Origin of the sequence: Granulicatella seriolae (assembly GCF_024543085.1) — a bacterium.
Classification (GTDB): domain Bacteria; phylum Bacillota; class Bacilli; order Lactobacillales; family Aerococcaceae; genus Granulicatella; species Granulicatella seriolae.
This window is the reverse complement of sequence record NZ_JANHNZ010000004.1, coordinates 57,672-173,014: the sequence shown is the minus strand read 5'-3', so window position 1 is coordinate 173,014 and position 115,343 is coordinate 57,672. Positions and strand designations below refer to the sequence as shown.

The window sequence follows — 115,343 nt, the reverse complement described above, 5'->3', positions numbered from 1 at the left end:
ATACACCTGCATGGGAGCTACCTGAATCAAACCAAACATCCATGATATCAACTTCTTTAGTAAATTCACCATTTGGACTAGCCGGATGCGTATAGCCTTCAGGAAGCAAGTCTTTCGCATCTTTTTCAAACCAGATATTAGATCCATGCTCTTCAAACAACGCAGCCACATGCTCAATAGTTTCCGTTTCAAGAATAGGCTCACCATTTTCAGCATAGAAAATTGGTAACGGCACACCCCAAACACGTTGACGAGAAATAACCCAGTCACCACGGTCACGAACCATGTTATAGATACGTACTTTACCAGAAGGATGATACCAAACAACGTCATTTTCAATCACATCTAAAATTTCTTGACGGAATTTCTCTATTGACGCAAACCATTGAGGCGTTGCACGGTAGATAACCGGTTTTTTAGTCCGCCAATCATGTGGGTAGCTATGAACAAAATAATCCAATTTCAATAACGACCCATTTTCAGTCATTAAATCGGAAATTTGCTTGTTTGCTTTTAGGTAGAAAGTCCCTTCAAATCCAGGAGCTTCTTCTGTAAAATGGCCTTGATTATCTACCGGTGAAAGAACTGGTAAGTCATATTTTTTGGCAACAAAATAGTCATCTTCCCCGTGTCCAGGAGCGGTATGAACTAGGCCAGTACCAGCGTCCATAGTAACGTGGTCCCCCAAAATGACAAGAGACTCTCTGTCATAAAATGGGTGTTGAGCAGTCATATACTCTAGGTCTGTTCCCTTTAACTCTTGTAGAACTTTCACATTTTCCCATTCAAATAGTTCTGATAAGGATGAAAGCAATTCTTTTGCGACAACAAATTTCCCTTTGCTAGTCTCAACTTGAACGTAATCAAAGACAGGATTGACAGCAATCCCTAAGTTAGCTGGTAAAGTCCAAGGTGTTGTTGTCCAAATCACAAAAGAGGTATCATCTCCTAAAAGATCCTTTCCATCTTTCACTTTAAAGGCCACATAAATAGAAGGACTTTCAACATCCTTATATTCAATCTCTGCTTCTGCAAGAGAGGATTCACTTGATGGTGACCAGTAAATTGGTTTCAGAGCTTTATAGATGTAGCCCTTAGCTGCCATTTTACCAAATAAACGAATTTGTTCAGCTTCAAATTTTGGATCTAAGGTTACATAAGGATCATCCCAAGTACCAGTAACACCCAAGCGTTTAAACCCTACCCGTTGGCTGTCAATTTGACGCCAAGCATATTCTTCACAGAGCTTTCTAAATTCAGCTACAGACATTTTCTTGCGATCCACACCCTCAGAATTAGCCAAAGCTTGTTCAATTGGAAGGCCATGCGTATCCCATCCAGGAATGTAAGGAGACCAAAAACCAGACATAGATTTACTTCTAACAATAAAATCTTTAGAAATCTTGTTTAAGGCATGCCCCATATGAAGGTCCCCATTTGCGTATGGAGGCCCATCATGCAGAATAAATGATGGTTTCCCTTCATTGATAGCTTGTCGTTTATTATAAATATCAGCCTGAGCCCATTCTTCTTGATAATCTAATTCCTTAACAGGTAAGTTTCCACGCATAGGAAATTCAGTTTTTCCTAATTGCAGCGTATCTTTCATTTTCATAAAATTCCTCCTTATCTAATACTGACAAAACGAATGCACAAAAAAACTCCTCCGCAAGGGACGAGTTTATCGTGGTACCACCCAAATTTATGAAGTCAAATAGACCTCAACTTTTGTAAATTGTTAACGCCATTTAAGCGACTTTTCTTATTGAATATCTTGTTGGGAAAAGTTCTCAGAGATGATATTGTTTTATTCAGGGATTGTTAACCTCGCACCAATTGTTAACTCGCTACAAATATGAATAATGCAATGTGTTCTCTTCAAAGAGCTACTAAAATAATACGATATTTTATTGATGAATGCAAGCTACAATCAAGCAAGATTATAGACTTGGATTGCTTTCACCTTCGATAACGTCACTTTGTTCAACAACGTCAACGGTTTCCTCAGCTTTCACTGCACGATTTCTACTAATAGTATCAATACTTGGAATAGAAATTTCAACTTCAGAAGGACTATTTAATAAGGTATCCCACTCTTCGTTTTTAATCATCTCCAATTGTGATTCAACCATAATTTGTAGTCGTTGTCTAAACACACGGGTTTCTTTCTTCAGAGAATCTGTTTCACGATTGATTTGATTTGCTTTTTCAGCAGCAGTTTTCAAGATAGAATCTGCTGTTTTTTCTGCTTCAAATAAAATAATCTCAGCATCTTTTTGTGCATTTTCTTTCAAACGGTCAGCAGCTTCTTGAGCCACAATAATAGATTTATTCAAGGTTTCTTGAATTTTATTAAAATATTCCACTTTTTCTTCGTTGAATTTCGCACGTTTCTCAAGGTCTTTATTGTCACGAATCAACTGTTCCATCGAACGAATGATTTCGTCCAAATAATCATTTACCAACTCAGGGTCGTAACCTTTGAATTTTGTTGGGAACTCTTTGTTATGAATATCAATCGGTGTAATTGTCATAGTTTTTCAGCCTCTCTTGATTCTAATTTTTTTGGAGTAATCCAATTTCCATTCGTATTTTATCTTTTTTAGTTCGGCCTTCAATACGCCTAACTTGTATTCGACCAAATCCTCTAATAGAAATTATGTCCAGCAAATCTAATTCAAAATCTGGTCTTTCTTCAACAGTCCAATTCACTTTTATTTTTTTTGCTTCAATTAATTCTTTGGATCGCTGTCTAGAAATGTTAAAAACCGTTGAGATCAAAGTATCTAACCTTAGTGAACTAACAACAGTTTGTGTTAATTCCCATTGGTCTTTTGGTTTCAAAATTTCCGTGTAAGGAATCTCTTCTAAACGGACACTAACTTTTCCCACTTTGGTAAATTGCTGTACCAAGTACTCTTTCATACTATTGACACAAAAGAACTGCCAGTTGTCACCATCAGAAATAATATCTCCAAACAAATCTCGTTCAATCCCCAGTCCCAATAAGGACCCTAATATTCTCCCATGTCCTAATTCGGAAAATTTCTTTGGGTATTGAATTTCATAACAGGATAATTGAAAATCATCTTGAGTAGGTGAATAGTAATTAGGATAGATCATCGCTCGTTTTCGTTCGGCAGCAAGATAACCACCCTCAAAAGAATAAGAGATATCATCATATTGGCCAACGATTGACTCCACAATAAATTGTTGTCTAGGATCCAGAAAATTCGTTAAAATTGGTGAATATTGACTCTCGCAATCACTTACCCAACCCTCGACAGTCGCGATAAATGCCTGCTCTTCTCTCCTAAAATGCTGTGTATGATCGGCAACCATTTCCTAACACCTCCCTAATTCAATCTGTCTAAATCATATTATCTAAAGAAAACCATGGTAAATAGCTGTACAACTCCAATTCTTACTAATTGTAAAAATAGTAAACCTGCCATTACTGAAAAGCTTAAGCCACCAAAAGAAGGAATTAAGCGATCAAAATAATAAAGGTAAGGTTGTACAAGTCGTCTAATAAATTGTCCAAACGAGGACGTTCTTGCCGTTGGTAACCAACTCATTAAAGCATAGGCTACTAGGATGATTGAATACAAGTCAATGGCATACAATATTATTTGTAAAATAGACAATAACATGCATCATCACGCCCCTTTCATCTTTTTAATAAAGACCATCTTGGTCCAGTTCATCTTCAAATACACCTTCGACACGAACATTGGCTGGTGAACAGATAAAGATTCCATCACGAACCTTTTGTACATCTCCGCCAATAGCATATGCAATCCCTGCCATAAAGTCAATAATTCGTCTAGCGTCAGCAGCTTCTAATCGTCTAAAATTTAAAAGCACTGTCTCACCAGAAAGTAAGGAATCTGAGATGCGTTCTACTTCAGAATATACCTTGGGTTCCACCACAAAAATTTTAGAGGGTTGTCTATTGACCGTTTTTGTCAAAGGAACGACATTGTTAGCCCTATGCCCTTGTCTAGTCTGACTAGTCTGTCTGTTTTCATTTTCCTGACTAGAACTAGTTTGACTAGAATCATAGTCTTGGAAATCATCCATTTGACTGAAATCCTCTTCATCCTCGTGTAAAAAATTAGTAAACTTTTGAAAAATGCCCATATGACATCCTCCTAATTCTTATTATTGGTAAACCAGGCAGTTCCAATCCTGAGATAGTTGGTCCCTTGACTGATAGCTATTGGATAATCATTACTCATACCCATACTCAAAGATAAAGGACTCTCCAAGTCATCTAGCTCCAGTTCAAGCTTTTCTTTCAATTCCCTTAACTCTTGAAAATATCCTTCAATTTGACTAGAACTTGCATTTAATGGTGCCATCGTCATCAAGCCTTCAAGCTTTATCATTGGATAGTCTAGCAGTTGCAAACAAGTGTTTATAACTTGATCCTTTTCAAATCCATGCTTAGATTCTTCCTTAGAGATATTAACTTCAATAAAACAAGGTATTCTTTTTGACGCACGTTTATTGATTTCTTCAGCGATAGACATGCGGTCCAAGGCATGAAAATAATCGATTTGATCAATAATCTTTTTAACTTTTCGGCTTTGTAAAGGACCTATCAAATGCCAGACAATATCATCTTGAGGGAATTCCGCTTGTCTTTCAAGCAGCTTTTCTACTCTATTCTCTGCGAAATGACGAAATCCAAGACTATACATTTCTTGGATTTCGTCAACTGTTCTATTTTTTGTGACGACAATTTCTTGAACGTCTTCTCTTAATCGATTAGCTGCTTGACAAGCGTCTTGAATAGAGCTTTTTATTCTTTCAACATTCCATTCAATTTCTGTCATAGTTAAGGCCTAACGATTTCTTTTTCTAAAGAAAGGAGGAGTATCTAAGGTATCATCAGCCACATCACGTTTGTTTTCAACTTGAGGTTCAATAAACTCATTTGATGAAAATGGTGAATCAGCATCCACAGATGATGTGGTGTCACGAACTGACGTTTCACGACGAATATCCCAGTCTCCAAAAAGATCTTTTTCATTCTTTTCTTCTACAGGTGCAGTTCTAGGCACTTGTTTTTCTTGGAATGTTTGAGGGTTATTGCTGATTTCTTTACGTTGATTGTTATTGAATGGTGAACGATTAGTACGGCTTACCGTTTTTTTTTCAACCTTACGTTCATCATCAATCCCTGTTGCAATAACTGTAACAATAACTTCGTCTCCTAAGTTTTCATTAATAGATGTACCAAAAATGATGTTAACTTCAGAAGTTGAGGCTGCAGCTACAATATCAGAAGCATCTTGCGCTTCGAACAAGGTTAAGTCTGAGCCACCAGCGATATTCAATAAGATTTGCTCTGCGCCATCGATAGAAACTTCTAACAATGGAGATGAGATAGCTTTTTTAGTTGCTTCCGCAGTACGGTTTTCACCACTAGCAACCCCGATACCCATCAATGCAGATCCTTGGTCTTTCATAACCGTTTTAACATCAGCAAAGTCAAGGTTAACATAACCTGGAGCTGTAATTAAATCTGAAATACCTTGCACACCTTGACGCAAGACATTATCTGCTTCACGGAAAGCTTCTAACATAGGTGTCTTTTTATCAACAATTTCTAATAAACGGTTGTTAGAAATGATCACAAGTGTATCAACATTCGCTTTCATTTGTGCAACACCTTCAGCAGCGAAACGGCCACGTTTTGGACCTTCAAAGCTGAATGGTCTTGTCACAACACCAACTGTTAATGCACCTTGGTCTTTGGCAATACGAGCAACAACTGGTGCAGCACCTGTACCAGTACCTCCACCCATACCAGCAGTTACGAAGATTAGGTCAGCCCCTTTAAGAGCTGCAGCAATTTGTTCTTCGCTTTCTTCAGCAGCTTTTAAGCCGATTTCAGGAAGAGAACCTGCACCTAGTCCTTTGGTTAACTTTGGTCCTAATTGAATCTTTATTTCTGCGTTAGAATTTTTAAGAGCTTGTGTATCTGTATTGGCTACGATAAACTCAACACCTTGAACTCCTTCTTCGATCATTCGGTTTACTGCGTTATTCCCAGCGCCACCAACACCAATTACTTTGATTACTGCGCCATCTAAGTTCGTATCTAATTCAAAATCCATTCTATTTCCTCCTATTTCCTTAACTACTTCTACGCTATGGTTTGTCAGGTTAATCGATAAACATTTTTAAGAAGTGTTTCACTCTTTCTCCAAAAGTATTATTTTCTGTTGCGTCATCAGTTGTTTCATTCGATACTATTGATTCATCTGTTGGGCTATTATTTGTTGTTCCAAATCTTTGTGATGAACGTTCACGTGTAGGAGCACTTGCTTCTGGAGTTGCAACAACTTTCTTAGCTTGTGGTTTGCCTTGTTGAGCAATCCGATGTACTTCATCTAAAGAAGAAGCATATTGGATAAGGCCCATACTTGTAGCAAATATTGGGTTTCTCATTCCCATTTGGCTTGGGATGTATGTTTTTACACTTACTCCAAAAATTGATTGAGCTAGCTCTACAACACCAGCCATAGAAGAGGCTCCACCTGTTATGATGATACCACCAGGTAATTTAAGGGCATCTACTTGATCCAGCGCACGTTTAACCGTTTCAAAGGTTTGAACTAGTCTAGCTTCGATAATCTCTGCTAAGTACTTTTCATCAACTTTAACAGGGTCTTTCTTCCCTATTGTTTCCACAGGGAAAAATTCATCATCAGATGTCTCAGATGCAATGGCGTAGCCATATTCACGTTTGATGCGTTCAGCATTTTCAAAACTTGTATTCAAGATGATTGAAATATCTTTTGAAACAAAATCTCCACCTTCTTGGTTAACAAAAGAAAACTTCAATTGGTTGTCATGCATAACAGAGGCACTGGTTTGTCCACCACCCATATCAATCAGGATGGTTCCAAATTCTCTTTCGCCTTGACTCATAGCGACTTGGCTAATGGCCAAAGGTTGGATAACCATCTCTTCAATATTCAAACCTGCTTTGTCAATGCATCGTTTGATATTATGAATAATGGTTTTAGGACCAGTAATCATGCTCGCATATAATTCTAAGCGTACACCAATCATACCACGTGGATCTTTTATGCCATCAAATCCATCAACGATGAACTCTTCAGGAATAACTGAGATAATCTCACGTTCTGGTGCCACTGAACGAACTTTTGCAGCAGAGATGACATTGTAAACATCTATATCAGTAATTTCGCGATTTTCGCTAGATACAGCAATCATCCCATGACAAGGCTCAATAGAAATTTGATTGCTTGGTATTCCGACAACAACATCTGAAATAGAGATGTTTGATTTTTGTTCAGCTTGCTTTACTGCTTTTTTGATGGATTCTACAGTTTCGTCAATATCAACAATGACGCCACGGCTTAATCCTTCTGATTTTTCATTCCCTACTCCAATAATGTTTAATTGACCTCTAACATACTCAGCAACTACTACTTTTATTGAAGTGGTTCCAATATCTAAACTGACATATATACCTTGATTTTTCACGTTTATTGAAACCTCCCTTGTCATATTAACAAAACAAATATGAATTTGTTTATACCTCTTTATTTTAACACAGTTTATTAGTCTAAAGGTAAAAAACCACATTAAAATTTTATATTTTAGTCTTTTTGTAACATTCTTATCATGATTAAAAAATATTTGGAATCAAAAGAACTTTCTTCTGTCTTACTTATTGGTTTGGTGTGAAGTAAACGCCGATTTCCATATCAATAATTCCTTTTTGATTGCCAATTTCTTTTTGAATCTGTGGGTAATAATTCAATTTACTTCCTAGGTTGGTTAGGTCAGCTTTGACAACTCTTCCATCCTTCATATCCATTCGAATAGCGTTAGCATTTGTGCCGCTTTTTGAATATGTAATTTCTGAAACCATGGCCAATACGTTTGGTTCAACCATGGCTAATTGTTTGGCTAGAGTTTCTACTTTACTTTGATCTGTAAAATCCTTTAGTAATGGATAATCCTGACTAGTTTGAAGGGATGATACTTCTATCGAAGTGGCATCAGCCAAAATTTCAAAGGACTTGCCTTGACTAGCATAACGAGCCACTGCTGGATTTTCAACAACCTCTACCACTAATGTGTTAATGCCTTGGACCATTATTTTTAAAGAAGAAACTTTTGGTAATGTGGATTTAACTTGCTGATTAATCTTTGACTGACTAGCCAACACTTGCCAGATAGTTTCTTGTGGCACGATGCCCAATTGATTGGTCAATTCACTTTCACTAGTTTGTCTGATGCCAGTCACCACTACACTATGAACTTTAGCTAGAGGCGAAATCAGATAAATTGTCCAAAATAAAATGACAGAAAATATAAGAATTAGTAGTGTCCAGACAGGGTGTCTTCTCTTTTTGACAACTGTACCTTGCTTATTTTTTTGAGGATTTTTTTTAGTAGAGCTATTCTGATTATTGATAGAGCTAGCATTTGATTGTTCCTGAGCCAACTCCCAAGGTGTTTTTTCACGTGGAGGCTGTCCGGTTTCTTGGCTATCATGACTTTTATTTTTATTTCCTTTCACCTTCTTGCCTCCTAACTAATTTCCTTCATGTACGTACTTATCTGAAAGTTATTTAGACAAGTAAGTCTTGAATTAATTTCCATAAACGGACACTGGCATCATTGATACCAAGTTGTTTGGCCGCTTGTGCCATTTTATTACGTAAATCTGTCTTGGCCATCAGCTCATCCACTGCATCGATAAAATTAGTACCTGTTAAATCTGCTTGAAGAATCATCAGAGCTGCTCCTTGATTAACCAGGGTTTGAGCGTTTGATTCCTGATGATTATTGGTAACATATGGGCTTGGTATTAAGATACTAGCTAAGCCCAATGATGTTAGCTCGGTTAAAGTAGTTGCCCCACTGCGACAAACCACAAGACTTGCTGATTGAAAAAGACTTGGCATATCTTTCATATAGGGAAAAATATGAACATTCTTTAACTTGGTTTGTTTACTGGCAATTGCTTGCTCAATGGTGGGATAGTGTTCTTCACCTGTGACCATGAGAACTTGATAGTCCTTGTCATCAAACAAAGGATAGGCTTCTACAAATGCTTTGTTAATGCTAGGTGCTCCTCGACTTCCACCAAATATAACCACTAATGGAATTTGAGGATTTAAGCCTAATTCATTGATTAGATCATGATTTGGCTCGGTTTCTAGTACCTCTTGTCCTCTAGGGTTTCCTGTTAAAACAATTTTTTCTTTAACATTTTGAAAATCATTTTGAACGTCCTCAAAGCAAATAGCAATTTTAGATACATAGCGTGCCAAAAATTTATTGGTCACACCAGCTACACTATTTTGTTCATGAATAATCGTTGGAATATGCAATTTTGCACCAGCATATAGAACAGGCGCACAAACATAGCCACCAGTTCCGATAATAATATCAGGCTTAAATTCTTTAATCATTTTCTTAGCATCTGAAATACTTTTTACCATGTAATAGGCAGTTCGTAAGTTTTCTAAAGAAAGTGAACGTTTCAAACCTTGCATTTTGATGGTTTGAAAAGGGTATCCTGCAGAGGGAACAATCTTGCTTTCTAATCCTTTTTGCGTGCCAACATAGAGAAATTCGACACTAGGGTCTTGGGCTTTAATATAGTTCATCAGTGCCAAAGCTGGATAGATATGCCCCCCAGTTCCACCACCTGATAATAATATCTTCATAATCAATCACCTTTCAACTTCCAAATGAAAGTAACTTTCTTTTATTGTTCTAGATTAGCAATCTGTTCAACTAGCTGAATAAATTCATCTCCACGAATTTCAAAATTTTCGTATTGATCCCACGATGCACAGGCTGGCGAAAAGAGAACAATATCACCCTCTTGGCTATTTTGGTAGGCCAGATTAACGGCCTGGTTGAGCTTATCCACTTGAATAATGGTAGGGATATGAGCTGTTTCTGCTGCCTCTCTAAGTTTATCCTTGGTTTGTCCATAAACAACCATCGTTTCTACTGAACTTAAATCAGGAATTAAATCTTCAAATCCATTTCCCCTATCAAGACCACCTGCGATAAGGACTATATCCTTATTACCAAAACTTCTCAAAGCTGTTTGTGTTGCCGTAATATTTGTGGCTTTGGAATCATTGTAAAAACGACGACTGTTTATTTCTGCAACAAATTGCGTTCGATGTTTTACACCTTTAAAAGCCTCAACCGCTGTTTGAATAGCTTGATTACTTACACCTAATAGTTTTGTGATGGCAATGGCTGCTAAAATATTCTCTACATTCTGCTCACCCGGAACTTGAATAGAGGTACGTGAAATAACTTTCTCACCATTGAAATAGAGATTTTCTTCATCACTGTAGGCACCCAACGTTAAGGCTTTTGTCCTAGAAAATGGAATAAGCTTAGCTGCAGAAATAGTCTTCACTAGCTGAGAAAGTTCAGCATCATCTGCATTATAAACCAAAAAATCACTTTCTTTTTGGTTCTCAGTAATACGTAATTTAGCTTCTATATAAGCCTCTCTAGTTCCATGATAGTCAATGTGAGCTGTAGAAAGATTCAGTATAGCAGCAATTTTTGGTTTAAACTCTTCAATTCCCATGAGTTGGAAACTGGATAACTCTGTTACATAAAAATCAGATGGTGTTGATGTTTCAGCCAATTGAGATAAAGGCAAGCCAATGTTGCCTGCTGCAAAAACTTTTTGATTTTTAAACTCCTCTGCTAAGATCATTGACGTAATCGTTGTCGTAGTGGTTTTACCGTTAGAACCAGTTATCCCTATCAAATTGCCTTCAAGGATACGGTAGGCTACTTCAATTTCCGTATAAACAGGTAAACCTAACTCTATAGCCTTTTCTATCATTGGGTTGCTATAGGGGATACCAGGGTTTTTTACTAAGCAAGCAAATGATTCTTCAAAAAGTTCCAAAGGATGACTACCAGTAATCACTCTAATACCTGCTTCAACTAACTCTTGAGCTTGAGGATTTTCTTCAAGTGGTTTCTGGTCATTGACTGTCACAAAAGCACCTAAGTCATTCAAAAGTTTGGCCACGCTGACACCACTTTTGGCTAAGCCTAGCACTAAAATACGTTGATTTTCAAAACCTGTATATAGTTTCATGAAATTCCTCCTCAAGGTTCAACCCTTCATCTATGAAATAAAAAATAGTGTCATTAACGAACCCATTAATCCTACTAAAGAAAATATGATTACAACTTTCCATTCGCTCCAACCACTCATTTCAAAATGATGGTGAATAGGGCTCATTTTAAAGATACGTTTGCCTCTTAGTTGGAATGAAGCCACCTGCAACATAACGCTAGCTGTTTCGCAGACAAAGACGATTCCAATACCTAATAAACTCCACTCATGGTGCAACATTAGTGAAATGATGGCTAGGCCAGCTCCTAAGGCTAACGAACCTACATCTCCCATGAAAATTTTAGCAGGTTTACGGTTGAAGAATAAGAACCCTAGTAAGCCTCCAACAACGCTTAAACATAAGATTAAGACTTCTGTTTGGCTGGATTGATAGGCTAAATAAGCATAGGTTCCGTAGGCAATAATATTAGTAGAAGCTGCTAGTCCATCAATCCCATCCGTTAAATTCACCGCGTTAGAAAATCCTGTAATCCAAATGATCGTAAACAAAGCGAAGATAAGAACATTTGACACATCACCGATAAATGGCAAATGAATCAAAGGTTCTTGACCACTCCATAAAAATAGCGTCACGAAAAGTGCTGAACCAATCAGCTGTGAAATAAATTTTTGCTTTCTATTTAAACCTTCATTCTGCTTATGGAAAACTTTGATAAAATCATCCGCAAAACCAATTAAACCAAAAAAGGTAAAAATAAAGATACCATTAAATAACTTAATGTTGAAGGTATTATATACCAATCCAAAAATGACAACTCCGATTAAAATTGTAGCTAAGAATACTACACCACCCATGGTCGGCGTTCCAGATTTCTGTTCATGCCAGGTTGGACCATCTTTTAAAGTTGTTTGCCCTAATTGTTTCACCCTCATAAAGCCGATGTAGAATGGCATTAGAATTAGAGTTAAGGCACAAACTATAGCTACAATAAATAAAGCTTGGGCTAGATTCATGATAGGTTCCCTCCATTTTCTGAGGCTTGTCTTTCTTGTAAAGCTTGAGCCACATATCCAGCTTCATCAAAGGCTACAGAGTACCCATTCAAATACTGGACACTTTCATGCCCTTTTCCAGCAAACACAATCAAATCCCCAGCTTCAGCTAATGCTACCGTACGATAAATGGCTTCCTTACGATCCTCTACATACTCGTGATTCGTTAAGTTAGTGGAACCAACCATTTCTACCATAATCTTTCTGGGATCTTCATCCCTTGGGTTTTCCGTCGTTAAGACAACCCAATCTGAATTTTCTAAGGCTAGCCGCCCTAATTCTGGTCGGATAGAATTATCACGATTTCCTCCATCATGTCCAATCATTGTGATCAATCGTTTATGTGGAATCTGCTTCAAAGCGATATAGAGCTTTTCTAATCCATCTGGCGTGTGTGCGTAATCCACAATAGCATTGATACCCAATGGATTAGCTATCACTTGCATTCTACCAGAAATCCCCTTGAAATCTCTTAAAGAATCAATAGCAGCTGACAAATCAATCCCATTCACATAAGCCGCTCCTAAAGCCGCTAAGGTATTAGACACATTAAATTCTCCTACCAATGGTATGGTTACCGGATAGACTTCATTTTGAAAGTGTAGAGTAAATTCTGTTCCATCTACGGCATAATTCAAATCACTGGTATAAAAATCTGCATCTTGATTAGCTAAACTATACGACACTACTTGAGCTGCAGTTCGATAAGCTAAGGTTTTGGAAAATGGGTCATCTAGATTGATAACAGCAAACCGTTGTCTGCCACCTTTACTACTATTACCGAGTTGTGAAAATAGAAGACTTTTGACAGTTCCATATTCTTCCATAGTCTTATGTGTCTCTAAATGCTCATGCGTTAAATTGGTGAAAACAGCCGTATTAAAATCAACGCCCCATGTACGCCCTTGGAAGAGGGCATGCGAAGATACTTCGCTTGCACACATGGAAACTCCAGCCTCAACCATTTGAGCCAATGTAGCTTGCATAAGCAAACTATCAGGTGTGGTATTGACTGTATCAAAAATCTGATCGTCAATCTTACGATAGATAGTTCCGATTAAGCCTGTTTTTTGACCTTGACCACGATAGATACACTCAATCAAGTGAGTCACTGTCGTTTTCCCATTGGTTCCAGTAACCCCAAACATATTCAAGTCTTGGCTAGGGAAACCATAAAAGGCATTAGCTAACATAGCCATCGCTCGCTTCACATCTTTAACATAGACAACTGGCTTATCACCAACTTGATCATCAATTGGTTTTGATGCCACAAAAAGACTTGCGCCAGCTTCATAAGCCTTTGCTGCATAATTATGCCCATCCACAGTCTCTCCGACAACGCAAAAGAAAAGTGTGTCGTCTTGAATATCCCTAGAGTTTTGTGATAAGTAATTAATCTCAAGTTCAGAGATATCCCCATTAATCTGTTTCATTTTAAGGTAGGATAGTAATTCACTAGCTTTCATTAAGAATTCCTCACTTTATTTGTAATTGGTCATTGATTGGTGCTCAACCGATTGTACTCTAACACCCGTTTCATAAATGGATTGAAAACTTCTTCTAAAATTGATGCTCCAGCCAGACCATCTGGGTTGTTTTGCGGTTGCTTAATCGTAACATAAAAAATGTATTTAGGGTCAGTAGCAGGTGCGTATCCAACTACAGAGTAGATATAGTTATTTCCTGAAGAGTAATAAGATCCAGTATCTGGATTAATCAATTCAGCTGTACCTGTTTTGGCTGCAATTTGCTCACCTTCAATAACAAAGTTTGTCGCTGTTCCCCCTGTAAATCCTGTAGCTTTGTAGAGATAATCTAAGGTTTTTTTAGCTGTTTCAGCAGAGATTGGTCTAGCCAGTGGTACCGGATCAATCTTTTTAACATCACCAGTCACTGGATTTTCAACACTGTCTACCAAGCGTAATTTCATCATTTGACCGTTGTTAGCAATAGCGGTAAAGGCCTGCATCATTTGGTAGACCGTAACGGTAATTCCTTGTCCAAAACCTGTAGACAATTGTTGCAGGTATGACTCATACGGGTTGGAGCCAGCAACTTCATTCAAAAAACCAGAATTGGTTGACATAGCAAATTGAAAATCATGTAAGTACTGCTTCCATTTTTCTACACCAATCTTTTCAATAATATGAACAAAAGCGACATTACTGGAATGGGCCAATCCTTCTAAGTAAGAAATTCTGCCCCATCCAACCTTATTATAATCGCTGACTAGGTCATCGTAAATCTTTATACTTCCTGACTGGTACATTTCGTTGGGATCAAAGACTCCCTCATTGATAGCAGCAGCTAACGCTAGAACTTTCATGGTTGAACCTGGTTCATAGGCTTCATCAGTTAAGAGGTTATTCCACATGGTATTGATGCCCTCTTTACTTGTCGCATTAAAGGTTGGGCGTTGAGTAGCAGCTAAAATATTTCCTGTTTTTGGATCTACCAACATAGCTGTCATTGAGTTTGGCTGGAATTTATCATTCACTTCGCTCATCAAACTTTCTAGATAGCTTTCCAACCGTTTGTCCAAGGTCAAATGGATATTCCCACCATCTACTGGCTGTTTCGTAACGACTTCGCTATTAGCGACTGGAATATCTTTCCCATCTGTTTGATAACGAATCTCCCCTGCCGTTCCAGTTAATTCGGTATTATATAGCCCTTCTACTCCCATCTTACCAACTAATTGTGGCAAAGATGTGCCTTCTGCATTGGATGTTTCCAAATCAGTATAACCCACTAAGTGAGATGCGAAGATCCCATTTGAGTAAAAGCGACTTGGTGATTCTGAGAATTTAATTCCTGGTAATTTTAAGGCATCAATCTTCATCTTTATCTCAACTGTTAAATTCATTCCTGAATTACCAAATTCTACTTGGTCAACACCTTTTTGTTTTAAAATATCTTCAATCTCAGTGACGGATAGGTCTAAAAATGGAGCAAGTTTTGCTGCAGTTGTTGGAATGTCTTGGACGAAGTCTGGTTTTTCTTCATTTTGGCTCCATTTGTTGGTTAAAACAGCATACAAAGAATAGGAAGTCGCATCAATAGCAATTGGGCTTCCACCAGCATCATATATGGTTCCTCTTTTGGCAGGCAAAATCTTGCTAACATTCGTAACATCTGTGATTTGTTGCTTTAAATCAACATTCCCATATTTTCCAGTCAACATAATACTTGAAAATTTAAATGAAAAAATGAGAAATAAAAGGACTGCAACACCCATCAAGCTAATACTCGCAATTCTTCTATTTCTCATTGATTCTTTTGTACTATTCTTCATTCAGTAACATTCCTTACGTTCGCTTCATCCATCTTCAAGCCTTGCTCTTGGGCAATTTTCATGACCCGATCATATTGTGATAATTCTTGTGTTGATTGAATTAATATGGAATTATCTCGTTCAAGCAATGTCGTGTCGCTCTTCAAGTTTTGAAGTGTAATATTTTTGTTAGCTACCATCATTTGTGTCACGATGGTTACTGTAGCTAAGACACTAATAAGTATAATGGACAAGGCGAAAAATCTCCAATATTTAAAGCGAACTTTTTCTTGAGGGATGACGATCTCTTTAGTTTTCGTTTCTCTTTCGACTTGAGGAATACTTACAGAGTCAAGACTTCTATAATAAGGATCTACTTGTGCCATAATTTATTCCTCCTTTCAGCCTACTCTTTGTTCTTTTTAATGCGTTCAATCACTCTTAATTTTGCACTTTGAGCTCTGGAATTTTCTTGTAATTCAAGCTCACTTGGTAAAATCGGTTTCCTAGTAATCACTTGATATTCTGCTCTTTCTTCCTGTTCTGGTAAAATAGGAAGATTTTTTGGTGTACTTTCTATAGTCGCTGCTTGTTTAAACATCACCTTGACTATGCGGTCTTCCAAAGAATGGAAGGAAATAACACTGATACGACCATTTACAGCTAGCAATTCTAAGGCTTGTGCCAAAGAATCTTCAATAGCCGCTAACTCATCATTGACCGCTATACGAATGGCTTGGAATATCCGTTTAGCTGGATGGCCACCTTTTCTCCTAGCTGGTGCTGGGATTGTATCTTTAATGATATCAACCAGTTGGTCCGTAGTTTTTATCGCTTGTGTTTGACGAATTCGCTCAATATTACGAGCAATTTGTTTAGAAAATTTCTCTTCTCCATAACGGAAAAAAATTCTAACCAATTCTTGGTAGTCCCATTCATTAACAATGATTTCTGCTGTTAGTGGCGAACTTTGGTCCATACGCATATCTAAGGCAGCTGATTGGTGGTAGGAAAACCCACGTTCAATTTGGTCCAACTGAGGTGATGAAACCCCTAAATCATAGAGAATGCCATCTACTTCATCAATACCATGTTCATGTAACTGCTCTTTAATTTGGCGGAAGTTAGCATGGATAAAGGTAACCTTACCAGCTTGGGCTTCCTCTTTCAAAAATTCTTTGGCATGTTCTAAGGCTTGAATATCTTGATCAAAACAATAGAGATGTCCCTTTTCAGACAATTTCGACAAGAGGTATTTACTATGTCCTGCTCCACCCAAGGTACAATCCACATAGATACCATCCGCTTGAATATTTAATTGGTCAACAGTTTCATGTAAAAGTACGGTAGTATGTTCAAACATGGCTCTCTCCTTTAGGAATTCTTAAAAAGCGAGCTTTCTAAAATCCAAAATCAATCATATTTTCTGCTAATTCTTCGAAGTTCTCTTCAGCACTTTCAGCAAATTCTAACCAACGTGCTTCACTCCAAATTTCAATGCGATCTGAAATGCCGACAACACGGCAATTTTTTTCTAATTTGGCAAAATCTCTTAAAGTTTGTGGGATATTAACTCGACCTTGCTTATCAATCTCTACTTCTGTTGCTGCTGAGTAGAAGAATCGTGTAAAGGAACGTGATTCTTTTTTTGATAAGGGCAGTTGTTTTAATTTTTCTTGAATTTGTGCCCATTGTTCAGCCGGATAACCGAATAAACAACCGTCAAATCCACGGGTAATTATGAATGATAGACCTAGATCGTCACGGAATTTTGCAGGAACAATCATACGTCCTTTTGCATCAACGGTGTGTTGATATTCTCCAATTAACATCTAGTCTCCTCCTATCCTTTCATAATGTACCCCTAGTCTACCACATTCCACCACTTTCCACCACCAGTTTATCAAAAAAACCAAAAAAAATTACATCTTTGTCATCCAGTCTTCATATATGATGAAATTATTTTTTCTAACCTGTGTGTTACTTTCTAGAGCAGAAAAGTATTACCTTCTTTAAGCTATTCATCTTTCCAATTTATCTACCAGCAATAAATATGGTGGTGGCCCCCCTTTCGATTTCTGATACAGTTCTCTGAAACTCTTATCTTATTCTTAAATTAAAAAAGTGTTTAACATCAACCTTTATGACAAGTTGATGTTAAACACTTTTTGAATGATTACATTTGTACGATTGTTTGAATGTATTAAAAACTCTAAACTAGTTTAATTTTTACAGAAAACGCATGATTTGCAAAACAATAATCATAAGTAGGACTAGAAAAAAACTAACTGAAGCTATTCGATGAAGAAAAACAAATGGACTCATTCTACTATCCTTTTTTTGAATCCAAAAGAGACTTATCAAAGCTATGACCGATACAACCAGTGTGAAATAAGGGATAACAGAATAGCCTACCACAATTAATCCAGTAACGTAGAGCCAGACTAATAACATAGGCAACATAAGCTCACGAAAAGTGATATAACCGAATTCATTGTAATAGAGCCTATTTCCTATAAATCGTTGCAAGAGAACACCTTGTAAGACTATCACCAAAATAAATGCTATTTCATAAATTAACCCAATCGTCATACAACCCCACCTAACTTATTGATTAAATGCCACCCTTATTAACTCTTCTTCATCAAAAGCTTCCTTAACGCCATTAATCAATTGGTAATTTTCGTGACCCTTACCAGCAAATATAACAATATCACCATCTTGTGCCAGTGACGCTGCTAATTGAATGGCCATTTCACGCTTTTCTTCAGTATAAACCTTACACGTTGAATGTGCAAATGACTGCTGGATATCTTCAATGATTTTTGAAGGTTTTTCAAAATCTGGGTTATCAGACGTAATTATTGCCAAATCTGCATACTTTGCCACCACATCACCCAATTCTTTACGGCGCAAATGAGACCTTCCACCCACTGAACCAAAAACAACTATAAGCCGCTTGTAATCATAGTGTTGAATCGTAAGAATCACATTTTCCAAACTAAAGCCATTATGTGCATAGTCAAGAATCACTAACACATCATTCTTAGATGGGATAATTTGCATACGTCCCTCAACCGAAATGAATGATAAAATTTCAACAACTTGACTCAAATCCTGCTTCAAATAATCTGCCACAGCCAACACAACCAAAGCATTATAGACACTAAAACGGCCAGGACTAACAATTGATACCTCAATTGCTACGGAACCCCTTTTCTCAAAAAGAAAATTTGAACCCAAATAATTCGCACCCTTAACATAGTCAAGGTGACTGGCTAAGAAATCAGCCCCACTATTAAAACCATAAGTTTGATAATGCTTAGAAAGCCCCATAAAATTGGCTGCAAAAGCATCATCTGCATTTATTAAAGAGTGGTCTGTCATTGTAAACAAATGCTGTTTCCAATGTAAGTATTCTTCAAATGAAGCATGTTCTAAGTCCCCCACATGGTCGTTAGCCATATTCGTAAACACCGCTAAATCAAAGTGAATATGGTTTACTCTACCCATCATTAAGCCTTGAGAAGAAACTTCCATAAAGCAAACTTTTACCTTATGTTCTACCATTTGAGCCATAATTTTTTGAATCTGATAACTTTCTGGTGTGGTATTATCAGTAGAAATAACTTGATCAAAAAAACGACTGCCATTTGTACCAATAACTCCAACAGCTATCCCTATTTTTTGCAATACTTGATAGAGGAGTTGACTAGTTGTTGTCTTTCCTTTAGTTCCTGTTATCCCAATCACCTTCATGTTTCGAGAAGGGTTTCCAAAAAAAGTGGCTGATAGACTGCTTAAAGCCTGACGACTATCCTTAACCACAAGCACTAAGGCATCTTCTGCCAAATGAACTGCTTTTTCAACAATAAAAATACGACAACCTAATTTATAGGCATCCTCAATAAAGTCTAGCCCATCCACTGTACGCCCTGGCAAAGCAAAATATACGGTATTCACTTTTGCTTCTTTAGCTACATAAATCAAATCATCAATATTTGAGTCTAAAAGAGTCTCAGGGCCTATGATCTGCATAATAGCTTCATCTTTGATTAAATCTTTAAAAATCATTCAAAAACCCCATTTTCTCTAGTATTTCCAATTATTATACCCTTCTTTAAAACAAAATAAAACCTACCCTTTATAAAAAAGAGTAGGTTTATTTTAAGTAACAATTAAGCTTCTTGTGATACAACTTCTTTTCCATCGTAGTATCCACATTCAGGACAAACGTGATGGCTCTTTCTTAAAGCACCACAGTTTGGGCATGCGCTAAGTCCAGGTACTTGTAATTTAAAGTGTGTACGACGTTTTGCTTTTCTTGCTTTTGATGTTTTACGTTTTGGTACTGCCATTTTTCTACACCTCCTATTATCTAAAAACTGCTTTGCGTGAAAGTAAGCTTACTCTTCAGTCTCATCTTGATCAAAAAATGATTGCAGACTTGCTAATCGAGGATCAACGGTCTGTTCTTTCTGGAGCTGCTTTTGCAAGCGATATTGTTCTTCAGAAACAAGGTTCCAGTCTTGACCACTCGGCATAGAATCTTGATCCATCTCTTCTTTTGATAGTACACGCAATGGTATCGAAAGCAAAATGGTGTCTTCAACTGCCGGTTGCAAATCAATCCAATCATCTTCTAGTGGAATAACTATTTCCTCAGTAGCCGATTCAGGTAGTTCATTTCCTAAGTAAGCTTCTGGGACATATCTTTCCCTAACCTCAAGCTCCATGGGAACTTGTACAGGCTGTAATGATCGTGATGAAGGAAGTGTGATGTCTAATGTACATTTGAAATGAGCAACCACTGAATGATTTTCATAAAGTAAAAATCCTTCAATTCTTACTGGAGATACCGCCAAAACTGACAAATCTCTAGCTTTCAATGAATTTTCAACGTTCAAGAATTCATCAAAATATTGTGGTTCCTCTTTTAAATCTTCAAGCTGTTTCAATGATTTTTTCACATTTTCACCCCTAAAGCAACAAAATAAATTATACTAGTTTCCACTTTCTTTGTCAATGCTTTCTACTTTACAAGTAGTAAAAATGGCTATTTATCTTTCACTTTGTTGTCGAATTGGTATTCTTTTTATATTTTGTTCTTGAATTTTTTGAGGATTAGCTAGCTGAAAAACTCTATCGTAACGATATTGATTGGCTAGAACCTCTTTTTGTGCCGCATAATTGGTTACAAAAGTTGCGTCCGATTCATGGTGCAACCTTTTCAGATACTTTTGTCCATTGGGGGTAAACCCTAAAACTTGAATGACATTTTTTTCAAGACTATTGTAATAATCTTTGACCTGTTCTTGGGTAACTGACAAAAGACAGTAGAGACTTACTCTTTGAATCCTTGTCCTAGTCCATCGTTTAGTTTTCACTTGATTAATGAAGTCCTCAAATGTGCTTGACCGTTGTGCAGCCTCTTGGAACCGAGGTATCAGTCCAAACTCCATCTGATAGATGCATTCTAATTTCTCTGCAGACTTAATCGTCAAAATATACTGTAAGATAGGCCAAAAATCTGCCCAAGAGACAGGATAGTGTTCTTCGTAATAAGGCTGCCCATCTTGTAGGTCATTTGGCAACTGATCAGAAATGGCTTGCCAATTGATTTGACCTGAATCGGCTAATAAAAGTTTCCTTAAACTAGTCCCGCTAGCATAACTCTTGTCCTCTAGCTCTACTTGATTATGGCCGGCTCCTTTTCTAGCAATAGGAATAATTTCCATCTCTTTCTTAGAGCTTAGGATAGCTTTTGTATAGGCAAGGCCTAATAATTGATTAGGTTGATTAATGACTTTTTGAAGGGCCTGACTACTTGAAAAATGCTCTTCTACAACCTGCCTATACTGCATAGGATAAGCATGCGATTTATAAGTTTGACTTTCTTTCAAATGGTGATGTATACCAGCATCGAGTTCCTTAGATTCTACCGCCGCTTGATAAAAATCATCCGCCACCGCTCCCTCACTACCAAAGGCCAAAGCACAACAATTAGCTGATTGAAGAATATCTACTCCAGCTCTAGCAAAATAGTCAGCTGACTGCACACATCCTAGAGTAGGTATTTCTAATACAAGATCTGCTCCATGATTTAGTGCTACTTGTGCTCGCGTCCATTTGTCAAAGATAGCTGGCTCGCCTCGTTGGACAAAATTTCCACTCATGGCAACCACAATCACTTGTGCTTTGGACTTTATACGAGCTTGTCTAAGGTGGTAAGCATGCCCTTGGTGGAAGGGATTATATTCGGCAATAACTCCACAAGCTTTCAAATCCATCCTTATTCACCTACCTCTTACTTTTGACAGATAAAAAACCATCTAGTCGTATGATCGTCTAACTGACTTTTGCCGAAATCCGCCATGACTTTAACAGCTGTAAAGCCAGCTTCCAAAAGTGCTGACTTATATTCCTCAATCGTGAAAGAACGTTCGACATGCACCTCTTCAAACCGTTCATATAAAGGTGACTCTGATTCATCTTCTTGATCGGCTAAGAACATAGTAATAACATGTTCCACACTATTTGGATAATCATATTCATAGCTTTGCCAGATAAACGCAAGGTCCTCATCGGTATATGAATATTGGTAACCTGGGAAAACCTGTGTCATCTGATAGATAGAATGCACATCAAAAAGGAATAATCCACCTTCTTCAAGAATAGATACCACCGAAGCAAAGACGGATTTAACATCTTGAAAATCAGTCAAGTAGCACAAAGAATCTGAATAAAGAGTCACCAGGTCTACTGGGTCAAAATCTCTTAAATCACGCATATCTGCTTGTACCCATGCAATCTCTTGACCGTGTCTATTAGCTTTTTCCTGTGCAATGGCTAACATATTTTCGGACAGGTCAACCCCCACAAGTGTAAACCCTTGTTCAGACAAATCAATGGCTACTTTGCCAGAACCACAGGCCAACTCCATAATATTCTCTACTGGTCTTTTAGCATACTGCTCAATGGATGTACGAGTGAAATCTATCCAAGATTGGTAGACTTCCTGATCCATGACCTGGTCATAGACGTGGGCAAAAGTTTGGTAATTAATCATTTTGCCTCACTAGCCACGTTAACAATTGGGGCATCCGACCATAATTTTTCTAGATTATAGAAACCACGTTCTGAATAGTAAAAAATATGAACAATTACATCCGTTAGGTCGACTAAAATCCAGCGACCTGAATCTTTTCCTTCAATACTTTTTACAGTATAACCATTCTCTTCTACAACTTTTTCAATTTCATCAACAATTGCTTCCATCTGTTTCTCATTTCTAGCGTGTGCAATAACAAAATAATCTGCCATAGGTGTTAGATTTCTAACGTCTAAAGCGACTATTTCCTGAGCTAACTTATCATCAGCTGCAGCTATAACGATTTGTAATAATTCCTGACTTGATTTTGTCATCTGTTTCCTCACTTTTTCAATTATTTATTTTTTTGGTTACCCAATGATTGTATATATCTACCATCAAAGGAAAGATAACAACTTCCTCTTCTATTAGAAAAGATAAAGTTTGTTTCAATTTATCAACTACAGCGAGATCAATATCTTCCTTAGCTAATTGCCTAGTCTGTTGAACACCGTCAAAACTACGACCGTCTTCTATAAAATCAGCAATAAAAAGTACTTTAGCCAATGGGGTCATTTCAAAACCACCAATGGTATGTTGTCTTATAGCATCAAGAATTTCTTCATCATGAATTCCTAATTCCTGACGAATCAACTCTGCGCCAACTGGTCCATGTAGGATAGCTGAGCTTTCTTCTTGATAAACTGGGTCTAGATGATAGCTGATGACAGCCTCTTGGAGCTCTTTTAGAGGTCTTTCTTTAGCATAATCATGGATCAAGCCCACCAAAGCTGCTTTTTCAGGCTCTACACCTTCTTGTTTTGCTAGCTCAAGAGCTTTTTGTTCAACACGTAGGCAATGTTCAAAACGACTTTTTTTCATTTGTGAAGCAATAATTTCTAGTAATTGCTGTCTAGAATAATCTGTGTAAGGGCTATAGTCACTTTTGATAGTCATCTTTGTATAAGCCTTCTTTCTTTATATAATTCAACACTTCATCCGTCACCATGTAGCGTATGCTTTGATCAAAAAAAACTTTTGAACGGATTTCTGTGGAACTTAATTCCAGAATAGGGCAATCTACCCAAAGAATTGGATAAGGACTTTCTTTTGCATAACCTCGTCTTTCAACACCGACAAAAGTAACTTCTTGGATAAGTTGATCAATCTCTTTCCAAAGGGGTAGATTTTCTACCATGTCCCCACCAATAATAAAATAATACTCCCGATTAGGGTAGCGTTGATGCAACAATGAAATGGTCTCATAGGTATAGCTCTTCTCTTGTCGCTCCATTTCAATTGTTTCAATAGCAAAGGATGGATTATCTAAAATGGCCAACTTCGTCATACTTATTCGATGCTTTGCGTCAATTGTTTTCTTTTCTTCAGCATGTGGTGGGATATGGCTAGGCATAAAATAAATCTTTTCTAAGCCCAACTGCGTTGCAACCTGTTCCGCTATAATCAAATGTCCTAGATGTGGTGGGTTAAATGTTCCACCTAATATGCCAACTCTTTCAACTTGGTGACTAGCCTCTTCCACGGGCTCTTCTTCTATAAGAGGACCTTGAAAAGATAGAGTTTCATTGACCTCAAAAATACTTTGGACTTTACTAGCACTCAAACTAGCATTTTTTTGCCCAGACTTCATAGTCTCACCTACTTTTAAAAAATGCCTGTTCAAATCGTGTTGATATATGACGATTCTTTTCTTTTGTAGCTTTCTTATAAAGAACAATAGTATGTCCTATAATTTGAACCAAATTTGCTCCTGTGGCTAGTACTAATTCTTGTGCAACTTGATCTGCTTCTTCATCCGTATTTTGCAATAGAGAAATTTTAATTAATTCACGTTTTTCAACTGCTGCTTGAATTTGTTCTATCGTTTCTTGACTCAAACCTCCTTTACCAATTTGAAATATTGGTTTGAGAGAATGAGCTTCTTTTTTTAAAAACTGTTTTTGCTTGCCTGTAAATTCCATTATATACCTCTTTTCATTTTTTTAGACAATACTCTTTCTTACAATCACATCTACTTCTTTAGGAGTCCATACAGTGACTATCCCAGGATTTTGAATGGTTACCCAACCCAAACCAGCTATTACGATATCTGATTTTTCCTTGATAGAGAATTCGCTAGCCACTAGTTGTGGGTATTCTTCAGCTGCTTGACTGCCACTTGGCGGGGTTAATAAGTCCCCTTTATGCTTAGGATAAAAATCATCCGCCCCAGCTAATTTTGTCCTGTGTAGTTCGATCTGATGTGGCGTATAAAAGGTAAATGAATTTCGTTGTCCTTGTTTATAATCTACTCGTGCCAATGCACCTATAAAAATAGTCTGTTCAGCGTTTAATTGAAAAGTCTTAGGTTGCAATTCTTTCTGTGGCAAAACTTTTTTAACATCTTTTTCCGATAAATAATGGGTAATCTGATGTCTATGAATAATCCCCGGCGTATCAATCAAATAAGTGCCATCCCCAAAAGGAATGTAAATTTGATCCAAAGTTGTTCCCGGAAATTGGGACGTGGTGATCAATTCTCTATCGTCACCAAGACTTTGTATGATACGGTTGATTAAGGTTGATTTTCCAACATTGGTAACACCTACTACATATACATTCTTGCCTTTACGTAATGTTTCAATTGTTTCGAGTAGTAAATCAATTTGGTAGCGTTTATTGCCACTAACTAAAAGAGTGTCGACTGGTTTCAAGCCATAGTCCTTAGCTAATTTTTCAATCCAATTTTTTATTTTATTCTTATTGATGGATTTTGGAAATAAATCAACCTTGTTTCCTACTAATAAGATTGGATTGTCGCCAACAAATCTTTTTAAGCCAGAAATAACACTTCCATAGGCATCAAAAACATCCAGCACATAAACAACTAATGCATCTGTTTCTCCAATGCTTGATAAGAGGTTTAAAAAATCGCCATCTGTTAGTGGAGCCGCTTGGAGCTCATTGTAATTACGTAATCTAAAGCAACGTTGACAGTACACTTGACCATTCTCTAACCCTTTTTGGTATGCATTTTCTGGTGTGTAACCTAATCCTTGTGGGTCGCTTGTTTGTATTTGAACACCGCAACCGATACAAGGCTCCATTGTTTCTTTATTCGTCATCTAGCGTTAGCTCCTTTAATTGATTTTTCTTTTTCAATCGTTTTAAAATGATTCTTTCAAAGAAACGATTGATTTTCGTGTTCCAACCATCTGATGGTTTAATAGGGTTGACTAAAATAGTCCGAATACCAAATGTAGTTGCACCAAAAATATCGGTCATAATCTGGTCACCTATCATGACAACAGCTTCTTTTTCGACATGATGCAATTTTAGTGCATCTTTAAAGCCTTTATGTAGCGGTTTTAAGGCTGGATACACAAAAGGAGTATCAATTACTTGAGCCACTTTTCCGATTCGCTTTGTATTGTTGTTAGACACTAAAACAACTGAGATTCCAGCTGCCTTTAAGTCCTTAATCCACTCTATCAATTGCTCTGTAGCATGTGGCTCATCCCAAGCAATTAAAGTATTATCTAGATCGGTAAAAACAATTTTAATCCCCTGTTTAAGGAGGAATTCTGGTCTAATCTGTTGGTACTCTTTAGTAATCCACGTTGGTTTAAAATAAGCTAACATATATCATTTATATCCTTTTTTAATGAGATTTTTTATCTTACCATGAGTCCTTCATGGTCGACTTGTAATTTGTAAATTTGACAGTTGGTAGAAAGCATTTGATCATCCTGACAAGCTTTATAGAATGCTTGAGCTTGATGAACTTGGAGGATGGTCATTATAGTAGGCCCCGCACCACTTAAAAATGTTCCTTCTATCCCCATGCTATGAGCTAATTGTCTTACTCGCTGAAACTCAGCTACTAAAGGGCTGCGATAACTTTCATGAAAGAGATCCATCTCTAACAAGTTACCAGCTAGTGTGTAATCCTTATTAGCAAAAGCTGCTACTAGTAGATTAGCTATACTACTAGCTTCTACTGCGTCTTTAAATGCCATTTGACTTGGCAATACAGAACGGCTTTCTTTGGTAGAGAGCTGATAATTGGGAACCACAGCAATAAATGAAAGGGAATCAAGATCTATTTTTTGATAGAAGGTTTCTTGCTTTTTTGGAGCATAATAAGCAACTACCAAGCCACCCAAAATAGCTGGGGCTACATTATCCGGATGCCCTTCAAATTGACTTGCAAAGTTTACCTTTTGTCTATCGCTTAAATTCATCTGACCCAATTGATTGGCCAATTCAATACCGGCTACGATGGCCGTTGAACTAGAACCCAAGCCTCTTGTCATTGGGATTGTCGAGTGGCATACCAAGTGGTGCGGCTCAATATTTGGATTTATGCTTAAGGCAGTTTCCACAATCAAATTGGTATGGTTACTTGGAATATCTTTTCCAAATGGATGTTCTACTAGCCATGTATCGCTTGTTTCTCTCACTTCTACCGTTAAATAAAGAGAAAGTGCTACCCCCATAGAGTCAAATCCAGGACCTAGATTGGCACTTGTTGCTGGAACTTGTATGCTGAACACTCATATTCCTCCTATTCTACCATGCTTATCATTTATTTTCTTACAATTAGGCTAAGTTAGACTTCTTTATCCATTATTTGATACATTGTTTTTAGTTCAATGTCTACTTCCTTTTCAAGTTGAGCCTTTAAGTCTTTTATCTGAGCTTTATTTACAGGTTGAGTTACTATAACTACTTGAGATATATCATTTTCCACTAATTGTTGGTCTGCCTTTTCTATAGCAATTTCTTGTTCTGCCATGATTTGCTCTAAGGCTGAAAGTCTATCTGGTCTATTTTCTAGATGTAAAGACAGATAGTAGTTAGCATAAATTATTGCGTCCTCTGCAAGAATTGATGGTTGGTGATAGGAATTGAATCCTTTGCCACAACTATTATTGGCTATGTTCTTAGAGACAGCAATGATGTCGCTAACGATACTGTTTGCTGTTGGCAAAGAACCAGCCCCAGGACCGTAAAACATAGTCTCTCCAAGAGCAGCGCTGTTTATCAACACAGCATTATTTTCATTTGATACGCTTGCAAGAAGATGCGTTTCTGGTACCAAAACTGGCCCAACTTCTAGAAAAGCTTTTTCATCTATCAAACGGGCTTGTCCCAGCAGTTTAATCTTGTACCCCAAGTCTTTCGCTCGAACTATATCATTTACGTCAATACCTCTAATTCCTTGGACAGATACTTCTTCTAAAGAGATGTTCATACCAAAAGCTAATCGAGCTAAAATAATCATTTTCCTTGCTGCATCCCATCCGTCAACATCACTGGTTGGGTCTGATTCCGCAAACCCCTTCTCTTGAGCTTGAATTAGAGCTTCTTGGTAGGAAAGATTATCTTCTGTCATTTTAGTCAGGATATAATTGGTAGTCCCATTGACAATCCCTTTAACCGATTGAATCATATCTGAAGAAAAACTATTCACAATCGTGCGCAAAATAGGAATTCCCCCAGCGACACTAGCCTCGTAATATAAATCAACTGTGTGTTCCTTGGCAATCTCCTCTAGCTGACCACCATGGACAGCCATTAGATCTTTATTAGCTGTTACAACATGTTTGCCTGCAGTTAAAGCTCTGGAAATATAGTCTTTGGCAGCATCAATTGTTCCCATAACTTCAACAACAATCGTAACTTCTGGATCTGACAGGATTGTAGAAATATCATTAGTAATCTCTATGGTGTTAAATGCTGGCTCTTCCTTGTACTTGTCAGGCGTTTTTACTAAAGCTGATTTTATCACGATTTCTTGACCGGTCATCTGTTTTATTTTATCTTGGTGTTGATTGATAATGCTTACGACCCCAGAGCCAACAGTACCTAAGCCTAGCAGGGCAATTTTAAGCTGCGACATATTGTTCCTCCTTATTTATGTATGTAGAAATGTCTTGATGCTAGTTAGAGTTTGGGAATTAGACAAATTCCCTAAAATCCTGTCAGGCATAACCGTCTACGCTCACGCTCTTTTTGAAACGCGTTCGTGACGGCAGGGTCTCGGGATTTAGATAAATCCCCTGCAGCCTCTGCGAGGCTTTGTGAATTTCCTAAAATCCTGTCGTCCCTAAGCGCCATCACTCACGCTCTTTTTGAAACGCGTTCGCTTAGACATGCCTTCGGGATTTAGATGACTTTTCTACAGCCTTTGCAAGGCTTTCGTAAATTCCCTAAAATCCTGTCAGGCATAACCGTCTACGCTCACGCTCTTTTATAAAAAACCATAGTCATCTTCTTTTTTACCGAGATGGCTATGGTTTTCGTTTTATATACCTGTTAGTTTTGAAGAATTTCGTATATTTCGATTGCAACCAAATCGATGTCATCAAATTGGAAAGTTTGATTTGCATCTAAATCTTCTAATTCGAAACTATCTGATTCTTGATCAAATGTTACGATACATTTTTCGACTCCCTCTTTTTCAAAGCGTCGAATTTCAATATCAGTCTCCTGATCTGCCATTGTTTGTAGTCGATTTACTATCGCTACTAATTGTGAAGGCCTCATGTGGTTTACCCCTTTCAAACATTCTTTAGTCATTTTACCACAAAACCCCTAGTCTATTATAGATAAAACACCTTAAAGTAGAGATTTATTTTCTTTATTTCTGCTCTTCTGTCCAATACAACTTAATAAGAGCTTGCGTACCTTCATCGCCAAAACCATCATCACATAAAGTTTCATACAATTTCTTAGCTTGAAGTGTTGCCGGTAGAAAAATATCCATTTTTTCTGCTTCTGCCAAGGCAATGGACAAGTCTTTTAAGAAGTGTTTTGCGAAAAAGCCGGGGCTATAATCTTCTCGAAGAATTCGTGGAGCATAATTAGCTAGTGACCAGTTGGCTGCACTTCCTCCACCAACCGTTTCTATCACCTTTTCCAAATCAAGGTTGGCTGCCTTAGCATACACCAATAGTTCTGTCATACCTGTCATGGTACCAGCAATCATAATTTGGTTGGCCATCTTGGTATGTTGTCCTGCTCCCGCCGCTCCCTGTAAAATAACTTTTTTAGAAAAACTCTCTAAAATTGGCAATGAATTCTTAAAGACTTCCTCATCCCCACCAACCATCGTTGTTAGAGTAGCATTTTTAGCGCCAAGATCCCCTCCTGAAACTGGAGCATCCAAACTATTACAAGATAATTCTTTGGCTTTTTGATAAATTAAAGCTGCTAGGGAAGGAGTACTGGTTGTTAAGTCAATCAAAGTACTGCCCGCTTGGACTTTAGAAAAGATGCCCTCTTCTCCAAAGTAAACTTCTTCTACATCTTTAGGATAACCCACAATCGTTAAAATTGTTTGACAGTTTTCAGCCATTTGAGCTGGACTATCACACCAATGTGCACCCAAGTCTATTAAAGGTTGAGCCTTACTTTTCGTACGATTATAAACAAATAGTTCGTAGCCCTTAGCCATCAAGTGCTTAACCATAGAGCTTCCCATAACGCCTGTTCCGATAAATCCAATCTTAGTATTCATCTTCTTCACCGCCTTGGTTTGTTAATCGGAATAACTTCATCCGACGTAATAGATTTTTGTCATGTTCCAGTTCCCAATCATAACCAGCAATTGCAGCTTCATAAACACCTACCACTCGCCTAGCAAACGTATCCGCTGAAATTTCATCTAAAAGATTTTTTCGAACAGCTTGAATAGTTTCAACATCCTCTTGCGTTACATCATCCAAATACTCCACAATTACTTGAGCAATTTGGCTTTCTTTATCAAATAAGGTTCCTAAAGATTTATCTGTCATCAGACCCATTAAATAGTCATTTCTTTTAGCTATAACAGGAACACGGTTTGCCATTGCTTCTAGATAGGTCAAACCTTGACTTTCAGAGTCTGATGCGTTGACATAAAGATCAGCCATCTGATAATAAGGACTTACCATTTCATTAATTATTTCACCTACAAATTGTACTGCATGATCAATTTGGAGATCTTTCACTTCTTGTTCCAGATTCGAACGTTCTGGTCCGTCTCCTACCACACACAATCGAGCATTCGGTTTCTTAGCTAATAGTTCTGGCATCATGGCAATCACAGCAGCAATATTTTTTTCTTTAGACAGTCGGCTTAAAGATAGAAGGACAATTTCGTCCTTTGTATAGCCTAATTGACTTCTAAGCGTTTTTACTTGTTCTTGATCATATTCTGGGACAGGAACACCTGTTGGAATAACCCATATCTCTCGCAAAACTCCATAACTCTCAAGTTTTTCCTTAGTCATTTGACTTGGAGCAATGACGCCACGCGATTGATTACAGAAATTTCTTGAGATAAAAGCTACATGAATAGGTCTGAGAATTTTTCCTTTAGCAATGTAATGAAGATATTTTTCATACATCGTATGGTAGGTATGAACGGTTGGAATTTCCAACATCATCCCCAAAAATTTCCCGGCAAGCCCCAAAGAAAACTCTGTTTGTGTATGAATAATATCCAAATTATATTCTTTTACTATTTTGTAGGCTTTACCAACTCCTTTGAAAGCAATTCTTCTTTCTTTAAATGAAAACAAGGGAATGCTTCCTAAACGAACCACATTTGTTTCAGGCAAAAGAGCTTTAGGGTCTGTGGTCGTGAAAATAATAACTGTGTGTCCTTGAGCTTCTAATTCCTCTTTTAATACTCGAATAGATGTGGCTACGCCACTTACTTGTGGAAAGTAAGTATCCGAAAAAATACCAATACGCATAATGTCACTCCTTTGTTTCTATGTATCCATAAAAACCATTCGTTAGCAATGAGAAATAATTTCACCTCATTCGGTAAAGCTATTCCCTCTTGAATATCTATATTATAAAGAAGTCCTTGACGATTGTCACTGAATATCTGATACAAATGGATGGATAGACCATAAGAATCATTAAGAAAGACAAAAATCCCCCACAAATTGTGAGGGATAAAATGATTGTATTATAGATTTTCAGTAACTTGTGTAACTAGAGCCATAACTTCTTCAACAGTTGTGCATTCGTTGATAGCCTTATCCGCTAGTTTTTCCATCTCTTTAGAATCTAATTTGCTAATCAAGCTTCTTGTTTTTAGAACACTAGATGCAGACATTGAGAATTCATCTAAGCCTAATCCTAATAGTAATGGCACTGCCATTTGATCGCCTGCCATCTCTCCACACATACCTGCCCACTTGCCTTCTTTATGAGCTGAATCAATAACGTGTTTGATTAAGGTCAAGATTGAAGGGTTGTAAGGTTGATATAGGTAAGAAACACGTTCGTTCATACGGTCTGCAGCCATTGTGTATTGAATTAAATCGTTTGTTCCAATACTAAAGAAGTCAACTTCTTTAGCAAATTGATGTGCTAATACTGCAGCGGCTGGAATTTCAATCATGATACCAACTTCGATATCATCCGAAACTGGAATTTCTTCTGCAATTAGTTTTGCTTTTTCTTCTTCTAAGAGAGCTTTTGCACCACGGAAATCATTCAAAGTCGCAATCATAGGGAACATAATACGTAACTTACCGTATACAGATGCTCTTAAAAGAGCTCGTAATTGGGTACGGAACATTTCTGGTTCACTTAATGAAATACGAATTGCACGATAACCTAGGAATGGGTTCATCTCGTGAGGAAGTGGTAGATAAGGGAGTTCTTTGTCTCCTCCGATATCCATTGTACGTACGACAACAGCTTTACCATCCATACCTTCCAAGACAGCTTTGTAAGCTTCAAACTGGTCTTCTTCTGTTGGGAATTCATGAGAATCCATGTAGAGAAACTCCGTACGGTACAAACCAATTCCTTCAGCACCATTATTAATGACACTTTCAAGATCTTTTGGTGTACCAATATTGGCAGCCAATTCAACTTGCTTACCATCTTTAGAGAATGTTTCAGCATCTTTCAGTTTGTTCCATTCTGCTTGTTGAGCGGCAAATGCTTGAGCTTTTGCTTCATATTCACCTATTACTTCTTGGCTAGGGTTAATGAATACATCTCCAGAAAGTCCATCAATAATGATAATATCTCCATCTTTAGCCAAACTGGTTACATCTTTTGTTCCAACAATAGCTGGGATTTCAAGAGAACGAGCCATAATGGCTGAATGCGAAGTACGACCACCAATATCCGTTACAAATGCTTTAACATATTTACGGTTTAATTGTGCAGTATCACTAGGAGTTAAGTCTTTAGCTACAATGATTACTTCTTGATCAATCGTTGCTGGGCTAGGAACTTTAACACCCAATAGATTTGCTAAAACACGTTCTGCAACGTCACGGATATCTGCTGCACGTTCTTGCATGTAAGGATTATCTTCCATGGAAGCGAAAAGGTTAATAAACATGTCAGTCACATCTTTCAAAGCAGATTCTGCATTGACTTTTTGTGATTCAATCGTTTCTTTAACTTGTCCGATTAATTCTGGATCATTGGCAACCATCAAATGAGCGTCGAAAACTTTCGCTTCTTCTTCTCCTAAGTTGGTTAAGGCTGTTTGACGGATTAATTCAATCTCTTTTGCTGACGCTGCAATGGCATCATCTAATCGAGACACTTCTAAGGAAGTATCATTCACTGCACGTTTTTCAAAACGCAAGTCAGGTTCTGTTAATGTATAGACTTTTGCAATCGCAATACCATCACTAGCAGCAATTCCTTTTAACGTTGGTTTCATCATTATTCAGCTAAACCTTCTTTTTTCATTGTTTCTTCGATACCAGCTAATGCTTCAACTTCATCATCACCTTCAGCAGTGATAACAACGTCAGCACCTTGGCCAACACCTAGAGACATAACGCCCATAATAGATTTCAAGTTAACAGATTTACCTTTATATTCCAATTGAATATCTGAGCTATATTTGCTAGCTGTTTGCACTAATAATGTTGCTGGACGTGCGTGAATCCCTGTTTCTGCGATTACGTGATATTCTCTTTTTTCCATTGTAAAATCTCCTTTAGCATAAAAGTATTTTTAAGGGTGGTAGACTCTTTTTTGTGTCTTTTTTAGCTATACTAGCCTAATTGAAACCGCTAAAAAAACCTAAACCCTTTCATTAATTAAGGTTACCATTTTTTTTAGCTTTTAACAACTATCTTACACAAAATAATGGATAGAATTGTTAGCAAATCAAATTAATTGTCAGACTCTTTGGGCAAAGATAAAAAATTAATTGAACTTTTCTATCAAACTTCGAATTGGTTTTCCAAAAAAATTGTGTTTGAATTGTTTTTTTGATAGACTCTTATTGGAAGTCAGCTCAAAAAAGCGTATAATAATTTCTATAGGATTCAGTTGAACAAGTTATCTCCATCGAAAGGAAGTAGACACCATGAAACTGATCGATATTACAAATAGTCACTCGACACTAGTCAATGAACAACTAGCCAATACAGATGCAAATTACATAAAGGTTTATTCCTTAGGGCAGACAACAGTTATATACACTAGCGCCCCTACCCATAAGGATATTATTATCCTCAACCACAATCGTCGTATTAAACAAACTGAGATTGACTTTGTAGTCCACCGCCTCTTCCATACAACATGTGAAGGGTTAGAAATCATTCATGCAGACAATTTTGTAGAGATTTCTGTTCCAATTGAAGAGGTTAGGCCCACCTTTGGCTAGTATATGCTTTTAATCGTTAGTACAACATCAAAACACCCTTTAGACTCTTTTGGTAACCAGAGTCTAAAGGGTGTTTTTTGTCAGTTAGTGTAATTTCATATAAACATTACAAAAAAATGCATACTTTATCAAATTTATTCTTCTACATCACCTTGCTCTTCTTTATAGTCCCTAATCATTGATAAAAAGTTATCTCCATAAGATTCAAGTTTTTTCAATCCCACTCCAGAAATTTCTAAAAATTCCTCATCAGAAATCGGTAGATAACGACACATATCTCGTAGGCTAGCATCAGAGAAGATGACAAATGGAGGTACGCCATGTTGCGAAGCCAAGTTTAATCGTAGACCTCTTAACCTTTCAAAAAGAACTTGGTCATAAGGTAAATCGTTATCCCGTTTCTTTCTCTTTATTGGGTCTGGCTGTTTTAACGTTAGAGCAATCGTTCGTTTTATTTGAATTGGAGAGCGCTGCTTGATGGCCCGTTTGCCTTTGGGTGTAATCTTTATAACAGGATACTCACTTCCCGTAACTTGTAAATATCGATCTGCAACCAAAGCCCCTATATAATTTCTCAAGGTTTTTTCACTATGTTCTGAAAGTATACCGTAAGTCGATAGTTGGTCCAGTTTTAGCTGAATCACTTCCTTATTTTTGCTTCCCCGTAATACTTCAATAATTCGGGTAACCCCAAAGCGTTCATTCATGCGGATAATACAAGAAATAATCTTTTGAGCATCAATGGTCACATCTACCAGAGAAATATTTTCTGTACAATTGGAACAATGCTCACAACGTAAGGGTACCTCTTCTTGTCCAAAATAATCTAACATAAAATGTCTAAGGCAGGTGATGGTCCGACAATAATCAATCATCTCATTGAGTTTTTCTTTTCCGACTGGGTCATTTCCTTTTTCTAGAAAGAAAAGATTGGTCATAATATCTCGACCATTGTAAAAGAGAGTACATTTTGCAGTCTCTCCATCTCGACCAGCCCGTCCTGCTTCTTGATAATAGCTCTCAATATCTTTAGGCATACTATAATGGATTACCTGTCTCACATTCGGCTTATCAATCCCCATGCCAAATGCGTTAGTTGCTACAATAATATTTAAGCGATCAAAAAGAAAATCTTCTTGAGTACGGGCTCGCTCTTCAATTGGTAAACCTGCATGATACGCACCTACCGAGTACCCTTTTTGACTCAATTTTTCAAAGAGCTTATCCACATCTTTTCTGGTACTACAATAAATAATGCTAGCTTCATTCTGGTCAACCAGTTCCAGAAGTCTTAGCCATTTATCTTTTGGCTCTTCTACCGCGAAATATAGGTTAGGACGGTCAAATCCTGTAACGATTTCATGGACATTTATCAGGCCAAGTTGCAGGCTGATATCCTTACGTACTCGTGGCGTAGCAGTTGCCGTAAAAGCTGCGACAACTGGTCTATTGGGTAAGTAGTCCAAAAATGTAGAAATGGATTGGTAAGCAGGTCGAAAATCATTTCCCCACTGTGAGATACAATGGGCTTCATCGACTGCTACCAAACTAACTGGCAGTTGTTGTAGGGTTTGAATGAAATAATCATTGAGTAACCTTTCTGGTGCTACATAAAGCAGCTTAACATCCCCTTGGTGCAACCGCCAAATGGCTGCACGGTAATCTTCAGCGGATAGACTACTATTGATTAATAAAGCTGGAATCCCCATCTCTAACAATGCAGACACTTGATCTTGCATCAGCGAAATGAGCGGTGAAACAACTATAGTTATTCCTGATAGCATCAGTGCTGGGATCTGGTAACACAAAGACTTTCCCGCTGAGGTAGGCATGATAGCTGAAACATCTCGACCTTGTACAATCTGGTCAATAATCTCTTCTTGGGCAGGTCTAAATTGGTCATAGCCAAAGTATTGTTTGAGAAGTTGTTGTTTTTGAGACATAATTCCTCCTTCCTCAAGACTCAACAAAAAACAAACTGCCCCAAGATTTCGTGATAGTCTTGGGACTCGTTCGTTTTTCTATTTCATGTGTAACTATTTATTTAGTAGTCTGTCTTAGTTCAAGTTTATAAGGCAAGGTAATCGACATTTCGTTGATATCTTCTTTATTCATAATCTTTGTTAAAAGACGCATAGATACGGCACCAATATCATATAGTGGTGGTGCAATTGTTGATAGAACTGGACGTGACATCTTAGTTAGTTTTGAGTTATTGCTAGCAATCAACTCAAAGTCGTCCGGAACTTTAACACTTTTATCAGATAGGCCATTCAAGAGCCCAATTGCCACTTCATCATCCGTTACAATTGCAGCTGTTAAATTAGCTGCTAATACACGTTCAACCACAGTTTCACCAGCTTGATAGTTCAAAGGAATTTCAAAAATATTCTTTTCGTTATAAGGAATACCTGCTAATTCTAGAGCCTCCTTATAGCCCTCTAAACGTAAGTCACTAGCAAAGGTGTTTTTTAGTGAACCTGTAATAAAGGCAATATTTTTATGCCCATTAGCAATTAAAACTTCAACCGCTTCTTTAGAAGCTGTCTTGTAATCAATATTGACAGAGCCTACTTCTTGATCAGAGTCAATGGTACCTGCCAAAACAATCGGCGTTTTAGAACGAACAATTTCATTTCTCAGTTCTTCAGTGACATTATTCCCCATATAAATGATGCCATCAACTTGCTTAGAAAGAAGGGTATTCAAAACTTGAATTTCTTTATGGTTATTTTGATCTGAGTTAGCTAAAATGATATTGTATTTATACATAGTTGCAATATCATCTATTCCTCTTGCTAAACTAGAAAAATAAAGATTCGTCACGTCAGGGATAATAACCCCAACAGTTGTTGTTTTCTTACTGGCAAGACCTCTAGCCACAGCATTAGGACGGTAATCAAGTTGATCAATAACATCTAATACTTTCTTACGAGTTGCTGGTTTAACATTAGGATTACCATTCACAACTCTTGAAACAGTAGCCATTGAAACATTTGCTTCACGAGCAACATCATAGATTGTAATAGTTTGTTTTTCCATAGTTATTCTCCTATCTCCAATATAGACTTTGTTCATATTTTATTTATATTCATTGATACTACAAATTTAGCATTTTTCACAAATAATTGCAAGCGTTTTACATTGGTTTTTCCATAATAATATCGCTAATTTTCAAATTTTTACATGCGTTTATGGTAGAGTATTAGTATACACAATTAGGAAGAGAAAGGAAATGTTTATGTTTATGTCTAAATTGAAAAAAACTCAAGAATTTTTGCAAGAGCAATACTTAGATGTGGCTTTGATTATGGACCCAGCAGCAATTCGTTTAATAAGCGGCTACTCTACTGAGCCACACGAAAGAATTGCAGCCCTATTCGTTTTCCCATCATCAGACCCAATCTTATTTGTCCCATCCCTAGAAGAAAAAATGGCTAGGGAAGTCGTTGAAACAGAAAATAGCCACTACACCGTCATTTCATATGCTGATCAAGAAGATCCTTGGCAAGTATTGAGTGATTATCTAAAAGCTATCAACAACTCTCTAAAAAGATGGGCGCTCGAAAAAAATTATATCACCATCGAACGATTAGAAGCCTTACAAGCTCACTTTTTACAAGCAGACTTCTCCCATAACCTCTCCCCTTTCATCAACCATTTGCGTTTGCAAAAAGGTGTAAAAGAGATTGAATTACTGAAGATTGCAGGTGACTACGCTGATTTGGCTATTTCTATTGGTGTAAATGCCTTAAAAGAAGGAGTTAGCGAGCTAGAAGTCGTTGCCCTCATCGAATATGAAATGAAGAAAAGAGGAATTCTTTCGATGAGTTTTGATACCATGGTACTCTTTGGAGATCACGCAGCAGACCCACACGGAATTCCCGGACAACGAACGTTAGGTCAGAATGAATTCGTGCTGTTTGACTTAGGTGTTTTCTATCAAGGATATGCTAGCGATATTACGAGAACCGTATTTTTTGGTCAAAAGATGTCGCCAGAACAAATCCAAATCCATGAAGTTGTCCAAAAGGCTCATGACTTGGCTCTGGCAGCTGTGAAACCTGGAGTTAAAGCACAAGAGTTGGATCGTATTGCCCGTAATTATATTAGTGAGCAAGGTTATGGAGAATTCTTTATCCACCGACTTGGTCATGGTATTGGTCAGTCCTGCCATGAATTCCCATCAATCGTTGAAGGGAACCAAATGGAATTGATTCCTGGTATGTGTTTTTCTATTGAGCCTGGTATTTATATCCCAGGAAAAATCGGTGTACGAATCGAAGATTGTGTTGTGGTTACTGAAAACGGCTGTGAGCTTTTCACCCATGCGCCAAGCTATATTGACTGACAAACGAAAAAGAAGGATGGAGAGCTCGAAACTCCCCATTCTTCTTTTTCCTTGTCTTACTTAAGTTCGTCTTCTACTTTATTAGCTGTATCTTTCACAGCATCACTAACATCTTCAGCAAGTTTCTTACCTTTTTCTTCTACTTTATCAGATAGTTCTTTGCCTTTGTCTCCAGCTTTTTTCGCTAAGTCTTTTCCTTTATCTTCAACGTCATCTGCTACATCTTTAGCTTTCTCTGCTGCATCTTTTGCATGGTCTTTAGTCTCTTTTAAGTCAACAGCTTCTTTTTCTTTAGCCCCTTCTTCTAAGTCTGCTAAAGCTGCCGTAACATCTTCTTTAGCATTGCGGAAATCAGATTTTATATTATCTGCACTAGCAAAAAGTGTTTCTTTTAATTGAACAGCTGAATCTTTTAAGTTCACGTAAATATCTTCAGTGGTTGATTTGGCTACATCACCTAATTCTGCACCTTTTTCTAGGGCAATATCTGTATAATCTGAAACTTGTTCCTTGAATTTATCAACTTCTTTAGCAATATCTTCTCTTAATTCTTTTCCTGGTTTAGGTGCTAGCAATAAAGCTGCAATGGCTGCAGAAGTAGCACCAATAATTGTTCCTAAAATAAATCCACCTGTACGTTTTCCCATGCTTTTCAGCTCCTTAATCGATTATTTTTGATTTTTAATTTCTGTATAAACAATTGTTTCTGTTGGAATACTTACTGGAGTTTCTACCGGTATTTCTACTGGAGTCTCCACTGTTTCTTCTATAGGGATTTCAATCGGTGTCTCAACTAAGTTGTCGACTACCTCAATGATTGGCTCCTGATTCAGCGGCTCACTTTCCTTGGGTTTTGAAGAAAAAAGCGATTTGCCCACCTTCATAAGAGTTGAAGATTTCTTTCTTTTATCCGTTCCTGTAACTTTGGCTACCAGATTATGCGTTGACTCGTTGACATCCGATACAGTTAGACCAAGGTCCCCAATAGCAGTAAACAAGGGGTCAGTCTTACTCAACTTGCCATTGACATCATCCACTAAATCGTTTGCTTTATTCAACAAACCTTCTACCTCAATCGATAAGCGGTCCACATCTTTTGTGATAATCTCAATTGAAGCATTTGCCTGAACGACCGTATGTTTCAGTTGCTCAAAGATGTTAGAAATCTTCTTTAAGTTTAAGGCGAGGTAGATAATAAAAATAGTAAGAGCTACAGCAACAATAATTGCAGCTATTTCAAATCCATTCACGAATATTTTCACTCCCATCCTATTTGACTTAGATAACGTTTCATATCATTATCATACCACTATCTCTATACGAATACCATGAAATCGAAACCATTTTTCACAAATTTTTTCACTTTTGCCCTACTTTTTAAATAGTAAAATTCTATTAAAGGTTATCAATTTTTCTTAGATTTTGGTAAACTAAATCTAAGCCACTATAGAACCTTTATTGAAGCTTATTTATGGCTTAGTTACCTTTAGATTGGAGCAGTAGTTATTATGAACTTATTACTATTAGAAACCAACCCGGTTGAAAAAAACTTGAATTTTATTGAAAGATATTGGAACTCGCTGGATTTATCTGCTATTGCAAACGAGCTTATAAGTAAAGCTATTTCACTTTTCTTGTTATTAATCGTGTTCTACATTGTTAAAAAAATCATCCTATTTACCTTTAACAAAGCATTTTTATCATCCTTTTCTTGGGCAAACCAGAGTGAAGCCAGGAAGAAGACCTTGTCTCGCTTACTAGAAAGTGTTATTAACTATTGTCTTTACTTTCTATTGTTCTATTGGATTCTGGCTATTTTAGGGATTCCAATCTCTAGTCTTCTTGCTGGTGCTGGGATTACCGGGATTGCTATTGGGTTGGGTGCACAAGGATTTCTTTCCGATCTAGTTAATGGTTTTTTCATCCTATTTGAACGACAATTCGATGTGGGCGACTCAGTTTCAGTAGCCTCAGTGAATGGTACCGTATCAAGTATTGGCATCCGCACCACTGAGATTAGGGGCTTTGATGGCACAGTTTATTACATTCCCAACCGAAAAATTGAGGTCGTCAGCAACCTTTCTCGTGGTAATATGAGAGCTTTAATTGATATTCCTCTCTTTTCGGATACCGATCTGACTCGTGTCTCCGCCATTATTGAAGAAGTGAATGAAGCTGCAGTAGTTAACTATCCGGACATCGTCAGTGGACCAAATATACTGGGTCCTCAAACCAATCAGAACGGTCAATTTGTTTTCCGCATTACTATTTTCACAAAGAATGGACAACAATACCGTATCTACAATCAGTTTTATCAACTCTATCAAGAAGCTTTGGTACAAGCAGGTATTTCTTTACCAACGACTAACCTGTCTGCTGTCCCAGTTCCAAAGCCTTAGAGACATTAATAAAATTCTAGAACTAAAATAACTCTCGAAACCACCCTTTTTGGTGTGGCTTCAAGGGGGCTGGGCAAAAAGTCGTCCATAATGACTAATCTTTATTTTTTAAAGCACAAAAGAGTTTTGCGAAAAAAGCTATCAGAAATAACGGTGTAAAGCATAGCTGGCGTACAGTGGATGTTTCGGCTTTAGCCGATTACAACCACGTAGACAGCTAAGCCAGTGAGACCTAGGCTCACGGCGGTGCCACCGTTCTCATTTCTGATAGCTTTTTTCGCAAAACTCTTTTGTTTGAATAGCAGCCTTGACTTTTTGCCCAGCCCCAATACTATTGAGAAATTAACTAATTTAGTCACTTTTATCACGTAACTTAGAAGAAATTGATATTTTTTTACCTTATCAATAATTAATCCTGCAGCAATTCTTGTGGTATTTTAGCCGTGATATCGTAATCTTTTTCCAGTTGATGTACCAAATAATTGATTCTCTTTAGAACTTCCTTTCGAGTGATAATTCCTAAAAAATCATTTTCAGGAGTGACAATACACAAGAAAGTAGCGTCAATTAAATCGTTTAAAATATCTTCTAAGTCTGTTTGAGGGCCGACTGTTGGTATTTTTGTAGCCATCACTTCAGAAACCTTATATTTTCTCAACTGATTAAAGTTAATGGCATTAATGTCCATTATCTTATTGATAATCATAGGGATAGAAATCAGTCCGACTAACTTAGAATGTTTATTAACTACTGGAATTACAGAATATTTTACATTCGACAAAACCAAGAGAGCGTGTTCTAGCGTATGGTCATCTTGGATAATAGCCACTTTTTCTGCTGGAATAAATAACTTATCTTCTTCTTCGAGTAATAGCTCTGACACGATTTTATGAATCATATTTATACCTCATTCATTTAGTTGGTTTATAACTAGTGTTTAACTCCTCTAACTTTTCATGTTTTTTTGTATAAAAGTCTACTGTCACCAAATCAGGCGCTATATCCAGCAATACATAAGTAGGCGTATCCCGATAAGTGCCTCGAGGAACTGAAATACTACCCGGATTTATACATAAAACTCCATCTTGAATCTGGGCGTCCAAGCGATGCGTATGACCATATAAAGCAATTGACGCTCCATGACGCTTGGCATCCTCCACCAAGTCATCCAACCTATAATTAACCGAGTGTCTATGGCCATGCACCATAAAAATAGTCACCCCGTTGACTTGGGTAACAACTTCATCAGGAAAGCCATTATCATAGTCAACGTTTCCAATGACATTTTCTACCCCCTGCCAAATAGGATCAGCCGACGATAATTCAGAATCACCACAATGAAATATCTTATAGCCTCGACCATTATAGTAATCAAACACATCTACCAAAGGCTGCTTATTATAATGATTATCACTTATCACAATACACTTCATAAAAAACCTCCATTGACTATTTGATTTCTCAAACTATTTATTAATCCCATTAGATTCAGACCACTCATCCCAATAATAATCCAAAAGAGTGATGGCCCTACCCCGATGACTAACCATATTCTTTTCAGCAGGAGTCAACTGCGCGAAGGTCTTTTGAAAGTCCTCCACAAAGAATAAAGGATCATAACCAAACCCATTCTCCCCCTGTGGAAATGGTGCTATGTACCCCTCAACTATGCCAATAACCACTAAAGACTCCACTTCAGGATAGGCTAAGGCTAGACAGCAGTGAAAGCTTGCCTTACGGTCTTTGGCGTCCAATCCGCCTAACTCTGCCAAAAGCTTGGCATTGTTGGCGGCATCGTTGGTAGGTTGTCCAGCATAACGAGCTGAAAAGACTCCCGGTTGACCATTTAAAAAATCTACACTAAGTCCCGAATCATCTGCCAATACCATCGTCTGAAGTCGATCAGCAATGGTTTCTGCTTTTAATCTAGCATTCTCTGCAAAAGTTTTCCCTGTTTCTTCCACATCTTTGATTTCTGGGTAGTCCAATAAGGTTTTTACTTCAAAGCCCTTTGGTTCAAAAATCTCCTTAAATTCTTTTGCCTTACCTTTATTTTTTGTGGCGATTACTAATACCTTATCTGACACTGAATTCTCTCCTTTTTGTCTTCGTTCTTGCGAGTTAACAGCTTGTAGCTGAACTTTTTTGACGTCAATTCCTGAGTCCCCCAACCATTCTTGGGCAATAGTTTTAAACAATTGACTTGACCCCGTAGTATAATACTCTCTAGTCGGATTCGGATTGCTTGCAAACGTTTCAGAGAGTTCAAAATAATCTAATAGTGTCGAAACAGCCGTTAGAGTTTCAGCGCCTGAATCAATTAATTTCACCTCTTGACCTAGAACGTTTTGAATAGTATCTCTTAGTAATGGGTAATGCGTACAGCCAAGAACAACAGTATCTATCTTTTTATGTTTAAGTGGAAGCAAGGTTTCTGCAACAACTTTTTTTGCTAAGGAAGAATTGATTTGATTGCTCTCAACAAGTGGAACAAATTTGGGACATGCTAGATTTTCCACATGTACTTTTTGATTCTTTTCCTGTAATTTTTTTTGATAGACACCACTGTTGATGGTTCCCTTTGTCCCTAAAACGGCAATATGATTGTTTTGCGTTTGCTTGATGGCAGCTAAGCTACCCGGATTAATCACGCCCACTACGGGTATGGATAACTTTTCCTTCAGCTGGTCCAACACTAGTGCCGTAGCGGTATTACAAGCAACAACAATCATTTTGACATCTTTACTCAATAAAAAATGAACCATTTCCCAGGTATAATCAATGACTTCCTGAGCAGGTCTTGGTCCATAGGGGCATCTTGCTGAATCACCTAGGTAGATTATCGATTCATAAGGCAGTTGCCTGAGCGCTTCTCGCACAACGGTCAGCCCACCGACTCCAGAGTCGATAAAGCCTATTGCTTGCTTCATATATTATTCCTCGCTTTAAGTACATTATTTGAGTTCTTAATTAGATATGCTATCATTATAACATGGAATAGAAATAAATCAGATTGATTAAGCAAAATTTATAAAAGACACTTAACGCCACTCACTTCTAAGGAGGTTACTATGAATTATCAAGTTTTATTCGTTATCGTAGAACGGGGACTTGCCCAAGAAGTTATCCAAGCTGCCCAAGAAGCCGGTGCAGACGGAGCCACGGTCCTGACAGGTCGAGGCGCTAGTATCCATGAAAAGAAAACACTCTTTTCACTAAACATCGAACCTGAAAAGGAAATCTGTCTCTTTGTAGCACCCACAGACCAAATGTCGCTGATCGTCGACACCATCCAAACCAAGATTGAAATTCAGAAACCCGGTAATGGAATTCTTTTTGCATTAGACATCGAGTCTCCAGAAGGTATTCATGAATTACTCGCTTAAAGCATAAAATAAAGACCACCAGCTCTAACCTTTATGGTAGAGCTGGTGGTCTCTTTTTAATCTACATCTGGTTTAGTCATCACCCTAATTAATTTGACCAAAGAAAAGACTAAAATAATGAGATTGACCCAATTTAAAAAATTATTTTTCTTATTCATGACTCTACCTCCTATTTTTGCTTTCTAGTTTCGGATTTCAAAATACCAAGGGAACGTTTAAAGACATTTAACATATTGGCATCAGAATATACCAAGACATTTGAGCGATAGAATACAAGTGATAGCCAAGTGATAAAGACAGTCCCTAAAACTAGAACCGCTACACTGACTAGGATTTGATTGTTGCTTACCGTATCGGCCGCAATTCTAAACGGCATGATAAATGGTGTCCATAAAGGTACATAGGACAAGGAAACAACAAGAGGGCTGTTAGGATTATTCAAGGCATACATACCAATATAGAAGCCAATAATTCCTAAAAAGGCAATTGGAGATGCTGCTTTAGAAACATCCTCTGCCTTGGTAATTAGGGAACCAAAGAAAGCCGAAATACTTACATAAAGGATAACCCCAAAGATGAAGAACAAAATTCCATAGAATAGAACAGGACCAACAATGGTGCCTAACTCTATTTGAGGAATGAATTGATTTTTTAAGGATTGAACAAAAGGAATGTTCCAAGCGATTAATCCCAAAACAAAATAGATGAGAAGTTGAGTCAATAAGACTAACGTAATCCCAATCATTTTTCCAAAGAAGTGTGTGGTTGCTGAAACACTGGAAAGAATGATTTCCATAATACGAGTCCCTTTTTCAGAGGCAATCTCTTGAGCGATAATCCCTGCATAGTTCATAATGAACATAAAAATTAAGATGGAAACAACATAAGCCATCCCTATTTTAATAAACCGTTCAACCTTTTGTTTTTCTACTTCTTGTTGATTGGCTGCCGTAATAATCTTGCCATCACTATCGAAGCTAACTTCTTGTGAATTTACGGTTACTTGTGAATTTTGAACTTGAGCAATCTCATTGTCATTTAAGTTCAAAGCCTGTGAAATAATAGATAGCTGTAAGGAAGATAAAGCTTGGGTAACTTCCTGTAAGTTGACCTTCTTATTGGTTGTTTCACTATAAAAAGTAGCTGAAATAACCCCATTAGTCTCATTTACTTGCAGATATCCTTCAACCTTTTTATCTGCCAATTCTTTTTGAGCATGCTCTAAGGTATCGACCTCGATGAGCTCTGGAGATGTCACATTTTTCAATGTGTCTTTCACCTGAACGCTGTCTGTTACGACAGCAATTGGAACATCTTTTTCACCCATAGATTCCTGTCCAATAAAGTAACCAATTACTCCAAAAACACCTATAAAAAATAGTGGGCCTAAGACCATAAAAATAAAGGCACCCGATTTGACATTTTTACGATAGACTTCTGTAATAATGACTCCTAATTTATTCATGAATCACACCTGCTTTCATCTTGAATATCTCTTCCAGAGTTGGTGGTTGTTGGTTAAAGACTGGTGTATAATGGCCCGCTAAATACTCATCAAAGATTTTCTGACCAACAGATGCGTCAGACAGCTTCACAAGATAGTCGCCATCTTTACGTTCTTTCACAGACTCTACACCATCAATTGTCAGTAATGTTTCAATAGGTAGCACAGGGCTAATAACTAATTTGGTACGGCCAAAGGATTGACGAATCTCATTTACCTTACCTGATAGAACTGGTGTCCCATCTCGTAGCATAATGAGAGAATCACAGATTTCTTCAACGTTGTCCATATTATGACTAGAAAAAATAACACAGGTACCTTTTGCTTTAAGGTCAATAATTGCATTTTTCAACAATTCCGCATTTACTGGGTCTAAACCACTAAATGGTTCATCTAAAATAACAAGTTTAGGTTCATGAATCAAGGTTGTAATCAACTGAACCTTTTGTTGGTTCCCTTTTGATAGAGACTTAATCTTATCAGTCTTTTTTCCTTTGACTTTAAATCGTTCTAGCCATTGGTCAATAACTGGGGCAATCTCTTCTTTAGTTTTGCCTCTTAATTTTGCAAAATAAAGAATTTGTTGCTCAATGGTAATCTTTGGATATAGTCCACGTTCCTCAGGCAAATAACCAATAGAATTATAATCTTTAGGACTAAGAGCCTGGCCATTCCAAAGCACACTGCCCTTTTCAGGAGTCAAAAAATCTAAAATTAAGCGAAAAGTAGTCGTTTTACCAGAACCATTTTGACCAATCATCCCTAAAATTTGTCCTTCCTCAATCGTAAACGAGACATCATCTACGGCTCTAAGACTCCCAAAGGACTTCTGCAAATTCATTACTTGTAACATTCATTTCCAACTCCTTTACGTTATCTAATGAACAAGATAATTTCCAGACCAAATAAATCTGAAATAAACTTGCTTCATGAAAATATTTTACCATAAATGAATAAGAAAGAACTAACATTTCACTATGAAAAGTGTGAGGTATCCCACAAAAATAGAAACCTACTACCTTAAGTTTGTGACTAAAGGCGGTAGGTTTCTAAGTATAGGTTGGCATTAGTATTTTTCTAATATCTCTTCTAGTTGTTCTTTACTATGGTAACCAATCAATTTGTCTACTACTTGACCATCTTTTTTAATCAATAGTGTTGGAATACTCATAATACCAAATTGTTGAGCAGTTGCTGGATTTTCATCAACATCCACTTTTGTGAATGTCACCTTATCTCCCATTTCTTCATCAAGCTGGTCAATAACTGGTGATTGCATGCGACAAGGACCACACCAAGTAGCCCAAAAATCTACTAAAACTAATCCTTCTTTTGTTTCTGCTTCAAAGTTTTTATCTGTTAATGCTAATACCATGTTTAACACCCTTTCTCTTTATCTAGAATGTAGTATAACAGATAAAAGTAAATTCCAAAAAAAATTTGCTTTGGTGGTAGGTTAAATATTTATTTTAGACTAATCAGGCATCTATCTTGAGATATAGACTGTTTTTTAAAGTCTTCTTTTATGATATCCATCTACAGTAGTAGAAATTATTTAAGTGTTTTTTATCTACCACCAAACAAACCTCAAGTTCCTCAACATATATATCTAAAATAATAATCTACATTAGTAGAAATTACTTAGGTGTTCTAAACAGACAGGCGCTTATGCTTATTTCATTTATCTACATTAGTAGAAATTATTTAGGTGTTCTAAACCTATGAATGGAAGGCTCATCCCCGACCTATCTACATTAGTAGAAATTATTTAGGTGTTCTAAACCTATGAATGGAAGGCTCATCCCCGACCTATCTACATTAGTAGAAATTATTTAGGTGTTCTAAACATAGCTTCTAGCACTTTGTTCGCTGTTTATCTACATTAGTAGAAATTATCTAGGTGTTCTAAACAATACAAATAAACCAGTCAGCATCTCTATCTACATTAGTAGAAATTATCTAGGTGTTCTAAACGAAGTAGACGAACTACAAAGCAAGCTAATCTACATTAGTAGAAATTATCTAGGTGTTCTAAACTCGCTAGGGCATCTAAGAGCCTATTTCTATCTACATTAGTAGAAATTATCTAGGTGTTCTAAACTTTGTGGCAGGTAGCTTATAACTTATTAGGCATCTACATTAGTAGAAATTATTTAGGTGTTCTAAACGTTCTTCAAAACGCTCTGCTAAGCCAGAATCTACATTAGTAGAAATTATTTAGGTGTTCTAAACAACACATGAATCAAAAGATGCTGTTGCATCTACATTAGTAGAAATTATTTAGGTGTTCTAAACGAGCTAAAAAAAGAGGCAAAAGAGGTTATCTACATTAGTAGAAATTATTTAGGTGTTCTAAACTTAACCATTGAAGAAGTTTACGTTTAATCTACATTAGTAGAAATTATTTAGGTGTTCTAAACCGGATTGGAAACCATGCAAGACGAGCATCTACATTAGTAGAAATTATTTAGGTGTTCTAAACCAGAATATTTATCGTCTCCGAACTTACATCTACATTAGTAGAAATTATTTAGGTGTTCTAAACATTGACGTGAGTAATTTTACCATAACCGATCTACATTAGTAGAAATTATTTAGGTGTTCTAAACCATATTTTTAATTCCATCAACAGAAATATCTACATTAGTAGAAATTATTTAGGTGTTCTAAACTAAGCAAACAACCATTTTAGAATTTGAATCTACATTAGTAGAAATTATTTAGGTGTTCTAAACTATTGTCGTTGCCTTGCGTGGTTATGGATCTACATTAGTAGAAATTATTTAGGTGTTCTAAACGATTTAACTTAGCACGGTAGTTACGCCTATCTACATTAGTAGAAATTATTTAGGTGTTCTAAACGCAAGTGAAGCACGAGGTTGTCCATATGAATCTACATTAGTAGAAATTATTTAGGTGTTCTAAACACGATAAATCTTTACGATGGTCTCTAATATCTACATTAGTAGAAATTATTTAGGTGTTCTAAACATCGAACAACGGCTTACTTGCAAGGTGCATCTACATTAGTAGAAATTATTTAGGTGTTCTAAACGGTAGTAATAAACAGATGAACATTAATACATCTACATTAGTAGAAATTATTTAGGTGTTCTAAACGTGGGTTGAGTGTTCCGTTGACCGTCATGATCTACATTAGTAGAAATTATTTAGGTGTTCTAAACATACCTAAGAAATAAGGGTTAACCATACATCTACATTAGTAGAAATTATTTAGGTGTTCTAAACGAAGGGTGCTTTTAAATGAGTAAAATTATCTACATTAGTAGAAATTATTTAGGTGTTCTAAACGAGGTGATTGTGTATGATGTTATTCGATTATCTACATTAGTAGAAATTATTTAGGTGTTCTAAACAGTCCATTGTATCTTCCACATTTGCTTTATCTACATTAGTAGAAATTATTTAGGTGTTCTAAACTTTGTCACGAAAAGCTACAGCATCAATATCTACATTAGTAGAAATTATTTAGGTGTTCTAAACATTTAAGATACCCATTCTCGGTACTTCCAATCTACATTAGTAGAAATTATTTAGGTGTTCTAAACTTTTGCAATGTTTTGCTAAACCAGACTAATCTACATTAGTAGAAATTATTTAGGTGTTCTAAACGGAAACAGAATCAAAGCAATTAGGTATATCTACATTAGTAGAAATTATTTAGGTGTTCTAAACAATACAAGTAGATGAATAAATATTCTTATCTACATTAGTAGAAATTATTTAGGTGTTCTAAACAATCGAAGCACCCTTATACGAAGAATTATCTACATTAGTAGAAATTATTTAGGTGTTCTAAACGAGAAGAGGCATTGGCCAAGCAATTAGCAATCTACATTAGTAGAAATTATTTAGGTGTTCTAAACCCGATGCTGATAATGGCCATTGGTTCAAATCTACATTAGTAGAAATTATTTAGGTGTTCTAAACAAAAAGCACTACACCAAAAACAGGCGTATCTACATTAGTAGAAATTATTTAGGTGTTCTAAACCTTTCTGTTAGCAGTGCATCTACACCATATCTACATTAGTAGAAATTATTTAGGTGTTCTAAACCGTCGAGGTCTGAACTCCTTTATTATCAAGCTTTTTCCAGCCTGATTTTGCAAACCTATTTTTTTATTATTAGCCTTCTTTTTAGAACACCGATTTATCAAGCTTTTATCACACCTATATAATTTCCAAATTTTATAAAGACTAGGGTTTGCATTAGATCATAATCAAATCTTCATTGTCATGTACTGCGTACCCATACCTTATTATATCATTTTCATTTTTAATGTGAAATATTATCACACTATCTTCTTCTGAGAATTGCTTCTTAAATCTTTTGTCGATTTGAATTAAAATGTTATCAATAATATTGGGGGCATTTTCGATTTTATAAACGGAATACTGCAATCTATAGCCATATTTGGTAATAAATTTATTGAATCTCGTTCTGACTTTGTTCTCACTAATATCATAACTTAAAATAATCATGAGAGTTACACCTCTATCTTAGGGAAATCTACCTTATCGTATCCTTTCATAAATGCTCTATAGTAGGATTGAACATAATGAAAGATTTTATCTTTATTGTCCAGAATAGCTTCAAGATACAGTTTTGTATACTTTCTATTTTGCTTCCAATCAAGAGTATATTGATTATTTCTCAAAGTAAAATCATCCTCTGTAATCTGATTTAGATTCATCGCCTTTCTGGTCTTCCAGTCAATGATCGTTCTTAATGGCTCAACAATATCACATACCAATGATTTTCGCATATAAAACTCTTGATGAAGTACACCCTTGTAAGTATCAAATCCAAAAACATTTAGAATGGCATCAATATAGTTAAATAACAAGGTATAGCCTATATCTAAGCTGGCATTAATATAATCAAACTTAACTCTAGGGATTCTACGCTTCCATTGTTTATCTTCAAAAATTGCTGCAAAGTATAGCTTTGCAATTGCCCCTTCAAACCCCATAATTTGTTGAATTGACAGTTGTTCTTCAAGGTTATATTTATGCTTAATTTTTTCAATTTGCTTAATGTTATCAAGCATTAAGGGAGACTTTTCTCTCACTTTTTTCAGTGTTCTTAGTTGGTTTTCTATTTTATTGGCTATTATTTCTTTGGCTGCATAATTACTATTGTAAGAGTACTGTTTTTCTCTCAGCAAAAAGTTGCCTTCCATCCTTGCGCCAATGATGTCATATAACTTCATAGTTGGTGAAAAAAAGCAGATACTAAATTTAAATTTTTTGGAATTTGCTATCACTTTGGTCGTTAAAGTTGTATGTCCGATGACAAATATGGCAAATAACCGATACATTGTTGTCTTCAACACCACTTTTGCATCTTTGTCTTTTACCACAATATTGTCATTAGAAATACTCATTTTCTCCCCTAATCCAATATTTACGCAGACGATTTGTTTTTTACTGAAAGCCTCTCTGCTAAGCATCAACAGCACTCCTATCACAAGCGGGTTCATAAATACAGTTTTGACATTTTAAAGAATTATGTTGTTGAAAATCATCAATACTAAAATTTCTCATTAGTTTTATTTGTTGCTCAAATTTTTCAAGCATTTCAGAATCTTCGTTCGGTAGTTTTACTTTGATTTTCTTATTAGTATCATAACTATATAAGGAAAGTTTTTCTACCTCGTAGCCCATTTCTTTCATGGCAAAATATTGTCCATACAATTGAAAAATATAGCCATCATAGACTACTTTGATATGTTTTTTGCGTTCTATTAGCTCTTTTGTGCGACTATCATAGACATCGATTTTACCAATCAAATGATACTTCTCAGTAACTACTTCTAAAGAAGTAATTACTGAGGAGCGTGTACTAAACGTTGACTGATCAATACTTTGATGTGCCATGGTTCCCTCTATTTGAGCTTTTTCTTGATAGAGTGTCTTTTCCATAGCCCCGTACGTATTGTGGAAATAGATTGATAAAGGGCAAAATACGAAATCATTTAGTTGAGTTAGCAATATATAGTTTTCCACTATTGTTGCATCTCCTTAAACCAGTCTGTATTTGATAAAACATAGTCAAACCTTTCATCATGACTGGCTAGACGATTCTTATTGACAATAGCTAAGCCTTTCCTTGCAATACAATAAGCTCCATTAGCATCTGAATCTTTTGGTAAAGTTGGATCACCATTCATCGAGTTGAAAAATACTCCCTCACTATTTTTCACAGGAGAAATAATACAATCTTCAATTTTTGAAGGAGTCATTTCATTCTTTAAGTTGTTCCGTAACTTAACGGTTAACCTAAATAAATCTAGCACTTTTTTTGAACACTGTTCATTTTGACAGATTTTCTCTATTAGATTTTCATCCTCGCTATATGACACACCGAATTCATTGAGTATCTTCTTCATTTCCGTATTTAGATGAATAACAGCCTCCTTCTTTGTTTTAGGGTTATACAAACTACGGTGCCCAACTGTACAAACTTGCCAATCATCTCTATGCATACTTTGATATGTTTCGAATTTACTATAACTAAAATCAAAAACAAAGTAGTCTTCTCTTAATGCTTCATCTTTCTTGTAAAAAATCGTGTTAAATTTTTCAAAAAATTCTTTTCTCAACTTAGCATCTTTCAGTTTTTTAAAATTAAATACATTTACAAAACCTGTAGTCGGATCTATTTTTGATGTGTATCCGGCGGTAACATAAAACAAAATACCATTATTATTTTGACCTTCTTTAAAGTCTCCAGTAAGTTGATATCCTCTTGCAATGCCGCCATATTCGCTAGCTGGTCGATCCTTGAAAGACATGTATTGTAGCTTATCCGTCAACATTTTCTCAAATTTTTGATAGACCTGTCTTTCAACTTTCATTCTTCCACGCTTGAAGCCCATATTTAGGTTTTCCATTACAATTATGGCTCCGTACTTCTCAATCAGTAATGCCAATTGATGGACAATAGCAGAGAGATATCCTTCTTTTAGGTTTTTGATATTTCCAATTTCTTGCCAAGATTTTCGACTAAAGTCTCTTTCTTTTTCTCTAGTAACCAATTTCTGCTGGTAATTCACTTGATTAACAGTATTCAAATCCGCCTGTTCAACAATATTGCCTTGCATGTCTAGAACAGTATAGTATAAAAGATTTTTCTCTCCTCTATCTATCCCAATTATATGTTGAATGTTACCGTTCTTAACCCAGTCTGATACCATGGTATTCGCTCTAACTTCTACAACATCAGGATTAATGGTTATAGGTACGTGCAAGAAAAATTTATCCACAGTATACCGTTTATCTTTAATAATATCGTAGTCAAGCATTCTTTTTTCCAATTTTGGAAGATAGTATTGAGCCTCTTGACTTAGGTGAAGTGACTCATCATTAACAAAGGAATTCAATTCTGGAATTAATCGTTCAGGTATGGTTATTTTTTGACCATCCTCTAGAAATGTTCGGTTAACAATCCAATCACCTTTTTTATGCGTTACGTGGTGTTTAATACTACTTTTACGGTAAAATATTTCGGCACCACCATTTAGTTTAAACACTTTATCCGTATCATTCTCTTCACTAAATACTCCCTTGAAGAATAGTGTATGCAGGTTTTCTTTTCCTTTATGATGATCAGAAAAATCTTTGTTATAGATTTGAAAAAGAAGCAGCTCTTGGTTTTCAACTGATTTATAAACCTGACTTTTAGACACATCATAGAAGCTTAATTTATAACAGGCACTTGCAACATCTCTATAGAATTCCGATAAATCAGCATATTGTCCACTTTCTTTTAACAGTGAAAAATCAAATTCTTTAGTTCCTTCGTAAGCATTCAAAAATTCTTTACAAAAATCAATCCATGTAATGAGGGCATCTTGATGCTCTTGCTTTTTATTTGGATTTTCTTTTAAAAATTTTACTTGGAATTTTTTTACAGCTTCTGTATCCTCTGGGCCGTTCGGATAATATAAATCAAAGATTTCTCTAGTAATTGTAAAGGATTTCAAAAACTTTTTATTACTAGTGATGTTGTAATCTGTCATTTTTTCTGCAAAATGGGCTTTTACCTCTTTTAATGCAATAGAAGATTTTGGAATCATCTTCTCCGGTCCAGGCAAAAATATTAGATCCATTTTTTCGAAGACTTCTTCATTTTTATTTGAGACTTCTTTAAATTTTAATTTAGCATTTAACAGTATACCGAGATAGTATTTTCCATTTTCTCTGAAAATTAGACCTCTATTGTCTGATTCCTTTGATTTAGCCCAGCCTCCCAATAAACCATTGATATTAAATGTCAATGGGATTTTTTCTTTTGAATAGTCTTTCTTAGTCAGGTAATTTCTCACACGGTTATAGTTTGCTAAACCTTGATCCAATAAGTCTTTTATTGAATCCAGTTCTTCATAAAAGTTAGCATCCAATTCAATGATATTCTCTGAAATAAAACCTTTTACAAGATTTGATAACTTGATAATAGTGTCAAAGAGCTGTTTTATACTATTTTTTTGTTGTGCTGACTTGTCAAACTCTCTATTAAGTTCACCCGTTACTTGTTTGATAGATGATTCAAGTTCTTCTGTTAAATCTTGAGCTGTCTGAGACAAATATTCACTAATGGATGTTTTGCTTTCAGATAATATTTCACTTAGTTTTGATACACTATACGAAGGAGAGGTTTTTGTAAACTCTCCTTCAGTATTTACACCAAGATAAGCTAAAATTTCTTTTTCATCTTTCTTAGATAATTTCTTTTTTTCCGTTAATAGTTCTTTTGTTCTGTCTTGTTTCAGGAGTTCGCTTATTGCATTATACTCACCAAACAAGTTTATCGATATTTGAGAAACTAATTTTCTTGACAAAAAGATACTTTCTCCATTAAATGTATCTATATCATGGAATAGACTGTTCACACTATCACTTAGTTTTGCTTTCCCTACAAGTTGAATATAATCTATTACTTCATTAATCAATTCTTCATTGTTTTCTATTGGTTTCCATCTGAAAGATCGAGTAGCCATCTCAGACAAAATTTGTTTGTCTAATTTGTACATCCTCTCACATTTAGTACCAGTTTTTTGTACATACTCATTGATCAACTCGTTTATCCCTTTAATTTTAACAGCCTTTGATTCAGACCATCCCCCTACAACACTATTGTATTGATTAATATCTTTTTGTAAAAGAAAGTTATTAAAACAATTTATTTCAAAGAAATTTTTCTTGATCATATCAATATCTCTATTTCCATAAATTTGTTCCGATAATTGTATCAAACCTTCAGAGATTAACTCCTCTAGCTTCCCATAGTTTTTGATATTTGCTAGAAACTTATTAAAATTCACATGAACGATTCTGTACGTCACTGATGTAGTAATAGCTTCTTTTGAGAAGATGTTTTTACGATTACTGAAAAAGCCAGTAAAGCGTACTGTCCGATTAGCAAATTCTTGTAGACAGAGCTTATCTTCTTTAGTAATTACGTCGTCATATTTTCCGAGGAATACATCCTTTAGTAGCTTACTGCCAAAAAGATTTTTGAATCCATCTTGCTTGCTGAACAAGTCAGCAATTTGTTTCCTGTAATCTGTTTGAGCTTTTTCAATGATTGCTTGATCTTTACTTTCATAGGCATCAGCCAAATCCTTCCAATCAATGTGAGATTCAGCTAATGAATCCTCAATTATCTTCCGGTAGATTCCATCTAAGATTAGCTTAGCTTGTTCAAACTGTAAATCTACCTCTTCTTCTTTAAGGAGATTTTTGGACAGATACTCCCTGGTCTGATTTTGAGGTATCAAGGTAAACCGTAAAGTTTTGGAGAGTGATTTTGTTCCGATTGATTCTTTTAAATTATAAACCACATATAACACCCTTTCCATAATTTATTTATTAAAAACATCATATCACCTTTCTCTATCTTTTGCAAGCCTTTCCAACACTAATGTTTATAATTCTTATTATATAATATCTTCATCAAGTTAGTTACTCATTTCCGAATTTTGCACTCTTAATAATTTTCTGTCAGTGAACATGCAGAATACAGAATGTCATTTTTATTTAGATACAAGAATGAAATAAAAAAAATTGAGGGGAGCTGGGCAAAAAGTCCAGGTTGTTATACAAACAAAAGAGTTTTGCGAAAATCTTATCAGAAATGAGAACGATGGCACCGCCGTGAGCCTTGGTCTCACTGGCTTAGCTGTCTACGTGGCTGTAATCGGCGAAAACGCCGAAACATCCACTGTACGCCAGCTATGCTTTACACCGTTATTTCTGATAAGATTTTCGCAAAACTCTTTTGTGATTTAAAAAATATTAGTCATTTTAGACTTTTCGCCCAACTCCCCTCAATTCTTTTCTATTCTCCCAATTACATATCCGTCAATTCCATTCGCCGAAATAGTGGTTTCATCCATTTCATAATAATCGTTACTACGGGGCCAAACAAAAGCATGGAGATAATCGTCCCCTCACGAACGGTTAAGGGAGTGTGCAGTAAAAAAGTCATTCCTAAAGATGCAGAAACACAAAAGACATCAAAAAATTGTCGAACTATACCAAATGTGTACTTGCTTTTTAACACGATACTCATAGAAAGCCCTTCTAATGGAAATGTGATTAAATCAATCAGCATAATAGCACTAATGGCAAAGCAAACAATAATCAACCCAAATAACATCATAGCTAGATTCATAAAATAATTGTCAATCTCAATCCCGCTAAATAGTCGATAAAGGATATAATTGACGACTATACCAATTAAAATGCTCAGAGGAATTTGGAGTAGATTTTTGATTTTAAATGATTTTTTCAGAATTAAAATCTGAAGTATGATACAGGTGATATTCATCATCATACCAACCGTTCCTACTTCGATACCTGTTAGTGATCCAATCGACATGGCCAGAGCATCCCAAGCACCAACCCCAATATCAGCTTCAATCATTAAGGATGCCCCTACCCCCGTTAGCAAAACACAGATAACTAAGGCAATGAAGCGTTTGGTTAAAAAAGATTTTTCAGCTGTCTTAACAGATTCTTGCATAGCTTCCCTCCTCAAATGTTTCTTAAAACTATTTTCATATCTATTATGCTCAATTATTGCTAAAGAAACAAGCTTCCTTCCTCAATCTAACAATTAAGTTTTTCAGTATCATGGAGGAAAGAGTTTACTTAGAGCTACTAAGAAAATGAAAAATAGTTTGATTTATGGTAAACTAATCTTATCAAATCCACTCACATTTAGGAGGTTATACCATGAATACGTTTAAAAAAGTAGGAATACTCTTCTCTGCCTTATTTATTTTAGCGGCCTGTAATAATAAGACTGGCACGGAAGGGTCGCAAACATCCTCAACTGCAGAAAGCCAAGAAACCACTTTATCTGCTGAACAAATCTTAAAAAATACGCAAGATGCAATGGCAAAAGTCAAAAACTATCAGATAGACATGAAAATATCGAGTTCTATTTTCGTTGTCGATAAACTTATTGATTTAGAGTCTAACTCTGTTAGTCAAGTCTTTTTGAACCCTTTATTAGTAAAGACCACTATTGCGCCTTCAAGTGAAAGTGGAAGTGTACAAGAAATGGTCCAATATGCGGACAGCCAGTTCTTCTATATCCCCAATTTAGAGACAGGTGGCTGGTACAAGTCGCCTATGGATAAAATCATTTCTAGTAATTCATACGATACGTTTTATGCGATGCTATCGAAACTCACTGACTTATCTTCCAAAATGATCACTAAAACTGAAGGGGCTAACTATTCCGTTAGCTTACATCTTGAAGGTGCAGATACTGAAGAATTCTCCAAATTAATTGATGGGGAATTTGCTAAATATGCTCCAAAATATACCTCTATTGACTTAGCATTTTTAATAGACAAAACGACTTTTTTACCAACGAGCACACGTAGCGAAATGGCCATTGACACATCAACTAATAGTTCAGAATCATCAACTGAATCTAGTAATGATGGCACTAAAGTTGTGACCGAACAGATCTACAGCAAGTTTAATCAAGTAGAACCATTCACTATTCCTGAAGAAACAAAAAATGCAGAACCACTTGAACAACAATAACCTACAAATTTTTAACTGGACTTAAAATGTTGAATATATTAAATGAAAAATTTTCTTTAACGATACGCTAATTATAAACAGTTTGGCCAGGAGTCCGAGTTATTACAAAAGAGTTTCTAAAAAAATGTACCAGAAATTACGGTGTAAAGCATAGCTATCTGAGTATCTGTAATCAACTAAAGTCAATTACAGATACTTAAACAGCAGCACCGTTTTGATTTCTGGTACATTTTTTAGAAACTCTTTTGTAATTTGGAAATAGATTGTTATTCTTTGCAGACTTTTTGCTACCATTTTTCTATTGATTAAAGAAGTTTCGTTAAGACATTTATTGAATCATTCAAACGATACCGAACTTCCGTCTCGATGAGGAAATTCAATTCCCAACAAAGTAGCAATTGTCGGAGCAATATCGACCATTTTAATTGGGCCAATGTTGCCTCTGCGTATAATTGCTGGCCCACTTAGAACAAAACCGCATTGATAATTTTCCTTATCTGGATGGTAGCCGTGGTCGCCACTTAGCAGCTGTTGAGATTCAAGGTCTTCCATCAACTGCCCCGTTTCAGATACTGCATCTGAAAAAGCTACACCAGATATACCTTCAATCATATAAGAAATATTAGGACTAATTGAATAGGAATCTAACTGTTCTCTATTAAAAATCGCCTCAATCTCCTCTGAAAAGTCTACCCTTAAAGCTGACAACAATTCTTCAATTTCTTTCTGATTTGGTGAATTATTTTGATCAACATGTAAATAGGCAGCTCCTCCACTCGATTGAAAATAGAGCGGCGATTGCTTTTTCCCACTGATATAATCATCTTTAATCCAGCCTTTTTCATAGAGATATTGATTGAGAAATATTCTTTTCTTTATAGTAAATTGACCGTGATCGCCTAAAACCATAAAGCTTGTTTGGTCACCCAATCCCAACTCTTGAACTGTAGTCACAATCCGACCAATTCGCTGATCCATCTCTTGATAAACATGTTCTAAAGACTCATGCTCAATCCCCACATCATGCTTAAGGTCGTCCAATTCAATCAAATGGGACAAAAGTAAATTTGGCTTCTTACGTCTAATCGTATCTACTGCCATATTTGTTGTAAAGTCATCTAATTGTGGCTGCTTAGCTCCAGAAAGGTGACGACCATATTTAATAGCCATATTTAAACAGAATAAGGGACTGCCATTTTTCAAAATTTTGGTGACTTGGTTTTCGCCTGGAAGAGCAATAATCTCTGGAAAATTGTAATTCGTCTTAGCACCACCTGATACTGGCCACATGAGGCTAGCCGTTTTTAAACCAGCCTCCTTTGCCATATCGTAAATGGTGCTTGCTTGGATAGCGGAGCGGTACCAGTGCCAAGCTTGTTGTTTGTAATCTACAAATGGTTGAAACGGATAGTTGTGAATAATCCCATGTTTGTCAGGGTATAGACCCGTTACCATGGTTGTATGAACCACATAAGTCATACTGGGGTACACACTAGATAATTGGGTAGAGTATATTCCATTTTCAATTAGTTTAGCGAGATTGGGATAGTGTTTGGCTTTTTCAAAGTCTAATTGACTAAACGAATCATAGGAAATGACAATTACATGCGCTTGTTTGTTAACCATAGTCCCATCTACACTCCTTCCAAAGCTAAGCTTTAACTGTAACAACTTCACACAAGCTTAGTCTTCAACTGGGCGACTAAACCCTTTGATTTCTTTTTGAACTTTTTCGATATAGTCTGCAATAGCCATTGTTTTCATTGCTTTTGAGCCATAACGGCGAACGGTAACTGTTCCTTCTTCCACTTCTTTGTCACCAATGACTAATTGGAATGGAATTTTTTGTGTTTGAGATGCACGAATCTTGTAGCCCATTTTTTCGTTACGGTCATCAATTTCAACTCTCATGCCCAATGCAGCAAGACGTTCTTTTAACTCACGCGCCTTATCATAGTGGTGTTCGATACTTACAGGAATGATAGTCGCTTGAACCGGTGCCAACCATGTTGGAAATGCTCCCTTGTACTCTTCAATCAAGTAAGCTACAAAACGTTCTGCTGTCGAAACAACCCCTCTATGGATAACCACTGGACGATGGCTATTTTCACCATCTTCTCCAACATAGGTTAAGTCAAATCGTTCTGGCAATAAGAAATCTAATTGAATGGTTGACATAGTCTCTTCCATGCCAAGGGCTGTCTTGAATTGAACGTCTAACTTAGGACCATAAAAAGCAGCTTCTCCGATAGCTTCAAAGTAGTCTAAGCCCATATCATCCATGGCTTCTTTTAACATGGCTTCCGCTTTGTTCCACATAGCATCATCGTCGAAATATTTTTCTTTGTCTTCAGGGTCACGGTAACTCAACCGGAAACGGTAGTCAGTGATATTAAAATCAGCGTAAACTGCTTGAACCAATTCAAGAACTCGTTTAAATTCATCCTTGATTTGGTCAGGACGAACAAAGATATGTGCATCATTTAAAGTCATTTCACGGACACGTTGCAAACCGGATAGAGCTCCTGATTTTTCATAGCGGTGCATCATACCTAGTTCTGCAATCCGAATTGGCAACTCACGGTAACTATGGATGTCATTTTTATAGACCATCATGTGGTGTGGGCAGTTCATTGGGCGAAGCACCAACATTTCCCCATCCCCCATATCCATCGGTGGAAACATGTCTTCTTGGTAATGAGCCCAGTGTCCAGATGTCTTATATAGATTAACATCGGCCATGATTGGTGTATAAACATGTTCATAGCCAAGGCTGACTTCCTTGTCCACGATATAGCGGTCGATAATACGACGAATGGTAGCTCCTTTTGGCAACCAGAAAGGCAAGCCAGAGCCCACTTCTTGAGAGATCATAAATAGGTCAAGTTCTTTCCCTAACTTGCGGTGGTCACGTTCTTTTGCTTCCTCACGCATCTTAAGGAATTCTTTTAACTCCGCCTTGTCAAAGAAAGCTGTTCCGTATACCCGTTGCATCATTTTGTTGTCAGAATTCCCACGCCAATATGCTCCTGCTAAAGATAACAGTTTGAAAATTTGAATCCGACCAGTTGAAGGTACATGAACGCCACGACATAAATCTGTAAAATCTCCTTGTTGGTAGACGGTAATCACTTCATCTTCAGGTAAGGCAGAAATCAATTCGACTTTGTAAGGGTCTTGTGCAAAAAAGTCTAGTGCTTCTTGACGAGAGATTTCCTTTCGCACAATAGGAATATTTTCCTTCACAATCTTCATCATTTCTGCTTCAACTAAAGGTAGTTGTTCTTCCGTTAATTGGTTTTCCATATCAGTATCGTAGTAAAAACCACTTTCAATCGCTGGTCCCACACCAAAATGGATCCCTGGGAAAAGTCTGGTTAGAGCGTGAGCCAGCAAATGAGCTGACGAATGACGTAGAATTCCCAACGCCTCTTGATGGTCAGGCGTAACTATTTCCAAAGAACCATCCTCTTCAAGTGGTTTAGTAAAATCTACCAATTCTTGGTTAAACTTTCCGGCTAAGGCTTTCTTGGCTAAGCCCTTACTAATACTTTCTGCTACCTCTTTGACAGTTGTTCCTTTTGAATACTCTTTGACAGCACCATCAGGAAATGTAATATGAATCATTGACATCATTATTCCTCCTCGAAATATATAATCATCAATCAGAAAAAAACAAAAATCCCATACCTTATCGAAATTTCAATAAGATATGGGACGTTAATTTGAACGTGGTTCCACCCAAGTTTACAAGGTTACCCTTGCCTTAAACGCGTAACGTGCAGGGACGATCATCCTTACTCCTAACTTCCTATAAGGTATAGTTGTTAGTTTTCAGATAATATTCAAAAGTGGTTAGGACTAAGCTTGCCAGAGCGTTTCACCATACCGCCCCTCTCTACCAAACAAGTTATCAGCCTCTTGTCTTTTTCATCATGATGGATTATTAAGTTAACCTTATTTAACCACTCACGCCAATGAAATGCAAGAAAAATGTGAAAATCCTTTTGAAGGAGAAAATGGATATTAAAAAATGGTTTTGAGTTATAAAAAATTAATGAGGTGCAAAAATAGCACTTATAATCTGGTCTAGTTAATAAGCTCTTATGGTAGTTTACTGAAGAATTCTACCTCTGAATCTTCTTCAATTATATCCTGCGTATGAATTAAAAAGGAGTATCTATCACTTATTGGAATTCCTTTCACTTCGTAAAACGTATTATTTATTTTAGCGTATCCGTGTAACATGTTATCCGGTATGGGTTCTGAAGTAACTAAAACCCTGCCTTTCGGGGGGTTAAAAACTTGTTCAATTTTCATATTTCAATTTTTCCTCCTGATTTTTAGGTTTTCCTTTGTTTTTTGGTTCTAGTGATAAGAAATTATGGAGACTGCAAAAACCTAAAACTAAAAAATCTCTTCAGCAATTTCCTTAACACCCTAATTTCTCCGGTTCTCGCCATCCAAATAGACTTCCGTGCTTAAAAACTTAATCCGCTCAATAATGCGTTTTGCCTTCAACCCCTCATCCTCTCCACGTTGAGATATCCGAAGATGTTCTTCTAATTCAGCAATGGTAAAATTCGACGAGAAGAAAGTAGGTAGTTCTTGTTGCATACGGTATTGTAGAATGACACCTAAAATCTCATCTCGGAACCATGACGAACTGGACTCTGCCCCAATATCATCCAGAATAAGAATTGGAGCTTTCTTAATGGCATCTAATTTATCTGAAAGGCCCCCCTCTCCAATCGCATTTTTCATCTCAGAACTTAGGGATGGTACATGAACCAAGGTAGTTATAAGCCCATTTTGTGCCAATTCATTAGCAATAGCACCTAGCAAATAGGTCTTGCCCACGCCAAATGGACCCACGATGTAAATCCCTTTGTGGAATTTTTTTGGTTCTGACACGTGTGCTTCAATAAAGTTAAGAGCCAATCCAACAACTTCCTCGCGCTTGGCAGTAACCGCTAATTCAGAAAAACGTGCTTGTTGAATATTTTTTGGCATATTCATGGCTTGAACACGACTGCGTAATTCACGTTCTTTTTTCTGCTGCAAGTAAGCTTCAGTTGGTTTATAGATAACATCAACAAAGCCAACATTAATCACCAAGACAGGCTCCATACCAGGACTTTTAACTTCTTGACCATTTTTCCGAGCATCTCTTTCAAGAATAAATTCATTGAATTTTGCATAACTTTTTTCAATCATTTCTTTCGTTAGTTGATGGGAATGCAAGTCAATAAAGGTTTGAATATCTTTATCATTCATCGTTTTTTCGATAATCTCTTGATATCTTTTCTGATGTTCCGGGTCTTTTAAGAATTGCTGAAATTGGTTCTTGACAGTATTTAGCTTATCCATTCTTTCTCCTCCTCTCTTTAATCATTTCCACTGGTTTCTCGGCCAGTTTTTAAACGCTGAATTCGTTCTTGCATTCGTTTATATTCTGCGTCATCTAAAGGTTTTTCCACCGTTTTATTTTCAGATTTAGCCCACTCTGGCACGACTTCTACTCGAACCGGTTTTCTCTGGTTACTATAAGTTCCCTTTTGATAGCCAGCTGTCTGCTTCATTCTTTGCTCTTTTTCCTTATGTTGCACAGACTCCCTCATTTTTAAAGAAGCGATAGCATCTTGAGCTGTTACAATTTTCTTTTGGGCCCAATCGTTTGCGATGGTATCTGCTAAATTCTTTGTGATATTAGCGTTATTTTGCATAACCAAAAGATAGTAGACAAGTATATTGACTACTGGTGCGGGTAATTTACTAATTTCCAAAAGGTCTCTTATGGTTCGTTGTTCGTGGTTAGCTACGAAACCACCTTTTTGTTCCTTGATATCACTCGTGAATTGATAGGGATTGAACTTTTCAGCTGCTTCAATAAGTCGTTCTTCCACACTGGTTTGGGCTTTGGTTGAGTCTAGATGAATTCCATCTTTAGTCGGCTTGTTTGCCACTGTTGCTCTTAGTGTTTCTGCTTCGTTGAAATTTTTCGCTTGGATTTCTTCTTGATGCTTTTCTCTTTCTTTGCCTAGTTTAACTTGTTTTTTCTGCATTTCTTGCATAGACTCCACAACAGAATTTTTGAGCACTGTTAAATTTATTTCCCTTTGTACTGTATCCGTAGCATGAACAATATATGGAACCAAATCTTGTTCACTGAGCCCATAATAGCTATGAAGGGTTCTTATTGTCACTTTTACTTGCTCCGTTAAGGCATCTTGTGGCACAAATCGGCTAGATAGTAGACTCTTTAAGTAGTCCCAATCAAAATTAGCATTGTCTCCTATAGGAATGGTAGTTTCCTTCCCTGACACCATCACTTGATTAGAAGAATCCATCTTTTGGCTATAAGATGACACGTTAAAAGGAGCTTGATAGACTTCTTCAAATGGTTTGGTGATGTCAACCGGCGCTTCTTTTTCATCCACGGGTTTAAGGTAGGCAAACCTTCTTTGTAATTGCATAAAACGTGTTCGATTCACTCGGTCCATGAGTAAAGTTGCCATAAGTGGATCTTTGAAAAAAAGATTCGGGGATAGTGGCGCAAGTAATTCTAAGCGATAGGAGGCATAATCCTCTACCTTAGTAGAGGCAAATGTCTTCAAGAGCCCGATGCCTTCCAACCTTGTACGAGCCTGATAAAATTCTTTAATACCAACATCCAAAGTAGCCAACAAATCCATTAGAGCAAAGCTATCACTATGAAAGGTTTGTGGACTAATTTCATAAAATAAACTTAAATAAAGGTTAGTTGCTGTTCCCCCAATAAAAGGTTGATAGAGTTGAACCAAACTTTGTAAGTGCAAATTAGAAATCCACGAAGGCTGCCAGACCTGAATTTGATCTCTTGGTTTTAAGGTGCTCCAATTAAATTCCATCTAGCCAACCTCCCTATTTTTTTGATATATCAATTTGTGAAGACATTCTTTCTAATTCCTTGATAAACATTGTACGGTCAGTAAATTGACGATAAACGCTAGCAAAACGAATATAAGCCACATCATCAATTTTAGCCAGTTGGTCCATCACTAATTCACCAATTAAAGAGCTAGAAATTTCATTGTCTCCTGTTTGTCGTAATTCATTTTCTACATGGTTAACGACTTCTTCTAGTTGGCTAAGGGCAATAGGACGTTTTTCGGCTGAACGAACTAAGCCATTAAGAAGTTTTTCACGGCTGAACTCTTCTCGATTTCCATTTCGTTTAACAACTAATAATGGTGCTCTTTCTAATCTTTCAAATGTCGTAAAACGAAACTGACATGATTCGCACTCCCGACGACGACGAATTGCTCTACCTTCATCTGCAGGGCGACTGTCTACTACTCTGGAGCCGTTGTATTGGCACTTAGGACATTGCATAAGCTTGCTCCTTTTCTAAATTTATTGTCATAAAGGCTTTCTTATCGATTTTATAGTTCATTATATCATTGTCTATAGTTCTTTTCTATCAGCCATTTATGAACTTGTTCTTGTGTATGGGAGATGGATTGACTGTTATCAATAACAACCGTTGCCATGGGCAGTTTATCCTCAATTGACATCTGTGAAGCAATACGGTCTTTGACTTCTACATCCGTCAAATGATCTCTTTCTTTTAAACGTTGCGCTTGTAAGCTTTGTGGGATATAGACCAGCAGAATTTCATGACACATCTCTTGGTAACCCGCTTCAAACAAGAGTGGAATATCCAAGAAAACTTGTTTTAAACCACTCTGTTCAGCTTGGCCTATCTGACGTATCATTTCTTGTCGGATTAAAGGGTGTAAGATATCGTTAACCGTATATCTAGCTAGAGAATCTGAAAAGAGCATTCTTCCAAGGTACTTTCTGTTTAATTCTTTTTCCTTGGTCAGAATTTGACTGCCGAATGCCTCCACCAGTTTTTCAAGTCCTTCTTGTCCTGGTTCAACAACTTGTCTAGCTATCAAATCAGCATCAATTACGGTCATCCCCTCTTGCCGTAAATAGTTGGCAACAGTTGATTTACCACTTGCTATACCACCTGTTAGACCAATAATCTCCATATCCGTCTCCCTCTTTCTTCATCTATCTTAGAACTTGACAAACTGGGCAAAAATGAGTTCCTCTCTGGGCTACCTTTATCTTTTGAATAGGCGTACCACAAACAACACAGGCTTGGTCCGTTTGACCATAGACCAATAACGCTTGCTGAAATGTCCCCTCTTCGCCAAGGGTATTCTTATAGGTGCGAATGGTCGATCCACCCGCTTCAACTGCTTGTCCAAGTACAGCAATAATTTGATCATGCAAGACTTGGATCTCATCTTCTGATAAGTTATCTGTCATTCTTAAAGGGTGAATTTTTGACCGAAACAAGACCTCGTCCACATAAATATTTCCCAATCCAGCCACTAAACTTTGGTCTAGTAAGGTAGGTTTAATGGCACGATGACGCTTTTTTAGTTGTAAGGAAAATTCCTCCACTTGAAAACACTGTGGCAACGGTTCTGGTCCCAAATTTAAGGCTTTGATAGCATCCTTGGCCATAGCCACAGGAACTAAGGTCATTCTTCCAAACTTTCTCACATCCAAATACCTTAAATCTCTCCCATCATGCAGATGGAAGACAACATGGGTATGCTTCTCAATTACTTGGTCAGATGGACACACCTTATATTTACCTTCCATTCGTAAATGCGAAATCATTGCCCAATGATCCATCAAGAATATGAGATACTTGCCTCTTCTTTCAATGGCATGAATTGTTTCTCCATATAAATTGTCACAAAATTTTTGACTAGAAAATGGTGGTGTAATAATTTTATCCCAAAAAACTTCTACACCGGTGATGGTTGACGGTACGATTAACTGAGTCAAGCCTCGTCGCACCGTTTCCACTTCTGGTAATTCTGGCATCGTAACACCTCTTTATAAAATTAACTAATTATTTTGCTTCAAACCAACTTGGTCCGGCATTTCCATCCACTTTTAAAGGAATTGATAAAGTGACTGCATCTTCCATAATAGTTGTAATTAATTCTTCCATTTCAGCTAATTCGTCATTTGGTACTTCAAAGATCAATTCATCGTGAACCTGTAGTAGCATATTAGACTTCAGTTTTCGTTCTCTCAGTGCTTCATCAACATGTAGCATGGCAATCTTAAGGATATCCGCTGCCGATCCTTGAATTGGTGAATTCATAGCCGTACGTTCTGCAAACGAGCGAATATTAAAGTTGCTTGAATGCAAGTCAGGTAAATACCGTCGACGATGGAAGAGCGTTTCAACAAATCCATCCTTTTTCCCCTGAGCAACAATGTCCGTCATATATTGCTTAACACCTGGGAATTCTTGGAAATAGCGGTCAATAAATTCTTTAGCTGCAAACCGACTAATATTTAAATTCTGAGATAGACCATAATCACTAATCCCATAAACAATCCCAAAGTTAACCGCTTTGGCCTGACGTCTCATTTCACTTGTCACTAAACTAGCATCTTTAATATCAAAAACACGCATAGCTGTTGTCGTATGAATATCCTGTCCTTTATTAAACGCTTCAATTAGGTGAGCATCCTGAGAAATATGTGCGAGTACCCGTAATTCAATTTGTGAATAGTCAACGGCTAAAATAGACCAATCATCAGCTTGCGGTAAGAAAGCATAGCGAATCTTACGACCTTCTTCAGTTCGGATAGGAATATTTTGTAAGTTAGGGTCAATGGAACTAAGTCGACCAGTTTGGGTTAGCGTTTGAACATAACGAGTATGAATCTTTCCGTCTTCTAAAATATAGGCTAATAAGCCTTCAATATAGGTTGATTTTAGCTTAGCCAACTGACGGTATTCTAGAATAGATTTCACGATTGGTGCTTGATCTGCTAGCTTTTCTAGAACATCTACAGCCGTTGAGTAACCGGTTTTGGTCTTTTTGATAACTGGCAATTTCATCTCGTCAAACAAGATGACCCCTAATTGTTTTGGCGAATTAATATTGAAGGTTTGTCCAGCTTCTTGATAAATCCTTGCTTCAATTTCCGCCAAACGTTCATTGAGGTCCAGACCCATTTCCTTCAAACGGTCGGCATCAACTCGAATTCCTTGAATTTCCATTCTTGCCAAGACATCTGCCAAAGGTAATTCCATGGTTTGATAAAGATCTTTTTGATCAAATTTTTCTAAATCATCTAGCAAGATTTGGCCTAATAGAGAAAGAGCTTCGACTTTAGAGGCTAGATGTTGGTAGAACTCTTCTATAACTTCAGGAATCTGAATCTTAGCACCTTTTCCGTAGATAATCTCATCCATTTGAACAGAGCCAACATGTTTTTTGTTGGCAATATCTGATAGGTCTTTAATAGAATCATTAGTATCATGTAGATAAGCCAGCAAGGAAATATCATAGGCAATCCCTTTTGGATAAATCTGGTAGGCATTCAGTAATACAGTAGCCGTTTTGCTGTCGAAAACTGATTTCTGAATCGTCGGATTTTCCACCCATTCCTTAAATGCTGCTGATGTTAATAAGCTATCTACCTGACTAATGTATACCTTGTCACGGTTGCCCCATGCCACTCCCACAATTTTAGCTACATGATAATTTTCCGTTAGGATTTCTAAATGAAATGTATCGGCAGTCTCAAAATGCTTTGGTTCTACTTTTTCAACGACTTCAAACTGCACCAAATTTTCTTTAGAAGTAGTCGGACCATGTCCATCCTTAACCAACTCGGTTTGGAATTGGTTAAAATTCATTTCTTTATAGAAGGCCATCAATGCCTCAGGATTTTTACCCTTGTAGACGGTATCATTAATAGAAATATCTATTGGCGAATCCCTATCAATTCTTGCTAAAGTTTTGCTAAGAAAAGCTTTTTCTTTGTCATTTTCAAGATTTTCTTTCAGTTTGCTCTTTTTCATGTCATCGATATGATCATAAATTCCCTCAACAGAACCAAATTCATGCAACAGTTTAAGAGCTGTTTTTTCACCCACCTTGGTTACACCAGGATAGTTATCAGAACTATCTCCCATTAAACCTTTCATATCAATAATTTGATCAGGTGTGATGCCAAATTTTTCTTCAATGACTTGTGGTGTAAAGCTAACCAGATCACTAACGCCTTTTGAAGTGATTTCTACACGAACATGGTCATTGGCCAACTGGATTAAGTCTCGGTCTCCCGACAAGACAACCACATCAAATTCATCGGAATCTACCTGATGAGCCATAGTTCCAATAATGTCATCCGCTTCGTAGTTAACTAGTTGGTAGTGACTGGCTCCAAAGGCATCCAACATAACATTGAAATAGGGCATCTGTTCACGAAATTCTGATGGTGCATTTTGCCTTCCGCCCTTGTACTCACTATACATTTCCGTTCTAAAAGTCGTCTTTCCCGCATCCCAAGCAACTAAAACGTGGGTCGGTTTCTCAATATCTAAGATGGTATTAAACATACGATGAAAGGAAAACAAGGCATTGGTATGTAACCCATTTTGATTGGTAAATGAATCTAAATTTAAGATGGAATAAAATGCCCTAAACGCTAGACTACTTCCGTCTACTAATAATAATTTTTTCTTTTCCGCCACAATGGCACCCCTATTCTAACGTAATCGTCTTTTCTATCCTAGTGTATCAAATTATCCAAAGAATAGAAAATATGATGCAAAATTTTTCGGTAAAGACTAGTCGAAAACCCTCTGACAAATAATAATTATAGCTAAATCACAAAAGAGTTTTGTGAAAAAACTTATCAGAAATGAGAACGGTAGCTATATTTTAAGACAAAGGTGAGCCTTGGTCTCACTGGCATAGCTGACTACGTGGCTGTAATCGGCGAAAGCGCCAAACATCCACGGTACGCCAGCTATGCTTTACACCGTTATTTCTGATAAATTTTTCGCAAAACTCTTTTGTGGTTTAGAAAGAGATATTATTCTTTCCAATCCCTTTAATAACACTACTAAAATTGACTTAAGACAAAACCTTGGATAAAAAATCCTTGGTTCTATCCATTTGTGGATTAGAAAGTACTGCTTCCGGACTGCCTTCTTCCACAATAACGCCATCATCCATAAATAATAAACGACTCCCCACTTCACGAGCAAAGCCCATTTCGTGAGTTACAACGACCATGGTCATTCCATTCAAAGCCAGGTCCTTCATAACAGCCAATACTTCACCAACCATTTCTGGATCAAGGGCAGAGGTCGGTTCATCGAAAAGAAGGACATCTGGTTCCATAGCCAAAGAGCGCGCAATAGCAATCCGCTGCTTTTGCCCACCAGACAAGGAATTAGGATAAACATCCGCCTTGTCAACTAAGCCCATCTTTTCTAAAAGTTCCAGACCGAATTGCTGGGCTTCTTCTTTCGACTTGCCTTTTAAGTTAATTGGTCCAATAGTCAGATTTTCCATAACCGTTAAATGCGGAAACAGATTAAAGTGTTGAAAGACCATTCCCATAGACTGTCTAACCTTATCTAGATTCACCTTTTGAGCTGTAATCAATTGCTTTTTAAAAAATATTTGTCCAGAAGTTGGAGTTTCTAATAAATTTAAACAACGAAGGAAAGTTGATTTTCCGGAACCTGAAGGGCCGATAACAACCAATACTTCCCCTTCAGCCACCGTCTGGTTAATGCCCTTCAAAACTTCCTTTTTACCAAATGATTTTTTCAAGTTTTTAACATCAATCACTTTCTTTCAACTTCCTTTCCACTATGTTCATAAAGAAGGAGACCGTCGTTGTCATCATATAATAGATGGCAGCTGCAATCAACAAGGGTGGGAAAACCGAGAATGTTGCTCCTCTTACCGTATCAGAACTAAACATGAGATCTTTGATACCAATAAAGGAAACAATGGACGTTTCCTTTATTAATGTCGCAAACTCATTCCCGATTGCTGGCAGGATATTCTTGAAAGCTTGCGGAAAAATAATTTTTCTCATTGCCATTGCTTTTGGCATACCAATAGACCTTGCTGCTTCAAATTGCCCTTTATCCACTGATTGGATACCACTACGGATGATTTCAGCGACATAAGCGACCGTGTTTACCCCAATTGCCATGACCCCAGACATAAAATCCGACAAATTGAAAAATGTTGAAAGGCCAAAGTAAACAATATAAAGCTGAACCAAAAGAGGCGTCCCTCGAATAATATCGATATATACCTTTGCCAAAAAGCTGAGAATCTTATTACTAGAGATTCTCATCAGCGCTAATAAAGTTCCAAAAACCAAACCTATAATCACTGAACAAAGAGATAGCAATAAAGTGTTTTTAGCCCCTTCCAAAAATAAAGGCCAATATTGCGACAGTATATCCATCTTTCTTACTCCTCACTTGTTTCTTATTGTTCTGACATTAATTCTGTATTTTTAACCATAAATTTGTCTAATTGACCACTTGAAGCCAATTCATCAAGTACGGCTTGGATTTCAGCTAGGAAAGCTTCATTATTTTTTTGCACTGCAACAGCTGAACCAGATTTTTCTGCTGGTGTTGCAAAAGGTGCAACCATCAATGTATCATCAGCTTTAATAAACTCTTCAGCCACAACTTTATCCATCACAACGGCATCAACTTTATTTTGTTGCAAGGCTAAGATTAAGGTATTGTTTTTCGGTTGAGAAATCACTTCCGCTTTAGGCAGATTTTTTATGGCAATTTCTTCTTGAACTGTTCCTTTTTGAGCCCCAACTTTAGCCCCGTCTAAACTTTCGAAAGTAGTGTATTTTGAAGCATCACTCTTACGAATTACTGCAATAATGTCCGTTTCATAATACACTTTAGAAAAATCTACTTCCTTCGCACGTTCTTCAGTAGGATTCATTCCAGCAATAGCCATATCAATCTTACCTGTTTTGACAGCTGCTACAAGAGAGCCAAATTCCATTTCCTTAACTTCCAACTTAACTCCTAATTTTTCAGCGATAGCATTTGAAATATCGATGTCATAGCCAACAACTGTATCCTTGCCATCTTTGACTAAGTGCCATTCAAATGGAGGGTAATCTGCAGATGTCCCAATAACAAGTGTGCCTTTTTCTTTAATCTGGTTCAAGACTGGTGACGTTGATTGTTCAGCTGAAGAAGTTTCCTTTGATGTATTGGCACCACATGCTACCAATAGAATTGCTGCCATGGTAATTACTGTATTCATAATGCCTTTTTTTGTCATTTTCATTGTTATTCCTCCAATTATGTTTTATTTTCTTTAGTCGTTCTAAGTCTATAAATGAGTTTCCAGAATGGTGTCAGTCACATAAGTTAGCTAAGCTTCTGTGAAGCGCGTTCGGGTTCCCTCGATAATAAAAAACTCCCGTCTCTTATAATCAACCGATTATAAGAGACGGGAGTTTGCCCGTGGTACCACTCTATTTCGACGGAGAGACCTGATCCATAGACCACTCTCTCGATCCTCTCATTTGTTAACACATTGACTGCGAAGATGGCTACTATTACTTCCCCACCTTGTCTCAAAAGTGCGTTTCAATCAAGTACTGAAGGATGAGCTTCCACTCTGTCTCATCTCGCTGTCAACAGCTACCTAATCTACTCTCTTTATCATAGACTTGTATATGAACTTATTAAGGAGTATAACCGCAAAAAAAACTCATGTCAAGATTTTTATTAATCTTTCATGAGTTTTTTCAATAGATTTTCAATTCTTTCACTCTTTGTCCTTAGTTTTGGGTAGGCATGGTTTCGCTTAAAAGTCTTTCGTAGGCGAATTCAAATTTTTGAACATCGCCTGCACCCATAAAGATTATCACTGCATCCTTGAATTTCAAAAGTGGTGATAAGTTATCCAGTTGCAAGACAATTGCTTCTTTGTCCACCAAATCAGCTAAATCTTGGATGGAAACTTCCCCTTTTTGTTCACGAACAGATGCAAAGATATCACATAAGAACACTTCATCAGCCAATGACAAGACTTGAGCGAAATCACTCATCAAGGCAATCGTCCGAGTAAAGGTATGTGGTTGAAAAACAGCCACAATTTGCTTGTCTGGATATTTTTGTCTAGCCGCATCTAACGTTGCACGAATTTCAGAAGGATGGTGGGCATAGTCATCGATAATAGTAATATCTCCAACTTTCTTTTCAGAGAAACGACGTTTAACTCCAGAAAAAGTTGCCAAATGTTGGCTAAGTTGTTCTGGGTCAAGTTCATTTAAGGCATAGAAAGCAATAATCGCCAAGGCGTTCAGAATATTGTGCGTACCAAAGGTTGGAATATCAAAACGCCCAAAGAATTGACCATCAACATAGGCATCAAAATGGCTTCCTTTCGTATCTCGAGTAATATTTTTTGCTATAACATCGTTGTCTTCATTGATACCGTAATAGGTAACTGGAACATCAGCCTCTAAAGCTCTCAAACGCTCATCATCACCACAAGCAATGATTCCCTTTTTCACCTGACGGCCAAATGATTCAAAAGCATTTTGAACATCATCAATATCCGTATAATAATCAGGATGATCAAAATCAATGTTGGTCATGATGGCATAATCAGGTTTATAGGCCATAAAATGACGTTTGTACTCACATGCTTCCAAAACAAAATATTCTGAAGCTTCTACACCAAAACCAGTCCCGTCACCAATCAAATAACTTGTTGGCTCCATTGCACTGAGAACATGTGCCAGTAAACCAGTCGTACTAGTTTTACCATGAGAACCTGTAATCGCCACACTCTTATAGCCATCTAAGAGTTTACCTAAAAACTTGTGATACCGAATAATTGGGATGCCTAGTTCTCTAGCTGCAACTAATTCTTCATGACTATCCGGAAATGCGTTTCCTGCAATAATCGTCAATCCCTCGTGAATATTTTCAGCAGAAAAAGGCATAATTGGAATGTGTGCTTCTTCTAAACCTTTTTGTGTAAAGAAGTAAGTGGCTAAGTCAGACCCTTGAACCTTATATCCTTCTCCGTGTAAAACTAAGGCTAGAGCACTCATGCCAGATCCTTTTATTCCAGTAAAATGATAGGTTGTTTCCTTATTCATGGTTATCCTCCATCGAGTTCTTATTGAGCTCTTTTTGTTTTTTTTCTAAAAAAGGTACCGAGTGTGTCGGTTTACTAATTTCGCTTTGGTATGGCAACAAATCCGATTCGCCTTTTTCTTGTTCCATTATCCAAGACAAAGAACGGTTCATTGCCCGTCTTTGTTTACCTGGCAAAGGATTCAATTGCGTTAATAACTCTTCACTTTGTTTGGTTGGAATCTCTTGTAAAAGGGATTCTTGAATACTAGCCTGTTCTTGACTCGGTCTTTCAATATATTTTTCGTTAGTTACACGACCTGATTTAGTTCGCTTTCGATGGCGCTTTGAGCTTGTTACTCTGGCGATCTGAGGAATTTCGTCTAAGGCTAATAAAGAATCCTCTTGAGACTCAAAAAGTAGGAGATCCGAGTCCTCTTTTCTTAAACTTGTCACAAGTCTTTCGTAGGAGATAGCATTGGTATCCTTAGCTGACAAATCCAATCCCTTTAAAGCAGATGGAACTGTCGTCGGCGTAAATGGACGACTTCTAGAATAGTATAAATAATCATTCCAATCATTACGCCGATTTTTTTGAGCTTGCGTTTCACTACTTAATTGTCTAAAACTTGGAAAAACATTGGTCTGCTCTTCTTGTCCGTGTAGGTTATCTTTTATTTGGTGATCTCCTTGGTGCAAGAAAGGTATATCTTCATGTTCTGAAAAAGATAAAGATTGACCAACTTTAGGAATAGGCTCCGAAACACCTGTAGGGCCTTCAGTCTTCTGATCCCCCTTCTTTTCATCTTTCCTATAGAGGTAGTTGGGAAAACTTGGAATCGAAGATTTTTCAGTTTTTGTTTCTTTTTGAGTTTGATTGGCAAAACTTCTCCACTTATTTTGATTGTCTGTCATAGCTTTCCCCTTCCCTCCTGTCAGAATTTTTTATTGAAAAGTAGCATAGATTTCTTTTGTAAATGGTGCCCCAACAGGTGCTGCTTCTCCTAAAACAAGAATACCTTTTTTCTGATTGTTAGTATCAATTCCTAATTCACGAGCTGAGCACAACATACCGAAACTATCAAGACCACGTAATTGACCTAGCCAGATAATGGCTCCATTTGGCATAACCGTTCCCGGACTTGCCACAACAACTTTTTGTCCCGCTTTAACATTTGATGCTCCGCAAACAATCTGAAGAACCTGATCTTCTGAGATTCTAGTTTGTGTAATACTAAGATGATCTGAATCTGGGTGCGGCTGGCAAGCTTCTACATAACCAACTACCAAGGCAGCTTTTGGAGTCAAATCTAGATGACTTGTATCAAATTCAGCTTGCTTCACTAGATTCAGCACTTTATTTTGTTCTTGAGGACTAAGTTCAAAGCTTCCTAGCCTATCCCCCAAGTCAAGATATTTAGAAATATTTGCCAGATTATATCCAATAACTTGACCAGTATCCGTTTGCGAAACTTGAGTAATATCTCCAACAGTCTTAATACTTACATTATAACGGTCAGTCGTTCCTGATGATAATAATAGGGTATCACCAATACCTTTTTTGTTATAAAAACTAATCCACATGTATGAATAAACTCCTTATGATTGTTATTTTTATAAAATATCTCGTTTATAGCTTCCACCTAAAATGGTTTCAACAGTTGTTTGGTCTAAGGCTTTAATGGTTTGAACCAGCATTTCTTTAGCAGCTGCATAATCCTTAATGGAGAACATGGTTTGATGGGTGTGAATGTAACGTGCACAAACCCCAATCACTGCACTTGGAATACCGTTGTTGCCTAAATGAGCCGCACCAGCATCCGTTCCACCTTGAGAAACAAAATATTGATAAGGAATCTTATGGGTACTAGCCGTATCCAAGATAAATTCTTTCATTCTAGGCAGGGTAATCATAGATGGGTCTTGAATGCGCAGTAAAAATCCTTGGTCCAAGTGACCGAATGTATCTTTTTCTTTGCCAATATCATTGGCAGCTGAACAGTCCACCGCAAAGAATAGGTCTGGTTGGAATTGATGGACAGCTGGTCTAGTACCTCTTAAACCAACTTCTTCCTGTACATTCGCCCCAGCAATTAAAGTGTTGGGCAAGTCTGTTCCTTTTAGCTCTTCTAAAGCTTCCAACATGACTGTACAGCCATAACGATTATCCCAAGCTTTAGAAATAATGCGCTCCTTATTGGCCGTCCAAATAGTTTCCACCTGAGGCACAATTGGATCTCCGGGTCTCACACCATAGTCTAATGCCTCTTGACGAGAAGTAAAACCAGCATCAAATAGAATATCAGTGACCTTAATGGTTGGCTTATTAGCCCCATCTCCTCTTAAAAGATGAGGTGGTACTGAAGAAGAAATACATGGGTAATCCCCCTGATTTGTTTGCAAAGTAAATCGTTGGGCAGACACCACATAAGGGTTCCAACCACCTAATGGTTGAATCGTTAAAAGACCATTTTCCTTGATTTGAGCAACCATAAAGCCCACTTCATCCATATGGGCTGCCACCATAATTCTTGGCGCTTGACTATCTTTATTTTCTCTAATTCCAAAGATTCCTCCAAGGCCATCCATCTGAATTTGGTCAACTAAGGGTGTCATCTTTTCGCGGAGATAGTCACGGACATTGCGTTCAAAACCGCTTGTAGCTTGTAGTTCGGTTAATTCTTTAATGAGTTTATAAGTATTTTCTTCCATCCAATGCGAGGTTGCCCTCTTCCCCCTTTAATAGCCGCCATAAATGAGTAAAAGCTGGACAGTATCCAGCTCCTATTGTCAGGCTAATTCATATAAGTCTAGTAATGCCCCTGATTTTGCATCAGCGATAAATTCGTATTGTACTAATCTATCGTCTTCTTTACGGGTCACTCCGCCAAAATAGACCAACTGCTCTTGTTCATAGCGGTCGATAATCACTGGCTCAAGTTCAATCCATGAGCCTTCAATTGGACCAGAAACTAAAAACAACTTTTTAACATTGCTTAAGATGGTATCGCCATTGACGGTTTTTTTATCATAAAAATAAGCTGATGCCAATCCTCCTAGGACAACACCAATGCCAAAGGTGACCCCAGCGACTACTTGATTGAGGTTCATTCGTCTAAAATTCATTTTGTCTCCTCCATTCCTTGGCTCCCTGTTTTATAGGTCTAGTATAGCAATTCCAAGCACAAAAGCCTAGTTTGCAAACTTCACTTCCACTCGGTAGATAGGGTGTCCTTTAGCAGAAAATTTTTCTTCGTATTCTGTCCGAACATTATCGCTTTCATCCTCAGCATGCAAATCTAAGCAAACTTCTTGCAGAATCATGCCAAACTGAGAAAAACTGACCAAGGAATACTCGAACAAGCCCCTATTATCGGTCTTGAAGCACAGACTACCTTTTGGCTTAATGACTACTTGATAGGCTGTTAAAAACTCTTCATGAGTTAATCGACGTTTGGCATGCTTTTTCTTTGGCCAAGGATCTGAAAAGTTTAAATATATCTGGTCAACCTCATTCTCTTCGAAATAATCTGTTACCTGCCCACCGTTAATGTGTAACAACTGCAAATTAGGAATGTTAGCTTCAATCGCTTTATCCAGCGCCACAACAATCACACTAGCTTGTAGCTCAATACCGATATAATTAATATCCGGATGTTTTTTAGCCATTTCGCTAACAAATCGGCCCTTTCCAGAACCGATTTCGATATGAATAGGATTATTATTGCCGAATCGTTGGTGCCATTTTCCTTTCCAATCACTTGGATTGTTGACCACTAAGTGTGGGTTTTCTGCTATCTTATCTAATGCCCAAGGCTTGTTTCTTAGTCTCACTGCTGTTCTCCTTGTATAAGTGATAATTCTTTATCACTCTTCTTTTTGAATACGATTCTCAAAAATCGATTTTACTAATAATATTTTTTCATTCATTTCGTAATATCTGCCATCGAAATGGTTTTTCTTAATTAGAAACAGGCAATTCATTAGGCTGTACCATTCAATTCGTTGATAAATATTAGTGGAAATGTGCACACCATATAAATCCAGCCAGTCTCCCCATTGATGAACGGGTACATACTGAACTAAAATCATGGTTAGGTCTGAGATTGGGTCTGCTAGTTTCACCATTTCCCAGTCAACCAGATATAAACGTCCTTGGTCTGACCACATAAAGTTACGGCGATTTAAGTCGCCATGACAGACGGTTTTTCCACTCTCGTTAATCAAATACATAGTATCTCTTAGGTAATCTAAAACTTGATTGAGAAAACTATGTGTTTGCAAGCCCGATTGGAGATTGGTCAGATAGTCTTGAATGAAGTTTTCTGGATTGTAGTCTTCTCCTTGAACTCGTTGCAACATGTGCAAGAGTGTTGGAGACTGATGAATTTGTTTCAGTAGCGTTGCCACTTCAACATTGGACATCTCTTCATCCGTTAAGGAGCGACCATTTAGCCATTCTTGAGCTGTGATGACGTCCCCATTGCCAGCACGTTTGGTCCAGATTAACCGTGGCGTAATGCCTTCTCCTGAAAGCGCGGCTAAAAAAGGTGAAGAGTTTCTTTTTAAAAAAACTTTCTCCTTTTCGCGTGTTCCCATATATGCTTGGCCAGTATCGCCACCTATTGGATGCAATTGCCATCCTGAATCCATTTTATAGTCCATCTACTTCATCCCTATGACCTTTTTTTGCTTGCTGGTTACTCATTATTGGTTATTTATTGATAAAAAATTGACTTCTTGAATGAAACTGTACCCTTTATTTTAAGTTGAATAATAAGCCTCGTCAAGCCTTCTTGATGATTTGACTAATGATTGTAATATTGCCCCTGCTTACGAAAGCGGTATTTCAAATAGAGTTGAATGAACAAGATTAGAACAACTGCACAAATAACAGCTCCTACAAGAACTAGTACGCTTTGATGTAGAAACAAATTCCATAGACTTAAGAACACGATTTGAATCAAAGAAAGCTTTATTAGTATGGTTTGCAAGGCCTGTAAAAGCTCGTCTTGGCTCAAGCCATATTGTCTGACCATAATGCTTTCTTGGTAATGATTGCCTAGACTTGCCAATTGGAAGTAGGTCATCAAAAGTAAGGCAATCTGAACTGCTAGTCCTAAACCATTTAATGGGAGAACAAAAGACAGCAGACCAGCTAGCACTAGCATCTGAACATAATAAGTGACATAGTGGGCATTTCTGACAAAGGCGCGTGCAAATAAATAGTTGTATGTCTTAGCTTGCTTACCAGATAGAAATCTAACCAGTCCGTCTAAGCTTTTGCGACGTTTAGCAGCCGCCTTATTGAGAGCTGGTACATCAACAAACAAGGAAAACAGTTGAAAGACTCTTTGTTGTCTTTGCTCTTCTTGGGAAATGAGGTAATCCCAGCGATAAGCTCTCATGCTAGTCAAATATGTTTTTTGCAACCAAAAATTTAGAATGAGAATGAGAGGTAGGATAAGTAAAGCCCAAACTGAATCAACAGAAAACAAGGACAAGGCAATACATATAAAACTCGCCAAATAGAGTCCAAGCTCCAAACCCCTTTTGTTTTTCACATCATAAACAAACATGGCTTCTTGCAAGGTAAAATCTAGTCCCTTCAAAGCAAAAAGATTTAGTCCCATAGGAAGCATATTCCAAATACTAATTTGCTTAGTCTCTACTAATAAGGGAAAGATAGCCCCTAAAAATACCAGCTGACAAGCCAAAGGAAATACCCAACTGTAATATTTAGCAGACCTAAAATATGGTTTCCACTCTTCTTCCAAAACACCCCAAAATTGACTATCGGCTTCCTTTAAGAAAGTTGCAATCTTGCCAACAAAGGGTAATAGAGCCCCTATAGCACTAATGATGACCATTAAAACTGAAGTAAGCTGGTTCACAGTTTTTATCCATTCGGCATAATAATAGGCAAGAGCACCTAACAAAAATAAGGCTACCAAAATAAAATGGTCATTCATAACATAGCGCAGATAGGATTGAATCTTTTTGTGATAAGCCCGACTTCGTTTGGACCATAAGTCTAATTTATTCACTAGCCTCATCCTCACTTGTTAGCTGAAAGTATATTTCTTCTAGAGTTAAAGAGTCACCATTGGCGTACTCCAAACGCAGTTCGTCTAAGCTACCCTCTGCCTTAACTTTTCCCTCATGCAAGACCACAAAACTATCACAAAAACGTTCAGCAGTATCTAAAACATGGGTAGACATCAAAATAGCAGCACCAGTCGCTTTCTTTTCCTCCAAGCAGTTCAACAAGGTTCTAATTCCCAAAGGATCCAAGCCTAAAAATGGTTCATCCACCACATACAAAGGCAAATCTAACATCAAGGCACAAACAATCAAAACTTTTTGTTTCATCCCTTTGGAAAAATAGGCTGGAAACCAATCCAATTGATTGCTCAAACGAAACTTGTCAACTAATTCTAGCCCCCGGTCCATAGTTTCTTTATTGTTTTGCCCATAAGCAATAGCTGTCACTTCTAAATGCTCACGCAAGGTCAATTCCTCATATAGGGTTGGCGACTCTGGTATGACGCCAACAGACTGACGGTAGGCTTTTGGATTATCACTAATTTGTTTGCCATCTAAAGTCACCTTACCTGACATTGGTGTTAGTAGCCCTGTAATGACTTTAATGGTTGTGCTTTTACCAGCACCATTTAATCCGATGAGTCCACAAATCTCACCGGGATTTACTCGAAAAGAAATATCATGTAAGACAGGAATTTTAGTGTATCCTGCCCTTAAATTGCTTACTTCAATGGTCATAAGTTACCTCCACATCATTTTCGCTTAAGAGCACACTTGTCCTCATAGCGAACTAAGCTATATTATAGCAAAAAACTAGCAAGAATGCTTTAGCCTTTCCACTTTCTGTACCATTTATGGTAAAGTTATCTTAGCTAAATTATTTTACAGAAATGAGGTCACAGACTATGACAGAAAACAAAGCAGATTGTATCTTTTGTAAAATTATCAATAAAGAAATTCCTTCCCACAAGGTCTATGAGGACGACAAGGTATACGCATTCCTAGATATTTCTCAAGTGACACCAGGGCATACCTTACTGGTTCCTAAAAAACATGTAGCAAACATCTTTGAGTATGACCAAGAATTAGCTGCTGATGTGTTTAGCCTACTACCCAAATTATCTAGAGCCATTTTGGAAAGCAATCCCGCGATTGAAGGCATTAACATTCTCAATAATAATGGTTCTCTAGCTTATCAATCCGTCTTCCACTCCCACATCCATCTAATTCCGCGTTATACCAAAGAAGATGGCTTTGGGTTGAAATGGGAAACGCACTACGACGACTATAGCCCAGATGAGTTAGGTCAGTTGGCAAAAACTATTGCTGAGAAAGTTGAGGAAGATTAATGGCTAAATTTTTTAGAGGACTATTGACCGGAAGCCTGATTGGCGGACTAGGAACGCTCTTGTTTACACCACGTTCAGGCAAAGAAAATCGTCAAATGATTGAGGATTATGTAACTGGTATCACCGAATCTGCTGAAGACCTGTCCAAAAACGTTGGGAGGCTCCAAGGCACTCTTGAAGTCATTGCAACACAAGGCTTGGATTTGGTGACACAAGTATCACAAGAAATTTCAGAAAGTCTGGCCCACTTCCAACAAGAAAATCAGCCCCGCATCGACCGGGTTGAAAGAGCCAGCAAAAAGTTAGAAGAAGATATTCTTACTGAGAAGGAAAAGATTGAAAAGACTTTGGAAGGTCTGCCTATATTCGATGACAAACCAGGTGTTACTATTAGTCAAGAAACATTTGAAAAGAATCGCATTGACGGGGCTGGGCAAAAAGTCCATAATGACTAATAGTTAATTTTTATGCACAAAAGAGTTTCCTGAACTTTTTACCCCGCCCCTGTATGAATAAAGAGTTACACCCCACCCCACTTTAACAGTAAAGCATATAGCTAACTGTTAAAGTGGGGTGTGCTGTAACTCTCTTGTTTTCTTATCTCATCACCTATCCATAAGTAATAAATTAAAGTTTATCCCTCTTACGACCACCGTATCGGCTCACGTCCAAGTCTAATCAATTCCTGATTTATTTTTGTGAAAGGTTTTGATCCAAAGAATCCACGATAGGCTGCTAGTGGACTAGGGTGTGGCGACTGCAATATGACATGCTTATGCTGGTTGATTAACTTAGCCTTCTTAATGGATGGATTGCCCCATAATAAAAAGATGACTGGTTCCTCTCGTTTGTTCAAAGCACTAATAACATGGTCTGTAAAGTCTTCCCAGCCTAGTTTTTGATGGGAGTTTGCCTTCCCCTTTTCTACGGTTAACACGGTGTTAAGTAAGAAGACACCTTGCTTAGACCAGTCTTGTAGATTGCCATTTTGCCGCAAAGGTTGTCCCATATCATCTGCTAATTCTTTAAAAATATTTTTTAGAGATGGTGGCAAAGCAGTCCCTTGCCCAACCGAAAAAGCCAAACCGTGTGCCTGTCCTGGACCGTGGTACGGGTCTTGACCTAGGATACAGACTTTAACATCTTGATAGCTGGTATCTATAAAGGCTTGAAAAACTTGATCCTTAGGTGGGTAGATTGTTTTTTCGTGATAAGCCTTGTCTAAGAATGGACTTAATTTTTGGTCAAGTTGATGGATAACTTGTTTATCCATCTGTTGTGTCCAATTATTTGGTAAATCTTCAAACATATTTAGCAGCTCCTTTAAATAGATATAGATTCCGTTAGATAATTTTCAAAGAAAAAAGTAATTTCAAATCATTTTCAAGCTAGAATGTAAAATTTTTCATTCAATTGTGGTACAATCAAACAGTATTCAATAAAACTGGAGGGAATTTATTAAATGATTGAATTTATTGCATCCGATATGGATGGTACATTGTTAATCGACCACGCCAATCTACATAAGGACAACATTGAAGCAATTAAGCATATCCAAAATTTGGGAGTTCCATTTGTCATCTGCACAGGTAGAGACTTAGCTCAGGCTAGATTCTGTTTGGAGCCTGCTGATATTTCTTGCCCATTAATTACCTTAAATGGTGCTGAAACCTATGACGAAAATGGAAAGCTGATTGAAACAATCGGCATTGAAGACGATGATGCTAGAGAGTTAATGAATCTTGCAGAAGACCTAGGTTTATACACAGAAATTATGACATCAAAAGGCGTCTTTACGTTGAATTTAAGTAGACGTGTAGCTCAACTGGTTGATATGCAACGAAAACTACAACCAGATATGGCCGAAAAAGAAATTCATGAGCATATCCAACACTTCACGGATACACTACTTGCTAAAGAAATAGCATCTTATGAAGAACTCTATAGAGATCCTCATACCATTGTACTGAAACTTTGCATTTTCAGCAATGACGGTCAAGTTGCTTTTGAGGGGTTGAAAAAACACGCATCAAAACATCTTCCTAATGTAGTCATTACTTCTTCTTTCTATAATAACATTGAAGTAAATCATGTGAATGCCCAAAAAGGGATTGCTCTAAAAAAATACGCAAACAAGTTCGGTTACGACTTAGACAAAACCATGGCTATCGGAGACAATGGCAATGATATATCTATGTTATCTATCGTAGAATATAGCTACGCAATGGAGAATGCTGAAGATTATGTCAAAGATGTCGCGAATTACATTACTGGCAAAAATTCTGAAGGCGGCGTTGCTCAAGCTATTTACAAGCATTTTCCAACTAAATAAATACAAATAGGCACAGAAGCCCTCCTCTCTTCGTTATTACTATAAAGAAGAAAGGAGGTTCTTTCATGGAAACAACAGGATTAGAAATGTTGGTAGAGCTGTTAAGTAATACTGGTTTTCCCATCGTCATCTCTCTATATCTCCTACATCGGATGGAAAAGAAATTAGACGACATGATTCATATTCTACAACAAGTACAAGTTTCTCTTTCGAAAAATGAAGCTCGAACAAATCATTAAAACTAAAGGTCACGTTAGATAATGTAACATCTAACGTGACCTTTTTTTTGCCTTTTTATTAGAATTCGGATAGACTTGTATAATAATTCAATTATGACTTGCAGTTTATTGGTATGACAAAGAACAATTATTGCACACCAAACTAACTAAAACTCAAGTTTATGAATATCTAGGAGGTAACTATGAAAAAATACTGGAACATTTATTCCAAAATACTTTTGACCATATCTGCAATCATCTCATTTGTAGTTTTAGGCTCACAAAAACCAGTGCAAGCTGAAGAGAAAACTTATGTTATTGGAACGGATACCACATTCGCTCCTTTCGAATTCCAGGATACAAATGGTGATTTTGTAGGAATCGATATGGATTTGCTCAAAGAGATTGCTGAATTGGAAGGTTTTAAAGTAGAAATAAAAGCACTTGGCTTTAACGCTGCTCTTCAAGCCTTAGAAAGCAACCAAATCGACGGTATGATTGCTGGAATGAGCATCACTGACGAAAGAAAAGCCAAATTTGATTTTTCTGAGTCATATTTCGACAGTGGTGTCGGCATGGCTGTAGCTGCTGAAAGCACCATTTCAACTTATGAGGACTTGAAAGGCAAAACAGTTGCAGCAAAAATTGGAACACAAGGGGCAACCTTTGCCGAATCGATTAAAGACAAGTACGGTTTCACCATCACTACTTTCGAAGATTCTGCCAATATGTACGAAGATGTCATTAGTGGCAACAGTGTGGCAGCCTTTGAAGACTACCCTGTTATGGGCTATGCTATTAAGAGTGCCAGCTTACCACTACGTCTAACCGATTACTTGGAGGAAGCCAATCAATATGGTTTCGCCGTATCTAAAGGCAAGAATGCTGAATTGTTAGCAGATTTCAATGCCGGATTAGCTAAACTAAAAGCAAATGGTCGCTATGATGAAATCATCAACAAATACATCTCAACCGCTGAAGAATCCAGTGAAGACACTTCTTTCTTAGGCCTTATCAAGACAAATATGCCTGCTCTGGCTAAGGGACTTTGGACCACTTTATGGATTACACTGATTTCTATTTCAATTGCTCTGATTATTGGTATTGCTTTAGGACTGATGAAAACTAGTCATATTACTGCACTAGAATGGATTGCTACTATCTATATTGATATCATGCGAGGAATTCCACTAATTGTCCTAGCATTCTTCATCTATTTTGGTATTCCACAACTATTGGGCATCCGATTTGATGCCATCACTGCTGGTATCTTGACCTTAAGTTTAAACGCAGCAGCCTATGTCGGCGAAATTGTTCGTGGAGGGATTAATGCTGTTGATGGTGGTCAATCCGAAGCTGCTTTGAGCTTAGGTTTACCGTATAAGATTTCTATGGTAAAGGTTATCCTACCACAAGCTTTTAGGATTATGATTCCTTCATTTATCAACCAATTTGTCATTACTTTAAAAGACACCTCTATTCTTTCCATTATTGGATTGGTTGAGCTAACACAAACTGGGAAGATTATCATTGCTAGAAACCTACAGTCAAGCAGCGTTTGGCTAATAGTAGGGATTATGTATCTAGTGATTATCACCATCCTAACCAAACTATCATCCCGCCTAGAAAGGAACATCTAATATGTCAACTATTGAAGTAAGCTCATTAAAAAAGAACTTCGGCAAGCTAGAAGTCTTAAAATCTATTGACTTAACCATCAAAGAAGGTGAAGTTGTCTGTATTATTGGCCCATCCGGATCTGGAAAATCAACCCTACTCCGCTGCTTAAACCGTTTGGAAGACATAAACGGTGGTACTTTGGAAATTAATGGTGTGGATATTACAAAGAAAGACGTTAACCTTAACAAAGTTCGGGAAGAAATCGGCATGGTTTTCCAACACTTTAACCTATTCCCTCATCTAACCGTTGTCGAAAATATTACTCTAGCCCCTATTCAACTAAAAAAAGCTACAGCAAAAGAAGCTGAAGCTTTGGCTTTAAAACTATTGGACTCAGTTGGCCTTGCCGACAAAGCAGACGCCTATCCAAAATCACTATCTGGTGGACAAAAGCAACGTGTTGCTATCGCAAGAGCATTGGCTATGAAACCAGCCATCATGCTGTTCGATGAACCAACGTCTGCCCTAGACCCTGAAATGGTCGGTGATGTTTTAGAAGTTATGCAACAACTAGCAAAAGACGGCATGACCATGGTTGTCGTGACCCACGAGATGGGCTTTGCCAAAGAAGTAGCTGATCGCGTCATCTTTATGGACGGTGGCTACATCGTTGAAGAAGGCACACCAGAACAAGTTTTCAACCACCCACAAAATGAACGAACTCAAAGTTTCTTAAACAAAGTGCTGCATTAAATCTAGTTTAGTCCCGAATTTGCCTCGCCAACTCATCTGTTGAAACTGGATAAAAAATCTTTCTAAATATTAAAGCAAGCCAGTTTCCATAAGATGTGCTATCAAAAAAATCACTAGTGTTGCATAAATACTATCAGACTAGTATCCTATTGATGATAGAAGGTGATGAAATGAAAAAAAGACTTAAGAAAAAGAAGTTTAAAAAATATTTAGCAAAACATTTAATTGGAATGGCCGATGGAGAAGCAGATATTTTTGTTAACCGAATTGAAATTGAAAAGAAAAAAAGCCTACCAAAAAGTAGGCTTTTTCTTATGGATGTACTTTGATAGTAATGGTTTGTCTACCGTAATTATGAGCAGTTGTTAGGTTTTCATAATGAAGGTCAATTTTATTCCCCTTAATAGCTCCACCTGTATCTCCTGCAATTGCTACTCCATAACCTGGTACTTCAACAATAGAACCTAAAGGAATAACACTTGGGTCAACAGCAACTACCATAGGATTCACTCTCAAATCAATCCCCATTGCTGTGTAAAATCCTAGGTTGGCTTCGTTATAGGAATATGCCGTTGCTGTTACTGTTAGGGTTTTTACACCACTCATTTCTTGACTTGAATCAGCTGATTCCGTTGGTGGTTTAAGTTGTGAACTTTCTTGGCTACTAGCTTGGCCTGAACTGGTGCTAGAAGAATTGGATGACGTAGAAGAATCAACTGGCTTAGAGCTTACTTGACTACTCTCCTTTTGGCTGCTACTTGATGTAGCTGGTTCTGCTGCTACAACTTGGCTACCTGTTGAAGAACTATCAGTTTGTGAGCTAGCCACTGAGCTTGCTTGACTAACTTGTACTGCAGCTGCAACTTGCTTTTCAGCTTCTTCTTTTTGGCGGGCTTGCAGCTGGTCAAAAGCCATACGATTATCTGCTAAGGTAGCTTGTAAATCAGCAATACCTGAACTCATTAAGTTTTGACGTTCATCAACTGAAGCTTTCTTAGTGACCAATGCTACTTGATTGGCTGCTAAGATTTTTTCCATCTCTTCTAATTTATCAATCTCTGAAACAGCCTTGTTGACATGACTGTTCTCACTTTCAAAAAGCTGTTGTACAACCCAAAAGCGATTCATAAAATCAGAAATAGATTCTGCTTCTAATAATTGTAATAAACTAGTTTTAGTATAGTTTGTGACCTGTATAGAAACTAATCGGTTCCTCATGATTGCTTTGCGCTCTTCTACAATGGCTTTTTGCTTTTGAATGTCTTCTTGTAGACGAGCTTGCTCTTTATTAATACCATCAATCTCTTGCTCTAAAACGGCAATAGTCAATTGATTCTGATTAATATCCGATAAGGCAGTTGAGATTTTAGCTTCTAGTTGATTGAGCGTCTCTTGGCTAACGGTTTGATCTTGTGCATAAACAGAACTCACATTTCCTAATCCAAGAAAGGCTACAACTGCTGTACAGGTAACAATTCTAGTAAGTTTTCTCATCTCTATGCTTTTTCACCACTTTCCTTTTCTATAGGCTATTTCAGTATACACAAGTAGTTTATTGATTACATATCACCAATATTACATTTTTGTAACGAGGAACCAACATTTTCACAAACATTCTACATTCACAAAAGAGTTCCTCAGAAATCTATCCAAAATGGGAACGGTGGCTTTCTTATAAACAAGGTGAGCCTAGGTCTCACGGCGGTGCCACCGTTCTCATTTCTGATAACCTTTTTCGCAAAACTCTTTTGTGATTTAAAAAATAGATATTAGTCATTATAGACTTTTTGCCCAGCCCCAACATCCACTGTGCGTCAGCTATGCTATACACCGTTATTTCGAATAGATTTCTGGGGAACTCTTTTATTTGGTTACCATTTGGACTTTTTGCTTAGTCTACTAATAATAAAAAATTGTCCGAGCTTAAAATGTTTCTTTTCACTGTAGTTCAAAATACTAGAAAAAATAAACGTTAAGCTATCTCAATGCTTAGGAACACTGTATAATGAAGTTAGAAATTTTAAGCACATCCCTTGTCACATCAAACTACTGGAGGAAACTACTATGAAAAAAATCTACTTTGCTAGTCCCCTGTTTTCAGAAATGGAAGTCCAATTCAATGCAAGGCTAGTGGATCGAATTCGCTCCACTTATAATAATGTCGATATATATCTACCTCAAGAACAAGGAGACATCAACGATAAAGAAGCCTATGCAGATTCAAAAATGATTGCCCGTTATGATACGGATGCTCTCTTAGCATCTGACTTAGTGATTGCAGTCTTGGATGGTGTTTCCATCGATGTCGGTGTCGCATCTGAAATTGGTATCGCTTATCAAGCTGGAATCCCAATTTTGGGACTCTTTACCGATAGCCGACAAGCTGGCGCAAGCAACCAAAAAAAATTGGACGCCTTGCAAGATGTAGCTGAATCCCAGTTTCCATATGTCAATCTCTATACGGTAGGTTTGATTAAACTACAAGGCAAGATTGTGACTTCTAGCGACCAACTAGTAGAAGAATTACAAACTTATCTTCAAGAGGAGGCATAAGAATGACTGTTCTTGAAAAAGTAGGAATCATTGATATCGGCTCCAATACCATTCGTTTAGTTATCTTTGAAATTGATGAAAATTACCAATATAGAGAAATTCAAAACATCAAGACACCCGCCCGTTTGTTCCAATATTTAGATGCGGATAAAGTGTTATCTCCGGAAGGGATTCAAAATCTAAGTGATATCCTATCTAGTTTTTCAGTAGTCCTAAAGGAATACAAGGTAGAAACCGTGATCCCCGTAGCTACAGCAGCTATTCGTCAATCAACCAACCAAAAAGAAATCGTTAAAACCATCAAAAAGAATACAGGCATTAAGCTCCAAGTTTTTTCAGAAGAAGAGGAAGCCTTCTACGGACAGTACGCCGTTGCTCATACTATTTCCTATGTTGATGGAATTACAGTAGATATTGGTGGTGGTTCTACCGAGATTACTTATTTTAAAAATAAAAAAATTGAAAATTATATCAGTTTGCCGTTTGGGGTTGGTACCTTAAAACAACTTTTCTTACAAGATACAGAGTTCAACAATAAAAATGCTTTAGAAAAAATGGATGCATTTATCAAAAAAGAGCTAAATAAAATATCTTGGATCAAGAACAAAGAATTACCCATCATTGCTATCGGTGGTTCTGCTCGGAATATCGGATATGTGCATCAGCGATTGACCAATTACCCAATTGCTGGCATTCATGGTTATCGGATGAAGAAAGCTGACTTGAAGCTTACTCTAGATACCTTTAAAAGCTCTAGCATGAAACAATTGCAAGAACTTGATGGACTTAGCAGAGATCGTTGGGACATCATCATCCCAGCTAATTTAGTTTTCCTTAACCTCTTTTCTGTAGTAAATGCCCCAATCTTCCTTTTTAGTAATCAAGGACTAAGACAAGGCATACTTCTTAATCACATCAATAAAACCTACAATAACCCTTATTCCCTCCAACACATCGACCAAGAATCCGTTATGCAAATGGCCAACACTTACTTCATTCGCAAAAGTGTGTCTCAACAACGGCAAAAATTAACCCTCAACCTCTTGGATCAACTAACAAAACTAGATTTATTTTTCCTTGATGACCACTATAGAAAATTTATCGGTTATGGAGCTTATCTTTACTACTTAGGTGCCTATGTTGAAGTGGATGCTAGTTCTCAGCACACCTTTTACATCATTTCCAACAGTAATCTCAACGGTATTTCTCACCGAGATCGTGTTGTGTTGGCGCTTTTAGCCAGCTATAAAAATAAATCTCTTTTCAAACAGTACACTGCTAATCTACCCGGATGGTTCACAGACGTCGAACTAGATAAAATCCTAGCTGCTTGTGGCCTAATAAAATTCTGCGAAGCTCTTAATGATTCTAAGCTAGATACCGTGGAGAGTTTACAATTAGAAAAGATAGCGTCAAACAAACAAACCGAAAAAAATGGCTATCGATTAACTGTTTTCCATAAGGGAGATATTATTGCTGAAGATTACCGTAGTCAGCGTCAGAAAAAGCATTTAGAAAAAGTTGTTGGAAGTAAAGTTGACATTGTTTTTGAAGCAAAATAAGCATTGAGGTGCCATATGGATACAAAATTACTGAATCAATCAGACTACTATATTAATCGAGAACTCAGCTGGCTAGAATTTAATCATAATGTATTACAAGAAGCCAAAACCCTTTCCAATCCAATATTGGAACGTTTGCGTTTCCTTGGTATCTTTTCTTCCAACTTGGATGAGTTCTTTATGATTCGTGTGGCTGGGCTTATCGACCAATTTCAGATGAACGTGACCATTCCAGACACCAGAACCTTACTGTCACCAGAAGAACAACTAGAGAAAATCAGTGAAAAAACACACGACCTAGTGGGCAAACAATACGCCACCTTTGAAAGAACGATTCTACAAGCTCAACAACAGGCTCACTTTCGCATTAAAAAAATCAATGAGCTTTCTCGTGAGGAACTAGAACGAGCAGAAGCCATTTTCGACCAGATTATCTTTCCTACTTTGTCTCCTCTTGGCATTGATGCCTACCGTGCCTTCCCCAACTTAAGCAACAAACGCATCAACATTTTTGTCAATCTGGAAAAAAAGAAGGAAAAGAAAGTCGCTATTGTACCCGTTCCTGCCCTAATTGACCGTCTATACGCCCTATCTGATGGCAAGGAAATAAGCTATGTATTTTCGGAACAGTTAATTCAGCATTACATTAGCAAGCTATTTCTTGGTTACAAGATTCATTCTACTTTTTGTTTTCGAGTGACTCGTAATGCCGATTTAGAAATCCATGAAGATGGCGCTGACGACCTCTTAACTGTCATTGAAGACTACCTCAAACAACGCAAAAATGGTATGGCAGTTCGCTTAGAAATCGAATCTTCCTCTTCAAGTATGGCCAAACTAGATGATATTAGCTTCTTAAAAGAAGAGTTAGAACTCTTGGAAAGAGATATTTATAGTATCGAAGGGCCGCTTGATTTGACCTTTATCTTTGGTCTATATGCTAAAGCAGTGAAAATTTATCCTAACTTAGCCTATAAACCCTTCCAGCCATTTTTAGACAACCGCTTAGAAAAAGAATCTATTTTTAACCTCATTGAAGAAAAAGATATCTTTTTGCACCATCCTTATGATTCATTTGACCCCGTGATTTCCTTCATTGAAGAGGCTTCAAAAGATCCACACACCATTTCCATCAAGCAGACCTTATACCGGGTTAGCAAAAATTCACCGATTATTGCCGCTCTAAAGACCGCAGCTGAAAATGGTATCCAAGTAACGGTTCTTGTGGAAGTCAAGGCTCGGTTTGATGAAGAAAATAATGTTAACTGGGCACGGGAGTTGGAAGAAGCTGGTTGTCAAGTTCTCTATGGCATGACTCACCTTAAAACACATAGCAAGATTGCTCTAGTCGTTCAAAAAAAAGGTGAACAAATCAAACGCTATGTCCACTTAGGCACCGGAAACTATAACGATACCACTGCAAAATTCTATACGGACATGGGAATCCTAACTGCCAATGAAGAAATAGCGCAAGACGCTACTGCCTTTTTCAACTACTTGAGTGGTTATTCTGACATTCCAGACTATAAACATTTTTATGTATCCCCTTTCGAAATTAGAGATTCCCTCATAGAACACATTGACCGAGAGATTGAAGAGCATAAAAAACATCAAAATGGCCGTATCATCGCAAAAATGAATTCCTTAACGGACAAACTTGTCATTAAGAAACTCTTTGAGGCAAGTATAGCGGGTATTCAAATCGACCTCATCATTAGGGGGATATGTTGTTTGAGACCTGGCATTCCTGGTATCAGTGATAATATTCGGGTTCGAACGATTGTTGGGCGATTTTTAGAGCATAGTCGTGTTTACTATTTCCATAATAATGGAGAAAACCGGCTCTACTTGTCCTCCGCAGATATGATGACGCGAAACATGGTCAAACGAGTAGAAATCGAATTTCCTGTTTTGGATAAGAGGATTGTCCAACGTATCAAAAGCATATTAGATTACCAGCTGGAAGATAATCAAAAAGCACGAATTTTACAAGAAGATGGCACTTATGTCTTAGCCAATCTAGATGAAAGTAGAGCTCCTTTTAATTCGCAAGTATTTTTAATGGAGGAAGCTGAGAAAAGACAGGCAGCCCAAGTAGTTCAAACTGAGCCCATTAAAAAAGGTCGTCCTTGGTATAGCAAACTATTTGATAAAATGTTACATCGTTAAACTTGTCTTATACAACGAGTCTTATTTATGCTAGAATGTATCAGTGTATGGCAGTGTTAGAAAAGCTGCCAAAGAAACTATAGAAGTGAGGAATAATCAACATGTTAACTGTAACAAATGTAAGTTTACTTTTTTCAGACCGTAAGTTGTTTGATGAAGTAAGTATTAAATTCACCCCGGGTAACTGCTACGGCGTTATTGGTGCTAATGGTGCTGGAAAATCAACCTTCCTAAAGATTCTATCCGGTGAAATCCAACCAACAACTGGTGATGTCGTTCTTGACCCACATGAACGTCTAACCGTTTTAAAACAAGACCACTTCGCTCACGAGGATGAAAAAGTCATTGAAACCGTCATTATGGGGCACCAACACCTTTATGATGTCATGAAAGAAAAAGATGCCATCTATATGAAAGAGGACTTTACTGATGCAGATGGTCTGCGTGCCGCTGAACTAGAAGGCGAATTTGCTGAAATGAATGGTTGGGAAGCTGAATCTGATGCTTCACAACTTTTGCAAGGGCTAGGTATCAGTGAAGATTTGCATGATAAGTATATGAGTGAATTGGTTGAAGGAGACAAGGTTAAAGTTCTTTTAGCACAAGCCCTCTTCGGTAAGCCAGACGTCCTTCTTTTAGACGAACCAACCAATGGACTGGATGCCCAATCAATTGCTTGGCTAGAAGAATTCCTCATCAATTTTGAAAACACCGTTATCGTTGTTTCCCATGACCGCCATTTCCTAAACAAGGTGTGTACACATATGGCTGACGTTGACTTCGGTAAAATCAGACTATACGTTGGGAACTACGATTTCTGGTTACAATCAAGCCAACTTGCTTCAAAATTGGCTGCTGACCAAAATGCTAAAAAGGAAGAAAAAATCAAAGAGTTGCAAGAATTTATTGCCCGCTTCTCTGCCAATGCCTCCAAATCAAAACAAGCCACTTCTCGTAAGAAAATGTTGGACAAAATCACTCTTGATGACATCCAACCATCTTCTCGTAAGTATCCATTTGTAGGCTTCACTCCTGAACGTGAAATCGGAAATGACTTGCTGATTGTCGAGAACCTTTCTAAAACAATTGATGGACAGGTCATCTTTGAAAACTTGAGTTTCCAATTACGTAAAGACGATAAAGTGGCTTTCTTGAGCCGCTCTGATATTGCTATTACGACTCTTTTCAAAATCTTGACTGGCGAACTTGAAGCAGACTCTGGTAGCTTCAAATGGGGTGTCACTACTAGCCAAGCCTACCTACCTAAAGATATGAATGAAGAATTTACCAATGATTCTCTCAACATTTTAGAATGGTTGCGTCAATATGCTCCAGTTGAAGAACAAGACAATACCTTCCTACGTAGTTTCTTAGGTCGTATGCTCTTCTCTGGTGATGACGTTATGAAAAAAGTTACTGTGCTTTCTGGTGGAGAAAAAGTTCGTTGTATGTTGTCTAAATTGATGTTGTCAAAAGCCAACGTCCTAATCTTGGATGACCCAACTAACCATTTAGACCTTGAATCTATCACTGCCTTGAACGATGGTTTGATTGCTTTCAAAGGCTCTATCCTCTTCTACTCACATGACCATGAATTTATTCAAACAACTGCCAACCGAATTATTGAAGTCGGTCCTAAAGGTGTGGTTGACCGTATTGAAACAACTTATGACGATTTCTTGGAAGATTCCGCTGTTCAAGAACGCGTTAAGGCATTGTATAACTAAGTGACAACTTTAAAATCAACTCAACAAAGGGTTGGGCAAAAAGTCCCTGCTGCTATTTAAACAAAAGAGTTTGGCGAAAAAGGTTATCCGAAATGAGAACGGTGGCACCGCCGTGAGCCTAGGTCTCACTGGCTTAGCTGTCTACGTGGCTGTAATCGGCTAAAGCCGAAACATCCACTGTACACCAGCTATGCTTATACACTGTTATTTCTGATAACCTTTTTCGCCAAACTCTTTTGTGATTTAAAAAACATAGATATTAGTCATTATGGACTTTTTGCCCAATCCTTCCTTTTTTATTGAGGGGGTAGGTAAACAGTTGGTTTTTCTTACTATATTTGAGGGGCCACCGTTTTGATTTCTGACAAAAAAACGGACGACTCATCTACCTTAAACAAAAAAACTTACTACACTGTTTCAAAAAGCAACTTACCCATCGATAAAATCCATTTTCGATGAAGAAACCGTTTGAATTTTCGATTTATTTAACAAAAAATGGAATAAGTAGTGACATTCTTTGTAAAGATTTGGTAAAATTTAATAGGTATATGTTATAAAGATATTAACCAGTCTAAAGACTAAACACAAAAAAGGAGAATAATAGATGTACTTAGAAATGGTACTAGGTTCCATTGCCGGGCTCGGCTTGTTTTTATATGGAATGAAATTAATGGCAGATGGCCTACAAAAAGTAGCAGGTAATCGCTTGAAAGGATTCATTAAGACCCTGACAAAAAATAGATTCATGTCGGTCTTGGTGGGTATGTTTGTCACCATGATTATCCAAAGTTCCAGTGCAACATCTGTCATGGTAGTCGGATTCGTTAACGCTGGCATCATGACACTGCAACAAGCTATCGGAGTTATCTTCGGGGCTAATATTGGAACCACTATTACAGGTCAAATGGTATCTTTGAACCTAACACAATGGGCTCCTATCGCCATTGCCTCAGGGATATTAATGCGTTCCCTCGTAAAGAATAACCAATTAAAAGATACTGCTGAAATCTTAATTGGGTTTGGGATACTCTTTATCGGGATGAACTACTTAAAAGAAGCTTTAGCGCCATTAAAAGATATGCCGCAATTTGCACAGTGGATTGTAGATTATGGGCATAATCCTCTATTTGGGATTGCCATTGGTTTCCTAATGACCCTAGCCTTGCAAAGTTCAAGTGCGACAATCGGTGTCTTGATTGCGCTAGCCTCGCAAGGCATCCTACCATTTACAACAGCCCTCTACATTATTTATGGGGACAATATGGGAACTTGTACGACAGCCTTAATATCGAGCTTAGGCACCTCACGTAAAGGGAAACAAGTGGCAACACTCCATCTTATGATTAATGTGATTGGAACATTCTACTTCATGCTCTTCTTAAATGGCATTTTGACGAATATCGTTCAAACGATAGATCCAACAGATGTAGCAAGACAAATCGCTAATGCACATACCATCTTTAACGTAGTGAATGTTATCTTCCTTTTCCCATTCGCTAATTACCTCATCAAACTAGTTACTATTTTAATTCCAGATACAAAAGTTGAAACTATTCCAGATGAGTTTACAACCTATCTTGATGAACGAATCTTGATTTCACCAGCTATTGCCTTGAAAAATACTGTTTATGAGTTTGTATCTATGGCGAACGAAACACACAAGACCATTGATAACTCTATCAAGGCCATACAGGAACGCGATAAGGATTACATCCTAAAAGCTTACGAAAACGAAGACCGTGTCAACACCTATGAAAAAGCCATTATCGAATATCTGATTCAATTGTCACAACAGAATGTCTCCAATGAAGATTTAATTGTTATTGATGAATTATTTAATACAGCTAATGATATTGAACGAATTAGTGATCACGCAGAAAACATTGCTGATTCTGCCAATATTTTAATCGATAAAAATATCCAATTAGATGACCAAGTTGTTAAGGAGTTAAACTATGTTTTTGACTTGGTAAAACAAGGTTTCAACTTATCTATCGACGCCTTTTCAACAGGAGACTTACTAAAGGTTGGAGATGCTATTGAAATCGAACGTGAAATCGACCGTCTAAAACTAGAAATCCGCGACAAGCATATCAAACGCATGAATAAAGGCATCGCTTCCCCAGAGTCAGGAATCTTTGTCATGGATTTGCTAAGTAATCTAGAACGGATGTCAGATCACTTTAGAAACATCTGTGAAACCATCAAAAAACTTGGAAATCAGTTGACTGCTTAATTTAAAGGAAACAAAGTAAACATATAAAAGAGTTCCCCAGAAATCTATCTGAAATATGAACGATGGCACCGCCGTGAGACTAAGACTCACGGCGGTGCCATCGTTCATATTTCTGGTAAGATTTTCGCAAAACTCTTTTGTGATTTAAATATAACTATTAATCATTATGGACTTTTTCTTTAACTCAAGCTTCTTTTTTCAGAGTCAATTTTTAAAAATGGCAAAATATCTTGCACATATTCTAGCACACCCATGTAACGACCATCTTCATCTCGAACAGCCTGATAAGTGACATGGATAAATTTATTGTTCACCTCGAACCACATCGATTCTTTGTCTTTTTGACCTGTTCTTAATTGATCAACCAATGTCCTAACCATCTCATGAGTTCTTGGTGGATGGCAACTAATCATGTCCCGTCCGATAGCACTTTTCATTCGTTTGAACACTTTTTCGCTACCATCACCCTCATTGTAATATTTTACAATATTATCGGCATCTACAAAAGAAAGCTCTATAGGTAAGATGTTTAAAATAACATTCAACTCTTTAGCACTTAAAGAACCTGTATCTAAAATGACATCCCCTTGTTGATTGACAGATTTGTATTGGTTCTCTTCTCGTTCTTGAATTAGAGGTAACCATTCTTTTTCTGGACGAACGATAGTATAACCATATTGAACTGACTCCTTAGCAATCAAGGCCCAATCATCTTCATGGAAGGCATCCAAAATCATAGGAATTAAAATATCCTCTTCTTTAACAATCATATCCAAAAATTCTTTTTTAACTATTTGAAATTTTTCAATACTATTCTCAATATGTTTAGCTCTCGCTTCCACCAAAAAGTCTGCGTAGTAATCTCTAATCTGATCGTGAACACCCCACATAACTTGTGGCGGTGCTGTCATTCCTTTCTTCTCCATGATAGGGAAAATGGCATATTCTTTACGGATGTAATGATGTTCAAATTGGCTTAGCAAGTCTACTTGTCTCATTAAGCCTCGATAAAGCGAGTCTTCTTGGGTTTCTATATAGCTTTTTAAAAGGCGTTCAATTCGATCAATAACACCTCTTAAAGCAAGATTCTCTGTTCTAAGAACATGGACTGGATGGCCGGATTTATTAAAATCTTCTGGCTCTTTTTGGTGTGACACAGATGTTTTTAAAAGATTCGCATGAACGGTACAAAGGCGCATAATTTCTTCAATCGAAATACCTTCATCCATTAAATTTCGTTCCATTAATTGAATCTCATAGGCGGTTACTTGGTCAAAGTTCTGGTTAAATTCTTCCTGAATGATGTCCTTACTTTCTCCACGGTGAAGTCTCAACATAAGATCTTTGAGTAGGTCTTGTCGTTGTTGACTGGCTGTTTCTTTGTGTGTTGGTACTTCTTCTGTTGACATGTTTTACCTCCTCAATATTCAATTCGCAATATTATTTTACCAGAATTGACAAACCTTGTGTAGACTTCACTTGACAAGATATCCATTTTCTTTAAGAGCATTTTCAATTGATTCTATAGGAATTCCTGCAATTTTACTACCTTGTTTAAGAGAAGTTAGTCGTCCTACCGTTTCTACCATGTGCTTGTTTTCTAAAGGTTTAAACCCAATTTCAATAAATAAGTCCTTCAATTCAGGAAATTTTCGTAGGGTTTCATAAATCGTTTCAGATAAATCTACTGTGTTCATAAATATGCACTCCTTTTTTATTTGTTACCTTGAATTCTAGAGTGGTTGTATCAAGGCAAATGAAGACCAAATACAAAGGATTACAAAAATCCAAAATACTGGTGATGTAAGAACTTTCTTATAAGTGCCTTTTGGTGTTTGGTTCTCATCCAGATAATCTTGAATGAGTCGACGATGGGTATATAGGATAAACAAACCGTAAATACAAGCAAAAGTAATAATGGCAAAGTAAATCATGTTCCCTGTTGGTTCTGGTAACAGACCTAACAAGGTTCCTAAAATATCTCCCATGAACAGATTATTGAACATATGAAGAAAAATAGCCCAGAATAGTGAATATTCTACAGCGACGTAAGCCATAACGAGTCCAATAGAAAAGGCAAACAACCCTTGCACTAAGTTCATATGAAATAAACCAAATAATACAGAAGACATAACAATAGCAAATACTTTGCCATATCGTTCTAAGTAACGAAGAATCGCTCCCCTAAAAATTAATTCTTCACTAATTGGTGCGAAAAATCCCGCATATAGAAACATAGATATAGTCGTCGAACCAGCAGTAGCACTTTCTGTAGCTAGTTTGAAGGTCATACCAAATTGATTTGCGATGGCTTCTATTACACCATCCAATCCAGTAAAAAGGAGCTGTCCTGCCAAAAAGACTGGAAGAACTTTAAAAAAAACATCAGCTGTCATCTTTTTATTTTTTCTTGGAACATCTTCCTTCCAAAAATGACCTTTTCTAAGTCTAGAGAAAAGAAAAACACCTATAGTGGAAGCAAACAGAAAACCAGTAGCATTTGCGGTTACTAGTGGGTCTTCTATATCAACTCCCAATTTAACGGATGTAATAGATTGAGAAAAAACAACGAAAATAGTTAAAAGAATCGTATATCCAATTAAGTATAAGCATACTCTTGAGATGGACCTGCCAATTGGATTTCTTTGTACCTTCTCTAATGTGCTTAATTTTACTTCTGGACTCTCATCTGTCCCCACTGCTCTAGCACTTTCAACCATCATCGGTTCGTGTGTTTCGTTGTTCAATGAACCTGTATCTGAAGAATGATCTCTTTGTTTATCCATCTAGTGTAACCCCTTCCTCATAATTGTATTATCTAAATTGTACCATAAGAAAATTAAAATAGAGGCTTTTAAAGGAGGTTATCATAAAGTTTTTGTAAAAAATGACTTAATGATACAAAAAAACGACTTCCATCATCAGGTGTAAAAGCCTAACAATGGAAGACGTTGATATATTGTACAAAAAATTAATTCTATGACATATACTACAGAATCTTCAAAAAAGTGTCAGAAACCAAAGCAGCACACTCTTATTTTACGTTCATAGGAACAGCTGCTGAATCGGTATATTTTTTGACAATGGTATGCAGTCTTGCAACTAGGAAGACACAATTTGATAGTAGTCCAATAATTAGACCAATCCAATAGCTATAAGGACCGAGATTAGTAAAGGTGTCTAGCAAGATTCCGGTTGGCATGCCAATTACCCAAAAGCCAATCAGGCAAAGAATAAAAGGTATCTTGGCGTCTTTATAGCCACGCAAAGTTCCTTGAATGGGAGCCGCCACAGCATCGAATAATTGGAAAAGAATACTGTAGCCTAAGAAGGTTGCTGTCAATGCAATAAAATCAGGTGACGAACCATACAAGCTAGCCACTAAGTTTCGATTAAAGATTAAGAATAGTAAAGTGGCCGATGCGATACAGACTGACGTACCTATTCCCAATAAGCTGAATTGAGTAGCAGACTTATGGTTACGACGCCCCACTTCATAAGAGATGATAATGGTTAAGGCTGACGAGATACTCATAGGAAAGGCATAAGCGAGATTGGAAAAGTTAAGCGCTGCTTGGTGAGCCGCGATAATACTAGAACCAAACTTAGCCATTAACAGTCCAACAAACGAGAAAACACCTACTTCAGCAAAGATGGCAAACCCAATTGGCAAGCCTAATCGGAAGGCTTCACCCCATTGTCTTACTTTAGGTGGTTCGAATTGGATAATATGATAATCTCTCGTTTTTGGATGTAAATGAACAACAGCTGCTGCTACAAAAAATAAAACCCAATAAGAGACTGCAGTCCCTAGTCCTGCTCCTGGCCCACCCATTTCAGGGAAACCAAATTTCCCATAAATCATGGAATAGTTAAAAAAGATATTCAGAGGAACGACCAAGAGCATTAAGAACATGGATAATCTGGTTAGACCAAGCGCATCTAAAAATGAACGTAAGACGCTGTACATGAGTAATGGGATTAAGCCCAAAGACATGTATATCAGGTAAAGAATAGCTACATCAAAAACTTGAGTTTCTAAGTTCATCAAGCCTAAAATAGGACGCAGGCTAACTAACCCAAATAAGACTAAAGTCAACGAAAGAACAATTCCAATATATAAGAACTGCCTCACTTCACCAGGAATAGCTTCTTTGTCTTTTCGTCCCAAATGCTGCCCAACAATCGGTACAACCGCCGCTACAATCCCATTCATCAAGGTGAAAAATGGTGACCATAAACTACCGGCAATGGATACACCAGCCAAGTGCAACTCGCTGTAATTCCCAGTCATGACCGTATCAATAAACTGAGCAGAAAAGTTAGCTAATTGGTAGATTAGTATAGGTATCAAGATAAGTAATAATAATTTAAATTTTTCTTTTAGGGTATGTGTTGGGTACATAATTTGCTCCTTTTTCTTTTAATGCTCAGTGATACTTAGCCTATTATAGCTAGCATTTTATAAAAAGCAAGAGAACAGTAGAATTACTTTTATTTGTCAAAAAATATAGCAACAGAGTCTACAATAAAGTCCGCTCTCCCCTCTAATTCTTGCGCACTGGTATTGCCTGTTAAAACTCCGACAGAACCTGCTCCGTGCTTGCCAAACTGCATATCAATAAAGGAATCCCCAATGTATAAAATTTCCTCCATTTTAAGCTGGGCTTGTTTAGCAAATTGTTGCAGTGCTTGTGGGTGAGGTTTTTCTTCGTATTCATCTGGTGTTGCTACAAAGTCCAGCAGTTCAGCAATTCCTAACAGTTCTAACGCCATATCAGTGGGTTTGCGGCTATCACTGGTAGCAAGCCCAACCGCATAGCCCTTTTCTTTTAGTTTTTTGAATAAATTTTGCAAATCACATACTGGAACTAATTTATCCGGGTTGTCTTTAAGATAATTTGTGAAGTAATCCGTCATTTCTAGACAAATAGATTCAGCTGATTGATGAATATATTGAGACAGAAAATCAGCTTGGCTTTGAATTGTCCCAGAAGCAGCCATACTATTGGCCAATAGTTGTCCGTCAACAATGCCAATTTCGCTTAAGACTTGATTAATTTCTTCTTGTTTGAAATCCTTTGGGTCCCGTTTTAGAAGAATTTCGATAAAATCTGCAGTTGGTTGAATCCATAAATCATCTAAGTAGATTAATGTTCCATCCTTGTCAAAAAGCAGTCCCTTAATAGGTTTATCTTCATCAGCCAGTCTTGTTCTTAATAATTCTTCCATTTATATGCTCCTATCCATGTTTTATTTACTCAATCCCTTGAATTTCTACCGCCAAAATGCTTTCAATTTTGGACAATTGTTCGATGAGCTGATCCACAGATAGCGGGGATTCAGAGATGTCTAGCATCATCTGTACTGTTGCCAAAGTGTGGATTGGTAACCCTTGGAAAATGGTTAGTATATTGACTTTTAATGCCGCCAATAAGTCTAAAAGTTGTGATAGCGTACCACTTTCATGGCGTATTTGGATATTGAGAGAGACTTTTCTACCGTTAAGAGATGTAGAAAGGACTTGAATATTGTCACGGTATTTGTAGTAGACACTTCTAGAAATCCCCACTTGTTTGACTGCTTGACTAATATCCTTGACCTTTTTATTGGCCAAAAGTTCCTTGGCTTCTAAAACTTTTACATATACTTCAGGAATAACATTGCTGTTAACGATATAGCGTGTTTGACCTTCCCCCATGGCTTGCCCTCCTATTCTGTATTCGCTTTTATTGTATCACAGTTTTAACTATGGAAATGCCAAATTCATCACTAAAACAGGAAAATAGACTGTGGAAAAGCTCCTTAAAGAATCACATCTAATTCTAAACCACAAAAGAGTTTCCGAGTAATAGACCAGAAATCACAACGGTGGCACCAACGTGAGCCAAGGTCTCACGTCTTAACTGTCTACGTATCTGTAAGGGACCGGGCAAAAAGTTTGTAATATAATAAAAATCATTCTAAATCATAAAATAGTTCCCCAGAAATCTATCAAAAATAGGAACGGTGGCACCGCCGAAAGCCTTGGTCTTTCGGCTTAGCTGTCTACGTGGCTGTAATCGGCTGAAGCCGAAACAGTCACTGTGCGCCAGCTATGCTTTACACCGTTCTGTACGGATAGATTTCTGGGGAACTATTTTATTTTGTTGCCATTTGGACTTTTTGCCCAGCCCCAACAGCTACTGTACAACAGCTATGCTGAAACACCGCTATTTCTGGTCTATTTCTCGGAAACTCTTTTGTTTAAGTGCAATACGAACTTTTTGTGACTTGGAAATTAAGTTCTCAAATTTACTGAAATTCTACCAATTCCGAAATAAGTTCTTTAAGAAGTGCCATTTCTTCCGGCCTACCAATACCAACTCTACAGTAGCCAGCAAGTGGTCCCTCAGAATAATATTTAAAGTTAAAGCCTCTAGTTTGTGCTATTTCCCATAATTGCTTGGTAAATGGTGCTCGAAAAGTAACAAAATTTGTTTGAGATGGTAGCACCTGGCACCCTACTTCATTCAAAAATTCCATAAAATCATTTCGTATGACTTTCGTTTCTTCTGCTAGTTCTTGCACTTTACCACTGTGCTCGTTAATTACATGGCTGGCGATTTTAGCTACTAAGTCACTCATGTTGTAAGGTGGGAGAACCTTATCCATCTCATAGATTAGTTGAGCATTGGATATAGCAAAACCAACTCGTAAGCCAGCAAGTCCATATGATTTTGATAAGGTTCTTAAAACAATCAGATTATCAAACTCATCAACTCTTGTGACTAAACTTTCCAAGTCTGCATAATCATTGTAGGCTTCATCAATAACGACAAAACCATCAAAGTTGCGGATGATTTCTTCGATCACAGCTGGGTTATGAGCCATTGATAAAGGGTTGTTGGGTTGGGACAAGATGATAACCTTGGCGTTGACTTCTTTGGCATAAGCTAAAAAAGCTACAGGGTCTAGTTGAAAGTTCTCATCCAGTGGGAATTCTTTAAATTTGGAGCCATGTGCCATAGAGAAAGCTTGGTACATGAAAAAGTCAGGAGACACGGTCAACAGTACTTGCCCTGGATCAAGAAAGGTTTCAACCACCATTTGAATCATCTGGTCTGAACCCACCCCTTGCAAGACTTGATGCGGATTAATCCCCAATGAGTCAGCTACTGCCTGCCTCAGTTCACTATATTTTGAATCACCATAAAAGGCATAGTCATATGTTTTAAATACATGGCTCAATTCATCCGCCAGATGCGACCAATCAATTAAGCGGTTTTCATTATCTCCTAAGTTGTAGGGTTTTACCTCCTCTACCTTATAGGGAATTTGATTCTCAAAATCTTTTCTAAATAATTTTTTCATAGTAAATTCCTTTCCAAATCTAGAATAGGCAATCCATGTCTTCTAATGATATTTTAATACAAACTGAGTAACTCGTCAAAACGACTACTTTTTTGTTTAACAATAGTCTTTGTTACCACTCTCTGATTAGTAGAGCCATAGCTGTTATGCTACAATAGAAAGTAAGAAATGAACCATCAAGGAGAGCGCTTATGAATTATGCAGAATATCATTTTAAACAAATTTATAACCTAACAGACCAAGTGTATCAAGAGATTTACACATTTTGCCAAATGGTAAATCAAGCTTATCAGTTGAAAGCTCCCAACTTTATCTCTAATACCTATCACTTTGACAAAAAAATCCCTACCGCTATTTTAGCTTATTCTGGTGAAACATTAGTAGCTGTAGCTCTTTTTTACGCTGAATCACAACAAAATATAGAAGTAACCATCAAAGTGCATCCTGACTATCGCCATCAAGGTATTTTTCTAGCTTTAAAAGAGCAAACAGAAAAAATTCAGGCTGAGTTTCAGGTAGAAGAAATTCTCTGGGTGGCTGAAAATATCTTTTCAAAGACTTATCCGTCGTTCTTTGCTCACTATGACTTAGTAGAAACAGAGCTATATTTGTTAGATAAAGGAAAATCGCAAATTGATATTCAAGCACAGTATACTTTGCTTGAACTCGGTCAAGAAGACTTGGAAGATATTGTTGATGTATGTGCCTATGCTTTTGGTAACTCCTACGAGACAACAGCTCATTTTGCTCAAGAGCGTTTAAATGATCCCGACTCCAAACAATACGGGCTCTATCTAGAGGACACCTTGGTGGCAACAACTGCGGTTAACTTGAAGGACGGTCTCTTTTATATTTTTGGTACCGTAGTCAAAGAAAGTATCCGAGGAAGAGGCATCGGCCAACAACTTATCGCCCAAATTATCAGACACCTACAAGAAACCCCTGCCCCTATCGCCATCTCTGTTTCAAAAAGCAATCTTCCTGCCTTTCATATTTATCAAAAAAATGGCTTTGAAGTGGAAACAGAAATAGAGTACTACAAAGAAAAATAAGTAGAAAGAAGGATTCCAATGTCAAAAATTGTGCCATCACTATGGTTTGCTGACAATAATTGCCAAGACGCCATTGACTTTTATACCCAAGTGTTTCCCAATTCTGCTATCAAGTCCATCACCCATTACCCAGATTCAGGGCTAAGCCCCCATTTTGAAGGTATGGCTGGTAAAGTTATCAATGCTGAATTTACCTTGAATGGGCAAGAGTTTATCGGTTTGGACGGCGGACCCTATTTCCGTTTTTCAGAAGCCATCTCATTTACCATTACCTGCAAGGACCAAGAAGAGATTGACTATTACTGGGATAAACTTTCTGCCGTTCCAGAATCAGAGCAATGTGGCTGGGTGAAAGATGCCTTTGGACTTTCATGGCAAATCATCCCTAGCAATCTTGGACAGCTACAAAAAACACCTGCTCAAATTCAAGCCTTAATGGGCATGAAGAAAATCATTATTCAGGACTTAATCGACGCAGCAGACTAGATAAAGGAGTGGAAGTATTTTATGACAACGATAAACATTACCGCACAAGAAGCCATCTTCATGCTATCAAACATCAACAAACAAATAGATACAAAAGCTAGAAGCCTGCATGCCAACCTATTTGGACCAATTACAGTAAACGGTAAATCTGTTGTTCCAAATGGACGACTACACGATACGAATGCGGTTTTGAGAGACTTTGATTTGTTAAGAAACGATGCTGCTAGTTTAAAAGAAGTTATCTCACACTACAATGCCACCCAAAATATTGACGGAAAAAGCATTGCTTATCAATTGGAGTGGCTACGACACAATCGAGGCTTGCTACAAGACTTAGAAAATATAGTAGCTAGTAAAGTGGTTCGTGCCGAGAGCGGTGTGGGCGTAGTCGAATACAATGCCTACAACGAGGCGAAACTAGTGGAAACAATTAGTGAATTACAGACACGAATCAACGGATTGTCTTCAGCCATTGATCATACCAACGCTACTTCTTACGTTACAGTTGCTCTTATAGGAGAGTACCACTAAGTCAATAAATAAAATCTGGTAGAACAATACTCCTAAATGGATGAACGATTTCGCCTAACGGTTTACTCTTATGACGATTAACGCAAGCGACTAAACTATTGATGAGATCAAATTGTTCGATGGGTAGGTTTCCTATCAAAAACTTTTCCTAAACCGAAGTTTTGCCTTTATAGGTTTGGGGTTTTATTGAAATTTATGGAACTGGCTCAAGTCCGTATTAATACACCTACTTCTCAAACGCAAAAGAGTTTCCGGGTAATAAACCAGAAATCGAAACAGCTACTGTGCATCAGCTACGCTGAAACACCGTTATTCCTGTTCTATTATTGGGGAACTCTTTTGCTTTACTAGTTAGAAAAAATTATTGCAAAGACTCATAAATAATTGTCTAAGATAAAAATTAAAACATAGAAATAGACAAAAACTAAAATTTTTCTGTAAAAATTTCATCTGCACACTTTAAACATAGAATAGCTGCATTCTCGTCTGCTAAAGCTTTTCTAGATTTATCTTGTACACTATTGATTTTAGGAGGAAATTGCCATTTAGTCCAACATTTCTCCCAAGTATTTATTTCTTTTCCACATCGGTTGCAATGGAATTTTTTAGTTTTGTCATCGTACATAGTAACACTCCTTTTATGTTTGATTGAATGAAACTGGGCAAAAAGTCTGTAATAAAATAAAAATCATTCTAAATCATAAAAGAGTTCCCCAGAAATCTATCAAAAATGAGAACGGTGGCATCGCCGTGAGCCTAGGTCTCACTGGCTTAGCTGTCTACGTGGCTGTAATCGGCTGAAGCCGAAACATCCACTGTGCGTCAGCTATGCTTTACACCGTTCTGTAAGGATAGATTTCTGGGAAACTCTTTTATTTGGTTACCATTTGGACTTTTTGCTCAGCCCCCTATCCCTTGATGCTTATGTCTTACCTATTCTCTTTCTTAATAAAATACTCTCTTTGTTTCTCTTGCCAATACTCTTTGTCTTGTTGGGTAATTTCTCGAAGTACTCTTGCAGGGTTGCCTCCTACGATGCAGTTAGCTGGAACATCTTTAGTTACTATTGCTCCTGAAGCGACGATACTGTTTTTGCCTACTGTGACACCTGGCAAGATTGTTGCGCCGCCTCCAACCCACACATTATCTTCAATAACAATTGGAAGTCCAAACTCTAGGTCACTTATACGAACCTCGGCATCAATTGGATGACCTGCTGTGTACAAGCTGACTCTAGGTCCAAACATGACGTTATTGCCAATCGTTATGGTGTTTACATCTAAAAATAAACAATCCATATTGCAATAGACATTCTCCCCCATAAAAATATGTCGTCCATAATCAACATATAATGGTGGATTAACATAAATATGCTCACCCGTTCTTCCAAATAACTCTTTTTCTAATCGGACAATCTCTTCCCGATTCTCAATTGGTAAGTTATTGATTTCTTGGGCAAGTTTTTTTCCTCTCGCAGAACCATTTTCCGGTAGAATCTCACTGGCTAAATATAGCTCTCCAACCAACATTTGTTGGTAATCATAGTCTTTTGTCATACTTTACCTCGCTTTATATATCTTATTGTGCCACCACTATACCATAATCTTTGGGAAAATGGTCACTAAAGGGCCTCTAACAAAAAAGGTAAAAAAGACTTTTCCCATCAATTTGTTCTATAATAAGAGTAAAGAAAAGGAGTTGACGTAAAATAATGAACCGTATTAATTTAGTCTGCTTGGGAGTTGAGAATCTTGATTATTCGCTAGATTTTTATAAGGCTTTAGGCTTCCAGACCACTGCTCAACATGGAGCTGCAATTGTCTTCTTTAATAACCAAGGAACTAAACTGGAACTCTACCCCATTGACCTGCTTGCACAAGATATTGATACCGAAAGCCCTCCAGCCATTCATCAAAGTGGATTTTCAGGCATCACACTTGCTTGCAATATGAAGTCCAAACAAGAAGTAGATAACCTGTTTGCACTTGTCAAAGAAATCGGTGGCACCATCGCTAAAGAACCACAACCTACCGACTGGGGTGGCTATAGCGGGTATTTCCAAGACCCAGATGGCTATTATTGGGAAGTTGCTTACGCCGATAGTTGGCAATTTGATGAAAGTGATATGTTGGTTATTGAATAAAGGTGAACATTCTCTAACTAATAAATATTTTTGTAGCACATACGAAATTCTCCTTTAAAAAATTTGAACTGGAGTGCACTCTAGGGTATATAATAGACTTAAGAATGAAAGGAGTGAGTCATGTGAACTCGAAACAAGTTGCTCAAATGTTTGATCTATCCATAGATACCTTGCGCTATTACGAAAAAGTGGGTGTCGTTCCCCCTATTACCCGTGATAAGAACGGCTACCGCGATTATCAAGTAAGAGATTTAAACTGGATATATTTAGTGAAAAACCTTCGCAAAGTTGGTATGTCCATCGAATCGTTACAAGAATTTGCACGATTGTCACAGTTACACGAAACTGGCGGGAAAGAAGTACAACTCAAACAAAAACAAGTCTTAATAGACCAATTGAATAAAGTCAATGAGAAACTAGCACAAATGGAAATTGCACGAGATTTGTTAGCTTATAAGATTGAAACCTATGATGACCATATTGCAAAATTCAAAAATGGCAAGATGCCAGATAGTGAGATTGAAAAGTTATGGGAAGTCAAAAGATAGTGCTTGCTATGGAGTCAGGTCTATAGTTTATACTTAGCCTATCAAAGTAAATGGAGGTTGAAATCATGCAAACAGTAAGTTTAACGAATGGTGTCCAAGTACCTATTTTAGGGTTCGGTGTCTTTCAGATTCCTCAAGAAGAAACCGCACAAGCAGTAAAAGCAGCGATTCAAGCAGGCTATCGTCATATTGATACAGCTCAAAGCTACTTAAATGAACGTGAAGTCGGTCAAGGTATTACAGAATCAGGAATTGACCGTCAAGAATTATTTGTGACTACAAAGATTTGGGTGCACAATGTCAGCTACGATGGTGTTATGAAGTCCTTCCAAGAATCTCTAGAACGTCTGGGTCTCGATTATGTTGACCTACTATTGATTCATCAGCCATATAATGATGTATACGGTGCTTGGCGTGCTATGGAAGAGTTACAGGAATCTGGCAAGATTAGAGCAATTGGTATCTCCAACTTTACAGTCGATCGTGCAGTAGATTTAGCAGAATTCAATAAGATTGCTCCACAAGTTAACCAAATTGAAATCAATCCTTTTCAACAGCAAAGTGACTCCATAAAAACCCTACAAGACGAAGGTATAGCTGTTGAGGCGTGGGCACCATTTGCAGAAGGAAAGAATGGTATATTTAAGAATCCGGTTTTAAAAAGCATTGGCGACAAATATCAAAAGTCTATTGCTCAAGTCATTATTCGCCGGTTGGTTGAACAAGATGTCATTGTCTTGGCAAAATCAGTCAAACCTGAACGGATGGCAGAAAATATTGATGTCTTTGACTTCCAATTAAGCAATGAAGACAAGGCTCAAATTGCTAAGTTGGAACTAGGCGCAAGCCAGTTCTTTTCCCATGCTGATCCTTCTATGGTCAAATGGATGGCCAATCGTAAAGTAGAAGGTATCTAGTCTTTTGGGTAATGGATGGACAAATGGTATACTAGTATTAGAAAGTCAGTTTACTGTTAAGAATCTTGACGACAAATTTTTTTGAGAAAAGAGGATGATTCTATGACGAAAGTATATCTAGTAAGACATGGACAAACCCTATTCAATGCGCAACATAAAATCCAAGGCTTTTGCGACTCTCCGCTAACAGAAACTGGCATCAAACAAGCACAAATTGCTCGGAAACACTTAGATGCAGAGGGGATTGTCTTTGATGAAGCCTACTCTTCAACTTCTGAAAGAGCTAGTGACACCTTAGAAATTCTGACGGATATTCCTTATAAACGAGTGAAGAACCTACGTGAATGGAACTTTGGAAGCTATGAAGGTGAAGGTGAGCATATGAATCCTCCTCTGCCTTACCTAGACTTCTTCGTTCAGTTTGGTGGCGAATCTCAAGCAGATATAGAAGAGCGCATTAGTGTGACAATTGGAGACTTAGTTGCTCAAAGCAAGGCTGATAATATATTGATTGTGTCTCATGGAGCTGCCATCGCTAACTTTTACCGCCGTTGGAAACATGCCAATATCGTTCATCGGAAATCCAGAATTCAAAACTGTTCCCTCTTCAAATACGATTACAGCAATGAAGAATTTCGATTAGAAGAAATTATTGAACATGACTTTAGTTCGCTTTAAACATAGAAATTAGACAACAAGTCCGTAGAGAATGACCTCTATATTCTAAAGCACAAAAGAGTTGCCGAAAAATGAATCAGAAATGGCGGTGTAAAAGCATAGCTGACACACAGTAGCTGTTGGAACTGGGTAAAAATCCAGGCTGCTATACAAACAAACGAGTTTTGCGGAAATCTTATCAGAAATAACGGTGTAAAGCATAGCTGGCGTACAGTGGATGTTTCGGCTTTAGCCGATTACAGCCACGTAGACAGCTAAGCCAGTGAGACCTTGGCTCACGGCGGTGCCACCGTTCTCATTTCTGATAAGATTTCCGCAAAACTCGTTTGTGCTTTAGAACCTGAATTCCCGAAGTCATTCTCTACGGACTTGTTATCCAAACCCTATTTTTGAAGTCCATAATCATTTTCTATTGTTCAAACATGTTGCGTCCCATCTTCTTTTCGTGGAGCTTTACAAAAGTAACTAGAGATACATAACCAATAACCATGACCAGAAGAATTGGGTAGTAGATAAGTGGTAAAGATATAAAGCCAAGGTCTTTAGCAAATGGCATTATCGGAAGTAATGTGACAAAAGCAATGCCTAAAAAAGTCGCTAAATTAACCGCTCTTGATGCATGACTTTCGATAAAAGGAATTTTTGGTGTTCTAAGAGTATGCATAACCAAGGTCTGCGTCCACATAGATTCAACAAACCAACCCGTTTGGAAGGTCATAATGAAGACCATCTTCATCTGTGGATCAGTTATTTGGTGATAGCTCATCCCCACTACAGCAGGACAAATAAGAAAGAACATAGCTACATAAGTAAAGATATCAAAGATCGAACTGAGAGGGCCATAGGTAGTCATAAACCTTCTAAGCGTTGAAGTGTCCCAAGTTCTAGGTTGCTTCAACAGTTCAGGGTCTGCATTGTCAAATGGCAAGGCGACACAGACAAAGTCATAAATCAAATTCAGTGCAATCAATTGGAGAGCTTCCATTGGTAAGAAAGGTAGGAAAGCACTAGCCGCCAATACAGAGAACATGTTCCCAAAATTTGATGAAGCTGTCATACGGATGTACTTAATCATATTTTGATAGACTTTACGTCCCTCCACAATCCCATCTTTTAAAACCATCAAATCTTTTTCTAAAAGAATGGCTTTTGCGGCTTCTTTAGCAACGTCTACTCCTGAATCAACAGAAATTCCAATATCTGCCACTCTTAAAGCAGCGGCATCATTAATCCCATCTCCCATATAACCAACTCGGTGACCATTTTTCTTCAAGGCAGTGACCACACGAGATTTTTGGAGGGGTGATAGTTTTGCAAAAATAACTGTTTGCTCTACTCGTTGTGCTAAGTCTTTGTCGTTCATATTTTCCACATCTATACCAAGCATGGCGTTGTTAGTTGAAAGGCCTAACTGTTTTGCAACGGATACAGCTACTTTATCATTGTCTCCCGTCAACATTTTAACAGCAACGCCATACTCTTTCAGTGCTTGAATGGAGGAAATAGCGGATTGTTTTGGCGGGTCAAGGAAGGCTAGAAACCCCATAAGAACCATGTCAGACTCATCTTCTACTGATAGCAATCCCACTCCTTTTGGTTCTGTTTTATGAGAGACAGCTAATACACGATAGCCATCTTCATTTAAAGAGGAAGTTAGGTCAATAATAGTTTTCTTAAGTTCATCGGTTAGAGGCTGCGTTTTTCCAAGGTGTTCAACATCTGTCGAAATGGCTAACATTTCTTCGAGAGCACCTTTGGTAATTAGTTCAGTATTGCCATCCTTATCTTTCACAACAACACTCATTCTTCTGCGTTCAAAGTCAAATGGAATTTCGTCAACTTTAGTATAAGCGGTATCTAGTTTTTTTAAATTTACATTTGTTTCTGCTTCTTTTCCAGTTCGATCTATTATTGTACGGTCCATTAAGTTCTTGAGGCCAGTTTGGTAATAGCTGTTAAGGTAGGCATAACGTAAGACCTTGTCGTCCCTATCTCCGTGAACATCCAAATATTTTTCTAGAACTACCTTATCCTCTGTCAGAGTCCCCGTTTTATCTGTACAAAGTATATCAATGGCACCTAAATTTTGAATAGAGTTAAGGTCTTTCATAATGACCTGTTTTTTAGACATGGCAACGGCACCACTAGCCAGACAGGTTGTCACAATCATAGGCAACATTTCAGGTGTCAAACCAACTGCAACAGAAACAGCAAACATTAAGGCACTAAGCCAATCTCCTTTAGTAAATCCATTTATAAAGAAGACTATGGGCACCATGACTAGCATAAAACGGATTAGCAGATGCGAAACGTTATTGACGCCCTTGTCAAAGCTAGTTTGTTCTGGTTTCTTTGTAACTTGTTGGTAGGTTTGACCTAAAATAGTATGGTCTCCTGTTGCAAGAACCAATACTTTTGCCGAACCTGAAATGACTGTAGTCCCCATAAAAGCAAGGTTATTGTATTCAAGGACTTGTTTTTTAGCATCGGCTTCTAGTTGCTTAGCTGTTTTCTCAACCGGCTCACTCTCACCTGTCATAGCAGATTGCGCTACAAACAAGTCTCTGGACTCTAATACTCTCACATCAGCAGGAATTAAGTCACCACTTGTCAAATGAATAATATCACCAACCACCACCTCATCAAAGGGAATCTCTACTTGACCACTCCCCTTTCGAATAGCTGCAGTTGTTGTATGAATCATGCCCAGTAACTTAGATGTCGCCTTTTCACTTCGCGTTTCTTAAACAAATCGTAGGCTACCTGACAAGAAAACCATAACAGCAATAATAATAGCCGTACTAGGATTTTTTTGACCAACTGGTTGCAAGGCAACATCTGTCACCAAACTAACAGCAGCTAATGTTAACAAAACCAAGGTAAATGGATCCGTAAACGATCTGAGGATGTGCTTGGCTAGAGATTCTTTCTTTCCACGGGTCACACCATTATTTCCATACTTACTGCGTCGTGCCTTAACATCGGTATCGGATAACCCATCGATTGTCACGCCTAAGTCTTGCATAACTTCATCTTTATCCGTCTCTGCTGCCCAAAACATCATCTCTTTGGTGTTGTAATCATATTTATTCATAATGGCCTCCATCTATACTTTTCAGCACTATCTATAAGTGAAATACTTGCTGAAGCAATATACCTGATACTATAAGATTACTCCTCATTCTTTGCAAAAACAAATCTTTCACTTTATAGATTTTGGTTTGGATGGTTTAAATAAAGAGGTCATAATCCTTATGTCGTCATTAAAGAGTTTATTCGGACCACAAAATGAGATATTATTAACCCACTAGAAAAAACAGCTCACCCCTTATCATTTTTGATGAAGAATGAGCTGTTTTATTTGTTCAATATATTATCAGCAAAGAATTCCCACAAGTTGATTAAATCACCCTATGTTGACTACTGTTCCATTGCTTACGATGAATTTTGAATTGTATAATGTAGACAAGAAAGAGGTGACTTATGAAAGATATAAACATTGCACAAGCTATAACCCTACATCGAAAACTAAAAGGGATCACACAAGACCAACTAGCTAACTACATTGGTGTCTCAAAATCTTCCGTTTCAAAATGGGAGACTGGTCTAAGCTATCCCGACATCACATTTTTACCTCAGCTAGCAACATTTTTTAATATATCCATTGACGTTTTGATGGGCTATGAGCCACAGATGAGTAAGGAAGATATTAGCAAGCTGTACGTTAAGTTATCAAAGGACTTTTCTGAACAAGATTTTGAAGTAGTACTTACAGACTGTCATCAAATCATTAAGAAATACTATTCTTGCTACCCACTCCTCTTACAAATGGGGGGGTTATTACTAAATAATAGCCAACTTGCACCGAATCAAAAAAGGTTTAGCGAAGTGGTCACGGAGGCTAAAACGCTTTTCTCAAAAGTTAAAACTGAAAGTGATGACGTTGAACTAGTAAGGCAAGCCACTCACTTAGAAGCTGCCTCTTTGATCACACTTGGCTTGCCCAAGGAAGTGATTGAGTTGCTGGAAGACTCACATTCTCTAGTTCTATCCTCAGAAGGATTACTAGCAACAGCTTATCAAATGGTGGGTCAAGTAGAAAAAGCCAAAGAAACCATACAAATTGAGTTATACCAATACCTAACGGCTTTTCTTAGACTCTTAACTTCCTATCAATCCTTATTTTTCAACGACCCAGAACAATTTAAGCTGATATCACAACGGTTTCTCCAACTTTCAGAGACGTTTAACTTAGAAGAGTTAAAACCAGATGCCTTAGTCATGTTCTATTTAACAAGTGCCCAAGGAAATATCATTAATGGACAGATTGAGGAGGCTTTGAACGATTTAAAAGAGTACGCTAGAATTTCTACAGAAAATAAAATGCTCTTCCATCTACATGGGGATAACTTTTTCACGAGCATAGATAATTGGTTTGAGCAGTTACCATTAGGAATAAATCCTCCAAGGGACAAGACCGTGATTAAGCAAAGTATGTATGATGCCATCGCCAACAACCCAGCTTTCACTGTTCTAAAAGATGATATTCGTTTCATAAATATTCTTGAAAAACTAAAAAATAATATTAAAGGGTGAGTCATTTGAATCATTTAGACTTGTTTATGGAGTACCTACCGTTTTTTCTTCCCTTAATTATCCTGCAATTAGTACTAGCCATCACAGCAGTCATTCACGTTCTAAAGCACCCCCAATACCGCTTTGGAAATAAACCCATGTGGATAATTATTGTCTTATTCGTTCAGATTATCGGACCAGTCATCTATTTTGTTTTTGGCAGAGGTGATAGCGAATGAACATTCTAGAAATTAAGCAGCTATCAAAAGCATTCGGCAACAAAGAAGTCTTGTCAAAGCTAGACATGGTTGTCCCGGAACACTCCATATTCGGTTTTGTCGGGCAAAATGGTGCTGGAAAGACGACTACTATGAAAATCATTTTAGGCCTACTCAAAGCAGATAGTGGTACTATCACCGTCTGTGGCGAAACTGTAACGTATGGTGACACCAAAACCAATCGTCACATCGGCTACCTACCAGATGTTCCTGAATTTTATTCCTACATGAACCCTATGGAATATTTGCAACTGTGTGGTCAAATTACCGGTTTATCAAAGGCTGCTACCGTTTCAAAAGCCCATGA

110 protein-coding genes, 1 pseudogene, 1 CRISPR repeat array and 2 other annotated features (2 of these 114 cut by a window edge) are annotated in these 115,343 nt (G+C 37.4%); of the genes and pseudogenes, 27 read left to right on the top strand and 84 right to left on the bottom strand.

The annotated features are described in order from the left end of the window. From ileS to NPA36_RS05785, 36 genes are all read right to left on the bottom strand, one after another. On the bottom strand, positions 1 to 1,615 hold the 5' portion of the coding sequence (ileS, locus tag NPA36_RS05960; RefSeq protein ID WP_256945206.1) for an isoleucine--tRNA ligase. 1,175 nt of this gene lie to the left of the window's left edge; 1,615 of the gene's 2,790 nt are visible here — the first part of the coding sequence; its start codon is at positions 1,613 to 1,615; its stop codon lies off the left edge, out of view. Between the two features lie 53 nt (positions 1,616 to 1,668). Beyond that, positions 1,669 to 1,891, bottom strand: a binding site (T-box leader). A gap of 49 nt (positions 1,892 to 1,940) precedes the next feature. Further along, positions 1,941 to 2,534, bottom strand: a complete 594-nt coding sequence (locus NPA36_RS05955) for a DivIVA domain-containing protein (protein WP_256945205.1) — start codon at positions 2,532 to 2,534, stop codon at positions 1,941 to 1,943. Between the two features lie 22 nt (positions 2,535 to 2,556). Continuing rightward, entirely contained in the window at positions 2,557 to 3,342 is a 786-nt protein-coding gene (locus NPA36_RS05950; protein WP_256945204.1) for a YlmH family RNA-binding protein, read from the bottom strand. A gap of 38 nt (positions 3,343 to 3,380) precedes the next feature. Beyond that, positions 3,381 to 3,653 (bottom strand): YggT family protein, encoded by a 273-nt coding sequence (locus tag NPA36_RS05945; RefSeq protein ID WP_256945203.1) that lies wholly within the window; start codon positions 3,651 to 3,653, stop codon positions 3,381 to 3,383. 25 nt (positions 3,654 to 3,678) lie between these two features. Then, the gene (locus NPA36_RS05940) at positions 3,679 to 4,143 is read right to left on the bottom strand and encodes a cell division protein SepF (protein WP_256945202.1); all 465 of its coding nucleotides are present in this window, start codon (positions 4,141 to 4,143) and stop codon (positions 3,679 to 3,681) included. Between the two features lie 11 nt (positions 4,144 to 4,154). Then, positions 4,155 to 4,841, bottom strand: coding sequence for a YggS family pyridoxal phosphate-dependent enzyme (locus tag NPA36_RS05935; protein ID WP_256945201.1), 687 nt, complete (start codon positions 4,839 to 4,841; stop codon positions 4,155 to 4,157). Positions 4,842 to 4,850: 9 nt separating this feature from the next. Beyond that, complete coding sequence (ftsZ, locus tag NPA36_RS05930; protein WP_256945200.1) at positions 4,851 to 6,128, bottom strand: cell division protein FtsZ; 1,278 nt, start codon at positions 6,126 to 6,128, stop codon at positions 4,851 to 4,853. A gap of 49 nt (positions 6,129 to 6,177) precedes the next feature. Beyond that, positions 6,178 to 7,527, bottom strand: coding sequence for a cell division protein FtsA (gene ftsA / locus NPA36_RS05925; protein ID WP_256945199.1), 1,350 nt, complete (start codon positions 7,525 to 7,527; stop codon positions 6,178 to 6,180). Positions 7,528 to 7,714: 187 nt separating this feature from the next. Then, positions 7,715 to 8,572 (bottom strand): cell division protein FtsQ/DivIB, encoded by an 858-nt coding sequence (locus tag NPA36_RS05920; RefSeq protein WP_256945198.1) that lies wholly within the window; start codon positions 8,570 to 8,572, stop codon positions 7,715 to 7,717. 52 nt (positions 8,573 to 8,624) lie between these two features. Then, entirely contained in the window at positions 8,625 to 9,728 is a 1,104-nt protein-coding gene (gene murG / locus NPA36_RS05915) for an undecaprenyldiphospho-muramoylpentapeptide beta-N-acetylglucosaminyltransferase (protein ID WP_256945197.1), read from the bottom strand. Positions 9,729 to 9,769: 41 nt separating this feature from the next. Next, entirely contained in the window at positions 9,770 to 11,146 is a 1,377-nt protein-coding gene (murD, locus tag NPA36_RS05910) for a UDP-N-acetylmuramoyl-L-alanine--D-glutamate ligase (RefSeq protein WP_256945196.1), read from the bottom strand. A 30-nt stretch (positions 11,147 to 11,176) separates the two neighbouring features. Continuing rightward, a complete protein-coding gene (mraY, locus tag NPA36_RS05905; RefSeq protein ID WP_256945195.1) occupies positions 11,177 to 12,142 on the bottom strand; it encodes a phospho-N-acetylmuramoyl-pentapeptide-transferase in 966 nt (321 codons plus the stop codon). Further along, positions 12,139 to 13,647 (bottom strand): UDP-N-acetylmuramoyl-L-alanyl-D-glutamate--2,6-diaminopimelate ligase, encoded by a 1,509-nt coding sequence (locus NPA36_RS05900; RefSeq protein WP_256945194.1) that lies wholly within the window; start codon positions 13,645 to 13,647, stop codon positions 12,139 to 12,141. The genes mraY and NPA36_RS05900 overlap by 4 nt, the downstream gene beginning before the upstream one ends. Before the next feature lie 29 nt (positions 13,648 to 13,676). Next, positions 13,677 to 15,476, bottom strand: a complete 1,800-nt coding sequence (locus NPA36_RS05895; RefSeq protein ID WP_256945193.1) for a peptidoglycan D,D-transpeptidase FtsI family protein — start codon at positions 15,474 to 15,476, stop codon at positions 13,677 to 13,679. Further along, the gene (gene ftsL, locus NPA36_RS05890; RefSeq protein WP_256945192.1) at positions 15,473 to 15,841 is read right to left on the bottom strand and encodes a cell division protein FtsL; all 369 of its coding nucleotides are present in this window, start codon (positions 15,839 to 15,841) and stop codon (positions 15,473 to 15,475) included. The genes NPA36_RS05895 and ftsL overlap by 4 nt, the downstream gene beginning before the upstream one ends. Positions 15,842 to 15,861: 20 nt before the next feature. Next, positions 15,862 to 16,818, bottom strand: coding sequence for a 16S rRNA (cytosine(1402)-N(4))-methyltransferase RsmH (rsmH, locus tag NPA36_RS05885; protein WP_256945191.1), 957 nt, complete (start codon positions 16,816 to 16,818; stop codon positions 15,862 to 15,864). 37 nt (positions 16,819 to 16,855) lie between these two features. Next, positions 16,856 to 17,287 (bottom strand): division/cell wall cluster transcriptional repressor MraZ, encoded by a 432-nt coding sequence (mraZ, locus tag NPA36_RS05880; RefSeq protein ID WP_256945190.1) that lies wholly within the window; start codon positions 17,285 to 17,287, stop codon positions 16,856 to 16,858. A gap of 397 nt (positions 17,288 to 17,684) precedes the next feature. Then, positions 17,685 to 18,047 carry a hypothetical protein gene (locus tag NPA36_RS05875; protein ID WP_256945189.1) on the bottom strand — a complete coding sequence of 121 codons (363 nt, stop codon included), beginning with the start codon at positions 18,045 to 18,047 and terminating at the stop codon, positions 17,685 to 17,687. A gap of 15 nt (positions 18,048 to 18,062) precedes the next feature. After that, positions 18,063 to 19,529: a UDP-N-acetylmuramoyl-L-alanyl-D-glutamate--2,6-diaminopimelate ligase gene (locus NPA36_RS05870; protein ID WP_256945188.1), complete on the bottom strand. Its 1,467-nt coding sequence runs from the start codon at positions 19,527 to 19,529 to the stop codon at positions 18,063 to 18,065. A gap of 104 nt (positions 19,530 to 19,633) precedes the next feature. After that, positions 19,634 to 19,813, bottom strand: coding sequence for a 50S ribosomal protein L32 (gene rpmF / locus NPA36_RS05865; RefSeq protein ID WP_256945187.1), 180 nt, complete (start codon positions 19,811 to 19,813; stop codon positions 19,634 to 19,636). 48 nt (positions 19,814 to 19,861) lie between these two features. Further along, entirely contained in the window at positions 19,862 to 20,425 is a 564-nt protein-coding gene (locus NPA36_RS05860) for a DUF177 domain-containing protein (RefSeq protein WP_256945186.1), read from the bottom strand. A 90-nt stretch (positions 20,426 to 20,515) separates the two neighbouring features. Then, entirely contained in the window at positions 20,516 to 21,745 is a 1,230-nt protein-coding gene (locus NPA36_RS05855) for a nucleotidyltransferase (protein ID WP_256945185.1), read from the bottom strand. A 17-nt stretch (positions 21,746 to 21,762) separates the two neighbouring features. Continuing rightward, complete coding sequence (locus NPA36_RS05850) at positions 21,763 to 22,524, bottom strand: class I SAM-dependent DNA methyltransferase (RefSeq protein ID WP_256945184.1); 762 nt, start codon at positions 22,522 to 22,524, stop codon at positions 21,763 to 21,765. Continuing rightward, a complete protein-coding gene (gene rsfS, locus NPA36_RS05845; RefSeq protein WP_256945183.1) occupies positions 22,521 to 22,880 on the bottom strand; it encodes a ribosome silencing factor in 360 nt (119 codons plus the stop codon). Before rsfS ends, NPA36_RS05850 begins: the two co-directional genes overlap by 4 nt. 16 nt (positions 22,881 to 22,896) lie before the next feature. After that, positions 22,897 to 23,502, bottom strand: a complete 606-nt coding sequence (yqeK, locus tag NPA36_RS05840; RefSeq protein WP_256945182.1) for a bis(5'-nucleosyl)-tetraphosphatase (symmetrical) YqeK — start codon at positions 23,500 to 23,502, stop codon at positions 22,897 to 22,899. After that, positions 23,486 to 24,196, bottom strand: coding sequence for a nicotinate-nucleotide adenylyltransferase (locus NPA36_RS05835; RefSeq protein ID WP_256945181.1), 711 nt, complete (start codon positions 24,194 to 24,196; stop codon positions 23,486 to 23,488). The genes yqeK and NPA36_RS05835 overlap by 17 nt, the downstream gene beginning before the upstream one ends. A 4-nt stretch (positions 24,197 to 24,200) precedes the next feature. After that, on the bottom strand, positions 24,201 to 24,527 hold the full coding sequence (gene yhbY, locus NPA36_RS05830) for a ribosome assembly RNA-binding protein YhbY (RefSeq protein WP_256945180.1): 327 nt from the start codon (positions 24,525 to 24,527) through the stop codon (positions 24,201 to 24,203). 21 nt (positions 24,528 to 24,548) lie between these two features. Beyond that, positions 24,549 to 25,670 (bottom strand): ribosome biogenesis GTPase YqeH, encoded by a 1,122-nt coding sequence (gene yqeH / locus NPA36_RS05825; RefSeq protein WP_256945179.1) that lies wholly within the window; start codon positions 25,668 to 25,670, stop codon positions 24,549 to 24,551. Further along, entirely contained in the window at positions 25,660 to 26,187 is a 528-nt protein-coding gene (locus NPA36_RS05820; protein WP_256945178.1) for a YqeG family HAD IIIA-type phosphatase, read from the bottom strand. The genes yqeH and NPA36_RS05820 overlap by 11 nt, the downstream gene beginning before the upstream one ends. A 32-nt stretch (positions 26,188 to 26,219) precedes the next feature. Next, a complete protein-coding gene (gene thrB / locus NPA36_RS05815) occupies positions 26,220 to 27,101 on the bottom strand; it encodes a homoserine kinase (protein ID WP_256945177.1) in 882 nt (293 codons plus the stop codon). A gap of 56 nt (positions 27,102 to 27,157) precedes the next feature. Beyond that, a complete protein-coding gene (locus tag NPA36_RS05810) occupies positions 27,158 to 28,450 on the bottom strand; it encodes a homoserine dehydrogenase (protein WP_256945176.1) in 1,293 nt (430 codons plus the stop codon). A gap of 416 nt (positions 28,451 to 28,866) precedes the next feature. Beyond that, positions 28,867 to 29,097 (bottom strand): YkuJ family protein, encoded by a 231-nt coding sequence (locus NPA36_RS05805; protein ID WP_256945175.1) that lies wholly within the window; start codon positions 29,095 to 29,097, stop codon positions 28,867 to 28,869. A gap of 94 nt (positions 29,098 to 29,191) precedes the next feature. After that, on the bottom strand, positions 29,192 to 30,070 hold the full coding sequence (locus tag NPA36_RS05800) for an NAD(P)-dependent oxidoreductase (RefSeq protein WP_256945174.1): 879 nt from the start codon (positions 30,068 to 30,070) through the stop codon (positions 29,192 to 29,194). Next, on the bottom strand, positions 30,060 to 31,292 hold the full coding sequence (locus NPA36_RS05795; RefSeq protein WP_256945173.1) for a glycosyltransferase family 4 protein: 1,233 nt from the start codon (positions 31,290 to 31,292) through the stop codon (positions 30,060 to 30,062). Before NPA36_RS05795 ends, NPA36_RS05800 begins: the two co-directional genes overlap by 11 nt. Before the next feature lie 221 nt (positions 31,293 to 31,513). Further along, the gene (gene ptsP, locus NPA36_RS05790; protein WP_256945225.1) at positions 31,514 to 33,241 is read right to left on the bottom strand and encodes a phosphoenolpyruvate--protein phosphotransferase; all 1,728 of its coding nucleotides are present in this window, start codon (positions 33,239 to 33,241) and stop codon (positions 31,514 to 31,516) included. A 2-nt stretch (positions 33,242 to 33,243) separates the two neighbouring features. Next, positions 33,244 to 33,510, bottom strand: a complete 267-nt coding sequence (locus tag NPA36_RS05785; RefSeq protein WP_256945172.1) for a phosphocarrier protein HPr — start codon at positions 33,508 to 33,510, stop codon at positions 33,244 to 33,246. A 388-nt stretch (positions 33,511 to 33,898) separates the two neighbouring features. Between NPA36_RS05785 and NPA36_RS05780 the strand changes: the two genes are divergently transcribed. Next, positions 33,899 to 34,198 (top strand): DUF1827 family protein, encoded by a 300-nt coding sequence (locus NPA36_RS05780; protein ID WP_256945171.1) that lies wholly within the window; start codon positions 33,899 to 33,901, stop codon positions 34,196 to 34,198. Positions 34,199 to 34,332: 134 nt separating this feature from the next. On the opposite strand, the gene recQ is transcribed toward NPA36_RS05780, so the two are convergent. Further along, complete coding sequence (recQ, locus tag NPA36_RS05775; protein ID WP_256945170.1) at positions 34,333 to 36,141, bottom strand: DNA helicase RecQ; 1,809 nt, start codon at positions 36,139 to 36,141, stop codon at positions 34,333 to 34,335. Positions 36,142 to 36,238: 97 nt separating this feature from the next. Next, entirely contained in the window at positions 36,239 to 37,240 is a 1,002-nt protein-coding gene (gene ccpA / locus NPA36_RS05770) for a catabolite control protein A (RefSeq protein WP_256945169.1), read from the bottom strand. Positions 37,241 to 37,445: 205 nt separating this feature from the next. Between ccpA and NPA36_RS05765 the strand changes: the two genes are divergently transcribed. Then, entirely contained in the window at positions 37,446 to 38,549 is a 1,104-nt protein-coding gene (locus tag NPA36_RS05765; RefSeq protein ID WP_256945168.1) for a M24 family metallopeptidase, read from the top strand. 56 nt (positions 38,550 to 38,605) lie between these two features. On the opposite strand, the gene NPA36_RS05760 is transcribed toward NPA36_RS05765, so the two are convergent. Next, positions 38,606 to 39,196, bottom strand: coding sequence for a YtxH domain-containing protein (locus tag NPA36_RS05760; RefSeq protein WP_256945167.1), 591 nt, complete (start codon positions 39,194 to 39,196; stop codon positions 38,606 to 38,608). 21 nt (positions 39,197 to 39,217) lie between these two features. After that, positions 39,218 to 39,799, bottom strand: coding sequence for a DUF948 domain-containing protein (locus NPA36_RS05755; RefSeq protein WP_256945166.1), 582 nt, complete (start codon positions 39,797 to 39,799; stop codon positions 39,218 to 39,220). Between the two features lie 300 nt (positions 39,800 to 40,099). On the opposite strand from NPA36_RS05755, the gene NPA36_RS05750 reads away from it, so the two are divergent. Continuing rightward, a complete protein-coding gene (locus tag NPA36_RS05750) occupies positions 40,100 to 40,948 on the top strand; it encodes a mechanosensitive ion channel family protein (RefSeq protein WP_407932786.1) in 849 nt (282 codons plus the stop codon). Between the two features lie 409 nt (positions 40,949 to 41,357). Here NPA36_RS05750 and cbpB read toward each other — a convergent pair whose 3' ends face one another. Genes cbpB through racE form a run of 3 tightly spaced genes read right to left on the bottom strand, consistent with a single transcriptional unit; the run spans position 41,358 to position 43,878 of the window. Continuing rightward, on the bottom strand, positions 41,358 to 41,846 hold the full coding sequence (gene cbpB, locus NPA36_RS05745; RefSeq protein ID WP_256945164.1) for a cyclic-di-AMP-binding protein CbpB: 489 nt from the start codon (positions 41,844 to 41,846) through the stop codon (positions 41,358 to 41,360). Between the two features lie 13 nt (positions 41,847 to 41,859). Beyond that, positions 41,860 to 42,381 carry a metallophosphoesterase gene (locus tag NPA36_RS05740; RefSeq protein ID WP_256945163.1) on the bottom strand — a complete coding sequence of 174 codons (522 nt, stop codon included), beginning with the start codon at positions 42,379 to 42,381 and terminating at the stop codon, positions 41,860 to 41,862. A gap of 33 nt (positions 42,382 to 42,414) precedes the next feature. After that, positions 42,415 to 43,878: a glutamate racemase gene (gene racE, locus NPA36_RS05735; protein ID WP_256945162.1), complete on the bottom strand. Its 1,464-nt coding sequence runs from the start codon at positions 43,876 to 43,878 to the stop codon at positions 42,415 to 42,417. A gap of 141 nt (positions 43,879 to 44,019) precedes the next feature. On the opposite strand from racE, the gene NPA36_RS05730 reads away from it, so the two are divergent. Continuing rightward, positions 44,020 to 44,334: a P-II family nitrogen regulator gene (locus NPA36_RS05730; RefSeq protein WP_256945161.1), complete on the top strand. Its 315-nt coding sequence runs from the start codon at positions 44,020 to 44,022 to the stop codon at positions 44,332 to 44,334. 169 nt (positions 44,335 to 44,503) lie between these two features. On the opposite strand, the gene NPA36_RS05725 is transcribed toward NPA36_RS05730, so the two are convergent. The 8 genes from NPA36_RS05725 to NPA36_RS05695 form a co-directional block, all read right to left on the bottom strand. Next, the gene (locus NPA36_RS05725; RefSeq protein WP_256945160.1) at positions 44,504 to 45,799 is read right to left on the bottom strand and encodes an ABC transporter permease; all 1,296 of its coding nucleotides are present in this window, start codon (positions 45,797 to 45,799) and stop codon (positions 44,504 to 44,506) included. Next, a complete protein-coding gene (locus NPA36_RS05720; protein WP_256945159.1) occupies positions 45,792 to 46,691 on the bottom strand; it encodes an ABC transporter ATP-binding protein in 900 nt (299 codons plus the stop codon). Before NPA36_RS05720 ends, NPA36_RS05725 begins: the two co-directional genes overlap by 8 nt. A 213-nt stretch (positions 46,692 to 46,904) precedes the next feature. Beyond that, on the bottom strand, positions 46,905 to 47,213 hold the full coding sequence (trxA, locus tag NPA36_RS05715) for a thioredoxin (protein ID WP_256945158.1): 309 nt from the start codon (positions 47,211 to 47,213) through the stop codon (positions 46,905 to 46,907). Positions 47,214 to 47,372: 159 nt separating this feature from the next. After that, positions 47,373 to 49,916: a CRISPR direct-repeat array (repeat unit 36 nt; unit sequence ATCTACATTAGTAGAAATTATTTAGGTGTTCTAAAC). Between the two features lie 153 nt (positions 49,917 to 50,069). Next, entirely contained in the window at positions 50,070 to 50,342 is a 273-nt protein-coding gene (gene cas2 / locus NPA36_RS10265) for a CRISPR-associated endonuclease Cas2 (protein ID WP_407932784.1), read from the bottom strand. 5 nt (positions 50,343 to 50,347) lie between these two features. Further along, positions 50,348 to 51,313, bottom strand: coding sequence for a type V CRISPR-associated endonuclease Cas1 (cas1, locus tag NPA36_RS05710; protein WP_256945157.1), 966 nt, complete (start codon positions 51,311 to 51,313; stop codon positions 50,348 to 50,350). Then, positions 51,306 to 51,869, bottom strand: coding sequence for a type V CRISPR-associated protein Cas4 (gene cas4, locus NPA36_RS05705; protein ID WP_256945156.1), 564 nt, complete (start codon positions 51,867 to 51,869; stop codon positions 51,306 to 51,308). The genes cas1 and cas4 overlap by 8 nt, the downstream gene beginning before the upstream one ends. Next, positions 51,869 to 55,705: a type V CRISPR-associated protein Cas12a/Cpf1 gene (cas12a, locus tag NPA36_RS05700; RefSeq protein ID WP_256945155.1), complete on the bottom strand. Its 3,837-nt coding sequence runs from the start codon at positions 55,703 to 55,705 to the stop codon at positions 51,869 to 51,871. Before cas12a ends, cas4 begins: the two co-directional genes overlap by 1 nt. A 509-nt stretch (positions 55,706 to 56,214) precedes the next feature. Next, entirely contained in the window at positions 56,215 to 56,889 is a 675-nt protein-coding gene (locus tag NPA36_RS05695; protein WP_256945154.1) for a YczE/YyaS/YitT family protein, read from the bottom strand. A 212-nt stretch (positions 56,890 to 57,101) separates the two neighbouring features. Between NPA36_RS05695 and NPA36_RS05690 the strand changes: the two genes are divergently transcribed. Beyond that, positions 57,102 to 57,926 (top strand): DUF6612 family protein, encoded by an 825-nt coding sequence (locus tag NPA36_RS05690; RefSeq protein ID WP_256945153.1) that lies wholly within the window; start codon positions 57,102 to 57,104, stop codon positions 57,924 to 57,926. 336 nt (positions 57,927 to 58,262) lie between these two features. Here NPA36_RS05690 and NPA36_RS05685 read toward each other — a convergent pair whose 3' ends face one another. From NPA36_RS05685 to NPA36_RS05585, 21 genes are all read right to left on the bottom strand, one after another. Then, positions 58,263 to 59,552, bottom strand: a complete 1,290-nt coding sequence (locus NPA36_RS05685) for an alkaline phosphatase family protein (RefSeq protein ID WP_256945152.1) — start codon at positions 59,550 to 59,552, stop codon at positions 58,263 to 58,265. A 57-nt stretch (positions 59,553 to 59,609) separates the two neighbouring features. Continuing rightward, positions 59,610 to 61,553 (bottom strand): threonine--tRNA ligase, encoded by a 1,944-nt coding sequence (thrS, locus tag NPA36_RS05680; RefSeq protein WP_256945224.1) that lies wholly within the window; start codon positions 61,551 to 61,553, stop codon positions 59,610 to 59,612. A gap of 477 nt (positions 61,554 to 62,030) precedes the next feature. Next, a complete protein-coding gene (locus NPA36_RS05675; protein WP_256945151.1) occupies positions 62,031 to 62,246 on the bottom strand; it encodes a hypothetical protein in 216 nt (71 codons plus the stop codon). Between the two features lie 120 nt (positions 62,247 to 62,366). Then, entirely contained in the window at positions 62,367 to 63,296 is a 930-nt protein-coding gene (dnaI, locus tag NPA36_RS05670; RefSeq protein ID WP_256945150.1) for a primosomal protein DnaI, read from the bottom strand. Between the two features lie 17 nt (positions 63,297 to 63,313). Continuing rightward, entirely contained in the window at positions 63,314 to 64,816 is a 1,503-nt protein-coding gene (locus NPA36_RS05665; RefSeq protein WP_256945149.1) for a replication initiation and membrane attachment family protein, read from the bottom strand. 13 nt (positions 64,817 to 64,829) lie between these two features. Beyond that, a complete protein-coding gene (gene nrdR / locus NPA36_RS05660) occupies positions 64,830 to 65,300 on the bottom strand; it encodes a transcriptional regulator NrdR (RefSeq protein ID WP_256945148.1) in 471 nt (156 codons plus the stop codon). A gap of 65 nt (positions 65,301 to 65,365) precedes the next feature. After that, positions 65,366 to 65,965, bottom strand: a complete 600-nt coding sequence (coaE, locus tag NPA36_RS05655; RefSeq protein WP_256945147.1) for a dephospho-CoA kinase — start codon at positions 65,963 to 65,965, stop codon at positions 65,366 to 65,368. Positions 65,966 to 65,987: 22 nt separating this feature from the next. Beyond that, positions 65,988 to 66,818, bottom strand: coding sequence for a DNA-formamidopyrimidine glycosylase (mutM, locus tag NPA36_RS05650; protein ID WP_256945146.1), 831 nt, complete (start codon positions 66,816 to 66,818; stop codon positions 65,988 to 65,990). A gap of 28 nt (positions 66,819 to 66,846) precedes the next feature. Beyond that, complete coding sequence (polA, locus tag NPA36_RS05645; RefSeq protein ID WP_256945145.1) at positions 66,847 to 69,498, bottom strand: DNA polymerase I; 2,652 nt, start codon at positions 69,496 to 69,498, stop codon at positions 66,847 to 66,849. A gap of 385 nt (positions 69,499 to 69,883) precedes the next feature. After that, positions 69,884 to 70,609 (bottom strand): amino acid ABC transporter ATP-binding protein, encoded by a 726-nt coding sequence (locus tag NPA36_RS05640; RefSeq protein WP_256945144.1) that lies wholly within the window; start codon positions 70,607 to 70,609, stop codon positions 69,884 to 69,886. After that, entirely contained in the window at positions 70,602 to 71,243 is a 642-nt protein-coding gene (locus NPA36_RS05635) for an amino acid ABC transporter permease (RefSeq protein WP_256945143.1), read from the bottom strand. The genes NPA36_RS05640 and NPA36_RS05635 overlap by 8 nt, the downstream gene beginning before the upstream one ends. Before the next feature lie 23 nt (positions 71,244 to 71,266). After that, entirely contained in the window at positions 71,267 to 72,103 is an 837-nt protein-coding gene (locus NPA36_RS05630) for a transporter substrate-binding domain-containing protein (protein WP_256945142.1), read from the bottom strand. Between the two features lie 158 nt (positions 72,104 to 72,261). Further along, positions 72,262 to 72,496: a binding site (T-box leader), on the bottom strand. Between the two features lie 106 nt (positions 72,497 to 72,602). After that, the gene (gene murC, locus NPA36_RS05625) at positions 72,603 to 73,934 is read right to left on the bottom strand and encodes a UDP-N-acetylmuramate--L-alanine ligase (RefSeq protein WP_256945141.1); all 1,332 of its coding nucleotides are present in this window, start codon (positions 73,932 to 73,934) and stop codon (positions 72,603 to 72,605) included. Further along, complete coding sequence (locus NPA36_RS05620) at positions 73,927 to 74,826, bottom strand: hypothetical protein (protein ID WP_256945140.1); 900 nt, start codon at positions 74,824 to 74,826, stop codon at positions 73,927 to 73,929. The genes murC and NPA36_RS05620 overlap by 8 nt, the downstream gene beginning before the upstream one ends. A gap of 30 nt (positions 74,827 to 74,856) precedes the next feature. Further along, entirely contained in the window at positions 74,857 to 75,495 is a 639-nt protein-coding gene (ytpR, locus tag NPA36_RS05615; RefSeq protein ID WP_256945139.1) for a YtpR family tRNA-binding protein, read from the bottom strand. Positions 75,496 to 75,525: 30 nt separating this feature from the next. Beyond that, the gene (gene pepA, locus NPA36_RS05610; protein ID WP_256945138.1) at positions 75,526 to 76,623 is read right to left on the bottom strand and encodes a glutamyl aminopeptidase; all 1,098 of its coding nucleotides are present in this window, start codon (positions 76,621 to 76,623) and stop codon (positions 75,526 to 75,528) included. 78 nt (positions 76,624 to 76,701) lie between these two features. Continuing rightward, on the bottom strand, positions 76,702 to 77,037 hold the full coding sequence (locus tag NPA36_RS05605; protein WP_256945137.1) for a hypothetical protein: 336 nt from the start codon (positions 77,035 to 77,037) through the stop codon (positions 76,702 to 76,704). Positions 77,038 to 77,103: 66 nt separating this feature from the next. Beyond that, positions 77,104 to 77,745 carry a tRNA (guanosine(46)-N7)-methyltransferase TrmB gene (gene trmB / locus NPA36_RS05600; RefSeq protein ID WP_256945136.1) on the bottom strand — a complete coding sequence of 214 codons (642 nt, stop codon included), beginning with the start codon at positions 77,743 to 77,745 and terminating at the stop codon, positions 77,104 to 77,106. 33 nt (positions 77,746 to 77,778) lie between these two features. Then, positions 77,779 to 78,576, bottom strand: coding sequence for a phosphotransferase family protein (locus NPA36_RS05595; RefSeq protein WP_256945135.1), 798 nt, complete (start codon positions 78,574 to 78,576; stop codon positions 77,779 to 77,781). A gap of 143 nt (positions 78,577 to 78,719) precedes the next feature. Continuing rightward, positions 78,720 to 79,958, bottom strand: a complete 1,239-nt coding sequence (locus tag NPA36_RS05590) for an ABC transporter permease (protein WP_256945134.1) — start codon at positions 79,956 to 79,958, stop codon at positions 78,720 to 78,722. Beyond that, positions 79,951 to 80,694, bottom strand: coding sequence for an ABC transporter ATP-binding protein (locus NPA36_RS05585; RefSeq protein ID WP_256945133.1), 744 nt, complete (start codon positions 80,692 to 80,694; stop codon positions 79,951 to 79,953). Before NPA36_RS05585 ends, NPA36_RS05590 begins: the two co-directional genes overlap by 8 nt. A 167-nt stretch (positions 80,695 to 80,861) precedes the next feature. Here NPA36_RS05585 and NPA36_RS05580 point away from each other — a divergent pair, with 167 nt between their 5' ends. Further along, positions 80,862 to 81,305 carry an HIT family protein gene (locus NPA36_RS05580; RefSeq protein ID WP_256945132.1) on the top strand — a complete coding sequence of 148 codons (444 nt, stop codon included), beginning with the start codon at positions 80,862 to 80,864 and terminating at the stop codon, positions 81,303 to 81,305. Beyond that, complete coding sequence (locus NPA36_RS05575) at positions 81,305 to 81,760, top strand: YtxH domain-containing protein (RefSeq protein WP_256945131.1); 456 nt, start codon at positions 81,305 to 81,307, stop codon at positions 81,758 to 81,760. The genes NPA36_RS05580 and NPA36_RS05575 overlap by 1 nt, the downstream gene beginning before the upstream one ends. A gap of 188 nt (positions 81,761 to 81,948) precedes the next feature. Here NPA36_RS05575 and NPA36_RS05570 read toward each other — a convergent pair whose 3' ends face one another. After that, positions 81,949 to 82,614 carry a uracil-DNA glycosylase gene (locus NPA36_RS05570; protein ID WP_256945130.1) on the bottom strand — a complete coding sequence of 222 codons (666 nt, stop codon included), beginning with the start codon at positions 82,612 to 82,614 and terminating at the stop codon, positions 81,949 to 81,951. Positions 82,615 to 82,767: 153 nt separating this feature from the next. Here NPA36_RS05570 and NPA36_RS05565 point away from each other — a divergent pair, with 153 nt between their 5' ends. The 5 genes from NPA36_RS05565 to NPA36_RS05545 all read left to right on the top strand — a co-directional run bounded on the left by NPA36_RS05565 (position 82,768) and on the right by NPA36_RS05545 (position 86,557). Next, complete coding sequence (locus NPA36_RS05565) at positions 82,768 to 83,637, top strand: Cof-type HAD-IIB family hydrolase (RefSeq protein ID WP_256945129.1); 870 nt, start codon at positions 82,768 to 82,770, stop codon at positions 83,635 to 83,637. 65 nt (positions 83,638 to 83,702) lie between these two features. Beyond that, entirely contained in the window at positions 83,703 to 83,876 is a 174-nt protein-coding gene (locus NPA36_RS05560; RefSeq protein ID WP_256945128.1) for a YvrJ family protein, read from the top strand. Positions 83,877 to 84,058: 182 nt separating this feature from the next. Continuing rightward, positions 84,059 to 85,495, top strand: a complete 1,437-nt coding sequence (locus NPA36_RS05555; RefSeq protein ID WP_256945127.1) for an amino acid ABC transporter substrate-binding protein/permease — start codon at positions 84,059 to 84,061, stop codon at positions 85,493 to 85,495. Position 85,496: 1 nt separating this feature from the next. Beyond that, positions 85,497 to 86,228, top strand: coding sequence for an amino acid ABC transporter ATP-binding protein (locus tag NPA36_RS05550; RefSeq protein ID WP_256945126.1), 732 nt, complete (start codon positions 85,497 to 85,499; stop codon positions 86,226 to 86,228). Between the two features lie 170 nt (positions 86,229 to 86,398). Then, the gene (locus NPA36_RS05545; protein WP_256945125.1) at positions 86,399 to 86,557 is read left to right on the top strand and encodes a hypothetical protein; all 159 of its coding nucleotides are present in this window, start codon (positions 86,399 to 86,401) and stop codon (positions 86,555 to 86,557) included. On the opposite strand, the gene NPA36_RS05540 is transcribed toward NPA36_RS05545, so the two are convergent. Next, the gene (locus tag NPA36_RS05540; RefSeq protein WP_256945124.1) at positions 86,541 to 87,722 is read right to left on the bottom strand and encodes a 3D domain-containing protein; all 1,182 of its coding nucleotides are present in this window, start codon (positions 87,720 to 87,722) and stop codon (positions 86,541 to 86,543) included. The two genes, NPA36_RS05545 and NPA36_RS05540, sit on opposite strands and share 17 nt — an antisense overlap. Before the next feature lie 570 nt (positions 87,723 to 88,292). On the opposite strand from NPA36_RS05540, the gene NPA36_RS05535 reads away from it, so the two are divergent. The 5 genes from NPA36_RS05535 (at position 88,293) to NPA36_RS05515 (ending at position 96,475) form a co-directional block, all read left to right on the top strand. Further along, positions 88,293 to 88,781 (top strand): nucleoside 2-deoxyribosyltransferase, encoded by a 489-nt coding sequence (locus NPA36_RS05535; RefSeq protein WP_256945123.1) that lies wholly within the window; start codon positions 88,293 to 88,295, stop codon positions 88,779 to 88,781. A gap of 2 nt (positions 88,782 to 88,783) precedes the next feature. Then, positions 88,784 to 90,343 carry a Ppx/GppA family phosphatase gene (locus tag NPA36_RS05530; protein ID WP_256945122.1) on the top strand — a complete coding sequence of 520 codons (1,560 nt, stop codon included), beginning with the start codon at positions 88,784 to 88,786 and terminating at the stop codon, positions 90,341 to 90,343. A gap of 15 nt (positions 90,344 to 90,358) precedes the next feature. Further along, positions 90,359 to 92,512 (top strand): RNA degradosome polyphosphate kinase, encoded by a 2,154-nt coding sequence (locus NPA36_RS05525; RefSeq protein WP_256945121.1) that lies wholly within the window; start codon positions 90,359 to 90,361, stop codon positions 92,510 to 92,512. Between the two features lie 101 nt (positions 92,513 to 92,613). Further along, positions 92,614 to 94,239, top strand: coding sequence for an ABC-F family ATP-binding cassette domain-containing protein (locus NPA36_RS05520; protein WP_256945120.1), 1,626 nt, complete (start codon positions 92,614 to 92,616; stop codon positions 94,237 to 94,239). Between the two features lie 604 nt (positions 94,240 to 94,843). Then, positions 94,844 to 96,475, top strand: coding sequence for a Na/Pi cotransporter family protein (locus tag NPA36_RS05515; protein ID WP_256945119.1), 1,632 nt, complete (start codon positions 94,844 to 94,846; stop codon positions 96,473 to 96,475). Positions 96,476 to 96,654: 179 nt separating this feature from the next. On the opposite strand, the gene NPA36_RS05510 is transcribed toward NPA36_RS05515, so the two are convergent. From NPA36_RS05510 to NPA36_RS05480, 7 genes are all read right to left on the bottom strand, one after another. After that, a complete protein-coding gene (locus NPA36_RS05510) occupies positions 96,655 to 97,884 on the bottom strand; it encodes a DUF438 domain-containing protein (protein ID WP_256945118.1) in 1,230 nt (409 codons plus the stop codon). Positions 97,885 to 97,950: 66 nt separating this feature from the next. Next, positions 97,951 to 98,172 (bottom strand): DUF1858 domain-containing protein, encoded by a 222-nt coding sequence (locus NPA36_RS05505; RefSeq protein ID WP_256945117.1) that lies wholly within the window; start codon positions 98,170 to 98,172, stop codon positions 97,951 to 97,953. 36 nt (positions 98,173 to 98,208) lie between these two features. Further along, positions 98,209 to 99,261, bottom strand: a complete 1,053-nt coding sequence (locus tag NPA36_RS05500) for a CPBP family intramembrane glutamic endopeptidase (RefSeq protein ID WP_256945116.1) — start codon at positions 99,259 to 99,261, stop codon at positions 98,209 to 98,211. Positions 99,262 to 99,509: 248 nt separating this feature from the next. Next, entirely contained in the window at positions 99,510 to 100,880 is a 1,371-nt protein-coding gene (locus NPA36_RS05495; RefSeq protein ID WP_256945115.1) for an MATE family efflux transporter, read from the bottom strand. Between the two features lie 89 nt (positions 100,881 to 100,969). Further along, the gene (locus tag NPA36_RS05490) at positions 100,970 to 101,707 is read right to left on the bottom strand and encodes an HAD family hydrolase (RefSeq protein WP_256945114.1); all 738 of its coding nucleotides are present in this window, start codon (positions 101,705 to 101,707) and stop codon (positions 100,970 to 100,972) included. Positions 101,708 to 101,732: 25 nt separating this feature from the next. Continuing rightward, positions 101,733 to 102,176, bottom strand: a complete 444-nt coding sequence (locus NPA36_RS05485; RefSeq protein ID WP_256945113.1) for an ACT domain-containing protein — start codon at positions 102,174 to 102,176, stop codon at positions 101,733 to 101,735. 593 nt (positions 102,177 to 102,769) lie between these two features. Further along, a complete protein-coding gene (locus NPA36_RS05480; protein ID WP_256945112.1) occupies positions 102,770 to 103,828 on the bottom strand; it encodes a pyridoxal phosphate-dependent aminotransferase in 1,059 nt (352 codons plus the stop codon). 191 nt (positions 103,829 to 104,019) lie between these two features. On the opposite strand from NPA36_RS05480, the gene NPA36_RS05475 reads away from it, so the two are divergent. The 3 genes from NPA36_RS05475 to NPA36_RS05465 are packed head-to-tail and all read left to right on the top strand — an operon-like array spanning position 104,020 to position 105,897. Then, the gene (locus tag NPA36_RS05475; protein ID WP_256945111.1) at positions 104,020 to 104,880 is read left to right on the top strand and encodes a GNAT family N-acetyltransferase; all 861 of its coding nucleotides are present in this window, start codon (positions 104,020 to 104,022) and stop codon (positions 104,878 to 104,880) included. A gap of 18 nt (positions 104,881 to 104,898) precedes the next feature. Then, positions 104,899 to 105,366 (top strand): VOC family protein, encoded by a 468-nt coding sequence (locus tag NPA36_RS05470; protein WP_256945110.1) that lies wholly within the window; start codon positions 104,899 to 104,901, stop codon positions 105,364 to 105,366. Positions 105,367 to 105,387: 21 nt separating this feature from the next. Continuing rightward, positions 105,388 to 105,897 (top strand): hypothetical protein, encoded by a 510-nt coding sequence (locus NPA36_RS05465; RefSeq protein WP_256945109.1) that lies wholly within the window; start codon positions 105,388 to 105,390, stop codon positions 105,895 to 105,897. Between the two features lie 424 nt (positions 105,898 to 106,321). Here NPA36_RS05465 and NPA36_RS05460 read toward each other — a convergent pair whose 3' ends face one another. Both NPA36_RS05460 and NPA36_RS05455 read right to left on the bottom strand, forming a co-directional pair. Then, positions 106,322 to 106,522 (bottom strand): hypothetical protein, encoded by a 201-nt coding sequence (locus NPA36_RS05460; protein WP_256945108.1) that lies wholly within the window; start codon positions 106,520 to 106,522, stop codon positions 106,322 to 106,324. A gap of 304 nt (positions 106,523 to 106,826) precedes the next feature. Further along, on the bottom strand, positions 106,827 to 107,453 hold the full coding sequence (locus NPA36_RS05455) for a sugar O-acetyltransferase (RefSeq protein WP_256945107.1): 627 nt from the start codon (positions 107,451 to 107,453) through the stop codon (positions 106,827 to 106,829). 155 nt (positions 107,454 to 107,608) lie between these two features. On the opposite strand from NPA36_RS05455, the gene NPA36_RS05450 reads away from it, so the two are divergent. From NPA36_RS05450 to NPA36_RS05435, 4 genes are all read left to right on the top strand, one after another. Next, positions 107,609 to 108,040, top strand: a complete 432-nt coding sequence (locus NPA36_RS05450; protein ID WP_256945106.1) for a VOC family protein — start codon at positions 107,609 to 107,611, stop codon at positions 108,038 to 108,040. A 122-nt stretch (positions 108,041 to 108,162) separates the two neighbouring features. Beyond that, positions 108,163 to 108,588 carry a MerR family transcriptional regulator gene (locus NPA36_RS05445; RefSeq protein WP_256945105.1) on the top strand — a complete coding sequence of 142 codons (426 nt, stop codon included), beginning with the start codon at positions 108,163 to 108,165 and terminating at the stop codon, positions 108,586 to 108,588. A gap of 65 nt (positions 108,589 to 108,653) precedes the next feature. Next, positions 108,654 to 109,505 carry an aldo/keto reductase gene (locus NPA36_RS05440; RefSeq protein ID WP_256945104.1) on the top strand — a complete coding sequence of 284 codons (852 nt, stop codon included), beginning with the start codon at positions 108,654 to 108,656 and terminating at the stop codon, positions 109,503 to 109,505. A gap of 102 nt (positions 109,506 to 109,607) precedes the next feature. Beyond that, positions 109,608 to 110,183, top strand: a complete 576-nt coding sequence (locus NPA36_RS05435) for a histidine phosphatase family protein (protein WP_256945103.1) — start codon at positions 109,608 to 109,610, stop codon at positions 110,181 to 110,183. Between the two features lie 409 nt (positions 110,184 to 110,592). Here NPA36_RS05435 and mgtA read toward each other — a convergent pair. Further along, positions 110,593 to 113,277: pseudogene (gene mgtA, locus NPA36_RS05430) on the bottom strand (magnesium-translocating P-type ATPase). 389 nt (positions 113,278 to 113,666) lie between these two features. Between mgtA and NPA36_RS05420 the strand changes: the two are divergent. The 3 genes in view from NPA36_RS05420 to NPA36_RS05410 are tightly spaced (at most 26 nt apart) and all read left to right on the top strand, a layout consistent with a single transcriptional unit that may run on beyond the window. After that, positions 113,667 to 114,779 carry a helix-turn-helix domain-containing protein gene (locus tag NPA36_RS05420; protein WP_256945101.1) on the top strand — a complete coding sequence of 371 codons (1,113 nt, stop codon included), beginning with the start codon at positions 113,667 to 113,669 and terminating at the stop codon, positions 114,777 to 114,779. 26 nt (positions 114,780 to 114,805) lie between these two features. Further along, positions 114,806 to 114,997, top strand: coding sequence for a PLDc N-terminal domain-containing protein (locus NPA36_RS05415; protein WP_407932785.1), 192 nt, complete (start codon positions 114,806 to 114,808; stop codon positions 114,995 to 114,997). Then, a protein-coding gene (locus NPA36_RS05410) for an ABC transporter ATP-binding protein (protein ID WP_256945099.1) crosses the window boundary here: on the top strand, positions 114,994 to 115,343 show its 5' end (the start). The gene runs 568 nt beyond the window's last position; the window shows 350 of its 918 coding nt (coding positions 1–350); it begins with the start codon at positions 114,994 to 114,996; its stop codon lies beyond the right edge, outside the window. The genes NPA36_RS05415 and NPA36_RS05410 overlap by 4 nt, the downstream gene beginning before the upstream one ends.

Excerpts from the sequence above, each read along its gene's own strand:
- NPA36_RS05725 (WP_256945160.1), bottom strand. The coding sequence starts at position 45,799 with ATGAATAAATTAGGAGTCATTATTACAGAAGTCTATCGTAAAAATGTC.
- ytpR (WP_256945139.1), bottom strand. The coding sequence starts at position 75,495 with ATGTGGATTAGTTTTTATAACAAAAAAGGTATTGGTGATACCCTATTA.
- NPA36_RS05490 (WP_256945114.1), bottom strand. The coding sequence starts at position 101,707 with ATGGAAGAATTATTAAGAACAAGACTGGCTGATGAAGATAAACCTATT.
- NPA36_RS05850 (WP_256945184.1), bottom strand. The coding sequence starts at position 22,524 with ATGATTAATTACCAAACTTTTGCCCACGTCTATGACCAGGTCATGGAT.
- NPA36_RS05500 (WP_256945116.1), bottom strand. The coding sequence starts at position 99,261 with ATGGATAAACAAAGAGATCATTCTTCAGATACAGGTTCATTGAACAAC.
- NPA36_RS05935 (WP_256945201.1), bottom strand. The coding sequence starts at position 4,841 with ATGACAGAAATTGAATGGAATGTTGAAAGAATAAAAAGCTCTATTCAA.
- cas1 (WP_256945157.1), bottom strand. The coding sequence starts at position 51,313 with ATGCTTAGCAGAGAGGCTTTCAGTAAAAAACAAATCGTCTGCGTAAAT.
- NPA36_RS05875 (WP_256945189.1), bottom strand. The coding sequence starts at position 18,047 with ATGACGATTGGGTTAATTTATGAAATAGCATTTATTTTGGTGATAGTC.
- NPA36_RS05855 (WP_256945185.1), bottom strand. The coding sequence starts at position 21,745 with ATGGATTTGAAAGCTTGTGGAGTTATTGCCGAATATAATCCCTTCCAC.
- NPA36_RS05950 (WP_256945204.1), bottom strand. The coding sequence starts at position 3,342 with ATGGTTGCCGATCATACACAGCATTTTAGGAGAGAAGAGCAGGCATTT.
- NPA36_RS05900 (WP_256945194.1), bottom strand. The coding sequence starts at position 13,647 with ATGAAAGCTAGTGAATTACTATCCTACCTTAAAATGAAACAGATTAAT.
- NPA36_RS05635 (WP_256945143.1), bottom strand. The coding sequence starts at position 71,243 with ATGGATATACTGTCGCAATATTGGCCTTTATTTTTGGAAGGGGCTAAA.
- NPA36_RS05555 (WP_256945127.1), top strand. The coding sequence starts at position 84,059 with ATGAAAAAATACTGGAACATTTATTCCAAAATACTTTTGACCATATCT.
- rsmH (WP_256945191.1), bottom strand. The coding sequence starts at position 16,818 with ATGTTTGAACATACTACCGTACTTTTACATGAAACTGTTGACCAATTA.
- NPA36_RS05545 (WP_256945125.1), top strand. The coding sequence starts at position 86,399 with ATGAAAAAAAGACTTAAGAAAAAGAAGTTTAAAAAATATTTAGCAAAA.
- cas2 (WP_407932784.1), bottom strand. The coding sequence starts at position 50,342 with ATGATTATTTTAAGTTATGATATTAGTGAGAACAAAGTCAGAACGAGA.
- NPA36_RS05685 (WP_256945152.1), bottom strand. The coding sequence starts at position 59,552 with ATGGTTAACAAACAAGCGCATGTAATTGTCATTTCCTATGATTCGTTT.
- cbpB (WP_256945164.1), bottom strand. The coding sequence starts at position 41,846 with ATGATTCATAAAATCGTGTCAGAGCTATTACTCGAAGAAGAAGATAAG.
- NPA36_RS05495 (WP_256945115.1), bottom strand. The coding sequence starts at position 100,880 with ATGTACCCAACACATACCCTAAAAGAAAAATTTAAATTATTATTACTT.
- NPA36_RS05675 (WP_256945151.1), bottom strand. The coding sequence starts at position 62,246 with ATGAAAATTGAACAAGTTTTTAACCCCCCGAAAGGCAGGGTTTTAGTT.
- NPA36_RS05595 (WP_256945135.1), bottom strand. The coding sequence starts at position 78,576 with ATGGACTATAAAATGGATTCAGGATGGCAATTGCATCCAATAGGTGGC.
- ccpA (WP_256945169.1), bottom strand. The coding sequence starts at position 37,240 with ATGGAAAAACAAACTATTACAATCTATGATGTTGCTCGTGAAGCAAAT.
- NPA36_RS05510 (WP_256945118.1), bottom strand. The coding sequence starts at position 97,884 with ATGTCAACAGAAGAAGTACCAACACACAAAGAAACAGCCAGTCAACAA.
- coaE (WP_256945147.1), bottom strand. The coding sequence starts at position 65,965 with ATGGAGATTATTGGTCTAACAGGTGGTATAGCAAGTGGTAAATCAACT.
- NPA36_RS05785 (WP_256945172.1), bottom strand. The coding sequence starts at position 33,510 with ATGGAAAAAAGAGAATATCACGTAATCGCAGAAACAGGGATTCACGCA.
- NPA36_RS05800 (WP_256945174.1), bottom strand. The coding sequence starts at position 30,070 with ATGAATACTAAGATTGGATTTATCGGAACAGGCGTTATGGGAAGCTCT.
- yqeH (WP_256945179.1), bottom strand. The coding sequence starts at position 25,670 with ATGACGAATAAAGAAACAATGGAGCCTTGTATCGGTTGCGGTGTTCAA.
- NPA36_RS05505 (WP_256945117.1), bottom strand. The coding sequence starts at position 98,172 with ATGAACACAGTAGATTTATCTGAAACGATTTATGAAACCCTACGAAAA.
- NPA36_RS05435 (WP_256945103.1), top strand. The coding sequence starts at position 109,608 with ATGACGAAAGTATATCTAGTAAGACATGGACAAACCCTATTCAATGCG.
- thrS (WP_256945224.1), bottom strand. The coding sequence starts at position 61,553 with ATGATTCATATTACATTTCCTGATGGTGCTGTCAAAGAGTATTCAAAA.
- NPA36_RS05440 (WP_256945104.1), top strand. The coding sequence starts at position 108,654 with ATGCAAACAGTAAGTTTAACGAATGGTGTCCAAGTACCTATTTTAGGG.
- NPA36_RS05480 (WP_256945112.1), bottom strand. The coding sequence starts at position 103,828 with ATGAAAAAATTATTTAGAAAAGATTTTGAGAATCAAATTCCCTATAAG.
- NPA36_RS05575 (WP_256945131.1), top strand. The coding sequence starts at position 81,305 with ATGGCTAAATTTTTTAGAGGACTATTGACCGGAAGCCTGATTGGCGGA.
- NPA36_RS05720 (WP_256945159.1), bottom strand. The coding sequence starts at position 46,691 with ATGTTACAAGTAATGAATTTGCAGAAGTCCTTTGGGAGTCTTAGAGCC.
- NPA36_RS05515 (WP_256945119.1), top strand. The coding sequence starts at position 94,844 with ATGTACTTAGAAATGGTACTAGGTTCCATTGCCGGGCTCGGCTTGTTT.
- NPA36_RS05740 (WP_256945163.1), bottom strand. The coding sequence starts at position 42,381 with ATGAAGTGTATTGTGATAAGTGATAATCATTATAATAAGCAGCCTTTG.
- NPA36_RS05940 (WP_256945202.1), bottom strand. The coding sequence starts at position 4,143 with ATGGGCATTTTTCAAAAGTTTACTAATTTTTTACACGAGGATGAAGAG.
- NPA36_RS05820 (WP_256945178.1), bottom strand. The coding sequence starts at position 26,187 with ATGTTAGCTTATTTTAAACCAACGTGGATTACTAAAGAGTACCAACAG.
- murD (WP_256945196.1), bottom strand. The coding sequence starts at position 11,146 with ATGAAACTATATACAGGTTTTGAAAATCAACGTATTTTAGTGCTAGGC.
- NPA36_RS05530 (WP_256945122.1), top strand. The coding sequence starts at position 88,784 with ATGACTGTTCTTGAAAAAGTAGGAATCATTGATATCGGCTCCAATACC.
- pepA (WP_256945138.1), bottom strand. The coding sequence starts at position 76,623 with ATGGAAGAAAATACTTATAAACTCATTAAAGAATTAACCGAACTACAA.
- NPA36_RS05560 (WP_256945128.1), top strand. The coding sequence starts at position 83,703 with ATGGAAACAACAGGATTAGAAATGTTGGTAGAGCTGTTAAGTAATACT.
- ftsZ (WP_256945200.1), bottom strand. The coding sequence starts at position 6,128 with ATGGATTTTGAATTAGATACGAACTTAGATGGCGCAGTAATCAAAGTA.
- murC (WP_256945141.1), bottom strand. The coding sequence starts at position 73,934 with ATGAATAAGGAAACAACCTATCATTTTACTGGAATAAAAGGATCTGGC.
- NPA36_RS05810 (WP_256945176.1), bottom strand. The coding sequence starts at position 28,450 with ATGTCGCAGCTTAAAATTGCCCTGCTAGGCTTAGGTACTGTTGGCTCT.
- NPA36_RS05955 (WP_256945205.1), bottom strand. The coding sequence starts at position 2,534 with ATGACAATTACACCGATTGATATTCATAACAAAGAGTTCCCAACAAAA.
- nrdR (WP_256945148.1), bottom strand. The coding sequence starts at position 65,300 with ATGCAATGTCCTAAGTGCCAATACAACGGCTCCAGAGTAGTAGACAGT.
- racE (WP_256945162.1), bottom strand. The coding sequence starts at position 43,878 with ATGAAGCAAGCAATAGGCTTTATCGACTCTGGAGTCGGTGGGCTGACC.
- ptsP (WP_256945225.1), bottom strand. The coding sequence starts at position 33,241 with ATGAAACCAACGTTAAAAGGAATTGCTGCTAGTGATGGTATTGCGATT.
- NPA36_RS05450 (WP_256945106.1), top strand. The coding sequence starts at position 107,609 with ATGAACCGTATTAATTTAGTCTGCTTGGGAGTTGAGAATCTTGATTAT.
- NPA36_RS05520 (WP_256945120.1), top strand. The coding sequence starts at position 92,614 with ATGTTAACTGTAACAAATGTAAGTTTACTTTTTTCAGACCGTAAGTTG.
- rpmF (WP_256945187.1), bottom strand. The coding sequence starts at position 19,813 with ATGGCAGTACCAAAACGTAAAACATCAAAAGCAAGAAAAGCAAAACGT.
- NPA36_RS05570 (WP_256945130.1), bottom strand. The coding sequence starts at position 82,614 with ATGTTTGAAGATTTACCAAATAATTGGACACAACAGATGGATAAACAA.
- yqeK (WP_256945182.1), bottom strand. The coding sequence starts at position 23,502 with ATGACTATCAAAAGTGACTATAGCCCTTACACAGATTATTCTAGACAG.
- mutM (WP_256945146.1), bottom strand. The coding sequence starts at position 66,818 with ATGCCAGAATTACCAGAAGTGGAAACGGTGCGACGAGGCTTGACTCAG.
- NPA36_RS05895 (WP_256945193.1), bottom strand. The coding sequence starts at position 15,476 with ATGAAGAATAGTACAAAAGAATCAATGAGAAATAGAAGAATTGCGAGT.
- NPA36_RS05945 (WP_256945203.1), bottom strand. The coding sequence starts at position 3,653 with ATGTTATTGTCTATTTTACAAATAATATTGTATGCCATTGACTTGTAT.
- NPA36_RS05525 (WP_256945121.1), top strand. The coding sequence starts at position 90,359 with ATGGATACAAAATTACTGAATCAATCAGACTACTATATTAATCGAGAA.
- NPA36_RS05475 (WP_256945111.1), top strand. The coding sequence starts at position 104,020 with ATGAATTATGCAGAATATCATTTTAAACAAATTTATAACCTAACAGAC.
- dnaI (WP_256945150.1), bottom strand. The coding sequence starts at position 63,296 with ATGGATAAGCTAAATACTGTCAAGAACCAATTTCAGCAATTCTTAAAA.
- NPA36_RS05730 (WP_256945161.1), top strand. The coding sequence starts at position 44,020 with ATGAATTATCAAGTTTTATTCGTTATCGTAGAACGGGGACTTGCCCAA.
- NPA36_RS05805 (WP_256945175.1), bottom strand. The coding sequence starts at position 29,097 with ATGAGGCCTTCACAATTAGTAGCGATAGTAAATCGACTACAAACAATG.
- NPA36_RS05870 (WP_256945188.1), bottom strand. The coding sequence starts at position 19,529 with ATGATTTTTAAAGATTTAATCAAAGATGAAGCTATTATGCAGATCATA.
- NPA36_RS05630 (WP_256945142.1), bottom strand. The coding sequence starts at position 72,103 with ATGAAAATGACAAAAAAAGGCATTATGAATACAGTAATTACCATGGCA.
- NPA36_RS05620 (WP_256945140.1), bottom strand. The coding sequence starts at position 74,826 with ATGACAGACAATCAAAATAAGTGGAGAAGTTTTGCCAATCAAACTCAA.
- NPA36_RS05460 (WP_256945108.1), bottom strand. The coding sequence starts at position 106,522 with ATGTACGATGACAAAACTAAAAAATTCCATTGCAACCGATGTGGAAAA.
- NPA36_RS05795 (WP_256945173.1), bottom strand. The coding sequence starts at position 31,292 with ATGCGTATTGGTATTTTTTCGGATACTTACTTTCCACAAGTAAGTGGC.
- NPA36_RS05580 (WP_256945132.1), top strand. The coding sequence starts at position 80,862 with ATGACAGAAAACAAAGCAGATTGTATCTTTTGTAAAATTATCAATAAA.
- NPA36_RS05780 (WP_256945171.1), top strand. The coding sequence starts at position 33,899 with ATGAAACTGATCGATATTACAAATAGTCACTCGACACTAGTCAATGAA.
- NPA36_RS05695 (WP_256945154.1), bottom strand. The coding sequence starts at position 56,889 with ATGCAAGAATCTGTTAAGACAGCTGAAAAATCTTTTTTAACCAAACGC.
- NPA36_RS05415 (WP_407932785.1), top strand. The coding sequence starts at position 114,806 with ATGGAGTACCTACCGTTTTTTCTTCCCTTAATTATCCTGCAATTAGTA.
- NPA36_RS05485 (WP_256945113.1), bottom strand. The coding sequence starts at position 102,176 with ATGGGGGAAGGTCAAACACGCTATATCGTTAACAGCAATGTTATTCCT.
- trxA (WP_256945158.1), bottom strand. The coding sequence starts at position 47,213 with ATGGTATTAGCATTAACAGATAAAAACTTTGAAGCAGAAACAAAAGAA.
- ftsL (WP_256945192.1), bottom strand. The coding sequence starts at position 15,841 with ATGGCACAAGTAGATCCTTATTATAGAAGTCTTGACTCTGTAAGTATT.
- recQ (WP_256945170.1), bottom strand. The coding sequence starts at position 36,141 with ATGTCTCAAAAACAACAACTTCTCAAACAATACTTTGGCTATGACCAA.
- NPA36_RS05550 (WP_256945126.1), top strand. The coding sequence starts at position 85,497 with ATGTCAACTATTGAAGTAAGCTCATTAAAAAAGAACTTCGGCAAGCTA.
- NPA36_RS05465 (WP_256945109.1), top strand. The coding sequence starts at position 105,388 with ATGACAACGATAAACATTACCGCACAAGAAGCCATCTTCATGCTATCA.
- mraZ (WP_256945190.1), bottom strand. The coding sequence starts at position 17,287 with ATGTTAATTGGAGAATATCAACACACCGTTGATGCAAAAGGACGTATG.
- NPA36_RS05535 (WP_256945123.1), top strand. The coding sequence starts at position 88,293 with ATGAAAAAAATCTACTTTGCTAGTCCCCTGTTTTCAGAAATGGAAGTC.
- NPA36_RS05605 (WP_256945137.1), bottom strand. The coding sequence starts at position 77,037 with ATGAATTTTAGACGAATGAACCTCAATCAAGTAGTCGCTGGGGTCACC.
- NPA36_RS05420 (WP_256945101.1), top strand. The coding sequence starts at position 113,667 with ATGAAAGATATAAACATTGCACAAGCTATAACCCTACATCGAAAACTA.
- NPA36_RS05585 (WP_256945133.1), bottom strand. The coding sequence starts at position 80,694 with ATGACCATTGAAGTAAGCAATTTAAGGGCAGGATACACTAAAATTCCT.
- NPA36_RS05470 (WP_256945110.1), top strand. The coding sequence starts at position 104,899 with ATGTCAAAAATTGTGCCATCACTATGGTTTGCTGACAATAATTGCCAA.
- NPA36_RS05565 (WP_256945129.1), top strand. The coding sequence starts at position 82,768 with ATGATTGAATTTATTGCATCCGATATGGATGGTACATTGTTAATCGAC.
- NPA36_RS05690 (WP_256945153.1), top strand. The coding sequence starts at position 57,102 with ATGAATACGTTTAAAAAAGTAGGAATACTCTTCTCTGCCTTATTTATT.
- murG (WP_256945197.1), bottom strand. The coding sequence starts at position 9,728 with ATGAAGATATTATTATCAGGTGGTGGAACTGGGGGGCATATCTATCCA.
- NPA36_RS05540 (WP_256945124.1), bottom strand. The coding sequence starts at position 87,722 with ATGAGAAAACTTACTAGAATTGTTACCTGTACAGCAGTTGTAGCCTTT.
- NPA36_RS05455 (WP_256945107.1), bottom strand. The coding sequence starts at position 107,453 with ATGACAAAAGACTATGATTACCAACAAATGTTGGTTGGAGAGCTATAT.
- NPA36_RS05765 (WP_256945168.1), top strand. The coding sequence starts at position 37,446 with ATGTCTAAATTGAAAAAAACTCAAGAATTTTTGCAAGAGCAATACTTA.
- NPA36_RS05835 (WP_256945181.1), bottom strand. The coding sequence starts at position 24,196 with ATGAAGTCTGGGCAAAAAAATGCTAGTTTGAGTGCTAGTAAAGTCCAA.
- yhbY (WP_256945180.1), bottom strand. The coding sequence starts at position 24,527 with ATGGAATTTACAGGCAAGCAAAAACAGTTTTTAAAAAAAGAAGCTCAT.
- NPA36_RS05665 (WP_256945149.1), bottom strand. The coding sequence starts at position 64,816 with ATGGAATTTAATTGGAGCACCTTAAAACCAAGAGATCAAATTCAGGTC.
- mraY (WP_256945195.1), bottom strand. The coding sequence starts at position 12,142 with ATGAATCTAGCCCAAGCTTTATTTATTGTAGCTATAGTTTGTGCCTTA.
- NPA36_RS05760 (WP_256945167.1), bottom strand. The coding sequence starts at position 39,196 with ATGGGAAAACGTACAGGTGGATTTATTTTAGGAACAATTATTGGTGCT.
- rsfS (WP_256945183.1), bottom strand. The coding sequence starts at position 22,880 with ATGACAAAATCAAGTCAGGAATTATTACAAATCGTTATAGCTGCAGCT.